92 protein-coding genes, 1 other RNA gene, 1 pseudogene and 1 other annotated feature (1 of these 95 running past the window's edge) are annotated in these 115,343 nt (G+C 46.3%); of the genes and pseudogenes, 63 read left to right on the top strand and 31 right to left on the bottom strand.

The genetic code is table 11. The annotated features are described in order from the left end of the window. Together H735_RS22640 and H735_RS22635 are read right to left on the bottom strand one after the other, a co-directional pair. Positions 1-433, bottom strand: the start of a protein-coding gene (locus tag H735_RS22640) for an inorganic phosphate transporter (RefSeq protein WP_005431976.1). It extends 827 nt beyond the left edge of the window; the window shows 433 of its 1,260 coding nt (coding positions 1-433); the start codon lies at positions 431-433; the stop codon falls past the left edge of the window. 130 nt (positions 434-563) lie between these two features. Next, positions 564-1,244 carry a TIGR00153 family protein gene (locus H735_RS22635; RefSeq protein WP_005431974.1) on the bottom strand — a complete coding sequence of 227 codons (681 nt, stop codon included), beginning with the start codon at positions 1,242-1,244 and terminating at the stop codon, positions 564-566. Positions 1,245-1,449: 205 nt separating this feature from the next. Here H735_RS22635 and H735_RS22630 point away from each other — a divergent pair, with 205 nt between their 5' ends. Then, positions 1,450-2,982, top strand: coding sequence for a CYTH and CHAD domain-containing protein (locus tag H735_RS22630; RefSeq protein WP_020193990.1), 1,533 nt, complete (start codon positions 1,450-1,452; stop codon positions 2,980-2,982). 31 nt (positions 2,983-3,013) lie between these two features. On the opposite strand, the gene H735_RS22625 is transcribed toward H735_RS22630, so the two are convergent. Beyond that, complete coding sequence (locus H735_RS22625; RefSeq protein WP_020193991.1) at positions 3,014-3,832, bottom strand: potassium channel family protein; 819 nt, start codon at positions 3,830-3,832, stop codon at positions 3,014-3,016. Between the two features lie 48 nt (positions 3,833-3,880). Here H735_RS22625 and H735_RS22620 point away from each other — a divergent pair, with 48 nt between their 5' ends. The 3 genes from H735_RS22620 (at position 3,881) to hldE (ending at position 9,609) form a co-directional block, all read left to right on the top strand. Then, positions 3,881-5,137, top strand: a complete 1,257-nt coding sequence (locus tag H735_RS22620; protein WP_005436071.1) for a methyl-accepting chemotaxis protein — start codon at positions 3,881-3,883, stop codon at positions 5,135-5,137. Between the two features lie 120 nt (positions 5,138-5,257). Beyond that, positions 5,258-8,101 (top strand): bifunctional [glutamate--ammonia ligase]-adenylyl-L-tyrosine phosphorylase/[glutamate--ammonia-ligase] adenylyltransferase, encoded by a 2,844-nt coding sequence (gene glnE / locus H735_RS22615; protein WP_020193992.1) that lies wholly within the window; start codon positions 5,258-5,260, stop codon positions 8,099-8,101. 77 nt (positions 8,102-8,178) lie between these two features. Next, positions 8,179-9,609, top strand: coding sequence for a bifunctional D-glycero-beta-D-manno-heptose-7-phosphate kinase/D-glycero-beta-D-manno-heptose 1-phosphate adenylyltransferase HldE (hldE, locus tag H735_RS22610; protein ID WP_005528761.1), 1,431 nt, complete (start codon positions 8,179-8,181; stop codon positions 9,607-9,609). Positions 9,610-9,825: 216 nt separating this feature from the next. Here the strand turns inward: hldE and tolC are convergent, their stop codons facing one another. Continuing rightward, on the bottom strand, positions 9,826-11,160 hold the full coding sequence (gene tolC, locus H735_RS22605; RefSeq protein WP_020193993.1) for an outer membrane channel protein TolC: 1,335 nt from the start codon (positions 11,158-11,160) through the stop codon (positions 9,826-9,828). Positions 11,161-11,389: 229 nt separating this feature from the next. Between tolC and nudF the strand changes: the two genes are divergently transcribed. From nudF to parC, 6 genes are all read left to right on the top strand, one after another. Then, positions 11,390-12,037: an ADP-ribose diphosphatase gene (gene nudF, locus H735_RS22600; protein ID WP_005436080.1), complete on the top strand. Its 648-nt coding sequence runs from the start codon at positions 11,390-11,392 to the stop codon at positions 12,035-12,037. Positions 12,038-12,039: 2 nt separating this feature from the next. Then, positions 12,040-12,483, top strand: a complete 444-nt coding sequence (locus H735_RS22595) for a DUF1249 family protein (RefSeq protein WP_020193994.1) — start codon at positions 12,040-12,042, stop codon at positions 12,481-12,483. A gap of 61 nt (positions 12,484-12,544) precedes the next feature. Beyond that, positions 12,545-13,351: a 3',5'-cyclic-AMP phosphodiesterase gene (gene cpdA, locus H735_RS22590; RefSeq protein ID WP_020193995.1), complete on the top strand. Its 807-nt coding sequence runs from the start codon at positions 12,545-12,547 to the stop codon at positions 13,349-13,351. Between the two features lie 55 nt (positions 13,352-13,406). Continuing rightward, the gene (gene yqiA, locus H735_RS22585) at positions 13,407-13,991 is read left to right on the top strand and encodes an esterase YqiA (RefSeq protein WP_027726532.1); all 585 of its coding nucleotides are present in this window, start codon (positions 13,407-13,409) and stop codon (positions 13,989-13,991) included. 250 nt (positions 13,992-14,241) lie between these two features. Beyond that, positions 14,242-16,122: a DNA topoisomerase IV subunit B gene (gene parE, locus H735_RS22580; RefSeq protein WP_005436086.1), complete on the top strand. Its 1,881-nt coding sequence runs from the start codon at positions 14,242-14,244 to the stop codon at positions 16,120-16,122. Positions 16,123-16,125: 3 nt separating this feature from the next. Next, positions 16,126-18,414 (top strand): DNA topoisomerase IV subunit A, encoded by a 2,289-nt coding sequence (parC, locus tag H735_RS22575; protein ID WP_005436088.1) that lies wholly within the window; start codon positions 16,126-16,128, stop codon positions 18,412-18,414. A 38-nt stretch (positions 18,415-18,452) separates the two neighbouring features. Here parC and degS read toward each other — a convergent pair whose 3' ends face one another. The 3 genes from degS to zapG form a co-directional block, all read right to left on the bottom strand. Continuing rightward, positions 18,453-19,520: an outer membrane-stress sensor serine endopeptidase DegS gene (gene degS, locus H735_RS22570; protein WP_005436089.1), complete on the bottom strand. Its 1,068-nt coding sequence runs from the start codon at positions 19,518-19,520 to the stop codon at positions 18,453-18,455. A 203-nt stretch (positions 19,521-19,723) separates the two neighbouring features. Next, positions 19,724-21,091: a Do family serine endopeptidase gene (locus tag H735_RS22565; RefSeq protein ID WP_009707746.1), complete on the bottom strand. Its 1,368-nt coding sequence runs from the start codon at positions 21,089-21,091 to the stop codon at positions 19,724-19,726. A gap of 218 nt (positions 21,092-21,309) precedes the next feature. Continuing rightward, positions 21,310-21,753: a Z-ring associated protein ZapG gene (zapG, locus tag H735_RS22560; protein WP_005436091.1), complete on the bottom strand. Its 444-nt coding sequence runs from the start codon at positions 21,751-21,753 to the stop codon at positions 21,310-21,312. Between the two features lie 196 nt (positions 21,754-21,949). Here zapG and zapE point away from each other — a divergent pair, with 196 nt between their 5' ends. From zapE to sspB, 8 genes are all read left to right on the top strand, one after another. After that, positions 21,950-23,053: a cell division protein ZapE gene (gene zapE, locus H735_RS22555; RefSeq protein WP_009707745.1), complete on the top strand. Its 1,104-nt coding sequence runs from the start codon at positions 21,950-21,952 to the stop codon at positions 23,051-23,053. Positions 23,054-23,307: 254 nt separating this feature from the next. Next, positions 23,308-23,736, top strand: a complete 429-nt coding sequence (gene rplM / locus H735_RS22550; protein ID WP_005436093.1) for a 50S ribosomal protein L13 — start codon at positions 23,308-23,310, stop codon at positions 23,734-23,736. A 15-nt stretch (positions 23,737-23,751) separates the two neighbouring features. Next, a complete protein-coding gene (rpsI, locus tag H735_RS22545; RefSeq protein ID WP_005436094.1) occupies positions 23,752-24,144 on the top strand; it encodes a 30S ribosomal protein S9 in 393 nt (130 codons plus the stop codon). 549 nt (positions 24,145-24,693) lie between these two features. After that, positions 24,694-25,284: a ubiquinol-cytochrome c reductase iron-sulfur subunit gene (gene petA / locus H735_RS22540; protein ID WP_005436095.1), complete on the top strand. Its 591-nt coding sequence runs from the start codon at positions 24,694-24,696 to the stop codon at positions 25,282-25,284. Beyond that, positions 25,284-26,549, top strand: coding sequence for a cytochrome b (locus tag H735_RS22535; protein ID WP_005436097.1), 1,266 nt, complete (start codon positions 25,284-25,286; stop codon positions 26,547-26,549). The genes petA and H735_RS22535 overlap by 1 nt, the downstream gene beginning before the upstream one ends. Beyond that, positions 26,546-27,283 (top strand): cytochrome c1, encoded by a 738-nt coding sequence (locus H735_RS22530; RefSeq protein WP_005436103.1) that lies wholly within the window; start codon positions 26,546-26,548, stop codon positions 27,281-27,283. Before H735_RS22535 ends, H735_RS22530 begins: the two co-directional genes overlap by 4 nt. A gap of 96 nt (positions 27,284-27,379) precedes the next feature. Beyond that, entirely contained in the window at positions 27,380-28,015 is a 636-nt protein-coding gene (sspA, locus tag H735_RS22525) for a stringent starvation protein SspA (RefSeq protein ID WP_005436105.1), read from the top strand. Between the two features lie 19 nt (positions 28,016-28,034). Continuing rightward, complete coding sequence (gene sspB, locus H735_RS22520) at positions 28,035-28,514, top strand: ClpXP protease specificity-enhancing factor (RefSeq protein ID WP_020193998.1); 480 nt, start codon at positions 28,035-28,037, stop codon at positions 28,512-28,514. A 68-nt stretch (positions 28,515-28,582) separates the two neighbouring features. Here the strand turns inward: sspB and H735_RS22515 are convergent, their stop codons facing one another. The 4 genes from H735_RS22515 to H735_RS22500 are packed head-to-tail and all read right to left on the bottom strand — an operon-like array spanning position 28,583 to position 32,015. After that, positions 28,583-29,233: a BON domain-containing protein gene (locus H735_RS22515; RefSeq protein WP_020193999.1), complete on the bottom strand. Its 651-nt coding sequence runs from the start codon at positions 29,231-29,233 to the stop codon at positions 28,583-28,585. A 21-nt stretch (positions 29,234-29,254) separates the two neighbouring features. Beyond that, a complete protein-coding gene (locus tag H735_RS22510) occupies positions 29,255-29,845 on the bottom strand; it encodes a phosphoheptose isomerase (RefSeq protein ID WP_005436112.1) in 591 nt (196 codons plus the stop codon). A gap of 3 nt (positions 29,846-29,848) precedes the next feature. Further along, positions 29,849-30,217, bottom strand: coding sequence for a YraN family protein (locus tag H735_RS22505; protein ID WP_020194000.1), 369 nt, complete (start codon positions 30,215-30,217; stop codon positions 29,849-29,851). Continuing rightward, on the bottom strand, positions 30,204-32,015 hold the full coding sequence (locus H735_RS22500) for a penicillin-binding protein activator (protein WP_020194001.1): 1,812 nt from the start codon (positions 32,013-32,015) through the stop codon (positions 30,204-30,206). Before H735_RS22500 ends, H735_RS22505 begins: the two co-directional genes overlap by 14 nt. 68 nt (positions 32,016-32,083) lie before the next feature. Here H735_RS22500 and rsmI point away from each other — a divergent pair, with 68 nt between their 5' ends. From rsmI to lpxC, 16 genes are all read left to right on the top strand, one after another. Beyond that, a complete protein-coding gene (gene rsmI / locus H735_RS22495; protein ID WP_020194002.1) occupies positions 32,084-32,947 on the top strand; it encodes a 16S rRNA (cytidine(1402)-2'-O)-methyltransferase in 864 nt (287 codons plus the stop codon). Between the two features lie 243 nt (positions 32,948-33,190). Next, an RNA gene (gene rnpB / locus H735_RS29700) (RNase P RNA component class A) lies at positions 33,191-33,619 on the top strand. Positions 33,620-33,795: 176 nt separating this feature from the next. Next, positions 33,796-34,746, top strand: a complete 951-nt coding sequence (rsmH, locus tag H735_RS22485) for a 16S rRNA (cytosine(1402)-N(4))-methyltransferase RsmH (RefSeq protein WP_005436119.1) — start codon at positions 33,796-33,798, stop codon at positions 34,744-34,746. Positions 34,747-34,751: 5 nt separating this feature from the next. Next, positions 34,752-35,069, top strand: a complete 318-nt coding sequence (gene ftsL / locus H735_RS22480) for a cell division protein FtsL (RefSeq protein WP_005428577.1) — start codon at positions 34,752-34,754, stop codon at positions 35,067-35,069. Beyond that, positions 35,066-36,871, top strand: a complete 1,806-nt coding sequence (locus tag H735_RS22475) for a peptidoglycan glycosyltransferase FtsI (protein ID WP_020194004.1) — start codon at positions 35,066-35,068, stop codon at positions 36,869-36,871. The genes ftsL and H735_RS22475 overlap by 4 nt, the downstream gene beginning before the upstream one ends. A gap of 60 nt (positions 36,872-36,931) precedes the next feature. Next, positions 36,932-38,413, top strand: a complete 1,482-nt coding sequence (gene murE / locus H735_RS22470) for a UDP-N-acetylmuramoyl-L-alanyl-D-glutamate--2,6-diaminopimelate ligase (protein ID WP_020194005.1) — start codon at positions 36,932-36,934, stop codon at positions 38,411-38,413. Beyond that, positions 38,410-39,774, top strand: coding sequence for a UDP-N-acetylmuramoyl-tripeptide--D-alanyl-D-alanine ligase (locus H735_RS22465; protein WP_020194006.1), 1,365 nt, complete (start codon positions 38,410-38,412; stop codon positions 39,772-39,774). The genes murE and H735_RS22465 overlap by 4 nt, the downstream gene beginning before the upstream one ends. Next, complete coding sequence (gene mraY / locus H735_RS22460) at positions 39,774-40,856, top strand: phospho-N-acetylmuramoyl-pentapeptide-transferase (RefSeq protein WP_005428568.1); 1,083 nt, start codon at positions 39,774-39,776, stop codon at positions 40,854-40,856. Before H735_RS22465 ends, mraY begins: the two co-directional genes overlap by 1 nt. Positions 40,857-40,895: 39 nt before the next feature. Then, entirely contained in the window at positions 40,896-42,209 is a 1,314-nt protein-coding gene (gene murD / locus H735_RS22455; protein ID WP_020194007.1) for a UDP-N-acetylmuramoyl-L-alanine--D-glutamate ligase, read from the top strand. 18 nt (positions 42,210-42,227) lie between these two features. Beyond that, complete coding sequence (gene ftsW, locus H735_RS22450) at positions 42,228-43,424, top strand: cell division protein FtsW (RefSeq protein WP_005436129.1); 1,197 nt, start codon at positions 42,228-42,230, stop codon at positions 43,422-43,424. Continuing rightward, on the top strand, positions 43,411-44,478 hold the full coding sequence (gene murG, locus H735_RS22445) for an undecaprenyldiphospho-muramoylpentapeptide beta-N-acetylglucosaminyltransferase (RefSeq protein WP_020194008.1): 1,068 nt from the start codon (positions 43,411-43,413) through the stop codon (positions 44,476-44,478). Before ftsW ends, murG begins: the two co-directional genes overlap by 14 nt. A gap of 22 nt (positions 44,479-44,500) precedes the next feature. Continuing rightward, positions 44,501-45,958 carry a UDP-N-acetylmuramate--L-alanine ligase gene (gene murC, locus H735_RS22440; RefSeq protein WP_005447797.1) on the top strand — a complete coding sequence of 486 codons (1,458 nt, stop codon included), beginning with the start codon at positions 44,501-44,503 and terminating at the stop codon, positions 45,956-45,958. 191 nt (positions 45,959-46,149) lie between these two features. Continuing rightward, on the top strand, positions 46,150-46,935 hold the full coding sequence (locus H735_RS22435) for a cell division protein FtsQ/DivIB (RefSeq protein ID WP_005436132.1): 786 nt from the start codon (positions 46,150-46,152) through the stop codon (positions 46,933-46,935). Continuing rightward, positions 46,928-48,190, top strand: coding sequence for a cell division protein FtsA (gene ftsA / locus H735_RS22430; protein WP_005436133.1), 1,263 nt, complete (start codon positions 46,928-46,930; stop codon positions 48,188-48,190). Before H735_RS22435 ends, ftsA begins: the two co-directional genes overlap by 8 nt. Before the next feature lie 30 nt (positions 48,191-48,220). Further along, the gene (ftsZ, locus tag H735_RS22425) at positions 48,221-49,465 is read left to right on the top strand and encodes a cell division protein FtsZ (RefSeq protein WP_005436149.1); all 1,245 of its coding nucleotides are present in this window, start codon (positions 48,221-48,223) and stop codon (positions 49,463-49,465) included. A 101-nt stretch (positions 49,466-49,566) separates the two neighbouring features. Next, complete coding sequence (gene lpxC / locus H735_RS22420) at positions 49,567-50,484, top strand: UDP-3-O-acyl-N-acetylglucosamine deacetylase (RefSeq protein ID WP_005436150.1); 918 nt, start codon at positions 49,567-49,569, stop codon at positions 50,482-50,484. A gap of 71 nt (positions 50,485-50,555) precedes the next feature. On the opposite strand, the gene H735_RS22415 is transcribed toward lpxC, so the two are convergent. Then, a complete protein-coding gene (locus tag H735_RS22415; RefSeq protein ID WP_005436153.1) occupies positions 50,556-51,014 on the bottom strand; it encodes a DUF721 domain-containing protein in 459 nt (152 codons plus the stop codon). 420 nt (positions 51,015-51,434) lie between these two features. On the opposite strand from H735_RS22415, the gene secA reads away from it, so the two are divergent. The 5 genes from secA to carB all read left to right on the top strand — a co-directional run bounded on the left by secA (position 51,435) and on the right by carB (position 60,445). Then, entirely contained in the window at positions 51,435-54,164 is a 2,730-nt protein-coding gene (gene secA, locus H735_RS22410) for a preprotein translocase subunit SecA (protein WP_020194009.1), read from the top strand. Positions 54,165-54,237: 73 nt separating this feature from the next. Beyond that, entirely contained in the window at positions 54,238-54,636 is a 399-nt protein-coding gene (gene mutT, locus H735_RS22405; protein WP_020194010.1) for an 8-oxo-dGTP diphosphatase MutT, read from the top strand. Positions 54,637-54,749: 113 nt separating this feature from the next. After that, positions 54,750-55,559 carry a 4-hydroxy-tetrahydrodipicolinate reductase gene (gene dapB, locus H735_RS22400; RefSeq protein ID WP_020194011.1) on the top strand — a complete coding sequence of 270 codons (810 nt, stop codon included), beginning with the start codon at positions 54,750-54,752 and terminating at the stop codon, positions 55,557-55,559. A 481-nt stretch (positions 55,560-56,040) separates the two neighbouring features. Beyond that, the gene (carA, locus tag H735_RS22395; RefSeq protein WP_005447811.1) at positions 56,041-57,195 is read left to right on the top strand and encodes a glutamine-hydrolyzing carbamoyl-phosphate synthase small subunit; all 1,155 of its coding nucleotides are present in this window, start codon (positions 56,041-56,043) and stop codon (positions 57,193-57,195) included. 16 nt (positions 57,196-57,211) lie between these two features. Next, positions 57,212-60,445, top strand: coding sequence for a carbamoyl-phosphate synthase large subunit (carB, locus tag H735_RS22390; protein ID WP_020194012.1), 3,234 nt, complete (start codon positions 57,212-57,214; stop codon positions 60,443-60,445). Between the two features lie 97 nt (positions 60,446-60,542). Here the strand turns inward: carB and H735_RS22385 are convergent, their stop codons facing one another. Together H735_RS22385 and H735_RS22380 are read right to left on the bottom strand one after the other, a co-directional pair. Further along, positions 60,543-61,007: a hypothetical protein gene (locus H735_RS22385; RefSeq protein WP_020194013.1), complete on the bottom strand. Its 465-nt coding sequence runs from the start codon at positions 61,005-61,007 to the stop codon at positions 60,543-60,545. After that, on the bottom strand, positions 61,000-61,911 hold the full coding sequence (locus H735_RS22380; RefSeq protein ID WP_020194014.1) for an Ssp4 family T6SS effector: 912 nt from the start codon (positions 61,909-61,911) through the stop codon (positions 61,000-61,002). Before H735_RS22380 ends, H735_RS22385 begins: the two co-directional genes overlap by 8 nt. A 251-nt stretch (positions 61,912-62,162) precedes the next feature. On the opposite strand from H735_RS22380, the gene H735_RS22375 reads away from it, so the two are divergent. Beyond that, complete coding sequence (locus H735_RS22375) at positions 62,163-62,942, top strand: TSUP family transporter (protein ID WP_005436167.1); 780 nt, start codon at positions 62,163-62,165, stop codon at positions 62,940-62,942. On the opposite strand, the gene H735_RS22370 is transcribed toward H735_RS22375, so the two are convergent. From H735_RS22370 to gltB (H735_RS22325), 10 genes are all read right to left on the bottom strand, one after another. Further along, positions 62,878-63,738 (bottom strand): LysR family transcriptional regulator, encoded by an 861-nt coding sequence (locus H735_RS22370; RefSeq protein WP_020194015.1) that lies wholly within the window; start codon positions 63,736-63,738, stop codon positions 62,878-62,880. The genes H735_RS22375 and H735_RS22370 overlap by 65 nt on opposite strands. Positions 63,739-63,868: 130 nt before the next feature. Then, entirely contained in the window at positions 63,869-64,489 is a 621-nt protein-coding gene (locus H735_RS22365; RefSeq protein WP_005425397.1) for a TRIC cation channel family protein, read from the bottom strand. Positions 64,490-64,566: 77 nt separating this feature from the next. Further along, the gene (btuF, locus tag H735_RS22360; RefSeq protein WP_020194016.1) at positions 64,567-65,391 is read right to left on the bottom strand and encodes a vitamin B12 ABC transporter substrate-binding protein BtuF; all 825 of its coding nucleotides are present in this window, start codon (positions 65,389-65,391) and stop codon (positions 64,567-64,569) included. After that, positions 65,391-66,344, bottom strand: coding sequence for a cobalamin biosynthesis family protein (locus H735_RS22355; protein ID WP_020194017.1), 954 nt, complete (start codon positions 66,342-66,344; stop codon positions 65,391-65,393). The genes btuF and H735_RS22355 overlap by 1 nt, the downstream gene beginning before the upstream one ends. Positions 66,345-66,358: 14 nt before the next feature. Continuing rightward, positions 66,359-67,054: a 5'-methylthioadenosine/S-adenosylhomocysteine nucleosidase gene (mtnN, locus tag H735_RS22350; protein WP_005436177.1), complete on the bottom strand. Its 696-nt coding sequence runs from the start codon at positions 67,052-67,054 to the stop codon at positions 66,359-66,361. A 65-nt stretch (positions 67,055-67,119) separates the two neighbouring features. Beyond that, positions 67,120-67,548, bottom strand: a complete 429-nt coding sequence (locus H735_RS22345; RefSeq protein ID WP_027726534.1) for a DUF1499 domain-containing protein — start codon at positions 67,546-67,548, stop codon at positions 67,120-67,122. A 91-nt stretch (positions 67,549-67,639) separates the two neighbouring features. After that, on the bottom strand, positions 67,640-69,052 hold the full coding sequence (locus H735_RS22340; protein WP_020194019.1) for an FAD-dependent oxidoreductase: 1,413 nt from the start codon (positions 69,050-69,052) through the stop codon (positions 67,640-67,642). 20 nt (positions 69,053-69,072) lie between these two features. Beyond that, positions 69,073-73,536 (bottom strand): glutamate synthase large subunit, encoded by a 4,464-nt coding sequence (gene gltB / locus H735_RS22335; RefSeq protein WP_020194020.1) that lies wholly within the window; start codon positions 73,534-73,536, stop codon positions 69,073-69,075. Positions 73,537-73,988: 452 nt separating this feature from the next. Next, a complete protein-coding gene (locus H735_RS22330; protein WP_009703022.1) occupies positions 73,989-75,458 on the bottom strand; it encodes a glutamate synthase subunit beta in 1,470 nt (489 codons plus the stop codon). After that, positions 75,458-80,008: a glutamate synthase large subunit gene (gene gltB / locus H735_RS22325; protein WP_020194021.1), complete on the bottom strand. Its 4,551-nt coding sequence runs from the start codon at positions 80,006-80,008 to the stop codon at positions 75,458-75,460. Before gltB (H735_RS22325) ends, H735_RS22330 begins: the two co-directional genes overlap by 1 nt. A gap of 554 nt (positions 80,009-80,562) precedes the next feature. On the opposite strand from gltB (H735_RS22325), the gene mnmL reads away from it, so the two are divergent. From mnmL to H735_RS22305, 4 genes are all read left to right on the top strand, one after another. Further along, entirely contained in the window at positions 80,563-81,507 is a 945-nt protein-coding gene (mnmL, locus tag H735_RS22320) for a tRNA modification radical SAM protein MnmL/YtqA (RefSeq protein ID WP_020194022.1), read from the top strand. Between the two features lie 50 nt (positions 81,508-81,557). Beyond that, complete coding sequence (locus H735_RS22315; RefSeq protein ID WP_020194023.1) at positions 81,558-83,303, top strand: sensor domain-containing diguanylate cyclase; 1,746 nt, start codon at positions 81,558-81,560, stop codon at positions 83,301-83,303. Positions 83,304-83,526: 223 nt separating this feature from the next. Continuing rightward, positions 83,527-85,887 (top strand): aerobic respiration two-component sensor histidine kinase ArcB, encoded by a 2,361-nt coding sequence (arcB, locus tag H735_RS22310; protein ID WP_020194024.1) that lies wholly within the window; start codon positions 83,527-83,529, stop codon positions 85,885-85,887. 1 nt (position 85,888) lies between these two features. Then, positions 85,889-86,338 carry a hypothetical protein gene (locus H735_RS22305; protein ID WP_005436193.1) on the top strand — a complete coding sequence of 150 codons (450 nt, stop codon included), beginning with the start codon at positions 85,889-85,891 and terminating at the stop codon, positions 86,336-86,338. A 70-nt stretch (positions 86,339-86,408) separates the two neighbouring features. Here H735_RS22305 and arcA read toward each other — a convergent pair whose 3' ends face one another. Further along, positions 86,409-87,125 (bottom strand): two-component system response regulator ArcA, encoded by a 717-nt coding sequence (arcA, locus tag H735_RS22300; protein ID WP_005436194.1) that lies wholly within the window; start codon positions 87,123-87,125, stop codon positions 86,409-86,411. Between the two features lie 361 nt (positions 87,126-87,486). Here arcA and H735_RS22295 point away from each other — a divergent pair, with 361 nt between their 5' ends. Continuing rightward, positions 87,487-87,894 carry a DUF3293 domain-containing protein gene (locus H735_RS22295; protein ID WP_020194025.1) on the top strand — a complete coding sequence of 136 codons (408 nt, stop codon included), beginning with the start codon at positions 87,487-87,489 and terminating at the stop codon, positions 87,892-87,894. Between the two features lie 54 nt (positions 87,895-87,948). Further along, positions 87,949-88,431 (top strand): putative 4-hydroxy-4-methyl-2-oxoglutarate aldolase, encoded by a 483-nt coding sequence (locus H735_RS22290; RefSeq protein WP_005436195.1) that lies wholly within the window; start codon positions 87,949-87,951, stop codon positions 88,429-88,431. Here H735_RS22290 and H735_RS22285 read toward each other — a convergent pair. Continuing rightward, a complete protein-coding gene (locus H735_RS22285) occupies positions 88,428-88,898 on the bottom strand; it encodes a hypothetical protein (RefSeq protein ID WP_009707713.1) in 471 nt (156 codons plus the stop codon). The genes H735_RS22290 and H735_RS22285 overlap by 4 nt on opposite strands. Before the next feature lie 442 nt (positions 88,899-89,340). After that, positions 89,341-89,457 (top strand) — a sequence feature (Thr leader region). 53 nt (positions 89,458-89,510) lie between these two features. On the opposite strand from H735_RS22285, the gene thrA reads away from it, so the two are divergent. The 4 genes and pseudogenes from thrA to H735_RS22265 all read left to right on the top strand — a co-directional run bounded on the left by thrA (position 89,511) and on the right by H735_RS22265 (position 95,014). Beyond that, on the top strand, positions 89,511-91,970 hold the full coding sequence (gene thrA / locus H735_RS22280) for a bifunctional aspartate kinase/homoserine dehydrogenase I (RefSeq protein WP_005434938.1): 2,460 nt from the start codon (positions 89,511-89,513) through the stop codon (positions 91,968-91,970). Positions 91,971-91,990: 20 nt separating this feature from the next. Beyond that, positions 91,991-92,937 (top strand): annotated as a pseudogene (gene thrB / locus H735_RS22275) (homoserine kinase). Next, a complete protein-coding gene (gene thrC, locus H735_RS22270; RefSeq protein WP_020194027.1) occupies positions 92,934-94,214 on the top strand; it encodes a threonine synthase in 1,281 nt (426 codons plus the stop codon). The pseudogene thrB and the gene thrC overlap by 4 nt, the downstream one beginning before the upstream one ends. Before the next feature lie 140 nt (positions 94,215-94,354). After that, the gene (locus H735_RS22265) at positions 94,355-95,014 is read left to right on the top strand and encodes an NADPH-dependent FMN reductase (protein WP_020194028.1); all 660 of its coding nucleotides are present in this window, start codon (positions 94,355-94,357) and stop codon (positions 95,012-95,014) included. 111 nt (positions 95,015-95,125) lie between these two features. Here the strand turns inward: H735_RS22265 and grcA are convergent, their stop codons facing one another. Next, positions 95,126-95,503 (bottom strand): autonomous glycyl radical cofactor GrcA, encoded by a 378-nt coding sequence (gene grcA, locus H735_RS22260; protein ID WP_005434930.1) that lies wholly within the window; start codon positions 95,501-95,503, stop codon positions 95,126-95,128. A gap of 326 nt (positions 95,504-95,829) precedes the next feature. Here grcA and nfo point away from each other — a divergent pair, with 326 nt between their 5' ends. From nfo to H735_RS22240, 3 genes are all read left to right on the top strand, one after another. Continuing rightward, positions 95,830-96,717, top strand: coding sequence for a deoxyribonuclease IV (nfo, locus tag H735_RS22255; protein ID WP_020196193.1), 888 nt, complete (start codon positions 95,830-95,832; stop codon positions 96,715-96,717). A 404-nt stretch (positions 96,718-97,121) separates the two neighbouring features. Further along, positions 97,122-97,802, top strand: coding sequence for a uracil-DNA glycosylase (ung, locus tag H735_RS22245; RefSeq protein WP_020196191.1), 681 nt, complete (start codon positions 97,122-97,124; stop codon positions 97,800-97,802). Between the two features lie 143 nt (positions 97,803-97,945). After that, a complete protein-coding gene (locus H735_RS22240; RefSeq protein WP_009707707.1) occupies positions 97,946-98,497 on the top strand; it encodes a hemerythrin domain-containing protein in 552 nt (183 codons plus the stop codon). 229 nt (positions 98,498-98,726) lie between these two features. Here the strand turns inward: H735_RS22240 and H735_RS22235 are convergent, their stop codons facing one another. Then, the gene (locus tag H735_RS22235) at positions 98,727-98,912 is read right to left on the bottom strand and encodes a DUF3545 family protein (RefSeq protein WP_009707706.1); all 186 of its coding nucleotides are present in this window, start codon (positions 98,910-98,912) and stop codon (positions 98,727-98,729) included. Positions 98,913-99,634: 722 nt separating this feature from the next. Between H735_RS22235 and H735_RS22230 the strand changes: the two genes are divergently transcribed. The 3 genes from H735_RS22230 to H735_RS22220 all read left to right on the top strand — a co-directional run bounded on the left by H735_RS22230 (position 99,635) and on the right by H735_RS22220 (position 102,797). Further along, positions 99,635-101,071 (top strand): alanine/glycine:cation symporter family protein, encoded by a 1,437-nt coding sequence (locus H735_RS22230; RefSeq protein WP_009707705.1) that lies wholly within the window; start codon positions 99,635-99,637, stop codon positions 101,069-101,071. A 110-nt stretch (positions 101,072-101,181) separates the two neighbouring features. Continuing rightward, entirely contained in the window at positions 101,182-101,958 is a 777-nt protein-coding gene (gene yaaA / locus H735_RS22225; RefSeq protein WP_020196190.1) for a peroxide stress protein YaaA, read from the top strand. Positions 101,959-102,161: 203 nt separating this feature from the next. After that, on the top strand, positions 102,162-102,797 hold the full coding sequence (locus tag H735_RS22220) for an alternative oxidase (protein ID WP_020196189.1): 636 nt from the start codon (positions 102,162-102,164) through the stop codon (positions 102,795-102,797). Positions 102,798-102,857: 60 nt separating this feature from the next. On the opposite strand, the gene srmB is transcribed toward H735_RS22220, so the two are convergent. Together srmB and H735_RS22210 are read right to left on the bottom strand one after the other, a co-directional pair. Beyond that, on the bottom strand, positions 102,858-104,081 hold the full coding sequence (gene srmB / locus H735_RS22215; protein ID WP_005434916.1) for an ATP-dependent RNA helicase SrmB: 1,224 nt from the start codon (positions 104,079-104,081) through the stop codon (positions 102,858-102,860). A 107-nt stretch (positions 104,082-104,188) separates the two neighbouring features. Further along, a complete protein-coding gene (locus H735_RS22210; RefSeq protein ID WP_020196188.1) occupies positions 104,189-104,908 on the bottom strand; it encodes a tRNA1(Val) (adenine(37)-N6)-methyltransferase in 720 nt (239 codons plus the stop codon). A 328-nt stretch (positions 104,909-105,236) separates the two neighbouring features. On the opposite strand from H735_RS22210, the gene brnQ reads away from it, so the two are divergent. Then, positions 105,237-106,550 (top strand): branched-chain amino acid transport system II carrier protein, encoded by a 1,314-nt coding sequence (brnQ, locus tag H735_RS22205; RefSeq protein ID WP_009707702.1) that lies wholly within the window; start codon positions 105,237-105,239, stop codon positions 106,548-106,550. 85 nt (positions 106,551-106,635) lie between these two features. On the opposite strand, the gene fldB is transcribed toward brnQ, so the two are convergent. Continuing rightward, a complete protein-coding gene (gene fldB, locus H735_RS22200) occupies positions 106,636-107,154 on the bottom strand; it encodes a flavodoxin FldB (RefSeq protein WP_020196186.1) in 519 nt (172 codons plus the stop codon). Positions 107,155-107,312: 158 nt separating this feature from the next. Between fldB and xerD the strand changes: the two genes are divergently transcribed. The 6 genes from xerD (at position 107,313) to vpsR (ending at position 115,287) form a co-directional block, all read left to right on the top strand. Further along, on the top strand, positions 107,313-108,230 hold the full coding sequence (gene xerD / locus H735_RS22195) for a site-specific tyrosine recombinase XerD (RefSeq protein WP_005434910.1): 918 nt from the start codon (positions 107,313-107,315) through the stop codon (positions 108,228-108,230). Positions 108,231-108,291: 61 nt separating this feature from the next. Continuing rightward, complete coding sequence (gene dsbC, locus H735_RS22190) at positions 108,292-109,080, top strand: bifunctional protein-disulfide isomerase/oxidoreductase DsbC (protein WP_009707701.1); 789 nt, start codon at positions 108,292-108,294, stop codon at positions 109,078-109,080. A 46-nt stretch (positions 109,081-109,126) separates the two neighbouring features. Continuing rightward, positions 109,127-110,866, top strand: coding sequence for a single-stranded-DNA-specific exonuclease RecJ (gene recJ, locus H735_RS22185; protein ID WP_020196185.1), 1,740 nt, complete (start codon positions 109,127-109,129; stop codon positions 110,864-110,866). 173 nt (positions 110,867-111,039) lie between these two features. Beyond that, positions 111,040-112,138, top strand: a protein-coding gene (gene prfB, locus H735_RS22180; protein WP_096030938.1) for a peptide chain release factor 2 whose coding sequence is annotated in 2 segments (ribosomal slippage) — positions 111,040-111,114 and positions 111,116-112,138 — 1,098 coding nt in all. Because the reading frame shifts where the segments join, the coding sequence is not laid out codon by codon here. 35 nt (positions 112,139-112,173) lie between these two features. Continuing rightward, positions 112,174-113,706 (top strand): lysine--tRNA ligase, encoded by a 1,533-nt coding sequence (lysS, locus tag H735_RS22175; protein ID WP_005434906.1) that lies wholly within the window; start codon positions 112,174-112,176, stop codon positions 113,704-113,706. Between the two features lie 246 nt (positions 113,707-113,952). Beyond that, a complete protein-coding gene (gene vpsR / locus H735_RS22170) occupies positions 113,953-115,287 on the top strand; it encodes a cyclic-di-GMP-binding transcriptional regulator VpsR (protein WP_020196184.1) in 1,335 nt (444 codons plus the stop codon). Positions 115,288-115,343: the final 56 nt, after the last annotated feature.

Below are 115,343 nucleotides of genomic sequence, written 5' to 3'. Positions count from 1 at the left end.
TCCCTTGAACACTGCTCCAGTCAACTGCTTCTGTACCTACAGACACACACGCAAAACCGATGATTGCACCGATGATTGAGTGAGTCGTTGATACAGGCCAGCCCATGTAAGAAGCAAGTAGAAGCCAAGTACCAGCCGCAAGAAGCGCTGACATCATGCCGTAGACAAGAATGTCAGGTTGGCTAGCAAATAGAGATGTTTCGATAACACCTTTACGGATAGTGTCGGTTACTTCACCGCCTGCAAGATATGCGCCCGCAAATTCAAAGATCATTGCAATAATGATCGCTTGTTTAACGGTAAGCGCTTTTGAGCCAACAGATGTACCCATAGCATTAGCAACGTCGTTCGCGCCAATACCAATTGCCATCATGAAACCAAAAATCGCTGCAACAATAATCAGGACAGTGCCGTAGTTCGCAAGGATATCCATCGTAATACCTAGTTGTTTTATAACAAGCGGAGCAAAATTTTGCGCGCGTCAGCCCATAAGACGGTGAAAATAGTCATCGTCCATCTGACACGCGTTAGTAATGCTCTTCGTTATGTCGTTAACTTATGTTTTAAGATCGAGATAGCATGACTTCCAAACGAGCACCTACGCGCTGCGCTTGGTCGGCAATACCACCTACCCATTCAAGAATCTTGTACAAGAACATGACATCGATAGGATTCATGTCAGCTTCAATCGCCATCAGTTGTTGGCGAAGTTCAATCTGCATTGCATCGGTGTCATCTTCAATTACGTCCAACTGATGAATCATTTCAGCAACGAGCGTTACTTCACGGCCTTTGAAGCCGGTCTCTAGAAGTTCATCAAGTTCGTTGATCACTTTTTGCGCCTGATCAGCCGCATCAAGACAACGTTGAACGTATGCGAGGAAGTTTGGTTGGAGAGCCTCAGGAATGACAAGTTGTCGACCATATACACGGCCAGCAATGTCTTTTGCCAGGTTAGCAAGTTTGTCTTGTTGAGTTAGAAGCTCAAGCATGTCAGTACGATCGACTGGCATAAACAAACCGCGAGGCAGTTTTAGACGGATTTCACGTTTCAGCACGTCCGCTTCTTTCTCTAGGTGAGAAATCTGAGCACGAATTTCAGCTGCTTTTTCCCAGTCACCCTTTGAAGAAACTTCAAAGAACTTAACCAGGTGTGAACAACATTCGTTGACACACACAACGTGGCGCTGCAAAGGCTTAATTGGGGACTTTGCAAATAACCCCATAATTGTATTTACTGGCATGGTCATTCAACCTAATAACTATAACCTTAAAAAAACATACACCATTTCTTGGCGAAATGTTGAACGATGGCTATAAAGGCGCGCATGTTAACGCATTAAATCGCTCATTAAAACTGTTTTAGATCATCATTCGGGTGATATTTCTTTCTTGCCGTGTGAGAAATTAGGCAATATCCTGTTTCTATCTGCTTTGAAAGGTATAGCTATGGAAACCGAGATAGAACTGAAGTTTTTTGTTTCTCCTGAATTTTCAGAAACTTTAAGAGCTAAAATTTCCGAAACAAAAGTACTTCAGCACAGTAGTCGTGACTTAGGTAACACCTACTTTGATACCGCTGATAAATGGTTAAGAAAGCACGACATTGGTTTAAGAATTCGCCGTTTTGATGATGTTTTTGTCCAGACTGTAAAAACAGCAGGACGCGTTGTTGCTGGCCTTCATCAAAGACCAGAATACAATGCCGAGCACACCAGTAATGAGCCGGACCTCACGCTTCATCCTTCTGATATCTGGCCAGCAGGTAAAGATATCGCAACACTGCAAGCGGAGCTGACGCCTCTATTCTCTACTAACTTCACTCGTGAACAATGGCTGATTGGTATGCCTGATGGCAGCCAAATCGAAGTTGCGTTCGACCAAGGTGCCGTGATTGCCCTAGGTGAAGACGGAGAAGAAAAGCAAGACCCTATCTGTGAAGTGGAACTTGAACTCAAATCTGGTCAAACAGATGCACTGTTTACCCTTGCTCGTAGCCTATGTGAAGCGGGTGGTATGCGTCTAGGCAACTTAAGCAAAGCGGCCAAAGGCTACCGTTTGGCAAGTGGCTATACGGGTGATGAAGTGAAGCCGCTGGCATTGGTCGACAGCAGCAAAAACGACACCGTGGAATACTGCCTAATTAACTCATTAGAGCATGCGTTAGCACACTGGCATTACCATGAGCAAATCTACGCAGAGCGTGATTGTGTCGAATCACTAAGAGAAATCGTCAACGCAATTCGCTTTATCCGCCAAACTTTCACTATCTTTGGCAGCATGGTACCGCGCCGAGCAAGTGCGATTCTGCGCCAAGAAATGAAATGGTTGGAAGAAGAACTTGAGTGGCTCGATGAGCACGCGCATTTAGAAGAGCTACTGGACGATAAAGGCAACGTGCTGCGCAAACTGGACGCACGTAAGTTCCTTGTTTCTGAGTTAACTCAACAACTGGGCGAGCTACCAAGCCGTGAAGAAGTGCTAGAGCTGCTAAGTTCTGCTCGCTACACTGGTTTGCTATTGGATTTGAGCCGTTGGATCTTAACGCGTGGCTGGCAGCCATTCCTTGATGACAAAGCGCGTGAAAAGATGTCGAGTAACATCCAACCGTTCTCAGTGAAGCAACTGGATCGCACTTGGGCTGAGTTGATGGAAGCTTTCCCGGCTGAGCGTGATTTGTCAGCACAAGAATATGTCGATCAACGTTACCGTCTGCTGCGTAATCTTTACACTGGTATTGGCTTCGCGAGCTTGTACGATGCCGAAGAGCGCACCAGCTTCCGTCTACCATGGGCGGACTTAGTGCATGGCATTGACGACCTGCTCATGCTCAACCATTTGCTGCCATTAGTTGGCATGCTAGAAGGGGAAGAGCAAGAACAGTTAGAGCGTTGGCTGCACCGTCAAGAGCGCTCCATCTTGCACGCGATGGATCAGACTCGCGCTATCAGCGTGGAAGTTGAGCCCTATTGGCAAGAATAAGATGACTACAAAAAAATAGGACCTGAAGGTCCTATTTTTTTGTCCGTTGTTTCTGTTCATTGAGTTCGTCTTCGATGGATTGGAGTCTATCTAGTATCTGTTCCTGCCTATCCAATACTTGTTCCAACAGCTTCTCTTTATTCTTCGACCGGTTATCTTGCTGACGAGTGGGAGCGGTCAGGAACGAGGTGATTAAACCTGAAATCATACCGAAGATACCAACACCACATATGATGATCAGCACGGCAAGCAGCTTACCTCCCGTCGTCACTGGATAATGGTCACCATAACCAACGGTCGAAATAGTCACAAAGGCCCACCACAATGCGTCTGTTCCCGTCTGGATGTTGGCATCAGGATTCTGCCCTTCAATAAACAGCATCGCACTAGAACCTAAAGTAATCAGCACCACCATTAACAACAAAATGGACGCTAATGTGGTTTCACGACGGTTTTGCTTGAGCTGGAAAAGAATGAATTTGGAAGAGCGCAGTACCAGAATGACGCGCAAGATATGGAATAAGCGAGCGAAGCGCAAAGGCTCAATCATTGGGATGCTCGCCACAAAATCGATCCAGTGGTGCTTGAGAAACAACTTACGATCTGTGGCTCGGATCAAATCTATAGTGAGCTGCAGTATAAAAATACTACAGATTATAAAATCCAGACCGATAAAGACTTGACGGGTTTCGTGATCAAGCGGGAAAAACAACAGGCCAGAGATCACAAATAGCGCCATGAAGGACAAGATTAGTGATAGCAACCCCATCGGTTTAGTGCTGTCTTTGATATCATAGTTTTTCATACGAAGCTCGAAATAAATCGCGCAACCAGAATCAAGCGCGAGCATAACTATAAGTAAGATAAAGACTATATAAGACTCGGTGGAGAACTGACAATGGAAAAGCTGGCATTTAAGCCGTGGGAAAGGGTGATATCCGACATCAAGCTCGTTCCGAAAATGGTCATGTTGATGGTATTCAGTACCATCCTGATTGTGGCAAAACAATTATGGGACGCGAGCACGTTCTATAACTCATTATTGGCGGCAACACAGAACGAGCAAGTTGCCCAACAACATTACGAAGCCTACCTAACGCAAGTGGCGTGGCAAACCGCGATACTCATTGTTGTGTTTGTGGTGCTATTGCTCGCCGCTGCTCGTGTCATGCTGCGTCAAACACAGTACTTGAATGATGCAATCAAGTTGATGGCAAGCAAAAATCTGTCTGTGCCATTTGGCATGGATTGTAAAGATGAGTATGGCGATGTCGCTCGTGAGCTAGAGAAAACGCGTCGTCAGCTGCATGATGTGATTCAGATGCAGATCAATGCTTCTGATGAGCTTTCTACTCTGACGGAAGTGATGACGCTCAGCATGTCAGAAACCAAAGAATCAGCACAAGAAGAGTTCAACGAGATCGATCAGCTAGCTACCGCAATGAGCGAGATGTCATCTACGGTTCAAACGGTGGCAGAGCATGCACAAACGGCATCGTCTCTTACCGAGCAAGCGTCGACACAAGCTGTGACTGGTCAGCAGTTCTTACAGAAAACCGTGTCTAAGATGAGTGAACTGTCTTCTGATATCGCTTCTTCAGCAAGCGCGGTAAACCAAGTGGAAGAGCGTGTTGATGCCATCGGCAGCGTAGTTGGCACCATTCAAGGTATTTCAGAACAAACCAACTTGCTTGCACTGAATGCGGCAATTGAAGCGGCACGTGCGGGTGAAGCGGGCCGTGGCTTTGCAGTAGTAGCCGATGAAGTTCGTAACCTTGCTCAACGTACGCAGCAAGCAACGGTAGAAATCCAAGAGATGATCACTCAGCTTCAAGCGAGCGCAACCTCAGCGGTAGAGTTGATGGAGAAGAGCGTGGTTGAGGCAGCTGAAGGTGTTGAGCTAGTTTCAAATGCTGGCACTGAGCTTGACGGCATTGTTGGTCAAGTCACGCAAATTAACGATATGAACTTCCAGATTGCAACGGCATCAGGTCAGCAAAGCAGCGTCGCAGAAGAAATGAGCCAGAACTTAACTAATGTTCGTGAGCTTGTGGAAGCATCGGTCGTGGTGGTCAGCGAGTTGCTAGAGACCTCTGAGATGATGCAGAACAATGCAGAAGAGCTCGACAAGAAGATTAAATCTTTCGAAGTCTAGTTTCAGCAAGCTTTGATAAAACGCCCACAAACCTTTTGTGGGCGTTTTTATTTATGCCAACTCTGGTATAAAAGAGTGTATACCTCTCAAACCACAGTGCTTTTCACACAAGGAAGAAAAATGCAGCTGCCTTCGTCACTGATTTCTGTCGCGGATTCTGCGGTTCAAAACGCCGAGCAAGCGGGATACTTTCAACAATGGCCAACCGAGATTGCTGAGCAATTTCGTTTTGTGTCTGGGTTAAGTAAGTTCATTACCGAAGCGATTCATCGTGATGAGACACTCGCACAAAACTTGCCAAGCATGCTGGCAGAAAGTAGTCGACAACAAGCTTATCGTACACGCCTCGCCGATCTCTTAGCTGAATGCCAAGATGAAATGGCAGGCCACCGTGTGCTGCGTCAGTTCCGTAACCGCGAAATGGTCTACATTGCGTGGAAAGACTTTACCCACACTTGGACACTAGAAGAGTCGCTCAGTCATTTGTCTCAATTGGCAGAGGCGATGATCTTCGAAACTTATCAATGGCAATACAAGATTTGCTGTAATGAGTGGGGCACGCCAACCAATGCCGAGGGTGAAGCGCAACCTATGCTGATCATTGGCATGGGTAAGCTTGGCGGTGGTGAGCTTAACTTCTCTTCTGACATCGATCTGATTTTCACATACCCAGAAAACGGTGAGACGCAAGGCGCGCGCCGCAGCATTGCCAACGCGCAGTTCTTTACCCGTTTGGGGCAACGCATCATTAAAGCACTCGACCAACAAACCTTTGACGGCTTCTGTTACCGCGTGGATATGCGTTTACGTCCATTTGGTGAAAGTGGTCCGTTGGTGATGAGCTATGCCGCGCTCGAAGATTACTACCAAGAACAAGGAAGGGATTGGGAACGTTATGCGATGATTAAAGCGCGCGTGATGGGCAGTGAAATGTATCCGCAATATCAAGAGTTGCGCCAGATGCTGCGTCCGTTTGTTTTCCGCCGTTATATAGACTTCAGTGCGATTCAATCTCTGCGCCGGATGAAATCCATGATCAGCAGTGAAGTGCGCCGTCGTGGTTTGAGCAATAACATCAAGTTGGGTGCGGGCGGCATTCGTGAGATTGAGTTTATCGCTCAAGTGTTCCAGTTAATTCGTGGTGGTCGCGAGCCATCTTTACGTGGTCGAGGCCTGCTAGAAACCTTGAATGCCATTGGTGAGCTGGGTCAGCTTACGCAACCAGAGGTCGATAACCTTGAAGTGGCTTATAAGTACCTGCGCCAGTTAGAAAACCTGCTACAAGCGATGGCGGACAAGCAAACGCAAACCTTGCCCGATTGTGCAGACGAGCAATTGAAACTTGCTACTGCGATGCGCTTTGATAGTTGGGATGCGCTCATTGCTCAAACGCAACAACACATGGCAAACGTGCACAAGGTATTTGAAAGTTTGATTGGTGATGATGAAGAGGACGAAGCGGAAGCCGTCGCTCGTCATTTCCACGAATTGTGGGACATGGCGACCAAGCAAGATGTGCTTGAACACGTTCTACAAGAGGATATCAAAGCCGAGAATCCAGAAAACTTGGCGAAAACCATTATGCAGTTCAAAGCGGATCTGGCGAAGAAGACGCTTGGACCACGTGGGCGAGAAGTGCTGACCAAGCTAATGCCAAAAGTCTTCGATGCGGTGTTTGCTCATCCGGATGCGCAGTTTGGCTTGCCGCGAGTTTTGCATTTGCTGCATAACATCTGTACGCGAACAACGTACCTTGAGCTGTTGGATGAACATCCGGCTGCGTTAGTGCAATTGGTTCGTCTGTGTACAGCTAGCCCAATGATTTCTGAACAGCTATCGCGTTATCCAATTCTGCTTGATGAGTTGATCGACCCTCAGCATTTGTACAACCCAATTCCACTTGATAGCTACCGAACAGAGCTACGTGACTTCCTTGCCCGCATCCCAGAGGATGATATGGAGCAGCAGATGGAAGCGCTGCGCCAGTTTAAACAAATCTGCATCTTGCGTATTGCCGCTGCTGATATTGCTGGTGTCCTTCCTGTGATGAAAGTGAGTGACCACTTAACCTACTTGGCAGAAGCAATTGTGGAAGCGGTAGTGAACCAAGCTTGGTTACAAGTGTCGGAAAAATATGGCGAACCAACGCATGTGAAAGATCGTGAAGGTAAAGGTTTCGCCGTGATTGGTTACGGAAAAGTTGGCGGTTGGGAGCTGGGTTATAACTCAGACCTCGATATCGTGTTTATGCACGATTGCCCAGTGAACGTCTACACCGATGGTAAGAAAGAAATTGATGGTCGCCAGTTCTATCTTCGTTTAGCGCAGCGCATCATTCATATTTTCTCAACCCGCACTGCATCAGGCATTCTGTACGAAGTGGATACTCGCTTACGTCCATCTGGTGCTTCTGGGTTATTGGTTAGCCCAACCGATGCTTTTGATGACTATCAACACAAAGATGCATGGACATGGGAGCATCAAGCTCTTGTTCGTGCGCGTATGATTTATGGTGATGAGCCTTTGGCTATCGCCTTCCACAACACCCGTCATGATGTGTTGTGTAAACAGCGTGACCAAGACGCGCTGAAGAAAGACGTGGTCGATATGCGTGAGAAAATGCGTGACCACTTGGGTGGGAAAAAATCCGGTCGTTTTATGCTGAAGCAAGACAACGGCGGTATTACCGATATTGAATTTCTCGCTCAATACCTTGTGCTCAACTACAGTCACAGTAAGCCGAAGCTGATTCGCTGGTGCGATAACGTGCGTATTTTTGAAACCCTGATTGCACAAGGTGTCATGGAAGAAGATCAAGCGATGCAATTGACGCGCGCATACACATCAATGCGCGATGAGATTCATCGTCGAAACTTGCTCAACTTGGATGCCGATGTGGCGGAAGAGAAATTTGTTGCAGAGCGAGAGTGGGTGAAGCAAGCATGGAATCAATGGTTTGCCTAAGCAGAAGTAGTGCACAAGGTTCAGCCTAGAAAAAGGCTGTGTTAAACTCACCACGATTTAATTTTTGGAGACCAATAATGAAACCAATTCTACCTGATTACAACAGCGCTGGTGTGCTAATCATCGGTGATGTCATGCTAGATCGTTACTGGTATGGCCCGACTGGACGTATCTCTCCTGAAGCGCCAGTACCTGTTGTGAAAGTAGAAAACAATGAAGAGCGTCCGGGTGGTGCTGCGAACGTGGCAATGAACATTGCTTCACTTGGCGGTCACGCTCACATTGTTGGTCTAACGGGTATGGATGAGCCAGCGAAAGTACTGACGGAAACGCTGAACTCGCTAAAAGTGAAATGCGATTTCGTCGCGCTGCCAGAATATCCGACCATCACTAAACTACGCGTGATGAGCCGTGGTCAGCAACTTATCCGTCTGGACTTCGAAGACAAGTTCGAGAACACAGATGCAGAACCAGTGTTGTCTCGTATGGAAACCGCACTACCAAGTGTGAAAGCGGTGATCATGTCTGATTACGCGAAAGGTTCCCTAGAACACGTTCAGGCTTACATCCAAAAAGCGCGCGCAGCAAACATCCCTGTCTTCATTGACCCGAAAGGTGCGGATTTTGAGCGTTACCGCGGCGCAACACTGCTTACGCCAAACATGAAAGAGTTTGAAGACGTAGTGGGCAAAGTGAAATCTGACCAAGAGCTAGTCGAGAAAGCGCTGGCTTTGGTTGAAGAGTTCGAATTTGAAGCGCTATTGGTAACACGCAGCGAAAACGGTATGACCTTGATTCGCCGTGGCCAAGAGCCGTTCCATTTGCCGACCCAAGCAAAAGAAGTGTACGACGTGACAGGCGCTGGCGACACGGTTATCTCTGTTCTTGCGGCATCTGTTGCTGCGGGTAAATCGTTTGAAGAAGCGTGTGCACTGGCAAACGCAGCCGCAGGTGTTGTAGTTGGTAAACTGGGTACATCAACGCTTTCTGAGATTGAGTTAGCAGAAGCGATTCACGGTAGCCAAGATACAGACTACGGTGTGATTTCAGAACAAGCACTGATTGAAGCAGTGAAGAAAGCACGTGCGAAAGGCGAGAAGGTTGTGATGACCAATGGTTGTTTCGACATTCTGCACGCAGGTCATGTGTCTTACTTAAACCACGCTGCTGAGCTAGGCGACCGCCTTATCGTTGCGGTAAATACCGATGAATCAGTGAAGCGCCTAAAAGGCCCTGGTCGTCCAGTAAACCCAACCGATCGTCGTATGGCGGTATTGGCAGGTCTTGGTGCGGTTGATTGGGTAGTTCCATTTAGCGAAGACACGCCTCAGCGTTTGATCTCTGAAGTGTTGCCAAGCTTGCTAGTAAAAGGTGGCGATTACAAACCAGAAGAGATAGCTGGTGGTAAAGAAGTGATTGCTGCAGGCGGTGAAGTTCGCGTACTGAACTTTGAAGACGGTTGTTCAACCAGCGAAATCATCAATGCTATCAAAGGTGGGAAAGGTTAATTCCTTCCTCACCAAGCTGATTACGACAAACTAATTATTAAAGGCCGCTTTCGAGCGGCCTTTGTTGTTTTTGGACGAGTGAATCTAACCACAAAGTCATTCCAGTCCTTCCCGTTTTCAAGGGGGAGTTAGAGGGGGAATGGCTTGTCTAGCGGCAATAAAAAACGCCAGCTGAAAAATCAGCTGGTGTTTTGCGTGTTACTTCGTTATCGATGTTTATTTTACTGGCTTAAGGCCTGCATCAACATCTAGGATATCTTGCTCGCTCAGTGTACCTACAGCTTGACGTAGCTGAAGGCCAGCAAGAATGTAGTTGTAACGAGCGTCTGATAGGTTCTTGTTCGCATCGTATAGACGACGAGTTGCGTCTAGTACGTCAACGATAGTACGCGTACCTACATCGAAACCAGCTTCTGTTGCTTCAAGCGCAGACTGTGCTGACACTACAGATTGCTCGTACGCTTTTAGTGCGCCGATAGAAGCGTTGATGTTGTTGTTCTGTGCACGCACTTCTTTCACAACACTACGGTATTCTGCTTCTAGATCTTCACTCGCAGATACGTAACCGAATTCCGCTTGTTTCACTTCAGACGTTGTACGACCACCAGTGTATAGAGGCACTGCTAGGTTAACACCAACATTGAAGCCATCCGTTGTGTTGTCCGCTGTGCTCTCTGCTGTGTCAGAGTAGTTGTAACCACCGTCAAGAGATAGCGTTGGTAGGTGACCAGAGCTTGCTAGCGAGATGTTGTCGCGAGCGATGTCTTGTGCGATACGTGCAGACAGTAGGCTCAGGTTAGTTGTTTTCGCTTCTTCAATCAGAGCTTCTGCTGGCTCAGAAGAGCGGCTTGCAGAGAAACGAGCGGTGTCTAGAACGTTCAGGTTCTTGTGCTCTTGGCCTGTGATTTCACGTAGTGATTCGTAGCTGTTGATCAGATCGTTTTCTGCCAATACTTCATCGGCTAGTACTGCATCGTACTGTGCTTGTGCATCATGTACGTCAGTGATTGCCGATAGACCTACTTCAAAACGTTGCTTAGTTTGTTCTAGCTGACGGCCAACGGCTGCTTTTTCTGCACGAACGAACACAAGGTTGTCTTGTGCACGCAGTACTTCGAAGTAAGCTTGAGAAACACGAAGGATCAAACCTTGTTGTGTTGCTGCGTACGTTGCGTCTGCACGACGAGCCGTTTTCTCAGCCGTGTCTAGCGTGATCCATGATGCACGGTTGTACAACTCTTGCGAGAAGCCAACACCTGCAGACAACACGTTTTGGTCGTTGTCACGATCTTGTAACGTAGGGGTATTGTTGTCGTAGTCAGTATCACCACGAGCGATGTCGTAACCCGCTGTTAGGTTGATTTGTGGTAGTAGGGCACTGCGGCTAGAGTTGATTGCTTCAAAAGCTTGATCACGCTGCGCTGCTACACTGAGCAATTGAGGGTCGTTTTGTTTTGCTAAGTCATAGATTTCAGCAAGAGAGTCTGCCCATGCAGATGTGCTCATACTGCCTAGCGCTGCACTGATAAATAGTGGAAGCAGTTTTTTCATTTTCCATTCCCGCGGTATATAGATTGGTTAATTCTCAGTAGTTTAACTCAATTTGGACGATATTTACTCGAAACTTTGCACTTTTTTACACGTAATTATCCACTTGTGCAATAAATAATTGGGAAACGCTTAAAATAATTTATAACTATTGTACAAAAAGTTGAGCCAAGTCCTTTGAGCAAGCGAATAACAATGAGTAAACTACAAGATTCACTCAGAGAGGTGTTGAATGCAACAGTGTGACAAGCAACAAAATGATTTTACTCCCCAAGATGTGGAAATAATCTCAAAAGAAACCGTGTTTAAAGGCTTCTTTAAAATGGTGAAATACCGTTTTAAGCATAGATTATTCGCAGGCGGATGGAGTGGGATTGTCGAACGAGAAATGTTCGAACGTGGTCATGCTGCTGCCATGCTCCCGTATGATCCTGTGACTGATCAGGTAGTGATCATTGAACAGATCCGCGTTGGCGCATTAGAACATTCGCATCCTTGGCAGCTAGAAATTGTCGCTGGCATGATTGATCGTGACGAATCATCAGAAGAAGTGATTCGTCGAGAAGCGGAAGAAGAAGCGGGTATCCAAGTCGGACGTGTGGCTTCGGTTACCTCTTATTACCCTTCTTCTGGTGGTTGTTCTGAAAAGCTTGATGTGTTCATCGGTGAAGTCGATGCAACTAAAGCGCATGGCATTCATGGTTTAGACTATGAAAATGAAGATATTCGAGTTCATGTGATCAGCCGTGAAACTGCGTATCAATGGGTGAAGGATGGAAAATTCGAAAATGGTGCCTCAATCATTGCACTTCAATGGTTACAATTGAATCACCAAGAATTGACATCGCAATGGGGACAAACCTCAAAGGTGGAGAAATAATAATGGCGCAAGTAGCTGAAAAACAGCGATACCATGTTGACTTAGCGGGTCTGATGAGAACTTATGAGACCAACTACGCCAAGCTGAACGCTTTGCTGCCTGTCTCTGCCGAAGTTGGTGATGTTCGTTGCTACCAAGCGGCGAACATAGTTTACCAACTGACCGTGAATGAAATCACAAAATACACCACAGTTGTTGAGATATGTCAGAGTGATGAAACACCAGTGTTTCCTTTACCTACGATGTCTGTCAGGCTTTATCACGATGCGAGAGTCGCCGAAGTATGCTCAAGCGGAGAGTTTTCTCGCATCAAAGCTAAATATGATTATCCCAACGACCAGTTGATGCAGAAAGATGAAAAGCATCAGCTTAATACGTTCCTTGGTGAATGGCTGACGTTCTGTTTACGAAGTGGTATTAGTAGAACGCCACTTGCCTTCAATTGATTGTCACGTCGCTAAGGGAAAATAACAAAAAACAATATAGTGGACGAATCAGGTTTTCATTTTGCAATCATCTAGTGACAGCATAAAGCTATTACAAATCACGGATACTCATCTGTTTGAAGCCGATGAGGGCAGCTTGCTGAGCGTAAGAACCGCCGACAGCTTTGCTGCTGTGATACAAGAGGTTCTTCATCGTCAGGTGCAGTTTGAATACGTTTTGGCAACTGGCGATATTTCACAGGACCACAGTGCAGAGTCTTATCAGCGCTTTGCTGAAGGCATCGCGCCGCTGAAAAAAGATTGTTTCTGGCTTCCCGGTAACCACGACTACAAGCCAAACATGGGCAGTGTACTGCCATCTCCTCAAATTCAAGCCGTTGAGCATCTAATGCTTGGCGAGCATTGGCAGTTGATTCTATTGGATTCACAAGTGGTAGGCGTACCTCACGGACGCTTAAGTGATCAGCAATTGTCTCTGCTTGAAGAAAAGTTAGCGGAAAACCCGCAAAGACACACCTTGGTGCTTTTACACCACCACCCGCTTTTAGTTGGTAGTGCGTGGCTTGACCAACACACGTTGAAAGATGCAGAAGCATTTTGGCAAGTTGTGGACCGTTTTGAGAACGTAAAAGGCATTTTATGTGGTCATGTGCACCAAGACATGAATGTTCTTTATAATGGCATCCGTGTGATGGCAACGCCGTCAACTTGTGTACAGTTCAAACCGAATTCCGATGACTTCGCCTTAGATATCGAGTCTCCAGGTTGGCGAGAACTTGAGTTGCACAGTAATGGCGACATTACGACTGAGGTCAACCGTTTACCAGATGGCCAATTCCAGCCAGACTTTACCTCAAACGGATACTAATCATTATCACGCCCGAACCTTATGTTCGGGCTTACTTTTTTAACTTGAGGTGATCATGAGTAAACCTTCTTTGTTGCTTTATATCCATGGCTTTAACAGTTCGCCGCTTTCGATGAAGGCGAATTTAATGAAAGCGTTCTGTGAGCAGCAACGACCGGACATCAAGGTTATCGTGCCTCAATTGCCGTGTTTCCCTCAACTTGCTGCTCAAAGCCTGCTGGACATCGTTGAGCAATACAAAGACGACTACAACATTGGTTTAGTGGGGAGTTCTTTGGGGGGCTACATGTCGACTTGGCTTAATGCAAAGTTTGGCTTTCCTGCTGTAGTTGTTAACCCAGCAGTGAAGCCTTATGAATTGCTGGTGGATTACCTCGGTGAACAAACTAACCCATATACGCACGAAACCTATACACTTGAGGCCTGTCATATTGACGAGCTAAAAGCACTTGATGTACAAAGCATCGCGTCGCCTGAGAGCTTCTGGCTTTTACAGCAAACGGAAGACGAGGTTTTAGACTACCGCCAAGCCGTAGAAAAGTTCGCAAACGCGAAACAAACGGTAGAAGAAGGCGGTGATCACAGTTTTGTAGGCTTTGAGCGTTACCCTGCTCAAATCATTGAATTCCTAAAACTGTAATACTAACGAGACGATTGGAATAGGCTCATAGTTTTCATTGCTATATCCAACCGTTTCTTGACATAGTTGGCAGGCTTTCCGACTATGTTTTGCCAAAAAGATCTTAAGGGTATGAAGCCCTGACTACTTTGTTATGCGTGACCTTATCTTTGATAAGCATGCAGACGAGGTAGCTTTTTCGTTTCTCGAGTATGGCTCGCACAATTGCGAGGCTCGGGTTACAAGTAAACTTTGAGAACAATTCCGTATTATGACTGAACAATATAATGCTGGTGCCATTGAAGTACTGAATGGCTTAGAGCCAGTACGTCGCCGACCAGGGATGTATACGGATACAGCGCGCCCAAACCACTTGGGCCAAGAAGTTATCGATAACAGTGTCGATGAAGCGCTAGCCGGACATGCCTCAAAAGTACAAGTCATCCTACATGCTGACCAATCACTAGAAGTGATCGATGATGGTCGAGGCATGCCTGTTGATATCCACCCAGAAGAAAAGGTATCAGGTGTTGAACTGATCCTATGTAAGCTTCACGCAGGTGGTAAATTCTCTAATAAGAACTACCAATTCTCTGGTGGTCTGCACGGTGTAGGTATCTCCGTTGTAAACGCGCTGTCTAAGCGTGTTGAAGTGACCGTCCGTCGTGATGGTCAAGTGTATGAGATTGCTTTTGAACACGGTGATAAAGTTTCTGACCTAACGGTTGTCGGCACATGTGGTCGTCGTAACCGTGGTACCAGTGTGCACTTCTGGCCAGACGCGAAGTACTTTGATTCTGCAAACTTCTCAGTAACTCGTCTGGTGAATAACCTACGAGCGAAAGCGGTACTTTGTCCCGGCCTAGAAATTACTTTCACAGATAAAGTAAACAACAAAGACTACAAGTGGTTCTACGAAGATGGTTTGAAAGACTATCTAGCGGAAGGTGTAAAAGGCTATACCGTTCTGCCAGAAGAACCATTTACTGGTGAGTTTTCAGCGGAAACCGAAGCGGCAAACTGGGCGGTGATCTGGCAGCCAGAAGGCGGTGAGATGATCACGGAAAGTTACGTGAACCTTATCCCAACCGCACAAGGTGGTACGCACGTTAATGGTTTGCGCCAAGGTTTGCTTGATGCGATGCGTGAGTTCTGTGAATTCCGCAACTTGCTGCCTCGTGGCGTGAAGCTAACTGGTGATGACGTTTTCGACCGTTGTTCATACGTGTTATCAGTTAAGATTCAAGATCCTCAGTTTGCGGGTCAGACCAAAGAGCGTCTCTCTTCTCGTCAAACCGCTGCGTTTGTATCTGGCGTGGTGAAAGATTCGTTCAGCCTTTGGTTGAACGAAAAACCACAACTTGCAGAGCAACTTGCCGAAGTCTGTATCGCGAACGCCCATCGCCGTATGCGTGCGAGCAAAAAGGTTGTGCGTAAGAAGGTTGCTTCAGGCCCAGCACTGCCGGGTAAGCTGACAGACTGTTCTGTGCAAGACCTTAACCGCACCGAAATCTTCTTCGTGGAGGGTGACTCGGCGGGCGGTTCAGCTAAACAAGCACGTGATCGTGAGTTCCAAGCGGTCATGCCACTGCGCGGTAAGATCCTAAACACATGGGAAGTCTCTGCAGACCAAGTTCTGGCTTCTCAAGAAGTGCACGATATCTCAGTTGCTTTGGGTATTGACCCAGACAGCGACAACTTAGACAGCCTTCGCTACGGTAAGATCTGTATCCTTGCCGATGCGGACTCGGATGGTCTGCACATCGCAACGCTATTGTGTGCACTGTTCACACGTCACTTCCGTGCGCTGGTTGAAGCTGGTCATATCTACGTAGCGATGCCGCCTCTGTACCGTATCGACTGTGGTAAAGAAGTATTCTATGCCCTAGACGATGACGAAAAAGATGGCGTATTAGAGCGCTTGTCGAAGAAGAAAGCCAAAATCAACGTGCAACGATTCAAAGGTCTGGGTGAGATGAACCCACTTCAGTTGCGTGAAACAACCATGGATCCAAATACGCGTCGTCTGGTTCAGTTAACCATTGATGACTCAGCGGCGACCATGGAAATGATGGACATGCTGCTTGGTAAGAAACGAGCAGATGACCGTCGTTCTTGGCTACAAAGCAACGGCGATATGGCAGAGGTTTAACGGATGTCTACAGAAATTACTTATGATGGCGTTGAACAGTTGCCAATGCGCAAGTTCACTGAAGACGCTTATCTGAACTACTCGATGTACGTAATCATGGATCGCGCATTGCCATACATTGGCGATGGTTTGAAGCCGGTTCAACGACGCATCATTTACGCAATGTCGGAGCTTGGTCTTTCGGCATCAGCGAAATACAAAAAATCAGCACGTACCGTTGGTGACGTACTGGGTAAATACCACCCGCATGGTGACTCTGCGTGTTACGAAGCGATGGTACTCATGGCTCAGCCATTCTCTTACCGTTACCCATTGGTAGATGGTCAAGGTAACTGGGGTGCGCCAGATGATCCGAAATCATTCGCGGCAATGCGTTATACCGAAGCGAAACTGTCTAAGTTTGCTGAAGTACTGCTAGGTGAGCTGGGTCAAGGCACGGTTGAATGGCAACCTAACTTTGATGGCACGATGAAAGAGCCACAAATGTTGCCTGCACGTCTGCCTCATATCTTGCTAAACGGTGTAACTGGTATCGCGGTTGGTATGGCGACGGATATTCCGCCTCACAACGTTCGTGAAGTGGCGGATGCAACCATCCACTTAATCGACAACCCGAAAGCAGAACTGCCTGATGTGATGCAGTTTGTGAAAGGTCCAGATTACCCAACAGAAGCGGAAATTACTTCACCACAAGCGGATATCGAAAAGATTTACCGTAACGGTCGCGGTAGCATCAAGATGCGTGCGGTATGGCACAAAGAAGGTTCTGACATCGTCATTACTTCTCTGCCACACCAAGTATCGGGTGCGAAGTTACTAGAACAAATCGCGAACCAAATGCGCGCGAAGAAACTACCAATGGTAGACGACCTTCGTGACGAATCGGATCACGAAAACCCAACACGTATCGTAGTGGTGCCAAAGTCAAACCGCGTTGACTGTGACTTGTTGATGAATCACTTGTTCGCTTCAACCGACCTTGAGCGCAGCTACCGTGTTAACTTGAACATGATTGGTTTGGATAACCGTCCTCAAGTTAAAGGTCTGGTACAAATTCTGTCTGAGTGGATTGAATTCCGTCGTACGACTGTTCGTCGTCGTCTGCAACACCGCCTAGACAAAGTAATGGCTCGTCTACACATCTTGGAAGGTTTGTTGGTTGCTTACCTAAACCTAGATGAAGTGATTGAGATCATTCGTACTGAAGACGATCCAAAAGCTGTGCTGATGGAGCGTTTTGGGATTACCGATATCCAAGCGGATGCAATTCTGGATACTAAACTTCGTCACCTAGCAAAACTAGAAGAGATGAAGATCCGTGGTGAGCAAGACGAGCTAGAAAAAGAACGTGAGAAGCTAGAGCAGCTATTGGGTTCTGAGCGTCGTCTAAACACACTACTAAAGAAAGAAATCAAAGCAGACGCAGAGAAATACGGTGATGACCGTCGTTCTCCATTGGTTGAGCGTGCAGAAGCAAAAGCGCTAACAGAACGCGACCTAGTACCAAGTGAGCCAATCACAGTGGTACTTTCAGAGAAAGGCTGGATTCGCCATGCGAAAGGTCACGATGTAGACGCAGAAGGCTTAAGCTATAAATCTGGTGATAACTACTTAGCGCATGCGCGTGGTAAGAGTAACCAGCAAGCGGTATTCTTCGGTAGCGATGGTCGAAGCTACTCATTAGAGTCGCATTCATTGCCATCCGCTCGAAGCCAAGGCGAACCGATTACAGGTCGCTTGAATATCACAGCGGGTAGCAGCATTCGCCAAGTGATCATGGGTGAAGATGAGCAACTGTGGCTAGTTGGCTCTGACGCGGGTTACGGCTTTGTATGTAAAGGCTCTGAGCTACTGTCTAAGAACCGAAGCGGTAAAGCCTTGGTGACGCTACCTGCCAACTCTGAGGTGATGACACCGAAGACGATTGCTGATTTGGATTCTGATGAAATTCTCGCGATTACCAACCAAGGCCGCATGTTGTTGTTCCCAATTAAAGACCTGCCGCAATTGGCGAAAGGTAAGGGTAACAAGATCATCAACATTCCTGCAGCGAAAGCGAAAGAGCGTGAAGAGGTTCTGTCTCACTTGATGGCATTGCCACAAGGTGCTTCTCTAACGCTTTATGCGGGTAAGCGTAAGCTAGGTTTGAAACCAGCAGACTTAGAAAACTTCCGTGGTGAACGTGGACGTCGAGGTAGCTTACTACCACGCGGCCTACAGCGCGTAACGCGAATTGAAATCGAGATGGGCGGAAGCGCAGAAGTTTCAGAAGAACCAAGCGACAGCGAATAACACACAAACAAAAATCCCAGCCAATGGCTGGGATTTTTTTATGCTTCTTGTTTGTCTTCGGCGATGGTGACTTTTAAATTCATTTCTTTACCCTTGCGGATAATCCCTACATCCACAGAGGTACCTGGGCGTAAGTCAGTAACGATGTCCATGACGCTTTGGCGTCCTTGAACTTTAGTGCCGTTAATACTAATGATGATGTCTTGTTTCTCAAAACCAGCCGCACTTGCGGGACCATTTGGATCGATACCAAGAACCACAATACCGCCAATGTGCTCGTTACCTAACAAGCGAGCAGTTACCGCATTAATATCTTGCCCATCAATACCGATATAACCACGGATCACGCGGCCATCAGCGATGATCTTCTGCATGATTTTGTTTGCTAGCGGTGCTGGAATTGCAAATGAGATACCGTAGGTCTCAAGGTCAGTCGCCTGTTGGAATGAAGCGGTATTGATACCGACCAGTTCACCTTGAGTATTCACCAATGCGCCACCGGAGTTGCCCTCATTGATAGCGGCATCGGTTTGGATAAAGGCTTGGCGACCATCACTGATGGACGAGCGGCCTGTCGCAGAGATAATGCCGAAGGTAGTCGTCTGGCCTAAGTTGTATGGGTTACCAATGGCAAGCACCACATCACCCACTTGAGGTTTATAGTCAGCATTTAATGGGATAACGGGCAGATTAGAGCCTTCAACACGTAAGATCGCAATGTCTGTACGCTTGTCTGTACCTACCAATTGAGCAGCAGCAACACGGCCATCTTGCAAGGCTACGACGATTTGATCAGCTTGAGCGACAACGTGATAGTTGGTAATGATGTAACCTTTTTCGCTCACGATAACCCCAGAACCTAGTCCTTGAGTCGACAGCTTGCTGCGATCATTTTCCACATATTTGCGGCTGTAGATATTCACCACCGCAGGTGCTGCCTTTCTTACCGCTTGGTTAAAAGACACTTCTAGCGATGCGATATTGCTCGGTTGCGGGTCAACAAGGGCGGTTGGGATAACATTGCTGCGCAAAGATGGAACGGCGAGTAATACGATAACGGCAGTTGCTAAGCCTAAAAAGACAGAACGTAACAAAAAGCTAAGCATAACCTCTCCATGATTGAGCGCCCAATTGGCATAGAAAACTGAAGGATAGCATTACATTGAAAAATAACAAAAGGGCAAGACGCGATCGTCTTGCCCTTTTAAAAAACCATGACATAAGAAGGAAAGTATTCGAGCGCTATCACTGATAAATATGTTGCTAGCGCTCGTTTGCTGTCAGCTATGTGATTGTTGAATGATGTCTATTAACGGATGACTAAGTAAACCGTCCGATCACCACGTTGAACGTTTATCGCGAGCACACCTTTGTGTTTCTCAACAATCGCGCGCAGTTCTGCTAAATTCTTCACACGCTTACGGTTAACACCAATAATGATATCGTCTTGCTCAAGTTGGTATTGTGCCGCTGGAGAGTTTTCAGCCACACTCGTCACCTTAACTCCTTGGATTTTATCGCTTGGCGTGGTGTTGCTGAGTTCTGCGCCTTTAAGGCCTTCGTGAAGCGTTTCCGCCTTCGCTTTCACATTGGTAGATTCACCTAACGTCACATCGAAGGATTTCTTCTTACCATCACGAATCACACCCAATGTGATCTCTTTGCCCGCACCGAGCGTTGCGACTTTTGCGCGTAACTCGGAGAAGGTATCAATCGACTTACCGTTTACGGAAGTAATCACATCACCAGCTTTCAGGCCTGCTTTATCTGCAGCGCTATCAGGCACTACTTGGCTAACAAACGCGCCTTTACTCGATTCATAACCTAATGCTTCTGCCAGTTCTGAAGTGACCTCGCCACCTTGTACGCCCAGCATGCCGCGTTTCACTTCACCAAACTCTAGAATTTGGTCAGTTAGGTTTTTCATCATGTTAGATGGAATAGCAAAACCGATACCAACATTGCCGCCATTCGGACCAAGAATCGCGGTATTGATACCGATCAGTTCACCATTAAGGTTGACTAAAGCACCGCCTGAGTTACCGCTGTTGATGGCCGCATCTGTTTGGATGAAGTTCTCGAAATTCTCGACATTCAAGCCGCTTCGACCGAGTGCCGAGACGATACCCGAAGTGACGGTTTGACCAAGGCCAAATGGGTTACCAATCGCAACCGTGAAATCACCAACGCGTAGCTTGTCTGAATCGGCGACTTTAATCTGAGTCAGATCTTTTGCTTTCTCCAGTTTGAGTAGAGCAATGTCTGACATTTCATCTCCACCTACTAATTCTGCATCGTACTCTCGACCATCGTACAAACGGACACGGATGTCATCAGCGCCTTTAATTACATGGTAGTTTGTGACGATTTGCCCTTTGTCCGCGTTAATAATAACGCCAGAGCCCAAGCCTCTGAATGGACGCTCACGAGTTTGCTCTGTTGGAAACTCAGGCCCAAAGAAGAACTGAAACTGCTCTGGGATACGGCTGGTTTGAACTTGTTTACCTTCAACCGCAATACTCACAACCGCAGGGGTCACTTTTTCGAGCATCGGGGCAAGGCTAGGTAACTGCTCCCCATCCACACTTAACGGCAGTGCCGCAGTCGCAGTAATTGGGGTGATGATTGAACCCAAGCTTAAAGATAGAACGGTTAGCGCAAGCAATGGTTTTTTCATCCAATAACTCCTCTTGAAACAGGTCTGTCAAAAAGAAATATCCGAACAGTTAGTTCTATACGGTTATTTAGTTATATAGGGATTAATTCGGATAATCAAAAGGTGGCGACAGCACACAGGTTGTTAGAGATGAGTTGCTTAAGAAAAGTTCAAAAAGGGTCAATACAAATTGATAAGAAATGTGTATGTATTGACCCAGTTAGGTAGGAAAGGGGGGATTAAGACGCTTTAGCAGTGACAGCTTCTGGTGCGTCGATGATTTCTTTTTCCTGATCCTTTAAAAGACCCGTTGCGCCGTTGGCGTAGTCTTTTGGTTGTTCGTTGACGTTAGATTGGTCTTCTTCAATCTGTTCAGTCGACATAGCAGTCTTCTTATCGAACGGATTGTCTTGCTCAGGCAAGTTAGGCAGAAGTTCTGAAGACGTCTTCGCCATGTGTTGGTACAGCTTGGTGTAGTCTTTACCTAAGGTATCCAACATTTCTGCAGTTTGTGCAAAGTGATCGACGAGCTCTTGACGTTGTTGCTCTAGCTCAAACTTGGCTGCTTCCAGCTCTTTTTGCACAGACTTTTGTTTTTTGTATTCGGGGGTGGTTAGTCTACTAATGACTACGCCTACGATTGTACCGACCAGCAAACCCACAATGGCATAAATCCAAGGCATAACTGCTCCTTATAGTTGTTTTAACAAGTCTTTTACTACTTAGTTACACGCGGTGCTAGTCCATGTTACTATGGCTTGAACAGCCGATAAAGAAAAATAGCGGTAAGTCTTCGGGGACTGATATCCATATCTCTCTATTCTAAAAGCTGACCCCGAGGTGACAATTTTTTCTGTACCTCTGATACGACTCAATGCCATGACACCATTACAACGATACCAACAAGACATAGCAGAGCATGGATTCCAGCGTGACGAAGCACAACATAATGCTGTCGTTGCATTAGACAACCTTTACCATGCGATTGCAGAATTCCAGTCTGCGCCTATTCCTCAGCTTAGCACTTGGCAGAAATTACTGGGTAAAAAGCCTGAAATGCCAGAACCACCAAAAGGCCTGTACTTTTGGGGAGGAGTAGGGCGGGGCAAAACTTACCTCATGGATGCGTTTTTTGACGCCTTGCCGACAGAAAGAAAGATGCGCGTGCATTTTCACCGTTTTATGTATCGTGTGCATGATGAGCTCAAACGTTTAGGTGAAGTGGAAAACCCGCTGTCAAAAGTGGCCGATCTATTCAAGAAAGAAGCGGATGTGGTCTGTTTTGATGAATTCTTCGTTTCCGATATCACAGATGCGATGATCTTAGCGACCTTGTTGCAAGAGATGTTTAAGCGACAAATGATTTTAGTCGCGACGTCGAACATTGAGCCTGAAAACTTGTATCGTAATGGCTTACAACGTGCGCGCTTTTTACCAGCGATAGACATGATCATTCAGCGCTGTGATGTGCTTAATGTCGACAGTGGCGTGGATTACCGCCTAAGAACGCTGCAACAAGCCGAAATCTATCATTATCCGTTGGACGAGCAGGCGTCTATCAATCTTAATACGTATTACCAACAGTTGATTGGTGAAAGAAAAGTTGCAGCACACAGCATTGAAATCAACCATCGAGAAGTGGCGGTAATAGAGGCCAGCGATGGCGTGCTACATGCTTCTTTTGAACAACTGTGTCAAACCCCACGCAGTCAAAACGATTACATTGAATTATCGCGCATCTACCATACAGTCTTGCTAGCAGACGTGAAGCAAATGGATAGCAAGATAGATGATGCAGCGAGACGCTTTATTGCATTGGTCGATGAATTCTATGAACGTAACGTTAAGTTGATTATTTCTGCTGAAGTTGCAATGGAGTTCCTTTATACACAAGGACAGTTAGAGTTCGAATTTAAACGTTGCTTGTCTCGACTGACAGAAATGCAGAGTCACGAATACCTTGCTAGAGAGCATCTGGCGTAAAAAACAGCAACTCATCTTAAAAAAGTGAAGAAAAAATTAGTGATTTGGCGCAAAAAAAGGTGATTTTTTCTTCGCTCTTCTCTATAATCCTGCGACCCACCGTTACTGCAGACCTGAATATCGAAGTTATTTCGGCATAGAAGGTCGAGAGTACCAACGACTCGAAGGGGTGATGACTGGGCTCTTAGACAGTGTGGGAACACAATACTGTGTTCCTTTAAAGTTTAAAATTTAATTAACGGGTTATTATTAGCATGAAAACTTTCGTTGCTAAACCAGAAACTGTAAAACGCGACTGGTATGTTGTAGACGCAGAGGGTAAAACTCTTGGCCGTCTAGCAAGTGAAATTGCATCTCGCCTACGTGGCAAACATAAAGCTGAATACACTCCTCACGTTGACACTGGTGATTACATCATCGTTATCAACGCTGAGAAAGTTGCTGTAACTGGCAACAAAGCTAAAGGCAAAGTGTACTACCGTCACTCTGAATTCCCAGGTGGTCTAAAATCTATCACTTTTGAAAAGTTGATCGATCGTAAACCTGAGATGGTTCTTGAGCTAGCAGTTAAAGGCATGCTTCCACGTGGTCCTCTAGGCCGTGCTATGTACCGTAAGCTTAAAGTTTACGCGGGCGCTGAGCACAACCATGTTGCTCAACAACCACAAGTACTAGACATCTAATTGGGGATTTCGAAAATGGCAGAGAATCAATACTACGGCACTGGCCGTCGCAAAAGCTCAGCTGCGCGTGTTTTCATCAAACCAGGCAGCGGCAACATCGTAATCAACAAGCGTAGCCTTGATGAGTACTTCGGTCGTCCAACTTCTCGCATGGTTGTTAAACAACCTCTTGAGCTAGTTGAACTAACTGAGAAGCTAGACCTATACGTTACTGTTAAAGGTGGCGGTATTTCTGGTCAAGCTGGTGCTATCCGTCACGGTATCACTCGCGCTCTTATGGAGTACGATGAGTCTCTACGTCCTACTCTACGTGCAGCTGGTTACGTTACTCGTGACGCTCGTTGCGTTGAACGTAAGAAAGTTGGTCTACGTAAAGCACGTCGTCGTCCACAGTTCTCTAAGCGTTAATTTCCTCTTATCGGAAATTTATGCTGTTCCAGAGTTACTTTGGAAACTGTGCATCAAAGCTCGGCTATATGCCGAGCTTTTTGTTTTTCTAAAGCCTGAAAAAGTTCGATTTTCCTCTCGCATTTGTTTTCACATTCTTGCTTAATATCCTCGCAACATTTGATCGTTTTATCTGCAAGTTTTTTGGTTTTCTTCGTGCTACAAAGCTGAGATAACAAAAGTGGAGGACTCCTTCACATTCTTGAAAGATCTTTCTATCTAATTGGCTGAAAACAGCCGAAATACAAGGCTTTTTATCTCGTTTCTAGCCATTCTTCGTTTCGCTTTCTTGTTACAAATCACATCTATTTTTTATAATTTTGCCGCTTTTGTGACGGCGTGAGCGATTTGCCTCACAATTGTTACAAAAAGGTAGCTTTATCTTGTCAAAAAGTAGGGTTTTCTTTATCATTTCCCCCCAATAAATAGAACTAAATTCATTATTTGTTAGCCATGCTCTTATAAGCGGAATAATAACGATCCAAAGGGAGCAAATGGGAGAATGTTTGGATGAGCAACGCGCCTTTAAATAACGGTCGCAGGCGTTTTCTAACCGCTACAACGGCAGTTGTTGGTGGATTAGGGGCAGCTGCCGTCGCCGTGCCTTTTATCAAATCATGGAATCCGAGCGCCAAAGCAAAAGCTGCAGGTGCGCCGGTGGAAGTGGATATCAGTAAAATCGAAGCCGGTCAGATGGTTCGTGTTGAGTGGCAAGGTAAACCTGTATGGGTTGTACGTCGTACTCAAGAAGTGGTGGATAACCTAAAGAACATCGACGGACAGCTTCGTGACCCACAATCAGAAATGGAACAACAGCCAGTTTATGCTCAGAATGCGCATCGTTCGATCAAGCCTGAGTATTTCGTGGCAGTTGGCTTCTGTACTCACTTAGGTTGTTCACCGACCTATCTACCTGACACGTTCTCAGAGCAAGTCCAAGGCGTTAAGTCTGGCTTCTTCTGCCCATGTCATGGTTCTAAATTCGATATGGCTGGTCGAGTGTTCCAAGGTGTTCCTGCACCTCTGAACCTTGTGGTTCCTAAGCACATGTATTTGAGTGATACGAAGCTCATGATCGGTGTTGATGAGGGAGACGCATAATGCAAGCACTACTAGACTGGGTTGAAAAACGAATTCCCGCGATGAATGCTTATAAAAAGCATTTGTCTGAATACCCAATGCCTAAGAACTTCAACTTTTGGTACCTTTTCGGTTCTCTGGCAATGTTGGTACTGGTTAACCAAATCCTAACGGGTATCTGGTTAACAATGAACTACGTTCCATCTGGTGATGGTGCGTTTGCTTCTATCGAATACATCATGCGTGACGTTGATTACGGCTGGTTGTTGCGTTACATGCACTCAACTGGCGCATCAGCGTTTTTCGTTGTTGTTTACCTGCACATGTTCCGTGGTCTGATTTACGGTTCATACCAAAAGCCTCGTGAGCTACTTTGGATCTTCGGTATGTTGATCTTCTTGGTTCTAATGGCAGAAGCCTTCATGGGTTACCTATTACCATGGGGTCAGATGTCATACTGGGGTGCTCAGGTAATCATTTCTCTGTTTGGTGCGATTCCTGTCATCGGTGACGACTTAACACTTTGGATCCGTGGTGACTACATCATCTCTGGTGCAACGCTGAACCGTTTCTTCGCACTACACGTTATTGCACTACCTATCGTTCTACTTCTTCTTGTTGTGTTGCACGTATTGGCACTGCACGAAGTTGGCTCTAACAACCCGGATGGTATCGAGACTAAGTTGCCAAAAGGTTCAATGGGCGACGATTACGAAACGCAATTCAAGTTCCACGATTACTACACGAAGAAATACGACATCATCGATTCGATTCCTTTCCACCCGTACGGTACGGTTAAGGACTTGGTTGGTGTCGCTGGTTTCTTGTTCTTCTTCTGTTACGTGCTGTTCTTCAACCCAGAGATGGGTGGATATTTCCTTGAGCCGCCTAACTTTGAAGCTGCAAACCCACTGAAGACACCCGAGCACATCGCTCCTGTATGGTACTTCACTCCATTCTACGCAATCTTGCGTGCGGTTCCAGACAAACTATTGGGTGTAATCCTAATGGGTGCGTCAATTGCAGTACTGTTTGTTCTACCTTGGTTGGACCGTTGTAAAGTGCGTTCATACCGTTACCGTAGCAAACTGCACCTGTTGAATATTGTTCAGTTCACTATCGCCTTTATCGCTCTGGGTATTTTGGGTGCACTGCCGGCAACGCCGCTGTACACAATTCTGTCTCAGATCTTTAGCTTGTGTTACTTCATGTTCTTTGTACTGCTGTTCTTCTACAGCAAAAATGAAGCAACCAAACCATTACCAGAGAGGGTGACATTCAAATGAAGAAGTGGATTGTAATTCTATTTGCTATGTTGCCATCTCTCGCGATGGCAGCGGGTGCCAACGTACCGCTAGACAAGGCGAACGTGGACCTATCGGATAAAGCTTCGCTGCAAAACGGCGCGAAGCTATTCATGAACTACTGTTTTGCTTGTCACTCAACGCAATACCAGCGTTACGAGCGAGTAGCGACAGACTTGGATATTCCTGCTGATCTAATGAAGGAAAACCTGATTTTTGATCCTGAAGCGAAAATCGGTGACCTAATGGTTAATGCGATGCCTGCGAAGCAAGCGGGTGACTGGTTTGGTGCGCCGCCACCGGATCTAACACTTGTTGCTCGAGTTCGTGGTGCAGACTGGCTGTACACTTACCTGCGCTCTTTCTATGTTGACCCATCTCGTCCATTCGGCGTGAACAACATTGTTTTCCCAAGTGTTGGTATGCCGCACGTTCTTGAAGAGCTTCAAGGTATCCCGACGCCAGTTTACGGCACAAAAGTTGTGGACGGTGAAGAAGTACAAGTGGTTGTTGGTACTGAAACTAACGGAACGGGTGAGCTAAGCTCTGGCGAGTATGATAAAGCAGTTGGCGACCTAGTGAACTTCCTAGTTTACTCTGGTGACCCAGTTCAGCTAGAGCGTCATGCGCTTGGTTGGTGGGTAATGGGCTTCCTAGTTCTACTAACAATTGTTGTCGTGATGCTCAAGAAAGAGTATTGGCGTGATGTGCATTAATTGTGCTATCATACCGTGCTAATTCCCAATTTTAATTGACGAATAATGGAGGCTTAGCCTCCATTATTTTTATTTGTAAGTGTGCTGGAGGGCTCCATGGCTGTAGCTGCCAATAAACGTTCTGTGATGACTCTTTTCTCAAGTGCATCAGATTTGTATAGCCATCAGGTTCGCATCGTATTAGCTGAAAAAGGCGTAAGTGTTGAAGTTGAGCTTGTTGATGAAGCTAACCTTCCTGCTGAGCTTGTGGAACTGAACCCATACAAGTCAGTACCAACTCTTGTGGACCGTGAGCTAGCTCTTTACGATTCAAAAATCATCATGGAGTACTTGGACGAGCGTTTCCCTCATCCACCTCTAATGCCTGTTTACCCAGTTGCTCGTGGTAACAGCCGTCTGATGATGTACCGTATTGAACGCAACTGGTACTCACTAGCTGAAAAGGTTGTTAAAGGTAACGCGGAAGAATCAGAAAAAGCACGTACTAAACTACGTAACGATCTTCTGACTCTTGCACCAATCTTTGCAGAATACGAATACTTCATGAGTGAAGAGTTCAGCCTAATCGATTGTTACCTAGCTCCACTATTGTGGCGTCTACCTCAACTAGGTATCGACCTTGTAGGCCCTGGTTCTAAAGAGATCAAAGTTTACATGAACCGCGTATTTGAACGTGATTCATTCCTTGCTTCTCTAACTGAAGCTGAACGTGAAATGCGTCTAGTTCGCTAAGCGATTTAGATAACACGTTATGGATATTGCAAAAATGACTGCTCGCCGTCCGTACATGCTTCGCGCATTCTACGAGTGGCTAGTAGACAATGACTTAACTCCACACTTGGTGGTTGATGCAACCATGCCAGGTGTACGTGTACCAGTTGAGTTTGTTCAAGATGGTCAAATCATCTTGAACATTGCTCCACGTGCTGTTGGTCAACTTGAGTTGGGTAATGATGCGATTACCTTCCACGCTCGTTTTAGTGGTCGTCCGCATTCGGTTATCGTGCCTGTTTACGCTGTACAAGCGATTTACGCACGTGAGAATGGTGCTGGCACCATGTTTGAACCAGAAGAAGCATACACCCATATTGAAGAGGAAGGGATTGTCGAAGAAGAGCAGTCTCCAACTTTCACCACGGTGAATGATGAATCTGAAATCGTGGACTCTGAGTCTGAAGAGGAAGAAACACCTCGCCCGAAAGGCAGACCAAGCTTACGAGTTATCAAATAAAAAAAGCAGCGTCGATACGCTGCTTTTTTCTTATCTAATTCAGCCTTTTTGATAACAGGCTTAGTCACTTATCCAAGCTCGTTTACCGTCGTCTCTTTTTCTGTCTCTGCCGGCACTGTATTTGCCGCCTCTGGCTCTTCAACTTCTAGTGGTTTTTCATCACCATATTGGAAGCCTTTGATTACTTGTTTTACGCCTGAGATATTGCGTGTGATCTCTGTTGCTCTCTCACTTTGTTCTGGCGTTACATAACCAAACAAGAATACATCACTGTCTTCAGTGATGACTTTCACTTTCACGCCATTAAGCTCACTGTCGGTAAGCAATGCTGATTTCACTTTAGTCGTGATCCAGCTGTCGTTGCTGATTTGTGTCACGCTCAGAGGCTCTTTTTGCTTAATTTGGTTATGGATGTTCTTCACCCCATTTACTTCACGAGCTTTGCTTTCAAACTCGTTGATGAGGTCTTGAGTTGGGGCTTGGCCCATTAATACGACAGTACCGTTGTATGAGCTTGCAACGACGCGTGCTTTGCCTTTGAAAGGGGCTTTATTGCCAATTGCAGCGACTTCGAATTCGATGTTGTTGTCTTGCCAAATTTCTTTGGTCGTGCGCGTATCTGTAACGAGATTGGCAGTGGTTGCTGCCCCTGCAATAAACAAACCTGCACAGCCGCTCATGCTCAGCGCTGCGCACAAAATGACAAGACTACGTATCATAATTCTAAACTCTCAATTCGGTTATTCTTCGTGAGCTGGGAAAAGTACTTGGTCGATTAGATCACACAGACAGTGAAGTGTCACCATGTGCACTTCATGAATGCGCGCTGTACGATGTGATGGGATGCGGATCTCAACATCATTCTCGCCAAGCAGGCCAGCCATTTCACCACCGTCTTTGCCCGTTAGGGCGATGATGGTCATATCGCGTGTTACAGCTGCTTCCATCGCTTTAAGAACGTTTTTGCTGTTACCACTGGTCGAAATGGCTAATAAAATGTCGCCAGGCTGACCAAAGGCGCGTACTTGCTTAGAGAAGATCTCTTGGTAGTGGTAATCGTTCGCTACAGCAGTCAATGTTGTGTTATCTGCTGTTAAAGCCATTGCTGGAAGGCTAGGGCGCTCAGTTTCGAATCGGTTCAAAAGGCAAGATACAAACTGTTGCGAGTTCGATGCACTGCCACCGTTACCACAGCATAGGATTTTATTGCCATTGAGTAGGCTCGACACCATAGCTTGAGCGGCGTGAGTAATGGCATCTGGCAACGCTTCTGCTGCCGCAATTTGAATTTGAATACTTTCTGTAAAACTGTCTTTAATGCTGTCTAGCATCGTTTATCCTTCAGAGATTGCATTTTGTATCCAGTTAATGTCTCGACCATTGTCGTGAATGGCGACCACATCAAACCGATAATCGATATTGTTTGCCGAGCGCTTTTGCTGGCTTAGCCAAATTTGGGCTGTTTTGACTAGTTTACGCATTTTTGCGCGGGTGACCATTTCTGCTGCTGAGCCAAAGCTATCATTCTTACGATATTTGACCTCAACAAAGACGATAGTTTCACCTTGTTGGAAGATTAAATCAATTTCACCGACTTTAGTCAGAAAATTTTGATCTAAAAAGCGCAAACCCTGGCGCTGCAAATACTGCTTCGCCAGGGTTTCATATTGGTTGCCGATTTGTCTCTTACTAAAGAGCCCCACGCTCAGCCCAGTCTAGCTCACGTTCTACAACACAGTTGTTGTCGATGCTAAGCACGCCCGTCTGACCGCTTACCGAGTAACCCGGCAGAAGCTTCATTTGTGGCAATTCACCAATCAGTTTGTACGCGTCCATACCCAGCGCTTCCAAGCGTTTTTCCATGTTAGATTGATCTGCCCATAGCTCATTCATTTCTGCTTCGATGGTTGGATCTGGATTGATCAGCATTGGAATGTCACTGTAAGCCACGCCTGATAGATCTTCGTATGTCGCACCACCGCTGTTACTGCGTGAGTTTGAGAACAATTTAGGTGGTTTAGCGTCTGGGTTAATCGCCACTTCAATAAATGGCTTAATAAGCGTAAGTTCAGAGCTGCGAGCAACAATGTACACCGCGTCCACATCACGACGGCTGCGTGGTGGGCTCTCTAAAGAAATACGCATTAGAGACTGCATTTGTGCGATACGTTGTTGGCTCTCTTGTAAGCCAAATACGCTGTTAATGTTCTTCTGAAGCTGACGCTTGTCGCCAAAGTAGCTCGAAGCCACTTTGTTTGAGCTGTACTTGCGCCATTCTTCATTAAACGCTTCAACCACACGCTGACCGTAAGCGCCATTTGGTGCCAAGATCATTGGGAATTGGTAGCCTTGATTGAACAAGTATTTTGCTGCTTGCGCCACTTCTTGTTCAGGAGACAGTGCTAGATAACACATGTCTGTACCTGGTTGAACGTCTTCAGGAATGTTCAATGCTAGAGCTGGGATCTTCACGCCAGTTTCTGAGCCATCCAAGGTCGCTTGTAGCTTCTCAACGTTTTCTTTTTGCAAAGGACCAACAACAAAGTCGATGTTCTCGTTGATTAGACGCTGTTTGATTTGATCCGCCGAATAAGCGTGAGTATCGATCACAGTTAGCGTCGCGCTTGGATCGCGCATGTCATCGTTCATCATTGCAAAGATGAAGCCATCACGAATCAGCTGTGCTTGCGGAGCAAACTTGCCTGTAAGAGGCAGTAGTAGAGCCGTGTTGTTTGGCTTAACGATTTCTAAAGACAGAATGTTTTGAATTTCAACTGGTGTGTAAACCGCTGCTGGGTGAGATGGGTTTTCACTTAGCCAACGTTCAAGCGTGTTCTTTAGTTGTGGAATGTTGCTTGAAAGGGTCTTTGAGTAGATTGCTAGTTGCAACCAGCCATCAAGTACATCTTCATTCGGTGCCGTTTGCAGTGCCGTTAGTTCACTTTCTGAATAGCTGGCAAAGTTCATCCAAATACGGCTAGAGATCTCACGTTGTTCTGCTGATGAAGCATATTGACCCTGCGCAACCAACTGGCGGTTTGCTTCGAACGGTCGATTCATGCTTTGGTAAGCATCTGCACGTAGTTCGTAGTAGTCTTTCCACTGCTCACTTGGCAGTTTCCAGTTAGGTTGGAAGTTCAGCGTTTGCAGCAATTGTGGGTAATTGCCTTTCTTTTGCTGTATGGTCGCACGGGCTAATTGCCACTCTGCTTGTTGAACTTCGGTCAATTGCTGACGAGAAAGACGCTTGATCAGCAACTCCGCTTGATCCAATTCGTTCGCTTGAATTGCCGCTTTGGTTGCCATGATCAACCAGTCGTTTTGTAAGCTACCTTCGGTGCTATCCGCTTGAATCATGTAGTTCTGAACAGACTGTGTCGGCTCAAGTGTAATATCAACGCTATCTGGTTGGCGCGGGCCTGAAGAACAGGCGGCGAGCGTAATTGCCAGTGCAACAGGAGTAAGTAAGCGTGGTACACTGAGTCTCTTATGGTTCATCATTGCCGTGAGTTCTCTATAATTTTGTACAAAATTGTCTCTATATTAATCGTTGAAGTGATGGTAAACAAATGACAGATAAAAATAAGTTGCCGAATGAGGGGCCAACTCTTTACATCGTACCGACTCCAATCGGAAATTTAGCGGATATCACACAACGTGCTATCGAAGTTCTGTCGAATGTGGACATCATTGCCGCTGAGGATACTCGACATACGGGCAAATTACTGTCTCACTTCAATATCCAAACCAAAACTTTCGCGTTGCACGATCATAACGAGCAGCAAAAAGCGCAAGTACTGGTTGAAAAGCTATTATCAGGTCAATCTATCGCATTGGTGTCTGATGCTGGTACGCCGCTAATAAGCGATCCAGGATACCATTTGGTGACAAAATGTCGTCAAGCGGGCGTTAGAGTTGTGCCTCTTCCTGGTGCGTGTGCGGTCATCACTGCGTTAAGTGCGTCGGGCTTGCCTTCTGATCGCTTTAGTTTCGAAGGCTTTCTACCACCGAAAAGCAAAGGCCGTAAAGACAAGTTCTTGGAAATTGCGTCAGTGGAACGCACTTGTATCTTCTATGAATCGCCGCATCGCATTTTAGACTCTCTACAAGATATGTTAGACGTTCTTGGCCCAGAACGAGAAGTTGTCTTGGCACGAGAGTTAACTAAAACCTTTGAAACCATTCAAGGAATGCCACTAGGTGAGCTGATTGAGTGGGTAAAAAGCGATGATAACCAACAGCGCGGTGAGATGGTTCTGCTTATTCACGGTCACCGTGACTCCACAGAAGATACTCTGCCAGACGAAGCAACCCGCACACTGGGTATTTTGACTAAAGAGCTTCCATTGAAGAAAGCCGCGGCACTTGCTGCAGAAATCTACAGCCTAAAGAAAAATGCACTGTATAAGTGGGGATTGGAGAATCTGGACTAAGCATAAAGAACGCTTCGCTTCGAGAGGCGGGATTAGAGAAGTGCGCTTTAGTCGTTTCGTGCAAGAGCCGTTAGTTTTCAGAGATATTTAGATAAGATTGAGAAGGGAGTTGTTAACGCGACTCCTTTTTTTATGAGTGCTGGCTCTTCGGGATGCTGCCTTTTTGACCACTTAACCAACCGTTTTCAGCATTTCTGTGATCTCACTAGACTCTGGGGGGATAACTCTATACAATCCGCCCTCGGAGCTGACTGGGTAGTCGCTGCTTTGTTGATGTCCTTCGGGAGACTGACGTCGAAGTCCCTTTGGGAGACTGACGTTGACGTCCTTCGGGAGACTGACAAAGGGGAGGAAAGTCCGGGCTTCATAGAGCAAGGTGCCAGGTAACGCCTGGGGGGCGCAAGCCTACGACAAGTGCAGCAGAGAGAAGACCGCCGATGGCCCTAGGGCACAGGTAAGGGTGAAAGGGTGCGGTAAGAGCGCACCGGACGACTAGTAATAGTTCGTAGCAGGGTAAACTCCACCTGAAGCAAGACCAAATAGGCCTCCACATTGCGTTGCTCGCGTAAGGAGGCGGGTAGGTTGCTCGAGCCAGTGAGTGATTGCTGGCCTAGACGAATGGCTACCGCCGCGCAAGCGGAACAGAACCCGGCTTATGTGTCGGCTCCACCTATTCGAGACCCATCTCTACTTCGGTAGTGATGGGTTTTTTGCATTTAATTGACGCAAACTATGTCATTACCAATAAACTTGGCGCTGAATCACGTCTAACTTTAGACTTGAGGTGGCGATGATGTGGGAAATCAGTACACTAAAGAATCGCTTCAAGATCATTCAACGAGACAGCTATGACCGAAACATTTCAACATATCTCCGTGTTATTAAATGAATCCATTGATGGCTTGGCTATCAAACCCGATGGTATCTATATCGATGGAACATTTGGCCGTGGCGGTCACAGCCGAACTATCTTGTCGAAACTCGGTGAAAACGGCCGACTTTACAGCATCGACCGTGACCCGCAAGCTATCGCAGAAGCGGCTAAAATCGACGATCCTCGTTTCACCATCATCCATGGTCCATTCTCAGGCATGGCGCAGTACGCAGAAGATTATGGCCTTGTTGGTAAAGTCGATGGTGTCTTGCTAGACCTTGGTGTGTCGTCTCCGCAACTTGATGATGCTGAACGTGGTTTTAGCTTTATGAAAGACGGCCCATTAGACATGCGTATGGACCCAACATCTGGTATCCCGGTGTCTCAATGGCTAATGGAAGCAGATCTTGATGATATCACTTGGGTGATTCGTGAGTTTGGTGAAGATAAGCATGCTCGCCGTATCGCAAAAGCTATTGTTGCTTATCGCGAAGATGAAGAAAATGAGCCAATGGTTCGTACTGGTCAGCTCGCAAAACTGATCTCAGATGCGGCACCAAAGAGCTTTAAAGAGAAAAAACACCCAGCAACCCGTGCTTTTCAGGCTTTTCGCATTTACATCAACAGTGAATTAGAAGAAATTGATACAGCGCTAAAAGGCGCGGCAAGCATTTTGGCTCCTGAAGGACGTTTGTCTGTGATCAGTTTCCACTCATTGGAAGATCGCATGGTGAAACGCTTCATTCGTAAAGAGAGCAAAGGCCCAGAAGTGCCACATGGCATTCCTATGACGGAAGAACAAATCCGAGCGCTTGGCAGTGCAAACATGAAGCCGATTGGTAAAGCGAATAAACCAACGAAACAAGAAATTGACATGAACCCGCGCTCTCGAAGCTCAGTGCTAAGAATTGCAGAAAAGCTTTAATTATTATGACGAAAACCACTCCTAATCTTGCTAAGTTGATTGCGACGGACTTGATTACCGTCGGTCGCTGGTCGTTGTTGTTGATGATATTGATCTTCGCAACTGCAATGGGAGTGGTGTTTGCCACTCATCATGCGCGTCAAGCGATCACTGAAAAAGATCATACATTGGTTGAGCGAGAGCGATTGGACAGCGAATGGCGCAACCTGATGTTGGAAGAAACAGCCCTCGCGGAACATAGTCGCGTTCAAGACTTGGCAAAGAAGGACCTTGAAATGAAACGACCAGATGGCGATAAAGAAGTGGTTATCACGTTAAAATGATTGGAAAAAAAGCCAAATCTAAACAAGGAAATACGCGCAAGCCTGCTGCGAAAGAAAAAAAAGTAGCTGCGGCAAAACCGCAACCCACCAAAGAACCTAAAGAAGCAGAAGTCGTTGAAGAGCCCGAGTCGTTTTTGATTCGCTGGCGCTTTCAGTTACTGCTGTTTTTTGTCTTCTGTGCCTTTGCTCTTCTCGTTGGGCGAGTGGCCTATATTCAAATTATCGAGCCTGATAACCTGATCAAGCAAGGTGACCTTCGTTCTGTCCGCGTTAAAGCCATTCCTTCGGCGCGCGGTATTATCTCTGATCGTAACGGCGAGCCTCTCGCGGTGAGTGTTCCTGTTGAGGCTGTTTGGGCAGATCCTAAGACCATCTTCAAAGAAGGCGCTTTGCAGCAAACTAAGAGTTGGTACGCACTCGCTGATGTACTTGGTTTGGATCGTCAAGGTCTGATCAACAAAATCAAAAAGAACGAAAAACGTCGTTTTATCTATCTACAACGCCAAGTTAGCCCTGCAATGGCGAACTACATTCGTGAACTCAAACTACCTGGTGTTGGCTTGAAGTCGGAGTCTCGTCGTTACTACCCGGCCGGTGAGGTTAGTGCTCACTTAGTTGGTGTAACAGGCATTGACGGCCATGGCTTAGAAGGCGTGGAACGAAGCTATGACGAGTGGTTAACTGGCGCAGCAGGTAAGAAAACCATCCGTAAAGACCGTTATGGGCGCGTGGTAGAAAACATTGCTCTTGAAGAGAAACAAGAAGGTAAACCACTGCAACTGACAATTGATCAGCGCATACAAGCGGTGGCGTATCGTGCTATCAAGCAGGCTGTAGCCGATCACCGTGCAACATCTGGATCGGTTGTGATTCTTGACGTTAAAACGGGTGCGGTTCTCGCGATGGTGAATGCACCTTCTTACAACCCGAATAACCGCAGTGATTGGCAAAGTTACAAAATGCGTAACCGTGTGATTACTGACTCATTGGAACCTGGCTCAACCATTAAGCCTTTTGTTGTTTTGGCCGCATTAGAAAATGGGGTGGCAGACAAAGATACGATCGTTGATACGGGTAACGGTATTCTTCAACTCGGTGGTAGCCGCGTTCGTGATGCGCCAAAAGTCGGCAAAGCGAGCCTAACTACGATTCTAAAGAAATCGAGTAACATCGGTGTGACCAAGCTGGCGATGCAAATGCCGGTTGAAGCTTTACTTGGCTTGTACAGTTCTGTTGGTCTTGGCGAGCTGTCAGGTTTGAACTTGGTTGGTGAAGTAGTTGGTATTTTCCCGAGCCGATCGCGTTGGTCTCCGATTGAGCGTGCGACCATCTCGTTTGGTTATGGTTTGTCAGTTACGCCAATCCAACTAGCGCATGCCTATGCGACGCTAGGTAACTTGGGCAAGTATGAGCCGATTCATATCATCGAAAGTAACGATAATGACATGGCTCGCCAAGTCGTGAGCAAAGAGAATGCTCGTCTCGTCTTAGACATGCTTGAAACGGTAACGCAAAAAGGCGGTTCTGCTCGTCGTGCTGCGGTTCCAGGTTACCGAGTTGGTGCCAAAACAGGTACTGCGCGTAAGGCAAGTGCAGGTGGCTATAGTGATGAGTACATCAACTATACAGCAGGTGTTGCGCCAGTAAGTGACCCACGTTTAGCGCTTGTGGTTGTGGTTAATGAACCACAAGGTGACGACTACTACGGTGGTTCGGTAGCCTCGCCGGTTTTCTCTGAAATCATGAAAGGCGCACTGCAAATTCTGAACGTTGCCCCTGACGAAAATAAATTCCAACAGTAGGCTTATCCGCGTACTGAGAAACAAAATGAAGAAAGCTGAGCTAATGCTCGGAGAATAAATATGACTAAAGCCATCAGTATGGACACGCTGCTTTCCACTTGGGTAGATTGCCCGAGCTTGTCGTCCATTCTTGTTTCTGAATTAGAGCTCGACAGTCGACGAGTTCAGTCTGGAACAACCTTTGTAGCTATCATTGGCCATGTTGTGGATGGACGTAAATTTATCCCAACCGCGATTGAGCAAGGTGCGAATGCGGTGATTGCTCAAGCTTGTGAGCAAAAAGCGCATGGCACAATTGAGATTGTTGATGATGTTCCAGTGATTTACCTTGATGCACTGGATAAGTGCCTATCTGAAATTGCGGGTCATTTGTATACCTACCCGACGATGGATTTGATTGGTGTCACTGGTACCAACGGCAAGACCACCATCACTCAGCTTATTGCTCAATGGATTGATTTGGTCGGTTCAAAAGCAGCGGTCATGGGTACGACAGGGAATGGCTTTCTAGATAATCTACAAGAAGCCGCGAATACCACGGGTAATGCGGTTGAAATCCAAAAGACATTGTCGTCTTTAGCGGAACAAAAAGCACAATACACGGCGCTTGAAGTTTCTTCCCACGGCTTAATTCAAGGTCGCGTTAAAGCGCTGTCTTTTGCCGCTGGCGTGTTCACTAACCTGAGCCGTGATCATCTTGATTACCATGGCACGATGGAAGAGTATGCCAATGCCAAGCTGACGTTGTTTACCGCCCATCAATGCGAGCATGCGATCATCAATGTCGATGACATGATGGGAGCGTCGTGGGCAAAACAACTGACTAACGCGCTTGCTGTATCTCTCAAACCAAACAATGAATTTTCTCAAAGCGTATATGCAAACCACATCGCTTATGCTGAATCTGGTATCACGATTGAGTTTGATGGCAAATTTGGTGAAGGTACTTTGCATGCGCCACTTATCGGAGAGTTCAATGCCGCGAACCTGATGTTGGCATTCACGACGTTACTTAGTCTCGGTTTTAGCAAGCAAGATTTGCTGGCGACGGCTGGTCAATTGCAACCCGTTCTTGGTCGTATGGAACTGTTCCAGGCTGACGACAATGCCAAAGTAGTGGTGGATTACGCTCACACGCCTGACGCGCTAGAAAAAGCCCTGCAAGCATTGCGTGTGCATTGCCAAGGTGAGCTTTGGGCTATCTTCGGCTGTGGTGGTGATCGTGATGCTGGTAAGCGCCCAATGATGGCGGAAATTGCCGAGCGTTTGGGTGACAAAGTGGTACTTACCGATGACAACCCTCGTAGCGAAGATCCAGCGCTGATCATGAAAGACATGTTGGCAGGTCTAACGAAACCAGCTGAGGCGATTGTGCAACATGACCGTTTTAAAGCGTTGTCTTACGCACTTGAGCATGCCTCTTCACAAGACATTATCCTTCTGGCGGGCAAAGGCCATGAGGACTACCAAATTTTAAATTCTGGAACCATCCATTACTCTGACCGCGAGTCAGCCATGACACTATTGGGGCTTTCATCATGATCACAGTAACGCTTTCTCAAATTGCCGATATCACTGGCGGTGAACTGGTTGGCAACGACCTCTCTATTGAATCTGTTTCGACCGACACTCGAGCTATCGAACAAGGTGCTCTGTTTGTTGCTTTGGTTGGAGAGCGTTTTGATGCTCACGATTTCTGCCAACAGGCGGTTGAGTCGGGAGCGGGTGCTTTATTGGTACAAAAAACGCTTAATGTGAATGTGCCTCAAGTCGTTGTTGCCGATAGTAAGGTAGCATTAGGTCAAGTGGCAGCTTGGATTCACCAAGCATGTCAAACGCCGACGGTCGCGATCACAGGTAGCTGCGGTAAAACCACCGTGAAAGAGATGGTTGCTAGTATTTTGCAGCTGAAAGGCAAAGTTCTGTTTACTGCGGGCAACTTCAACAATGACATCGGCGTGCCACTGACGTTGCTGCGCTCTCAACAAGACGATGACTTCGCAGTGATTGAGCTGGGTGCGAACCATGTTGGTGAAATTGAATACACGACTCAACTGGTTAAGCCTGACATCGCGATGGTCAACAACGTGGCGGCAGCGCACCTAGAAGGATTCGGTTCTATCGATGGCGTTAAACAAGCTAAAGGTGAAATCTACCAAGGGCTAGCTGCTGGTGGCATTGCGATTGTTAACTTAGACAGCAATGGTGAAGCCAAGTGGGACCGAGTATTAGCAGATAAGAAAGTCATTACTTTTTCGCAAAATAATACTGACGCAGATTTCTACGCTTCTAACATCGTGTTGAACGCCGCAGGCGAAGCAAGCTTTGACTTACATATCGCAGCAACTTCACAAGAAATTGAACTGTCTCTGGGTATTATTGGTCAACACAACGTGGCGAATGCGATTGCTGCTTCTATCATCGCGTTGCAATTTGGCGCAACCTTAGAAGAGGTTCGAACGGGTCTGAAGCACTTAAACAAGGTCAAGGGTCGTGTTGAAGTGGAAGAGCTTAGCGATAACGTCAAATTGATTGATGATAGCTACAACGCGAGCGTTCCGGCAATGAAAGCGGCAGTAGATCTATTGTCGGCTTTTCAGGGACAGCGTTGGTTGATTTTAGGCAATATGGCGGAGTTGGGTGAGGAAAGTCTTGCACTTCATCGTCAAGTCGGGGAACATGCTGCCCCACAAAAATTTGAACATGTTCTCACGTATGGTGCAGATGCGAAGGTCATTAGCGAGCTTTGCGATGGCATCCATTTCGAGACACATCAAGAGATGATTGACTACATCAAGCAGCATCTAGACCAAGCGGGTCCTGAACACCACACAATGCTGGTGAAAGGCGCGAACGGTGCACGTATGTTTGAAGTCGCTGCTGCTTTGAAGGAGTATTATTAATGATTATTTGGCTTGCCGAGCTGCTACAGCCATACCTATCTTTTTTCCGATTGTTTGAATACCTGTCTTTTCGAGCAATCCTCAGCGTACTTACCGCTCTAGGTCTCTCTCTATGGATGGGACCTATCATGATCAAGCGTCTACAGATGCTCCAAATTGGTCAGGTTGTTCGTAACGAAGGTCCAGAATCCCACTTTAGCAAACGTGGTACCCCAACAATGGGCGGTATCATGATTTTGGCTGCTATCTCTATCACTATTCTTTTATGGACTGACTTATCGAACCCATACGTATGGGCGGTACTGACGGTGCTGCTTGGTTATGGTGCTATCGGCTTTGTCGATGACTATCGTAAGGTCGTGCGTAAGAACACTGACGGTTTGATTGCTCGTTGGAAGTACTTTTGGCAATCGTTAATTGCGTTTGTAGTGGCGTTTGCGTTGTACGCTTACGGCAAAGACACTGCCGCAACTCAACTTGTTGTGCCGTTCTTTAAAGACATCATGCCGCAACTTGGTTTGATGTACATTATCCTGACTTACTTTGTAATCGTGGGTACCAGTAACGCAGTAAACCTCACCGATGGTCTAGATGGTTTGGCAATCATGCCTACAGTTCTTGTTGCGGCTGGTTTTGCGGTGATTGCATGGGCAACAGGTAACGTTAACTTCTCTGAATACCTTCATATTCCTTACCTACCGCACGCTTCTGAATTGGTTGTGGTATGTACGGCAATTGTTGGTGCAGGTCTTGGTTTCTTGTGGTTTAACACATACCCAGCACAAGTGTTCATGGGCGATGTGGGTTCACTAGCACTCGGTGGTGCGCTTGGCACAATCGCAGTATTGGTTCGTCAAGAGTTGGTACTGGTGATCATGGGCGGTGTATTTGTAATGGAGACACTATCGGTAATTCTACAGGTAGGTTCTTACAAACTTCGCGGCCAGCGTATTTTCCGCATGGCACCGATTCACCACCACTACGAATTAAAAGGTTGGCCAGAGCCTCGCGTAATCGTGCGCTTCTGGATTATTTCTATGGTTCTTGTTCTGATTGGTCTAGCGACACTGAAAGTGCGTTAATCGCACTTTCCAAGAACAAGACAAATTGCGTGATCAAATATGGAACGTTGGCAAAACATACATAAGGTCGTCGTTGTAGGGCTCGGTATTACCGGGCTCTCTGTCGTTAAACACCTTGCAAAAAATCAGCCGCAACTGGCGGTTAAAGTCATCGATACGCGTGCGAATCCACCGGGAGCGGAGCGTTTACCTGAGCAGGTAGAGCTGCACAGTGGCAGTTGGAATACTGAGTGGTTGGCAGATGCTGACCTAGTGGTGACTAACCCTGGAATTGCACTGGCAACGCCAGAGATTCAAACCATCATTGCGAAAGGTACGCCCGTCGTTGGTGATATCGAACTTTTCGCGTGGGCCGCCGATAAGCCAGTTATTGCGATTACCGGATCTAATGGTAAAAGCACGGTCACAGACCTAACCGGCGTGCTAGCAAAAGCTGCCGGGTTAACGGTTGGTGTTGGTGGCAATATCGGGGTTCCTGCTCTCGATTTGCTAGGGCAAGACGCAGATTTGTATGTACTTGAACTGTCTAGCTTCCAACTAGAAACCACATCAAGCTTGAAGCTTAAAGCGGCGGCGTTTCTAAACCTTTCGGAAGACCACATGGATCGTTATGACGGCATGGCGGACTACCGACAAGCTAAGCTGCGTATTTTTGATAACGCAGAACTGGCAGTGGTTAACCGTGATGATCGAGAAACCTTCCCTGAGACTGAAACACCGTTGGTGACGTTTGGTAGTGATGAACAAGCATACGGCCTTGAAGTTGACGGTAATCGTACTTGGCTGCTTGATCATGGCCAGCGTGTGATTGCCAGTGATGAATTGAAGTTGGTTGGTCAGCACAACCTTGCTAACGCACTTGTGGTGCTTGCTCTGCTTAAAGCGGCGGGTGTGGATTATCACAAATCATTGAATGCACTGAAAACTTACACGGGTTTGACACATCGATGCCAAGTGGTTGCGGATAATCGTGGCGTAAAATGGGTGAATGACTCAAAAGCAACCAATATTGCGAGCACTATGGCTGCACTCTCTGGCCTTGAATCAACGGGTAAACTTTACTTACTCGTTGGTGGTGTCGGCAAAGGTGCGGACTTCACTCCATTAAAACCGATCTTTGCAACGCTGAACCTACAATTGTGCTGCTTCGGTGCAGATGGCGATGAATTTATGCCACTGCATGAATCAGCAACTCGTTTCGACACCATGGAAGATGTGATTCAACAGATATCTTCGCAGTTAAAAACGGGCGATATGGTGATGCTATCTCCGGCATGTGCTAGCTTTGATCAGTTCGACAACTTTATGGCAAGAGGTGACGCATTTGCAGCTCTTGCTGAGAAATACGCATAATTAAAGGTCACACACTTCGTGGGTTTAGGTAACGTTAAACGCAGCATTGGCACTTGGCTTAAGCATCCTGCACCAGAGGCGCTCTTTGATCGTCAACTTGTCTGGATTGCGCTGGGTTTGATGTTAACTGGCTTGGTGATGGTGACGTCGGCATCATTCCCGATCAGCTCACGTTTAACGGACCAACCGTTTCACTTCATGTTCCGTCACGCCACTTTCTTGGTGCTGGCGATTGGTGTTTCCTCCGTTATCCTCCAAGTACCTCTAGAGCAATGGTTTAAGAGAAGTCACTACCTTCTATGGATAGCTTTTGGATTGCTCATCATCGTATTGGTGGCAGGTAAATCGGTAAACGGTGCATCCCGCTGGATACCGCTTGGCCTTTTCAACTTGCAGCCAGCCGAGGTGGCGAAGCTCTCCTTGTTTGTCTTTATGTCCGGTTATCTGGTGCGTAAGCAAGATGAAGTGCGTCAAACCTTCTTCGGCGGTTTTATGAAGCCGATAATGGTGTTCGCCTTCTTCGCCGTATTGCTTCTAGGGCAGCCCGATTTAGGTACCGTAGTCGTAATGTTGGTGACCTTGTTCGGTATGCTATTCATTGCCGGCGCTAAACTGACGCAATTCTTAGCTCTGATGATTGCCGGTATCGGTGCCGTAGTTGGCCTCATCTTGGTAGAGCCATATCGTATTCGCCGTGTGACGTCATTCTTAGACCCTTGGGAAGACCCATTCGGCAGCGGTTATCAGCTCACTCAGTCACTCATGGCGTTTGGTCGTGGTGAGTGGTTTGGCCAAGGTCTCGGTAACTCAATTCAAAAACTCGAATATCTACCAGAAGCACACACCGACTTCGTATTTGCGGTGTTAGCAGAAGAGCTTGGCTTTGTAGGCGTAGTATTGGTGTTGATGCTGATCTTCAGCTTGGTACTTAAAGCCGTTTACATCGGCAAGCGTGCTTTTGATGAAGGCGAAATGTTTGGTGGTTACCTCGCATTTGGTATCGGTATTTGGTTTGCTTTTCAGACTTTGGTTAACGTCGGCGCAGCTGCTGGTATCGTTCCGACCAAAGGTCTTACTCTACCGCTGATCAGTTACGGTGGTTCGAGTCTTATTATCATGTCCGTGGCAGTATCTATCTTGCTGCGAATCGATCACGAGTGCCGCTTAAAGCGCGGTCAGAAAGAATCAGAACAACAAATCGATGAAGAAAAATAAACGTTTGATGGTGATGGCTGGTGGTACTGGCGGTCACGTGTTCCCAGGTCTTGCGGTAGCGAAGCAGTTACAAGAGCAAGGTTGGGAGATTCGCTGGTTAGGCACCGCGGATAGAATGGAAGCGGATTTAGTGCCAAAACACGGCATTGAAATCGACTTTATCAAAGTAAAAGGTCTACGAGGTCAAGGCGTTAAGCGTCTTCTTGCGGCACCATTTCAAATTATCAATGCCATCATGCAGGCTCGTGCGCACATGAAACGCTGGCAGCCAGATGCAGTGCTTGGCATGGGCGGTTATGTGAGTGGTCCTGGTGGTATTGCCGCTTGGATGAGCGGCATTCCTGTTGTTCTGCATGAGCAAAATGCAGTCGCAGGTTTAACGAACCAATGGTTATCAAAAATCGCTAAGAAGGTTTTTCAGGCTTTCCCTGGCGCTTTTCCAAATGCTGAAGTAGTTGGTAACCCAGTTCGTGAAGACGTGACTCAATTAACTGCGCCAATCGAGCGCATGCAAGAACGCCAAGGTCCAATTCGCATTTTGGTGATGGGTGGCAGCCAAGGCGCACGTATTCTTAACCAAACTTTGCCAGAAGTGATGGCAAAATTGGGCGATGATTACTGTATTCGTCATCAAGCGGGCAAAGGCTCCGCTGAAGAGGTGAACGCAGCATACCAAGCTAATGGTGTGGTAAATGCAGAAGTAACGGAGTTCATTGATGACGTGGCAGAAGCTTACGCATGGGCTGACCTTCTAGTTTGTCGCTCTGGAGCGTTAACCGTTTCTGAAGTATCAGCGGCAGGTGTAGGCGCTATTTTTGTTCCGTTTATGCATAAAGACCGCCAGCAGGCACTGAATGCTGACCACTTGGTGGATTGCGGCGCGGCGAAAATGATTGAACAACCAGATTTAACCGTTGAGTCACTTACTCAGCAGATCCAACAATTGGATCGACAAGCTTTACTTACAATGGCTGAGCAAGCGCGTGGCGCTGCAAAATTGAATGCTGACCGAGTTGTCGCACAAGCCATTGTCGCTTTGACCGAAAAGCGTTAACGAATTATTGAGAATAGAATTGATGACAATCCAACATACACAAGACTTAGCTCAGATTCGCGCAATGGTGCCAGAGATGCGCCGCGTGAAATCCATCCACTTCATCGGTATTGGTGGTGCGGGCATGAGCGGCATTGCAGAAGTGCTGTTGAACGAAGGCTACCAAATCACAGGTTCTGACCTATCAGAGAACCCAGTGACAGAGCGTTTGGTATCAAAAGGTGCAACCGTATTTATCGGCCACCAAGCGAGCAATGTAGAAAAAGCCAGTGTGGTTGTTGTGTCAACGGCGATCAACGAAGAAAACCCAGAAGTGATGGCGGCACGTGAATTACGTATCCCTATCGTACGCCGCGCAGAGATGTTGGCTGAATTGATGCGATTCCGTCACGGTATTGCTGTCGCAGGTACACACGGCAAAACGACGACGACCGCTCTTGTCACTCAGATCTATTCTGAAGCAGGCCTTGATCCAACGTTTGTAAACGGTGGTCTGGTAAAGAGCGCGGGTACAAATGCGCGCCTAGGTTCTAGCCGAATTTTGATTGCTGAAGCAGACGAAAGTGATGCTTCATTCTTGCACCTGCAACCTATGGTGAGCATCGTAACAAACATCGAAGCTGACCACATGGATACTTACGGTGGTGACTTTGAAACCTTGAAGCAAACCTTCATCGATTTCCTTCACAACCTACCGTTTTATGGTCAAGCGATTGTATGCATCGACGATCCTGTGATTCGTGAGCTGATTCCGCGTATTAGCCGCCAAGTGATTACTTACGGCTTCTCTGAGGATGCCGACGTACGTATCGAGAATTACCATCAAGAAGGCCAGCAAGGCAAATTCACCGTGGTACGCGAAGGTCGTGCGAATCTGGATATCACACTAAACATCCCTGGTCGTCACAATGCACTCAATGCATCAGCAGCGATTGCCGTAGCGACAGAAGACGACATCAGTGATGAAGCAATCCTAAAAGCAATGGCAGGTACTCAAGGTACAGGTCGTCGCTTTGATCATTTAGGCGAGTTTGATACTGGCAACGGTCATGCAATGCTTGTTGATGACTACGGTCACCACCCAACAGAAGTGGACGTAACCATTAATGCTGCGCGCAGCGGATGGCAAGACAAGCGTTTGGTGATGATTTTCCAACCGCACCGTTATAGCCGAACTCGTGATTTATACGATGACTTTGCGAATGTACTTGAGCAGGTTGACGTTCTCATCATGTTGGACGTTTACGCGGCTGGTGAAAAGCCAATTGCAGGTGCTGATGGCCGTGCTTTATGCCGAACTATCCGCAGTCGTGGGAAGGTGGATCCAATTTTTGTTCCTGAAATAGAGCAATTGCCTTCAGTTTTAGCTAACGTTATACAAGACGGCGACCTGATTTTGACGCAAGGCGCGGGTGATGTCGGTAAAGTAGCGAAGCAACTTGCAGCACTTGAATTAAACATTAACAAGATGCTCGGCTAACAGCGACGATTGACGCAAAGCACAGAGAAAGACCTAGATCTCGATTTTGCGTCAAGAACGTTGTGATTTATCGCTATCAGTGTTTGATAGTTTACAAGAGCTCAGTATAATCCCAAGGTTAAAGTCAATACTTTTGCCGATGTTAGCTAAATCGGTGAAAAGTACAGGACAAAAGTCAGGAAACGAAGACGTTGTTGAATATTGCACTGAATGAAGAGCGACTTAACACGGATAACAATCGTGGTCGCCAAGATAAAATTTTAGGTGCGCTATTTTTCGTTGTCGTGGTGACCTTAATTAGTTCTGTTTTGTACTCAGCGATCAGTTGGATGTGGGATGACCAAAGGTTACCTCTCTCCAAAATTGTGCTTCAAGGTAAATTGGAGTACGTCACTGCAGACGATGTTCAAGCGGCGTTTAGCCAGATTGATCATATCGGCACCTTTATGTCGCAAGACATTGATGTGCTGCAGCATAGTGTAGAAGCCATTCCTTGGGTTGCGCATGCCGCAATTCGCAAGCAGTGGCCGGACACGGTAAAAGTATTTTTGACAGAACATCGCCCTGTAGCCATCTGGAATGGCAACGAACTGTTAGACAATAATGGTTTGGTATTCGAAGGCGATGTCGGCCTGCTAAAGGAAGAGAAAGTTAAGTTATATGGACCCAATGAAACCGGGCCGGAAGTCTTGCAAACCTATCGCGAACTCCGACCTAAGTTCCAAACATTGGGTCTCGCTATATCGTCTCTAGTATTAAACGAGCGACGAGCTTGGCAAATCATCCTTGATAACGGTATTCGACTAGAGCTCGGTAAAGAGTCTCTGGATGAGCGTATAGAGCGTTTTTTCTCGCTTTATAACAAGCTTGGCAGTGACACTCAAAGAATCAGTTATATCGATCTTAGGTACGATACTGGAGCCGCCGTTGGGTGGTTTCCTGAACATGAGTTAGAACAAGAGAGTACGAATGACTAAGGCCGCTGATGACAACATTATTGTTGGTCTTGATATAGGCACTGCAACCGTATCAGCTCTAGTGGGTGAGATTCTACCGGATGGCCAAATAAATATTATTGGTGCGGGTAGCAGCCCTTCACGTGGCATGGATAAAGGCGGCGTGAATGATTTGGAGTCGGTTGTAAAATCAGTACAACGCGCAGTTGATCAAGCTGAGTTAATGGCGGAATGCCAAATCAGCCGAGTATTCATTTCGTTGTCTGGTAAGCATATCGCAAGCCGAATTGAAAAAGGCATGGGCACTATATCGGACGAGGAAGTTTCTCAAGAAGATATGGATCGCGCTATCCATACTGCAAAATCGATTAAAATCGGTGATGAACAGCGAATCCTTCATGTGATTCCGCAAGAGTTCACCATCGACTACCAAGAGGGCATTAAAAACCCACTTGGTTTATCAGGAGTGAGAATGGAAGTGAGTGTCCATTTGATCTCATGCCATAATGATATGGCACGCAATATTATTAAGGCAGTAGAACGCTGCGGCCTTAAAGTAGAGCAACTTGTGTTTTCTGGGCTTGCTGCAAGTAATGCGGTAATTACCGAGGACGAAAGAGAGCTTGGGGTTTGTGTGGTCGATATCGGCGCTGGTACGATGGATGTTTCTATCTGGACCGGTGGTGCGTTACGTCACACTGAAGTATTTTCTTATGCAGGAAATGCGGTAACTAGCGATATTGCCTTTGCTTTTGGTACGCCAGTGAGCGATGCTGAAGAAATAAAAGTCAAATATGGCTGTGCCTTGAGTGAACTAGTCAGTAAGGATGACACGGTTAACGTTCCAAGCGTGGGTGGCCGACCTTCACGTAGTCTGCAACGTCAGACTTTGTCAGAAGTGATTGAGCCGCGATACTCAGAGCTTATGGGACTGGTTAACCAAACTATCGACTCTGTACAAGCGAAATTGCGCGAAGAGGGCATCAAGCACCATCTCGCCGCGGGTGTAGTTCTCACCGGCGGTGCTGCGCAAATCGAAGGAGTGGTAGAATGTGCGGAACGCGTATTCCGCAACCAAGTAAGGGTCGGCAAACCGCTCGAAGTCAGCGGCTTAACTGACTATGTAAAAGAGCCGTACCATTCTACGGCAGTTGGATTACTTCATTACGCAAGAGACATGCAGTCTAGCGACGATAGCGATTATAATGAACCTAAGCGCTCATCTGTTACTGGCTTTTTCGGTAAATTGCGTAATTGGATACAAAAAGAGTTTTAACCTGAGTTGCAGGATAAACGGAGACAACACATGTTTGAACCGATGATGGAAATGTCTGACGATGCAGTAATCAAGGTCGTTGGAGTTGGTGGCGGCGGTGGTAACGCTGTTGAACACATGGTGCGTGAATCCATCGAAGGTGTGGAATTCATCAGCGTCAACACTGATGCGCAAGCACTTCGTAAGACAAGCGTTGGCAATGTCATTCAGATTGGTGGTGATATCACTAAAGGTCTGGGTGCAGGTGCGAATCCACAGGTCGGCCGTGAGGCAGCTCTCGAAGACAGAGATCGAATTAAAGATTCCCTAACCGGTGCCGATATGGTGTTTATCGCAGCTGGTATGGGTGGTGGTACAGGTACTGGTGCAGCACCTGTTATTGCTGAAGTAGCTAAAGAGCTTGGCATTCTTACTGTTGCGGTAGTAACAAAACCGTTCAGCTTTGAAGGCAAAAAACGTTTGGCATTTGCTGAGCAAGGTATCGACGAACTGTCTAAGCACGTTGACTCTTTGATCACGATTCCAAACGAGAAGCTGCTTAAAGTACTTGGTCGTGGTGTAACACTGCTAGAAGCATTTGCAAGCGCGAACGACGTTCTTAAGAACGCGGTTCAAGGTATTGCAGAGCTAATCACTCGTCCTGGCATGATCAACGTCGACTTCGCAGACGTACGTACTGTGATGTCTGAGATGGGTCATGCAATGATGGGTAGCGGCATCGCGAAAGGCGAAGATCGTGCGGAAGAAGCAGCAGAAATGGCAATTTCTAGCCCGCTTCTAGAAGACATCGATCTAGCAGGCGCTCGTGGTGTTCTTGTTAACATCACTGCTGGTTTGGACATGCGTCTGGACGAGTTTGAGACAGTGGGTAACACAGTGAAAGCATTTGCTTCTGACAATGCGACAGTGGTTATCGGTACTTCTCTAGACCCAGATATGACTGACGAAATCCGTGTAACAGTTGTTGCGACGGGCATCGGCAACGAGAAAAAACCAGACATCACGCTAGTTGCGGGTGGCAAAGCGAAAGTAGCTCCAACAGCTGCTCCGCAAACTCAACCACAACAGCAAGCTGCAGCGCCACAAGCTGAAGAGAAACCGGCACAGACCTTGCAAACTACTCCAGTGCAAGAGAAGCCACAGGTAACTCCTCAGCCGACAAACACAGTTTCATCTCCTGCTTCTTCTGCGAGCCAAAGCTCTGCAGCACCAAAGCAAGAGAAAGAAAGCGGTTATTTAGATATACCGGCATTTTTGCGTCGTCAGGCTGATTAATCTTTAACCCATAAATTTGACATAGCTCAAAATTATGGTAGCATTCACGGTCGACGTTACAGACGGCCGTGTTTTGTAGCACATTTTAGAGAGGCAAGCAGATGATCAGACAACGTACTCTGAAAGAAATAGTGAAAACAACTGGTGTGGGTCTCCACTCTGGTCGTAAAGTCACGCTTACTCTGCGCCCAGCTGCTGCTAATACAGGTATCATTTACCGTCGTACAGATGTAAACCCACCTGTAGATTTTCCAGCTGATCCTGCGTCTGTTCGTGACACTATGCTGTGTACAGCACTAGTGAACGACGAAGGCGTGCGTATTTCAACTGTTGAACACTTGAACGCGGCACTTGCTGGTATGGGCATCGACAACATTATTGTTGAAGTTGACGCACCTGAAATTCCAATCATGGATGGTAGCGCTAGCCCATTCGTATACTTGCTACAACAAGCAGGTATCGAAACGCAAAATGCACCTAAGCGTTTTATCCGTATTAAGAAACCAGTTCGTTTTGAAGATGGCGATAAGTGGGCAGAGTTTGTTCCATTTAACGGCTTCCGTATGGACTTCGAAATTGAATTCAACCACCCTGCGATCGAATCAGACGAGCAACGTCTTCTGTTTGATTTCTCATCTCAAGGTTTCGTTCGCGAGATCTCTCGTGCACGTACGTTTGGTTTCATGCGTGATATCGAATATCTACAATCTCAGAACCTAGTTCTTGGTGGTAGCTTTGATAACGCAATCGTACTGGATGATTACCGTATTCTTAATGAAGAAGGTCTACGCTTTGATAATGAATTTGTTACTCACAAAGTATTGGACGCGATTGGTGACCTTTACATGTGTGGTCATGCAATTATCGGTGAATTCCGTGCGTTCAAATCAGGCCATGGTCTGAACAACCAACTTCTACGTGCTGTTCTTGCAGATCAAGAAGCATGGGAATGGACAACATTCGAAGAAGAAGAAGGTTCACCAGTTGCTTTTGCACAACCAAACATGGTTCTAGCGTAAAATACGCCAACGCAAACAAATTAAAAAAAGTCAGGCAATGCCTGGCTTTTTAGTATCTGAAACTTTGTTATCTATTTTTCGCTATTCTTTTCTGCCATATCGGCAAGGCGCTTCAAACGTTCTTGGATCTTTGGTGGCGCCATATCAGCAATGATTAACAGCGAGTTTGCCGCCGATTCAGTTAATGGCGGACGCTTAGGTTTGTTCTCTTGCTCAAACCGATTACGATATAAAGACGGATTAATCCGAACTTCCACACTCATTAATTTGGCAAAACCTTGCGTTCGCAATTTATTTAGTATCATTAGTCGATCGTAGTCGATCTTCATTTTGATCGCAGCACTCGATACATCAATCAATAAATGACCATTACGCACATTCGCTACTCGGCAATGATCTGCCGTTCCTTTTGGTAAGATCTCTTGAACGGCTTGGTTCAGCTGTAGGATCTCTCCAGCATGCTCTTGAATCTGTTTAAATTGAGATTCAGCAATAAGATCGTCTGTTGAGGTTGGGCGATGATCACGCATAGGTAAAATCTAATTTTGTTGAGATATTGGTATTCTAGAGCAGCTTTCTGCTTAGGTATAGTTTACATTATGGCCTTTATTTTCAGTTCAGTCTGACAATTTGGGTTTAGCAAGTTAGGGCGGATTGTTTTGAAAATGCTGACTTTACGTCTTGAGCCTTATGCAATACTGGCTAATCCGCCATCAGTTTGTCTAAAAACTTACGAGTGCTTCAAACAAATACGTCTATTTATGGTTGTATCGATGAAAAATCCTTACACTAAGCCACATTGATTCAAAATTTAGCCTTGAAATATGGATGTTTGAACTCAATATCTTTGATAAATGATTTATCTCAGTATTCTTAGTTCCAAACTGGCAGAGACTGAAGGCATTACGAGTAGATCGGGAACGGTCTGATTAAAGAGAGATTCACGAAAAATGATAGCTAAGCTACTGACAAAAGTAATTGGCAGTCGCAACGACCGAACACTGCGCCGCCTTAGAAAAATTGTAAAAGAGATCAATAACTACGAACCAACGTTCGAAGCACTTTCAGATGAAGAGCTAAAAGCTAAAACTGTTGAGTTCCGTGAACGCCTAGAGCAAGGCGAAACTCTTGATAAGCTACTTCCAGAAGCTTTTGCTACTGTTCGTGAAGCATCTAAGCGTGTTTACGGTATGCGTCACTTCGACGTTCAGCTTATCGGTGGTATGGTGCTGAACGGCGGCCAAATCGCGGAAATGCGTACTGGTGAAGGTAAAACTCTAACTGCAACCCTTCCAGCTTACCTAAACGCACTTCCTGGTAAAGGTGTACACGTAGTAACGGTGAATGATTACCTAGCAACACGTGATGCTGAGACAAACCGTCCACTATTTGAATTCTTAGGTATGACCGTTGGCGTGAACGTGCCAAACATGCCTCCTCAAGCGAAAAAAGAAGCTTACCAAGCTGATATCCTATACGGAACAAACAACGAGTTTGGCTTTGACTACCTACGTGACAACATGGCTTTCCGCAATGAAGACCGTGTTCAACGTGAGCGCTTCTTCGCTGTAGTCGATGAGGTGGACTCAATCCTTATCGATGAAGCTCGTACCCCACTGATTATCTCTGGTCCTGCTGAAGATAGCTCAGAACTATATACTCGTATCAACCTACTTATTCCACATCTGCAAAAGCAAGATAAAGAAGACTCTGAAGAGTACCGCGGCGACGGTCACTACACAGTTGACGAGAAATCTAAACAAGTTCACCTAACAGAAACGGGTCAAGAATTCGTTGAAGAATTAATGGTGAAAAATGGTCTGATGGAAGAGGGCGATACACTTTACTCTCCAACTAACATCAGCCTACTGCACCACGTTAATGCAGCTCTTCGTGCACACGTATTGTTTGAACGCAATGTAGATTACATCGTCAATGATGACGGTGAAGTGGTTATCGTTGATGAACATACCGGTCGTACAATGGCTGGTCGTCGTTGGTCTGAAGGTCTTCACCAAGCGGTTGAAGCGAAAGAAGGCGTTAAGATTCAAAACGAAAACCAAACGCTGGCTTCGATTACTTTCCAGAACTACTTCCGTCTATACGAAAAACTGTCAGGCATGACAGGTACAGCAGATACAGAAGCATTCGAATTCCAATCGATTTACGGTCTAGAGACAGTGGTTATCCCAACCAACAAACCTATGATCCGTAACGATATGCCAGACGTGGTTTACCGTACTGAAGCTGAGAAATTTGCTGCAATCATCGAAGACATCAAAGAGCGTGTAGAGAAAGGTCAACCATCTCTAGTGGGGACGGTTTCTATCGAGAAATCAGAGCTTCTTTCTAATGCACTTAAGAAAGCGAAGATTAAGCACAACGTACTAAACGCTAAGTTCCACGAACGCGAAGCAGAGATCGTTGCAGAAGCAGGTACACCTGGTGCGGTAACCATCGCAACTAACATGGCTGGTCGTGGTACCGATATCGTGTTAGGTGGTAGCTGGCAAGCGAAAGTAGAAGCGCTTCAAGATCCAACCAAAGAACAGATCGATGCTATCAAAGCTGAGTGGAAACAAGTTCACGATCAAGTACTAGAAGCTGGTGGTCTACACATCATCGGTACTGAGCGTCACGAATCTCGTCGTATCGATAACCAGCTGCGTGGCCGTTCTGGTCGTCAAGGTGACGCAGGTTCATCTCGTTTCTACCTATCAATGGAAGATTCACTACTGCGTATCTTTACTTCGGACCGTATGGCTAGCCTTATCCAAAGCGGTATGGAAGAAGGTGAAGCGATCGAATCTAAGATGCTGTCTCGTTCAATCGAAAAAGCACAGCGTAAAGTGGAAGGTCGTAACTTCGATATCCGTAAACAGCTTCTTGAATACGATGACGTAGCGAACGATCAACGTAAAGTGGTTTACGAATTGCGTGATGAGCTAATGAGTGTTGACGACATTAGCGACATGATCGAGCAAAACCGTGAAGATGTTGTTACTGCGATCATCGACGAATACATTCCACCACAATCTCTAGAAGATATGTGGGATGTGGAAGGTCTTCAAGAGCGCTTGAAAGCAGACTTCGATCTAGATGCTCCTATTAAGCAATGGCTTGAGGAAGACGACAAGCTATACGAAGAAGCATTACGTGAGAAGATCATCAACCTAGCAGTTGAAGTCTACAAAGCGAAAGAAGAAGTTGTGGGTGCACAAGTGCTTCGTAACTTTGAGAAGTCAGTTATGCTTCAAACGCTAGACACGCTTTGGAAAGAGCACCTAGCGGCAATGGATCACCTACGTCAAGGTATCCACCTACGTGGTTACGCGCAGAAGAACCCGAAACAAGAGTACAAGCGTGAATCGTTTGAACTGTTTGAAGGTCTACTAGAAGCGCTGAAAACAGACGTTATCACTGTTCTATCTCGTGTTCGAGTTCAACAACAAGAAGAAGTTGAGCGTATGGAAGAGCAACGTCGTGCACAAGCTGAAGAAGCAGCTCGTCGTGCACAAGCTCAACACGCGGCAGCACAGAACCCACTTTCGGAAGGTGAAGAATCGGAAGAAGGCTCTAACCAACCAATGGTTCGTGAAGAGCGTAAAGTGGGTCGTAATGAGCCTTGCCCATGTGGTAGCGGCAAAAAGTACAAACAATGCCACGGTAAAATTGACTAATACAGTCTGAAAACATAAATAAAGAGTCGCTTAGGCGGCTCTTTTTGTATCGATAGATCTAGGAACGAATCTAATGAAAAGAATTCACATTGTTGCGGCGATCATCTTTAACCAAGACAAGTCGCAAATCTTCATCACCAAACGCCCAAGCGACAAACACAAAGGTGGTTTTTGGGAATTCCCTGGCGGCAAAGTTGAGCAAGGTGAAAGTGTTGAGCAAGCGATGATTCGTGAGCTTGAGGAAGAGATTGGTATTACCGTCACTGAACAAGCTTTGTTTGAGCGCTTGGAGTATGACTATCCAGACAAGTCTTTGAAGTTTGATTTTATGACCGTTTCACAATTCAAGAACCAACCGTATGGCCGTGAAGGTCAAGAAGGACGTTGGGTTGATATCAGTGCTCTGCCTGAATACGCCTTTCCTGAGGCGAACGTGCCGATTCTGGAGCGTGTGGTTAAAGAGTTTTCTTAACCTGCATCTAACTGTCTTGTGGTTAACACGGGATATTGTTAGTTTAAAAAGATACAGCGAAACGAGAGAAGGCGAGGTAAGCCTCGTTTATCCAGAGAAGGAGAGAAAGCGCAATGGTTCGTATTGCAATCGCAGGAGCTGCCGGCCGTATGGGTCGCAACCTAGTTAAAGCATCACATATCAATCCAGAAGCATCCGTTACTGCTGGTTCTGAACGTCCAGAATCGTCTCTAGTTGGTGTTGATGTAGGTGAACTGTGTGGTGAAGGTAAGTTTGATGTCTTTCTGACGGATGATTTAGCCAAGGAAGTCGACAACTTTGACGTTGTAATCGATTTTACTGCTCCAGTGAGCACGTTAGCGAATCTAGAGCTGTGTAAACAACATGGTAAGAGCATTGTCATCGGTACTACGGGTTTTAGTAAAGAAGAACGTGACCTGATTGATGAAGCAGCAAAGCAAATTCCTGTTGTTATGGCTCCGAACTACTCTGTAGGTGTGAACCTAGTCTTTAAGCTTCTTGAAAAAGCAGCCAAAGTGATGGGCGATTACTGTGATATAGAAATCGTAGAAGCGCATCACCGTCATAAAGTTGATGCTCCGTCTGGTACCGCTATTGGTATGGGTGAAGCCATTGCTGGCGCGATGGGTAACAAATTGAGTGACGTTGCGGTCTATGCACGTGAAGGTATCACGGGCGAACGTACGAAAGATGAGATCGGCTTTGCGACTATTCGCGCTGGTGATATCGTCGGTGAGCATACTGCAATGTTTGCTGATATCGGTGAGCGTGTCGAAATTACCCACAAAGCAACGGATCGTATGACCTTTGCTAATGGCGCTGTAAAGGCCGCAGTTTGGTTGCATGCTAAGCCAGCAGGTTTTTATACCATGACAGATGTTCTCGGGCTTAATGAACTGTAAATACATAATTATTCGCCGGCGTAAGCCGGCTTTTTTGTTTTTGGAGAAAATTATGTAAACAAAATGGTTCCATAAGGTCGCAAGATTTCTCATGGTTTTATTATTATTTTGTGTGCTTGGTGTATAAAAATGGCTGTAAGCTCTAAAAGTTGCGGTTGAATTTGCAGGATGAACGTTTGCGCAAAAATCTCACAAAATTTTGTGATCTTCAATAAGTTCAAATTTGTAAAATTCACAAAAAAGTCATGGTAAGTGATCTGTAGATAGCTAAAACTTACTTTTTTAGGGCTTTTTCTGTTGAAACGTCATTACTCGCTAGAAAGTACCAATTTATTTTTCAATGTGTGTTGACAGTTTCAAAGTCCGTCTTTAGAATACCGCCAATTTGTCAAAAATACCTGTTTATGTAAATTATCAAGGTAAAGGAAGGCAAATTTGCAGCTTAATTTATTTTTTATGCATTTTTATTCTGGAGGTTGTCTTGGGTAAATTAGCACTGTTAGTCCTAGAAGATGGGACAGTGTTCCGCGGTGTTTCCATTGGAGCAGATGGTATTTCCGTTGGTGAAGTTGTTTTTAATACCTCGATGACGGGGTACCAAGAAATTCTCACTGATCCTTCCTATTCTCAACAAATCGTTACTCTTACTTATCCTCACATTGGCAATACCGGAACCAATTCCGAAGACGAAGAATCTTCTTCAATCCACGCACAAGGCCTTGTGATTCGCGATCTCCCTCTTATCGCTTCTAACTTCCGTAATGAACAATCCCTTTCTGATTACCTTAAGTCGCAAAACATCGTCGGCATTGCAGACATCGACACGCGTAAGCTAACTCGTATCCTGCGTGAAAAAGGTGCTCAAAACGGTTGTATCGTAGCTGGCTCTTCTATAAACGGAGAGAATCTAGACGAAGCTTTGGCACTAGCGAAAGCAAAAGAATTCCCTGGTTTGAAAGGAATGGATCTTGCGAAAGAGGTTACAACAAAAGAAGCGTATCAATGGAAACAAGGTTCGTGGACGCTTGAGGGTGGACTTCCAGAAGCGAAAGACGACAGCGAATTGCCATATCACGTTGTTGCCTACGACTTCGGCGCAAAACGTAACATCCTGCGCATGTTGGTTGACCGAGGCTGCCGCCTAACGGTTGTTCCTGCTGAAACTTCAGCAGAAGAAGTTCTGGCTCTAAATCCAGATGGCGTTTTCCTATCAAACGGCCCTGGTGACCCAGAACCATGTACTTACGCGATTGAAGCGACAAAAGTATTCCTAGAAAAAGGCCTGCCAATCTTTGGTATCTGTCTAGGCCACCAAATCCTTGCGCTAGCATCGGGTGCACAAACAGTGAAAATGAAGTTTGGTCACCACGGCGCAAACCATCCAGTAAAAGATTTGGAGCGTAATGTTGTGATGATTACGTCGCAGAACCACGGTTTTGCCGCAGACGAAGCAACACTACCTGAAAATCTACGTGCTACTCACGTATCGCTATTTGATGGCTCTCTACAAGGTATTCACCGCACAGACAAGCCAGCATTTAGCTTCCAAGGTCACCCTGAAGCGAGCCCAGGTCCACACGACGCGGCACCGCTATTTGACCACTTTATCGAACTAATCAAAAAACACAGCGCTTAATTCGGAGTAGTAGATAATGCCAAAACGTACTGACATTCAAAGTATTCTTATTCTTGGTGCTGGTCCGATTGTTATCGGTCAGGCATGTGAGTTTGACTACTCTGGCGCACAAGCGTGTAAAGCACTGCGTGAAGAGGGTTACCGAGTTATCCTAGTAAACTCTAACCCTGCAACCATCATGACTGACCCAGACATGGCGGATGCAACTTACATCGAGCCAATCCAATGGGAAGTGGTTCGCAACATCATCGCGAAAGAAAAGCCGGATGCAGTACTACCTACAATGGGTGGTCAAACTGCATTGAACTGTGCACTAGACCTAGAGAAGCACGGTGTTCTTGAAGAGTTCGGCGTTGAGATGATTGGTGCGACTGCTGACGCAATCGACAAAGCAGAAGACCGTTCGCGTTTCGATAAAGCGATGAAGTCTATCGGCCTTGAGTGTCCACGTGCAGATACTGCAAAAACGATGGAAGAAGCTTACGCTGTACTCGATATGGTTGGCTTCCCTTGTATCATCCGTCCATCATTTACTATGGGTGGTACTGGTGGCGGTATCGCATACAACAAAGAAGAGTTCGAAGAAATCTGTCGTCGTGGTTTGGACCTATCTCCAACCAACGAACTTCTTATCGATGAATCTCTTATCGGTTGGAAAGAGTATGAGATGGAAGTGGTTCGTGACAAAGCGGACAACTGTATCATCGTATGTGCGATTGAAAACTTCGACCCAATGGGCATCCACACGGGTGACTCAATCACGGTTGCACCAGCGCAAACACTAACAGACAAAGAATACCAGCTAATGCGTAACGCATCTCTAGCAGTACTGCGTGAGATTGGCGTTGAAACTGGTGGTTCAAACGTACAGTTTGGTATCAACCCGAAAGATGGCCGTATGGTTATCATCGAGATGAACCCACGTGTATCTCGCTCTTCAGCTCTAGCTTCAAAAGCAACAGGTTTCCCAATCGCTAAGATTGCAGCGAAACTGGCTGTTGGCTTTACGCTAGACGAGCTAATGAACGACATTACTGGCGGCGCTACGCCAGCATCATTCGAACCAACCATCGACTACGTAGTAACTAAGATTCCTCGCTTTAACTTCGAGAAATTTGCAGGTGCTAACGACCGTCTAACGACGCAAATGAAGTCAGTTGGTGAGGTGATGGCAATTGGTCGTAACCAACAAGAATCACTACAAAAAGCACTTCGCGGTCTAGAAGTTGGCGCGACAGGCTTTGATGAGATGGTTGACCTAGATGCACCAGACGCACTAACGAAAATCCGTCATGAGCTGAAAGAAGCAGGCGCAGAGCGTATTTGGTACATCGCGGATGCATTCCGTGCGGGTATGTCAGTAGATGGCGTATTCAACCTAACGCAAATCGATCGCTGGTTCCTAGTTCAAATCGAAGACATCGTGAAGCTTGAGCAAGACCTAAAAGCAAAAGGCTTCGCTGGTCTAAACAAAGAAGAACTTAACAAGCTGAAGCGTAAAGGTTTTGCTGATGCGCGCCTATCTAAGATTCTAGGTGTAGCGGAAAGCGAAATCCGTCGTCTACGTGACCAGTACGACATCCACCCAGTGTACAAGCGCGTTGATACGTGTGCGGCAGAGTTCTCTTCTGATACAGCTTACATGTACTCATCTTACGATGACGAGTGTGAGGCGAACCCAACAGACAAAGACAAGATCATGATTCTAGGCGGCGGTCCAAACCGTATCGGCCAAGGTATCGAATTTGACTACTGTTGTGTACACGCATCGCTAGCACTACGTGAAGATGGTTATGAAACTATCATGGTTAACTGTAACCCTGAGACAGTTTCAACAGACTACGACACGTCTGACCGTCTTTACTTCGAACCAGTAACACTGGAAGACGTACTAGCAATCGCTCGTGTTGAGAAGCCAAAAGGCGTTATCGTTCAGTACGGTGGTCAAACACCACTTAAACTGGCTCGTGCACTTGAAGCGGCTGGCGTGCCAATCATCGGTACTAGCCCAGATGCAATCGACCGTGCAGAAGACCGTGAGCGTTTCCAAGTTGCTGTTGACCGTCTAGGTCTTCTACAGCCAGAAAACGCGACAGTAACGACGATGGAGCAAGCGGTAGAGAAATCTCGTGAAATCGGTTACCCACTGGTTGTACGTCCTTCTTACGTACTTGGTGGTCGTGCGATGGAAATCGTATACGACGAGCAAGATCTACGTCGCTACTTCAATGAAGCTGTTAGCGTATCAAACGAATCTCCAGTTCTACTAGATAGCTTCCTAGACGACGCAGTTGAAGTCGATATCGATGCTATCTGTGACGGTGAGCGTGTGGTTATCGGCGGTATCATGGAGCACATCGAGCAAGCGGGTGTTCACTCTGGTGACTCAGCATGTTCTCTTCCTGCATACACGCTAAGCCAAGAAATCCAAGACGTAATGCGCGAGCAAGTTGAAAAGCTGGCGTTCGAGTTGGGTGTTCGTGGTCTGATGAACACGCAGTTTGCGGTTAAGAACAACCAAGTATACCTAATCGAGGTGAACCCTCGTGCAGCGCGTACAGTACCGTTCGTATCTAAAGCAACAGGTGCACCAATCGCTAAGATTGCTGCACGTGTAATGGCGGGTCAATCGCTTGAAGCTCAAGGCTTTACGAAAGAAATCATCCCACCTTACTACTCAGTGAAGGAAGTTGTACTTCCATTCAACAAATTCCCTGGTGTAGATCCACTGTTAGGCCCAGAAATGCGCTCTACTGGTGAGGTTATGGGTGTTGGTGCAACGTTTGCAGAAGCTTACGCGAAAGCAGAATTGGGTTGTGGCAACATTTACCCAGAAGGTGGTCGTGCACTACTGTCTGTTCGTGCAGGTGACAAAGAGCGCGTTGTGGACCTAGCGTCTAAGTTGACAAAACTTGGTTACCAGCTGGATGCAACACACGGCACAGCAGTGATTCTTGGCGAAGCGGGTATTAACCCACGTCTAGTAAACAAAGTACACGAAGGTCGTCCTCACATTCTTGACCGTATCAAGAACAACGAGTACACCTACATCGTGAACACTGCCGCTGGCCGTCAAGCGATTGAAGACTCGAAAGTTCTTCGTCGCGGTGCACTGGCTGAGAAAGTGAACTACACGACAACGCTAAACGCTGCATTCGCAACTTGTATGGCACACACTGCAGATGCGAAGAGCACGGTAACTTCGGTTCAAGAGCTACACGCAAAAGTGAAAGCTAGCCTAGAAGCGTAATAGATAAAAATCAGTAAGCCCGAAAAATAGGGCTTATATGACAACCTCATTGCCCGCTCATTTGAGCGGGCTTTTTTGTTTAATTAAGCAACTTGTTCTACTTGTTGATATTTTTCATTAGTCTTCGGTGCTCTCTACGACTCTGAGCTAGTTCATAGTAAAAGGTCATGAAGCATTTGTAGGAAGGAGTATTCATCAAATAAAGAGCAAGAATAGGGAGAGCAAGGGCTACCAACCAGAATAGGTCTCCTAATTTTGCTTCTGAAACTCCAAAACATATCGCTATGAAAATCTGTATCGTGGCATTGAAAATATTGATTGGATTTAAGAACTTTAAACCATGAATAATGATCATCCCAAATGGAATCGTTACCAAAAGTGCACCAATACCCATCATTACTACCCAAAAGTAGAACGGACCGTAAGTGGTTGAAATATCGATTAGTTGATCCAGAAAGAAAATATTTAATCCTCCCCCCATTGTTAAAAGCATTATTGCACTTAAAGCTGTGGCGATGCTTTTAGCGGACAGAACGAAGACTTCTTTTTCTCTACTATTCAATGGAAAACTCCTCGTATACACCCACTGCAATAGCACCGACGTTACCGGAGGCTGCACTACCCACGAAACTGATAGTTGCACCAATGGCATCTTTTAGTTGAAGTTGGATGGCATTACTGATCTCTTGTGAAGAGTATCTTCGTTTTACGCTTCCTGAACGTACTAGTTGTTTAAAAGCTTTTGCAGATAAGTTTGGAATGTTTTGCTTCGAAATTTCTTTAGTAAGCCTTGCTCGTTCGTGTCGATTTAAGCCTTTTAAGACTTCACTTAAGCTTTTTCCTGAGCTCTTCTGTAGATTATTTATAGTTTTTATTGTGGCTGTGCCAGAGGCTCCAACGCCGACTAGAGATATGTAATCGAGGGCTTTAGATGTATTTTGATACCAAGCTTGCGAGTCCAGTTCATCTAGCTTGTCAGGAGCAAAACTCTCAGCACCACTCCTGCCTATGCCCACCATGCACTGGACTGTAGAGGCTGCAGCAGCACTGTATCCCAAATAAGTAACGGCAGCACTCGTACCTCCCGAAATTGGAATCGCGCCAACGCTGCCAACGACCACAATCCAACCTAAAGCAGCTGAAGCACAGCTTAAGCTTGCTCCAATAAGCTCAGAAGCTAACTTAGACTCTCTATGCGAAGACTTCAGTTCTTTAGCGTAGCTATCAGCAGACATAGGAGACGTCGGCTCTTTTAAAATAATGCTGATAGGGTTGACGCGACAACTGGAGTTGAACTTTCGAAGAGAGATTATCGTTGAATCGCCCGCGATATAAATAACTCCAGCGCCCGAAGTTTCAGGCCTAGAGTCTATGACTTTGAAAAGTTGTTTTAGATTTACGGTCTGTTCGATACGAGAGCGTAACTGTTGCTCTTTTATTGATGGGCGAATCCCTAAAGCATCCATTGTTTTCACTTTCTATGAGATTGAATTTACTAGATTAGGCCAGTGTTTTTCTTTCCCATCAAAAAATTGAAATGCTCTTGAGAGTCAATTCTATTGGAAATGTAATTGATACATTTGACGTATCATTTCTTAGAACTTTCTAATTGATGAAAATCTGGAATAGGTTGGTGTCTTGAGTTTCCTTTTGTGCGTTTGCGTGGCAGTGCTATCGTTGTTCCATCTTGGTTACAAATATTTACAAGGGCGCACAAGTGGAAGTTACGTTCGAAATCTTAATTGCATTGTTTTTTGTCGCATCCGCTGCGGGATTTATTGATGCGATGGCTGGTGGCGGTGGTCTCTTGACTCTACCTGCTTTGTTGGCTGCGGGGCTAAGCCCGACTCAAGCATTAGCGACCAACAAACTCCAAAGCTCTTTCGGAAGCTTTTCTGCCAGTTGGTATTTTGTTCGTAACGGCATTGTTAGTCTCAAAGAGATGCGCCTAGCGATTCTCTGTACTTTTATTGGTTCTGCCATTGGTGCTGAGGCCGTACAGTTTATCGATGCCGGTGTACTCACCAGTCTTATCCCGGTATTGCTTATCGCGATTTCACTCTATTTTTTGCTCTCTTCAACCAATAAAACAGCTGAAGGAGAACCAAAGCTCTCTGAAGCGATGTTTGCTTTATGTGTTGGTGGTGGCGTGGGCTTTTACGATGGCTTTTTTGGTCCAGGTACTGGCTCTATCTTTGCGCTTTGCTTTGTCGCACTTGGTCACTTCTCTTTGGTTGATGCGACCGCTCGTACTAAGATTCTCAACTTCACCTCAAATATCGCGGCTCTGCTGTTCTTTATTCTTGCTGGTTTGCCTGTGTGGGAAATCGGTCTGACCATGGCTGTAGGTGGCTTTATTGGTGCTCAACTTGGTGCCAAAGTTGTTGTCACTAAAGGTCAAAAATGGATTCGACCTTTAGTCATTACCATGTCTATGTTGATGGCGACAAAACTTCTTTGGCAACAACATCACCAATGGTTTCTATCACTGTTTTAACTCTTGGTGACTGGTACACGTTTTGCCTAACGCAGATATGAACCGGTCGAATTAAAGATGTTAGTTGTTCGAACATAAAGCAGTTATGGTCAGGGATCTTTAACGCTCTAACGATCGATAATGGGATTAATGCTGGTGCTGCTCCTCCCAGTGCAAGTTGTGCTGCCGCTGTGTAGGCATCCATTTCCATCAATGGTTTGATACCTATTTTCTCTAATGCCGGCAGTTGGTAGCTATTGGACGGGTTAGTTAAATCATTTGTGATGACTTTTTTCGGTAGTTCATTCAGTGGCTGATCACTAACGAGGAAGAAAGGTTCATCACATAAGTGGAAAGCCATCAAGCCGTGATGTGGTGGAAGCAAACCAGCACAAAGCCCAATGGTCGCTTTACCGGATTGAACTCGCTCAACGATTCTAGGGCTGTGGTTGGTGGTTATGGTTAAGTACTGATCTTGCTTGAGGTAATCACCAATGGTTTTTCCAAGATAACCCGCAATAAGAGACTTTGAGCTATCGAGGGTGATTAATGATGTGTCCTCTAGCTCTTGCTGTTCATAGATAAGGCCACGTAACTCGTTAAAAGATGGGCCGATATTCTCGATCAAAGCCATGCCATCAGGTGTGAGTCTAATGGTTCTCCCTGACGGTTCTACTAGCTTCTTTCCCAGTTTTTTCTCTAGGTTCGCGATACGTTTACTCACCGCAGATTGGCTGATATACAGCAAACTCCCAGTGCGACTCATCGTTTTCGCTTTACTTAAAACTAATAGTGTTTCGATGCCTTCCAGTAACATGTCTATCCATGAATGTTGGGAATAATAGGCCTAATATAGCCAAGCTTGAGATGAGAAGCGACAGGTTATTTTACAAACAAAAAGAGCCGACGTTTCAGTCAGCTCTTTTGCGTAAATTGATTCGTATCGATCAACGATTGATAGCAAAGGTTGGCAGTGACAAGTGCCAGCGAATCGCACCAAGGCGAATAATCAAAGTTGAGATGACACCTGCGAGTAGGGCGACTGAATGGTCGTGTCCCATACTCAGTGCAGTTGTATGGAAAATTCCGCCAATGATACATGCGGTCGCATAGACTTCACTTCGCAGTACCATGGGTACCTCGCGAGCCAGCACATCACGGATAATGCCGCCACCGCAACCAGTGATAACGCCCATGATCACCGCTACCATGCCAGAAGCATTGTAGGCGAGAGCTTTCTCGACACCGATACCGACGAATACCGCCAAACCAATGGCGTCACAGACAGGTAGAACCCACCAAGGCAAGCGCTTAGGGCGACGAATGAGAATCATCGTGAGCAAACAAGTGATGAAAATTACCCAAAGATAAGTGGTGTCAGTGATCCAGAAGACCGGGGTTGCGCCAAGCGCCATATCACGAATAGTGCCGCCGCCAATAGCTGTCACACTACCGAGTACGATCACACCGAAAGGATCCATCTTTAATCGGCCTGCGAGTAAAACGCCAGAAACCGCAAAGACAGCAGTACCGAATAAATCGATCATATAAAGCAGCATGGAGTCCATGTTACTTGGTACCTTTTAAACAAATTGTGGGGGAACAGAAATGGGACGGAAATTGTACGGGATTTCCAACGAAAACGTTAGCGTTTTTGCCGGACGGTTTCAAAGTGTTCACACACCTCTGTGATCGCGTTTAAGGTTCTTGGGGTTGGGCGGTTGATCCAATCGGAATTGAGTGACCAAACGTGGTTGTTTTTTAACGCAGGGATGTCGTTTTTCCATTCAGCCCACATGCCATCATTACTCATGGCATGGCGAGAGGTAAACAGGACTTCGGGTTGGTGAGTAATCACTTGCTCGATGCTGACTTGTGGGTAAGGAGCACTACCTTTAGCAAAGATATTCTCTCCACCACAGAAGGTGAAGACTTCACTTGGCCAGTTCTTACCCGCAACGGTGATGATCGGCTTCTCACTCAATTGATAGAAGTAACTGACTTTATCCTCGGTATTGTATTTTTCTTTTAATGCTCCTAACTGCGCGCGGAATTCTGCGGCGGCTTTTTGCCCAACTTCTGGCTTCTCACTGTACTGGCTAAGTTGTTCAATGTTCGTAGCGATGTCTTCTAACGTTCCAGTAGTTGAGTAGTAGATAGGAATGCCAAACTGCTTGAGCTTTTCAAGTTCTTTGGCTGGATTACCTGCTGGCCAAGCGATAACTAAATCGGGTTGAAGGGCAATGATGCGCTCTAACTTGATGCCTTGATAGTTTGACACCTTCTCTAAACCTTTAGCTTGCTCTGGGTAGTCACTCATCTCGCTGACGGCTACGAGTTTGTCGCCAAGACCTGCAGCATAGGCGATTTCTGTTGAGTGTGGTGCCAAGCTGATGACGCGTTGAGCTGGTTCATTGGCAAAAGAAGCGGCAGAGAAGATAAGAGGAAGAGCAAAGCAAAGTTTGTTCATCATAGTCCTTGATAAATGAGTCCGAGAATCAGGCTTTGGATAACGATCCAAGCAAAAATACGCCATACAATTAGGGTTTGGATTTGTGCTAAATGAATAGCAGATGGCGCTATACGACCACCAATTTTCGCTCGTTCAGCTCGTTGACCTTGGTACAGCGCTGGGCCGCCAAGTGACAATTGAAGCTTGTTACCAATCGAGCACAACAACCAAGCTGGCCCTGGAAGTGGCCAAGACTTCGCTTGTTGAAGCATGGCAGTCGAAACACTCGATAGGTTTTTACCCATGCTAATGAACACGGCAAACAAGCGTAAAGGAACAATCTCCAATGCAGCCGTTAGCTGAATAGCAGGCTTACCAAAAGGTGAATACTGGCGGCGACTTGGGGACCAAGCGCGACCGAGCTCTGCCGTTAAGCGATACATTAATGCACCAATTCCACCAGTCAATCCATACCAGAACAACACGCACACAACGTTACGTCCGTAACCCATGATGATGGTCTCTGCTCCTGCTTTACCAATACCAAGCAGCGATAAGCTCTCGGTATCTCGATTAAGGTAAGGCTTGAGTAATGCTCGGCACTGCACTTTGTTCTCATTCGACATCGCGGTGACGAGTTGTTTCGCAAGTGATTCGTTGTTTCGCCAGTCGAGAGCAATAAGCAGTAATGCCAACTCAAATAAGGGAGCTTGCCAAACTAAGGGCTTCATCGCGAGCAGTAATATCAAGCAGGGTACAAGCATAAGAAGAAGTGCGAGCCCGCCAGAGAGAATGCTTTGTGAGTAGTTGTGGTTGTTATTAACTTTATTCGCCAGTTGTTCTGCGAATTTATGCCATAAAGTCACAGGATGAGCAGCGTGAGGAATGGGGATTAATAAATGGAATAGTAATGCGCCCCACATGACGAGGAGCGCACCATTGGCATAGAGCTGTTGAAATATTTCTTCCATGAAATTCTGGGGACTTACTTAGTCAGTTCCAACATTTTGCATACCATTTCTGAAGAGCTTTTCGCTGCTAGCGGTAGGAACTCTTCGAAGCTCATTGGTGATTCTTTGTCTGCTACGTCAGAGATAGCGCGCACAACAACAAACGGCGTGTTGAATTGGTGACAAGTTTGAGCGATAGCAGATGCTTCCATTTCTACAGCGATAACTGAAGGGAAGTGTTTACGGATAAACTCTTGGCGTTCTGCTGTGCAAACAAACGCATCACCAGTACAGATCAGGCCGCGAACTGCGTGAGTGTTTTCCATTTGAGCCAGTGCTTTTTCAGCAAGGTCCATTAACTTCTCATCCGCTTTGAATGCTGCTGGTTGGCCTGCCATTTGACCCATTTCGTAGCCAAATGCAGTTACGTCTGCATCGTGGTGACGAACTTCTGTTGAGATTACAACGTCGCCTAGGTTTAGGCTTGAATCGAAACCGCCCGCAGAGCCAGTGTTGATAACCACATCTGGTTGGTACTCGTCTAGCAGAATAGTTGTGCCTACTGCAGCCGCTACTTTACCGATGCCAGATTGAAGCAGTACCACATCAACGTCGTTAATCTGACCAGAGAAAAACGTACAACCTGCTTTGCTTACTGTTTGGCAGTTTGTCATAGCTTCTTTCAGGATGGTGACTTCTTGTTCCATCGCACCGATGATACCAACTTTCATAACACTCTCTTTCGATAAAAATTTAAGTTGGCGAGAGTATACCACTCTGCACCAATATGTGGTCGTTATTTGATTAACTCAGCATTCGCCAGCAGTGAACGTAATTGTTCAGCACGCTTACGGTTCACACCAAAGTCTGAATAGCCAACGCGAGATTCAGAACGAACAATAAGCTGGTCGCCTTCGATCTTAAGCTCTAAATCGTCCACAAAGCGCATTATTTTGGATGTGCATTCGATACGTAGGTAATTACCTTCTTTCACCGCTGTTTTCGCCCCCGGCAGTTCAAGCGCCACTTGCTCAATCGAATCGATGTTCGTGGATTCGGTTAGGGTGAATGGCGTGAGGTTGTATTCTTCACGCGTGTCTTGGGTGGAGACACAGTTTGGTTTGTCACCACAAGGTGATTGAGAACGATCAGTCATGGTTGTGACTCCTTGGCTACAAGCGGTTAAGCCGAGCAAACTAATGGAAAGGAGAGCGGCTTTTTTCATTGGTTTTATCCCTTATCTTAGGAATTTAATTATATGTAATAAAAGAAAAAAGGATCCAATAGTAGGATCCTTTTTGAGACGTTAACAGTGATTAAACTTCAAGGTAATCGAGAATACCTTCTGCGGCTTTTCGACCTTCATCAATCGCGGTCACGACCAGATCTGAGCCTCGTACCGCATCGCCACCAGCGAAGATCTTTTTGTTGCTGGTCTGGAATTGGAACTCTTGTTTCGCAGGAGCTTTGATACGACCCCATTGATCCAACTCGACATCAAACGGAGCTAGCCAATCCATTTTGTGTGGTTGGAAGCCAAACGCCATGATAACGACGTCTGCTGGTAGAACGTGCTCGCTGCCTTCTACTGGTTCTGGACGGCGACGACCCGCTTCATCAGGCTCACCAAGGGCAGTTTTCACCACTTTGACCCCTGATACTTTGCCTGACGCATCCACTTCAATTCCTAAAGGCTGAAGGTTGAACATGAACTTCACGCCTTCTTCCTTAGCGTTTTTCACCTCGCGTCGAGAGCCAGGCATATTGGCTTCATCACGACGGTAAGCACATACAACGTTTGATGCGCCTTGGCGGATAGAGGTACGAACACAGTCCATTGCGGTATCACCACCACCGAGTACCACTACGCGTTGTTTTGCCATGTCGATAAAAGGTTTGTCGTGCTCCAAGCCCATGACCTTGTAAGTATTTGAAATCAAGAATGGCAGAGCATCGTAGACACCCGGCGCACCCTCATTTTCTAGTCCTGCACGCATGTACTTGTAAGTACCAACACCCAAAAAGACGGCATCATACTCATCAAGTAGCTCTTGCATCTGCACATCTTTACCTACTTCGACATTCATCTGGAACTCTACGCCCATCTCGGTGAAGACGCGACGACGATTTTCCATCACGCCTTTTTCAAGTTTGAATGAAGGGATACCGAAGGTCAGTAGGCCCCCAATTTCAGGGTAGCGGTCAAATACGACAGGTTTCACGCCATTGCGGACTAGGATATCAGCGGCAGCCAAGCCTGCTGGGCCTGCACCAATGATGGCAACCTTTTTATCGGTCCACTCCACCTTGGACATGTCAGGTTTCCAGCCCATTTCGAAGGCTTTGTCGGTAATGTATTTTTCAACGTTACCTATAGTGACGGCGCCAAAGTCTTCATTGAGAGTACAAGAGCCTTCACACAGACGATCTTGTGGACACACTCGACCACAAACTTCAGGCAAACTGTTAGTTTGGTGCGATAGCTCTACGGCTTCGAGGATACGACCTTCATTGGCAAGCTTTAGCCATTGTGGGATGTAGTTGTGGACTGGGCACTTCCATTCACAATATGGGTTACCACAATCTAAGCAGCGATCCGCCTGCGCTGTCGCTTGTTGTTTGGTAAAAGGTTCATAGATTTCAACGAATTCGATCTTACGAACTTTGATAGGCTTCTTCGCAGGATCTACGCGTTGAACATCGATAAATTGATAAACGTTCTGACTCATGATTCAAACATCCTCCATGATTACTGGGCTTGAACGCGCAGTTCTGCGGCACTGCGACTCTGGTGACCAAGTAGCGTGCGCAAGTCCGCCGCTTGTGGTTTCACCAAGTAGAACTTTGGAATCCATTCATCAAAGTTCGCCAAGATATCTTCTGCGTGGCTAGAGCTGGTTTCTTCGAGATGCTCGGCAATCAGACCACGTAAGTGCTCTTGATGGATGTAGAGATCCGACAGAGAAATCGCTTCAACCGATTCGTTGTTCACGCGACCTTGGAAGTCTTGGTTCTCATCCAATACGTAAGCAAAACCGCCAGTCATGCCTGCGCCAAAGTTCACGCCTGTCGCGCCAAGAATGGCAACAATACCGCCAGTCATGTACTCACAAGCGTTATCGCCAGCGCCTTCAATGACAGCAATCGTACCTGAGTTACGTACGCCGAAACGCTCACCTGCTTTACCTGCCGCAAACAGCTTACCGCCGGTCGCGCCGTACAAACAGGTGTTACCAATGATGGTCGCTTCATTACACTTAAATGCAGTGCCAAGGTGAGGTTTGATAACCACCTTACCGCCAGCCATGCCTTTACCTACGTAGTCGTTGGCATCACCAGTGAGGTAAAGCTCTACGCCCCCCGCGTTCCAAACGCCAAATGACTGGCCTGCAGTGCCATCCAAATGCAGTTTGATTGGCGTTGCCGCCATGCCTTGGTTGCCGTAGCGCTGAGCGATTTCACCTGATAGGCGAGCACCCACAGAACGGTCGGTGTTGATCACGTTGTAGAAGAAGCTAGCAGATTGACGTTTTTCAACCGCTTGTAGTGCGTCTTCGATGATCTTGTTGTTTAGCTCTGCTTTATCAAATGGTGTATTTGGCTGTGTCCAGTAAAGAGGGTGTTCCTCTGGAGAGACTGGCGCCTCAAGGATATTCGACAGATCTAGCTTGGTTTGTTTCGCCGTAAGACCTTCAACGGTTTCCAACAAATCCGTGCGACCAATCAAGTCAGTCAGTTTTTCAACACCAAGTTCAGCGAGTAATCCGCGCACTTCGTCCGCCAGACCAATGAAATAGTTCATCACCATTTCCGGTAGGCCTTTGAAGTACTCTTTACGCAACGTCTCGTCTTGAGTTGCAACGCCAGTAGCACAGTTGTTGAGGTGACAAATACGTAGGAACTTACAACCCATTGCCACCATTGGCGCAGTACCAAAACCGAAGCTTTCTGCACCGAGAATTGCCGCTTTCACCACGTCTAGACCAGTTTTTAGACCACCATCTACTTGCAGGCGGATCTTGTGGCGCAGACCATTAGCAACCAGTGCTTGTTGGGTTTCTGCCAACCCCAATTCCCAAGGGCTACCTGCGTATTTCACTGAAGTTAATGGACTTGCTGCGGTACCGCCGTCGTAACCCGAGATGGTAATGAGATCAGCGTAAGCTTTCGCTACACCTGTTGCGATGGTGCCGACGCCTGGTTCAGAAACTAACTTCACCGAAACCAATGCATTTGGATTGACTTGTTTTAGGTCGAAGATCAACTGGGCCAAATCTTCAATCGAATAAATATCGTGGTGTGGAGGAGGGGAGATCAGAGTCACCCCCTGTACCGAATAACGCAGTTTTGCAATTTCTGCGGTGACTTTGTGTCCCGGTAACTGACCACCTTCGCCCGGCTTCGCACCCTGTGCGACCTTGATCTGCAGCACGTCAGCATTGGTTAGGTAGTGAGGGGTAACACCAAATCGCCCGGAAGCAATCTGCTTGATGCGCGAGTTACGCTCGGTACCGAAGCGACGAGGATCTTCACCGCCTTCACCCGAGTTGGAGTAACCACCAAGACGGTTCATCGCTGTTGCAAGTGCTTCGTGCGCTTCTGGACTAAGTGCACCAATGGACATCGCCGCAGAATCAAAGCGTTTGAAGAGCTCAGTGCTAGGCTCAATTTGCTCTAAAGGTAGCGGTGAGTCTGATTTTTTCAGCGCCATTAAGTCACGCAGCATGGCAACAGGGCGTTGGTTCACCTGCTTAGCAAAGCTCTGATAATCGTTACTTTCGCCTGATTTAACCGCAGTTTGCAGTGTGCCAACCACGTCTGGGTTGTAGGCGTGATATTCACCACCGTGGACATATTTCAATAAACCACCATGCTCGATGGCCTTACGTTTTGCCCAAGCTTTACGAGAAAGGTTGTACAAATCTTGTTGGAAGTCGTCGAAGTTCGCGCCTTCAATACGAGTTGTAACACCTTTAAAGCACAAATCGACCACTTCTTGGCTCAAGCCAACCGCTTCAAACAGTTGCGAGCAGCGGTAAGAGGCGATGGTAGAAATACCCATTTTCGACATGATCTTGTACAGACCCTTGTTGATGCCGTATTGGTAGTTTTGCATCACATCGCGGTAGTCTTTTTCTAGCGCTTTATCATCAATCAGCTTACCTAGTGCTTCATAAGCAAGGTATGGATAAATCGCAGTAGCACCAAAGCCAAGCAAGACAGCAAATTGGTGTGGGTCACGAGCTGTTGCGGTCTCAACAACAATGTTGGCATCACAACGTAAGTTGGCATCGATCAAGCGAGTTTGAACCGCACCGACGGCCATTGCTGCAGGAATTGGCAGCTTGCCTTTGACTAAAGCGCGATCTGAAAGCACCACTAGAACCGTGCCTTCACGTACGACCTGTTCTGCTTGTTCACACAGATCATCAATAGCCTGTTTGAGATCTTTCTGTTGTGGATCGTAGTTGATGTCGAGAATGGTATTACGGTAGTGATCGTCACCAAGCTCGAGTAACTGCTGCATGTCTGAGTAAAGTAACACTGGCGAATCGAAGGTCACTCGGTAGGCGTGGCCATCGGTTTCACAGAAGACGTTCATCTCCTGACCAATACTGGTCGCCAGTGACATGACGTGCTTTTCACGCAATGGATCGATTGGCGGGTTGGTTACCTGAGCGAACTTCTGACGGAAGTAATCCGTTACCAAGCGCTCTTTCGAGGACAGAACGGCCATCGGGGTGTCATCACCCATGGAGCCGACCGCTTCTTGTCCCATATCACCAAGGACACGCAGTACTTGATCGACTTCTTCATTGCTCATGGCGAATTGCTTTTGATAAGTCTTAAGCAAGTCTTCATCAAAGCTGCGCTCCCCCACTTGATCTTCAGGTAGCTGAGCAAAAGGTGTGAGTTTGCGAACGTTGTTTTCCATCCATTCGCGGTAAGGGTGGCGAGATTTCAGATCGTTATCGATCTCGCTAGACTGCCAGAGTTTCCCTTTACGAGTATCGACAACCAGCAGCTCACCCGGACCAACACGGCCTTTCTCGGCAACTTCGTCGGGAGCGTAATCCCAAATCCCTACCTCTGATGCCAGAGTGATAAATTTGTCTTTAGTAATCACATAACGTGCAGGGCGCAAACCATTTCGATCTAGGTTACAGGCAGCGTAACGGCCGTCGGACAGTACTATACCTGCCGGACCATCCCATGGCTCCATATGTTTGGAGTTGAAGTCGTAAAACGCTCGCAGATCCGGGTCCATGTCTGGGTGGTTCTGCCATGCTGGTGGCACAAGCATGCGCATGGCACGGAAGATATCCATACCGCCAGAAAGGAATAGATCCAACATATTATCTAAGCTGGAAGAATCTGAACCTGTCTCGTTCACAAACGGTGCTGCGGTTTGTAGGTCTGGCAGCAGCGGTGACGAGAACTTGTAAGCTCGCGCTCGTGCCCATTGGCGATTACCTTCAATAGTGTTGATCTCACCATTATGAGCAAGGTAACGGAACGGTTGGGCTAATGGCCAACGCGGTTGCGTGTTGGTAGAAAAACGCTGGTGGAACAGGCAGATAGCAGATTCCATGCGTAGGTCAGCAAGATCAAGATAGAAGCGCGGTAAGTCCGCAGGCATGCACAAGCCTTTGTACACCAAAACTTGTGTCGACAAGCTACAGATGTAGAAATCAGGATCTTCGGTGATTTGTTTCTCGATGCGACGGCGTGCGATGTAGAGACGACGCTCAATGTCACGCTCGCGCCAACCTGCCGGAGCAGAGATAAAGACTTGTTGAATGTCTGGAAGTGAATCGGCGGCGATTGGGCCAAGTACTTCTGAATTGGTCGGTACTTCACGCCACCCTGCCACCGTCAGAGTCTCTTGTGCGAGCTCTTTGTTGATGATGTCTTTGGCGAGTTGAGCTTTCACCGGGTCTTGGTTGAAGAAAATCATCCCTACGGCGTATTGCTTGCCAAGGTTGAAGCCATTTTCTTCAGCGATAAGGCGTAAATAGGAATCGGGCTTTTGTAAAAGAAGACCACAACCATCACCGGTTTTACCATCAGCGGCGATACCACCACGGTGGGTCATGCGATCAAGTGCAGAAATTGCTGTACGTACCAGCTTGTGACTTTGCTCGCCTTCCATGTGTGCGATCAAGCCAAATCCACAGTTGTCTTTCTCAAGACTTGGATCATAAAGAGCCATTGCAATTCTCCCTTTGCTTATCTGTCATCCCGACAGATATATCAACACTGCTCAAGTTGATAATGATGACTAACTATGCGTCACTTTCTAAGTTTTATGTATATCTATTCAATAAAATTCGTCAAATATCTTAACAAAAATTGTGTGTTTTATTTTCACCAACTTCACAAGCTATAGCTTATTGTAAAAAAGGTCAAGTTATTAGTGAATCATCGCGTGAATATGCGATTTACCATTTAATTGGCTGAAATAGTTCAAGAAAAACAGTGAGATAGAAAAGTGATTGTTACAAAAAAGTAACATTTGATTCTGAAGGGAATAAAAAAGACCAGCACAAAATGCTGGTCAAAATAAAAAGATTGGAAGGAACTGTTTTCTTTCCTGACAACCAGCCATCGATAGTACTGATGGCTGGATTTATGCCTCGAAAAGAGGAAGTGAGCGCACTCCCTTTAAGCTGAAAGCATCAGTGAATCTGCTTTTGCTTCTAGGTTCGTGCCACCCATTAGGTAATCATCGATAGCACGGGCACATTCGCGGCCTTCATTGATACAACGAACCACCAAAGATTGGCCTGTTCGCATATCACCAGCAGCAAATACACCTTCTTGGTTAGTAGCAAAACCTTGAGTTGCTACGTTACCGCGATCATCTAGCGCGATATCCAGTTGAGCAAGTACGCCTGTTGGTTCAGGGTGTAGGAAGCCCATCGCTAGAAATGCCATATCACATGGAATCACACGTTCGCTGCCTTCTACTTCTTTGAAGCTTGGACGCTCGCCTGGTTTCGCATCTTGCCAAACGATATCAGCTAAACGAAGGCCTGTAACTTCACCTTTGTCATTGCCGATGAACTCTTTGGTTAGGATATTCCAGTGACGATCAACGCCTTCTTCATGAGACGTCGAAGTACGTAGGATCATCGGGTACTGTGGCCATGGCATATTGGCAGGACGTTTCTCTGGTGGAATTGGCATGATTTCAACCTGAGTGATGCTTGCTGCGCCATGACGGTTAGATGTACCCACACAGTCAGAGCCGGTATCACCACCACCGATCACCACAACATGCTTACCCGCGGCGTGAAGTTCTTCACCCTTAAGATCCATGTCGTTGGCTCGGCGGTTGTTTTGACCTAGGAATTCCATTGCGAAGTGAACGCCTTTTAGTTCACGACCCGGAACTGGCAAATCACGAGGAACGGTTGAACCACCCGTTAGTAGAACCACATCGAATTCTTGACGCAACTGCTGAGCATTCACGTCAACACCAACGTGTTGGTTAACTTTGAATTCAATACCCGCTTCTGCCATCAGGTTGATCTTACGATCAATCACGTCCATACCCAGTTTGAAATCTGGGATACCAAAACGCAGCAGACCGCCTACTTTCTCGTCTCGCTCGAATACCGTCACAGTATGACCGGCGCTGTTTAGCTGCTCAGCAGCCGCAAGGCCAGCAGGACCTGAACCGATGATCGCAACGGTTTTGCCAGTGCGAGAACGTGGTGTTTTTGGTTTGGCGTACCCTTCACGATACGCTGTTTCTACGATGGTTTTCTCGATATTACAGATAGTGATTGGGTCTTGGTTGATGCCAAGTACACAAGCACTTTCACACGGAGCAGGGCAAACACGACCAGTAAACTCTGGGAAGTTATTGGTTGAGCTTAGAATGTTCCAAGCTTCTTCCCAGCTATCACGATAAACCGCATCGTTAAACTCTGGGATGATGTTACCGATAGGGCAGCCGTTATGACAAAACGGCACACCACAATCCATACAACGAGAAGCCTGAGTATTGATCTTGTCACCAAACTCCTCGTTCAGAACGAACTCTTTGTTGTTCTTGATGCGTTCAGCTGGGTCGATCTTCTGTGGTAGTTCACGACCATGCTCTAAAAATCCAGTAGGCTTACCCATTATACGGCCTCCACTTGAGTTTCGTTTCCTTGAGACTGTGCTTCAGCTTTACGCTTTTGAAGAACCGCTTTGTAGTCACGCGGCATTACCTTAACCATAGAGGCTAGGCTTGCTTCAAAGTTGTCTAGGAAAGACTGAGCGACTTCACTTCCTGTGAATTGAACATGCTTAGTTAGCATGTCGAGTAATAGATCTCTGTCTTCTTGCTCGATTGGATCTAGGTCTACTAGCTCTGGGTTCAGTTTTGACTCAAAGTCGCCTGATTTATCCCATACGTACGCCACGCCGCCACTCATACCTGCGGCAAAGTTACGACCTGTTGAACCAAGGATAATTGCTGCACCGCCCGTCATGTATTCACAACCGTGGTCACCGACGCCTTCTACTACTACTTTCGCACCTGAGTTACGAACACAGAAACGTTCACCAGCCATACCGCGAATGAAAGACTCACCCGAAGTTGCACCGTAGAAACACACGTTACCAACCACGATGTTGTCTTCCGCGACAATGCTTGATTTCGCATCTGGGTAAAGTACTAACGTACCGCCAGATAAGCCTTTACCCCAGTAGTCGTTCGCGTCGCCTTCCACTTCGAACTTCACGCCCTTAGCTAGGAATGCACCGAATGACTGACCCGCAGAGCCTTTGAACTTCACGTTCATTGGCTGAGGTAGACCGGCATCTTTGTACACTTTCGAGATTTCGTTCGACAACATGGTACCTGCAGAGCGGTCCGTGTTAACGATAGGGAACTCGGCATTCACCGCTTCGCCTTTCTCGAGTGCAGGAATCGCTGCTTGAATCAGCTTACGGTCTAGCACTTCTTCTAAGTTGTGGTTCTGCTGAGCTTGGTTGAATACACCATCAGCTTCACGTGGTTGCTCAACGTGAAGAACAGGAGACAGATCTAGGTTCTTGTATTTCCAGTGAGAAACGTCTTGGCGAATCTTCAGCTTCTGACCTTGACCGACCATCTCATCGATAGTGCGGAAGCCAAGTTCAGCCATGATTTCGCGTAGACCTTGTGCCATGTATTGGAAGAAGGTTACGACGTCTTCTACGCGACCATCAAAGCGCTCACGAAGTGTCTTGTTTTGAGTCGCGATACCGACAGGACAGGTGTTCTTATGACACTTACGCATCATGATACAACCTTCAACCACCAAGGCTGCGGTTGCCACGCCCCATTCTTCTGCACCAAGTAGTGTTGCCACTGCAAGGTCGCGAGGTGTCTTCATCTGGCCATCCGCTTGAACCACGATACGGTTACGTAGACCGTTCTTCAGTAGCGTTTGGTGCGTTTCTGCCAAACCAAGTTCCCAAGGAAGACCAGTATGGCGGATTGAAGACATTGGTGATGCACCAGTACCGCCGTCGAAACCTGCGATTAGTACAACGTCCGCTTTCGCTTTCGCTACACCAGAAGCGATCGTACCTACGCCTGCTTCTGATACCAGCTTCACGTTTACACGGCCTGCGCGGTTCGCGTTCTTCAAGTCGTAGATAAGCTGAGCCAAATCTTCGATTGAGTAGATATCGTGGTGTGGTGGAGGCGAGATAAGGCCAACGCCCGGAGTCGAGTGACGTGTTGCACCGATCCAGTCATCTACTTTATCGCCTGGTAGCTGACCACCTTCACCTGGCTTCGCACCTTGAGCCATTTTGATTTGCAGCTCTTCAGCGTTAGTTAGGTAGTAAGAGGTTACGCCGAAACGACCTGAAGCCACCTGCTTGATTGCAGAGCGTTCCCAATCGCCGTTGTCTTTGCGTTCGAAACGCATTGGGTCTTCACCACCTTCACCAGAGTTCGATTTCGCGCCAAGGCGGTTCATCGCAACAGCCAGTGTGGAGTGTGCTTCGTAAGAAATAGAACCGAATGACATTGCACCGGTCGCGAAGCGTTTCACGATGCTTTCAATTGGCTCGACTTCGTCGATAGAGATAGAACCGGCTGGGTTCTTAATGAACTCAAGTTGGCTACGCAGGGTTACCGCGTTGTCACCTTGTTTATCTACGGCTGTCGCGTACTGCTTGAACTGATCGTAGTTCTTATTACGCGTAGACTCTTGCAGTAGAGAAATAGTCTCTGGGTTGAATAGGTGCTTCTCACCACGCTGTTTCCATTGGTAAACACCACCAACATCCAGCATTTGAATTGGGATTTCGCGTTGTGGGTAACCGATGCGGTGACGGATCAACACTTCTTTGGCGATATCATCAAGGGTGAGACCTTGGATACGAGAAACCGTACCAGTGAAGTACTTGTCGACCACTGACTTGTGGATGCCCAACGCTTCGAAGATTTGCGCGCCGTGGTATGACTGTAGCGTAGAGATACCCATCTTCGAGAAGATCTTCAGGAGACCGCCATTGATCGCTTTACGGTAGTTGTTGAACAGATCACGAGGGTTCGCTTCTGGATCCAACTTCTTCGTACGTTGAAGTTCAATGATGGTTTCAATCACTAGGTAAGGGTTAACCGCATTCGCACCGTAACCAAGTAGCGTTGCAAAGTGGTGCGTTTCACGCGCGTCACCGGTTTCAACCACGATGTCACACTTCGCACGTAGACCTTTACGGATCAAGTGGTGGTGCACTGCACCAACTGCCAGCATTGCTGGGATCGCCGCGTGGTTTGAGTTCACTGCACGGTCAGTTAGTAGGATGATTGAGTAACCATCGATAACCGCGTCTTCTGCGTATTGGCAGATACGTTTTAGTGCACGCTCAAGCTTACCTTGATCTTCATTAGCTTGGAATACGATATCCAGCGTCTTCGCTTGTAGGTGCTCGTTATCGATCGCACGCAGTTTTTCAAGCTCAGAGTTCGCCAGAACAGGCGATTCCAATTCTACTTTCTGACAGTGAAGTGGTGTTTCAGTCAGAAGGTTTTGGTCTTTACCCAAGTAAGTGTTCAGTGACATAACCATACGCTCACGGATCGGGTCGATCGGTGGGTTGGTTACCTGTGCGAACAGTTGCTTGAAGTAGTTTGAAAGATGCTGAGACTGATGAGATAGAACCGCAAGAGGCCAGTCGGCACCCATTGCTGACAATGGCTCTTTCGCATCATTTGCCATTGGAACGATGATTTCGTTCACTTCTTCAGTGCTCACACCGAAAGCTTGTTGACGGTGTAGCAAACGTTCTGGAGAAGGTTGGCTGAACTGGTTGCTCGCATCTGGCAGCTTCTTCAAGCTCAGTAGGTTTTCTTCTACCCACTTCTCGTAAGGCTGCGCCGTTGCAATAGTGTCTTTCACTTCTTCATCAGAGATGATGCGACCTTGCTCTAGGTCTGCAACAAAGATACGACCTGGTTGTAGACGACCACGGAACTCTACGTTCTCTGGTTCAATATCCACAACACCAGATTCAGATGCCATCACTAGGAAGTTATCTTTGGTCACTGTGTAGCGAGAAGGGCGCAAACCGTTACGGTCTAGTGTCGCACCAACTTGAACACCATCAGTAAAACATACTGAAGCAGGACCATCCCATGGTTCCATGATGTTCGCGTGGTACTGATAGAACGCGCGACGTTTAGGATCCATGTTTTTGTTTTCTTGCCATGCTTCCGGGATCATCATCATCAATGCGTGTGGCAGGCTGCGACCAGAAAGAACTAGGAGCTCAAGTGCCATGTCAAAGTTAGATGAATCCGAGCTGCCTTCCTGACAGATTGGAAGAAGCATGTCGATTTCAGCCTGAGTAAACAGGTCTGATTCTAGGATTGCTTCACGGGCTTTCATCCAGTTCAAGTTACCGCGAACTGTATTGATTTCACCGTTGTGGGCAATGTAACGGAAAGGCTGTGCAAGACGCCATTTCGGGAAGGTGTTGGTAGAGAAACGAGAGTGTACAAGTGCCAGTGCAGTCACCATGGTCGGGTTTTGCAGATCAAGGAAGTACTGAGGTACTTGCTCGGTCGTTAACTGACCTTTGTACACCAATGTCTTGTAAGACATGGAGTTAATGTAGAAGTCGTCACCAATGTTCGAAACGCTTTCTAGGCAAACACGTACAGTGTAGTTACGAAGTACGTACAGTTTGCGCTCTAGCTCTTCAGGTGTGATGCCAGGGCCACCAGAGATAAACACATGCTCAAACTGAGGCTCTGTGCTTAGTGGGTCTGCACCGATCATTGAGTTATCGGTTGGCAATACGCGGTAGCCGATAACTTCAAGATCTAGACGTTGTGCGTTACGTTCTAGAATGTCACGGCATTGCTCGCGTTTGTATTCGTCTTTCGGGAAAAGAACGACACCAACACCATACTTTTCAAACGAAGGCAGTTTAATGCCTAACTTAACGGCTTCTTCTAATAGGAATTCATGAGGTTTTTGTAGCAAGATACCCGCACCGTCACCGCTGCATGGGTCACAACCTTGACCACCACGGTGTTCCATGCGAGCCAGCATATCCAATGCTTGAGTCACTACTTCATGAGATTTACGGTTTTTAAGGTGAGCAACAAAACCGATACCACAAGCGTCATGCTCCAGCTCCGGAGTGTACAGACCCTGTGAATTTTGCTCTCTATCTACCATAGATACATCCTTCCAGTTCAATGTCGACGCAAGAATCCCGGACAGATCTCGACTGCCTTAGGTGCGCTCTTTGCGTCTTGTCCTTTATATTTATGATTCGCCACTGGCCGAGGTTGACCAGTCTTGATTCCTTTCCGTATCTCGCAGGAAAAATTTTGCGAGAAAAACAATCCTTGGTGATATCCCTTTATTTATTGCCACAATTTAGTGACTTATATAGGTGGGAGCGGGGTATCGCCGACAATTCCCGCAGTTGATGTTGTAATAAAAGTCACAAAAACGACGGGGTTGTGTAAGTATCCTACAATTTTGTGACTTGAGAATGCAACGAAAAGTCGCTTTTGTGACCCAATTTTTTCGTTTAAATATTCACTTTTTGTTTAACATTTGCGCAACATTGCAGGTTTTAAGTTGGTTTTATGCAGTTTTATTGATTTCACACCGCTACCTGTTTGTTTGAATTGACTAGAATTATTTGTTTTTTCTTGCAGGGATGTAATTTAGTTACATGAATCGTAGTGAGATTTATTACGGTTTACTATTGGTGAGAATCTATGCAGTTACATGAGTTGGTCAACACATTAGGCCAAGATCTTCAGCGTCGTTACGGCGAAAAAGTCCATAAGCTGACTTTACATGGTGGCTTTAGCTGCCCAAACCGCGACGGTACGATTGGCCGAGGTGGTTGTACATTCTGTAATGTGGCTTCGTTTGCTGACGAAGAAGTGCAGATCAAAAGCATCCACGATCAATTGAAAGACCGCGCGGGAGAGATCCATCGAGCGAAGAAGTATCTGGCATATTTTCAGGCGTACACCAGTACCTATGCAGAAGTACAAGTCCTCAAAAACATGTACGAGGAAGCTCTGAAGGCGGCAGACATTGTTGGCCTTTGTGTGGGCACTCGTCCAGATTGCGTTCCTGATGCAGTATTAGATCTGTTGTCGGACTATGTGAATCAAGGTTATGAGATTTGGCTAGAGCTCGGTCTTCAAACTGCCAACAATGACACCCTCAAGCGTATCAACCGTGGTCATGATTTTGAGTGCTACGCCGAAATTACCAAACGCGCTCGTGCTCTGGGCATTAAAGTGTGTACCCATCTGATTGTTGGTTTGCCGAAAGAAAGTCGCGATGACAACATTGAAACGATGCGTAAAGTACTCGAAGTTGGCACTGATGGCATTAAGCTGCACGGCTTGCACATTGTCGAAGGTAGCACCATGGCAAAAGCATGGCGTGCCGGAAGGTTAGAAGCGCCAGAGTTAGAAACTTACGTCGCAACTGCCAGTGAATTGATCCGCATGACACCAAAAGAGGTGATCTACCACCGTGTTTCTTCTGCTGCGCGTCGTCCAACCTTATTATCGCCATTATGGTGTGAGAACCGCTGGTTGGCGATGACTGAAATTGGTCGTGCATTAGATAAAGATGGCGCACAAGGTAGCTTAACCGGCGATGCTTTCATCTATAGCAAACCAGAATTAAAAGCGGAATGATCGATTAAGAACTGTTATATTTCTCCCGATTTGCTTTAAAGGTCGGAAAAATGGATCAGTTACTCAATTGGCTCTGGGATGGGCAGGGCGACTACGGATTTGTGGTCCTGCTCTCTGTGGTATGCGTAATCGCCGTCACGCTGATCTATATACGCTTCCAGTTCGGCTTGAAACAGCTGGTTACTGACTCTCCTTATCCCGTACTAGTGATCGATGCTAGTCACGGACAGTTATTGCTTTCTAATGACTCAGCCATGCAATTACTTGGCATTCGTTCATTAGGTTCTGGCTTTCTTTATCCTGCTTCCTTTCATACTGAAGAACTGGTAACACTACTTGATAGCTTTTCTAGTCGACACTTCCGTCAGCAATTGTTCGGCTGGCGATTGTCCGAGACCGAGAGCATCAAAGTTGAGTTGTCGGGTCGAAAGAGTTTGCTTCGCGGTCACCGAGTTTGGATTGTGTATGCTCAGCCACATCAAGTGACTCATACTGAACAACAGCAAGAGCTTGAACAACTTGGGATAGCTCGCTCTGCTATCGACTCTCTGTCTGAGCTGATCTGTTTGCAAGATCAACAAGGTAAAGTATTAACGACCAACCGCGCATTTGATCTGTTTTGGGAAGGGCGCAGAGAAGAGGCGTGTACGTCTAAAGCTCGCCCAATCGCGACTCGTAAAAGTGAACGCCGTTGGACAACCGATCCTCAAGGCCGAAGTTGTTTGCTTGAAGTGAACCAAAGCTCGCTGGTTTCGCAAGCCGGTGAGATGATCGGCACGCTATCCATTAGCCATGACGTGACGGAATGGCACAAGATGCAACAAAACCTTCGTGATGAAATGGAGCGTCGTAAAGACACCGAAGTGGCGTTGGCTCAGCGTGATACGATCCTACAAACGATTTTGGATGCCAGTCCTGATTCTATTGGTATCTTCAATGAGAACATGGTTTATCAGGCATGCAACAAGCCATTTGTGAATGCACTCGGGATTCCTGATGTGAGCGACCTTATTGGTAAGCGCCTACAAGACGTTATTCCTGAAGATATCTACATCCGCTTAGAAGCAAGTGATTTGCAAGCTTTGAAGCAAACTCAGCCTATACGCTACATCGATAAAGTGAGCAGCAGCGATGGCTATTACACGTGGTTTGATGTGGTGAAGTCGCCGTTCAAAGATAAAGCGTCCGGCACTAATGGTGTGCTGATCATGGCTCGTGATATCTCAGAGCGTTATCTTGCTGAGCAGAAGCTCGAAGAGGCGAATCTTGAGCTAGAGAAACTGAGCTTCTCTGACAGTCTTACCAAAGTGGCCAACCGTCGTCGTTTTGATGAGCAGCTTCATACCCTTTGGTATCACCACATTCGTGAGAAGTTACCACTGACAATCATGTTATGTGATATCGATTTCTTCAAAGATTACAACGACTGTTATGGTCACCAACAAGGTGATGAAGCCCTCGTCAAAGTGGCTGCGGTATTCCAACAAGTGGTGAGCCGCTCTTCCGATTGTGTGGCTCGATACGGCGGAGAAGAGTTTGCATTCATCCTTCCAAATACAACCACTGAGGGAGCGCATAAAGTTGCCCAACGTATTCACGATCAAATCCACGAGTTGGCAATTGAGCATGGTTGTTCGAATGTTTCAAATCGACTGACGGTCAGCATTGGCTTCGTTTCTTATGTCCCTCATCACGGTGATGAACCTGAAATGGGCGTCGCCATGGCCGACAGCGCGCTTTACCAAGCGAAGGCAGATGGTCGAGATCGAACCCATCTTCACCCAAGTTCTTACTAACGCTTTGTGACCGCTTGCTCTAAGTTGAGAGCAGGCGGTTTAAATCACCGTATTAAACACGCTAAACTGCAACTACATAGTATGAAGCGTTGAAGAGCCCTGAAGCATCGCTATTTCATCTGTGTGTATTTCAAACATTTAAACCGTAGAGACACCGTTTCTTTGCGGTTTTACTTTTCCAATCATCAGGGCTCGGTATCTAGCTTGTTCCATGGAGTAGTGAATGAAGCCCATGAAAAATCTCGCCCAGTATTACGTTGACCTTTTGGTTAAGCTGGGGATTGTCCGTTTCTCGATATTACTGGCGCTTGCGCTGGTCGCCTTAGCTGTCGTGGTGCAAGTGGGTATTACCCTCGCGCTCAAAGGTAATGTCGATGACATCGATATCGTTCGTTCGGTGTTCTTTGGTCTTCTCATCACGCCGTGGGCCGTTTATTTCTTATCAGTGGTCGTAGATCAACTAGAAGAGTCACGTCAAAGGTTGACGAAGCTTGTCTCCAAACTGAAAGACATGCGCTCACGTGACCAAGAGTTGAACTTTCAACTGCAGCAGAACATTGAAAAGCTCAACCAAGAGATTGAAGAGCGTATTAAAGCGGAAGAAGCTCGCGAAGAAGCGATGCAAGACCTCGAGAATGAGGTGTTCCAACGTGAACGCACTCAGCTAGAGCTTGCCGAGCGTACGGCGTTGTTGCGTTCTTTTATCGATGCCTCTCCAGACCTAATTTACTACCGTAATGCTGACGGTGTTTTCTCTGGCTGTAACCGCGCGATGGAAGAGCTAACTGGTAAGAAAGAGCACCAGTTAGTCGGCTTGAGCCCGTGGGATGTCTATAGCAAAGAAGTGGCTGAACACATCGTCGATACCGACCAAAAAGTCTTTGCTGACAATCAAGCGATTACTTACGAGCAATGGCTGGAATACCCAGATGGACGTAAGCATTACTTTGAACTGCGTAAGGTGCCGTTTTACAGCAAAGATGGCCGCCACCTTGGTCTAGTGGGCTTCGGTCGTGATATCACTGAGCGTAAACGCCATGAAGAGTCTCTAGAAAAAGCCAGCCGAGATAAAACCACGTTTATTTCTACAATCAGTCATGAGCTTCGTACGCCATTAAACGGCATCGTTGGTCTGAGCCGTATGTTGCTTGATAGCCAACTGACGGACGAGCAGCGCAAGCACATGCAAACCATCAACGTCAGTGCCATTACTTTGGGCAACATCTTCAACGACATCATCGACATGGACAAATTCGACCGTCGCAAATTGGAGCTGTTGCCTGCGCCGTTGAACTTTGAAGACTTCGTCGCTGAAATCGAAAGCATCTCAGCACTGATGGCAGAGCAAAAAGGCCTGCGCTTTGACCTAGAGCGTTTAAGTTCATTGCCTAAAGCGATTGAAGTCGATGCCACACGTCTGCGTCAGGTTATTTGGAACCTTGTCAGCAACGCCATGAAGTTCACCAAAGAAGGTGGTGTGGTGATGACAGTGAGCGCCGATGTTGAAGAAGATTACGCGACCATCATTATGGAAGTGGAAGATACTGGCATCGGTATCCCTGATGAGGAGTTAGATAAGATCTTTGCGATGTACTACCAAGTGAAATCTGGCAAAGATAACCTACATGCGGTTGGTACAGGCATTGGTTTGGCGGTATCTAAGCAACTGATCAATATGATGGATGGCGACATTACGGTAGCAAGTGAAGAAGGCTTTGGTAGTACCTTTACCGTATCGATTCATGTACCTATCGTTGAATTAGAAGAGCCAATTATCGATGCTAAGCGCGATAAAGTGCACCTCAACATCTTTATGGTCGAAGACATCGAACTTAACGTGACTGTTGCTAAGTCCTTACTTGAGAGCTTAGGTCACACCGTTACCGTAGCAATGACCGGTGAAGAAGCACTCGTGAACTTTGTACCGGATGAATATGACTTAGCACTGCTAGACATCCAATTGCCAGACATGACGGGCTTCGATGTAGCTAAGTACTACCGCGAACACTACGACAACTTACCGCCGCTGGTGGCACTCACTGCGAATGTGATGAAAGATCGTCGTGAGTATCTAGATAACGGCATGGACGATGCCATCAGTAAGCCACTTGCGGTTCAAGCAATGCAAGCCGTGATTGATAAGTTTTTTGTTGAACGTATTGAGAGTCAGCAGGAAGTGGTTGCAGAACCTGAGGTGATCGAAGAAGTTGCCCCAACGCCATCACCAGTGCTCAATACGCATTTGCTCGATTTAGATATGCTCGAATCTTACGTGGATATCGTTGGAGTTAAGCCTGTTTACGATAGCATCAAGATGTTTGAAGACATGATGCCAGATTACATTGAAGTGCTTGATTCAAATATGACGGCCAAAGACCAAGATGGCATTGTCTCTGAAGCGCACAAAATAAAAGGTGCGGCAGGCTCAATTGGCCTTAAACACATTCAAAGCGTTGCACAGAAAGCGCAGTCTCCAGATATGCCCGCATGGTGGGAGAACATTTCAGATTGGGTAGAAGAAATTAAAAACGAGTATCAAAACGATATACAAGTATTAAAAAGTTGGTTGGAACAGAGGAAATAACATGAAGAAATTTGCATCGGCAGCATTGGCAATTGCACTACTGGCAGGTTGTAGCTCTGCTCCTCAAGTGGACTGGCAAGAAGACAGTCAAATCACCATGAACAAGATGAATGTTGAGTTGAAAAGTAACTTATGGGTAAACCTGATGCCAACCATTGGTGAAGTTCAAGAACAGAATGTGCATGGCGCATTGTACTTGAAGGCCGATAAAGAACTTCCAGCAAACTTGACCGTTGATTCGTTGATCATTAAGCAAGGTGACTCTGAGTGGGAAATCGATGGAGACTTGCTAGAGCTGCGCACGCACAGTGAGAATCAGTGGGAAGTGGCATTCGTATGGCAAATTGAAGCGGATATGGAAAAGCGCGTTGATTTAGCACTGCTGCTTGATGATGCAGGCAAGAAAGGTTGGTTGGTCGAGAAAGGCATTAAGATCGACAAAGTTTACTAACACCGCTAAACGGCAGATAGAAAAAGGGCTTGCTCATAGAGCAAGCCCTTATTGTTTATGCTGAGGCGGATTAGTCTTCTAGATCGCCACAGAAGCGGTAACCTTCACCGTGAATTGTCGCGATGATTTCAGGTGTACCTGATACAGATTCAAAGTGCTTACGAATACGACGAATCGTTACGTCTACAGTACGGTCGTGTGGCTTAAGCTCACGGCCAGTCATCTTCTTAAGAAGATCAGCACGAGTTTGAATCTTGCCTGGGTTCTCACAGAAGTGCAGTAGTGCACGGAACTCAGAGCGAGGTAGTTTGTAGCTATCACCAGCTGGGCTCACTAGAGAGCGGCTGTTGATGTCTAGAACCCAACCGTTGAATTCGTATTTTTCTACCGAGCGTTTCTCTTCTTGTACTGCGTTAGTGCTCATAGAGCGGCTTAGCAGGTTACGAGCACGGATAGTCAATTCACGTGGGTTGAATGGTTTAGTGATGTAGTCATCAGCACCGATTTCAAGACCTAGGATCTTGTCTACTTCATTGTCACGACCAGTTAGGAACATCAGAGCGATGTTCGCCTGTTCGCGAAGTTCACGTGCTAGAAGAAGACCATTCTTGCCTGGAAGATTAATGTCCATAATTACCAAGTTGATTGAATTTTCAGACAACACTTGGTGCATCTCTTCACCGTCACTGGCTTCAAAAACAGCGTATCCCTCTGCTTCAAAAATACTCTTAAGAGTGTTACGAGTTACTTGCTCATCTTCTACGATAAGAATCTGCGGGGTTTGCATTGGCGGTACCTAAATTTGTGACAAAATTGTGCTAATAGAATAAATTCTAGGCAAAAATATAACATACAGGTAATGTGATTTTGATAATAAATCAAGTTGATCAAAAAAACACTTCTTTCAGTTATCCGCCTTCCTTGGAATTTTGCCAACTCACCAGTATCCGATGGCGACGTTTATTCTATAGGGCTTGTTTACCTTTCGATTCCCTGTATTTACGGGGCCTGAAACGTAAACACCCTAAGATATGGAGCGGATTTTATATTGTTAACAGCATGCTAACAATGCTCAAATGTTAATTCCATTCACTTTGTTGATTTACATCAATTGATGAAATGTAACTGTTATTAATCGTTTAAGAGTTATGATAGAAAAAAGTAATACGAACATAGACGCATCGTTATGGAATGCTTATTCAGAATCTTTCTTCCGTTTTCATGCCGAATGGAAGGTTGCCAGCTACGCGGTGATAACTGCTTGGAACCCTTACAGTAATTTACGGTCAAAAGAAGAGAATTGCATAAGTAATCATAAGCTCGAAAAACAATTAAACCACGTTAAATACGTGCCTGTCACGGTAGGCGATCAAGCTTTTGAATGGTTTGAGGAGAGTTACGCAGCGGAGCTCACTCCAAAAGCAGCGATAGCATTGGCGAATCAGTACCAGCAAAATGCCATCTATTACGTCATTGATGACGAACTTTACCTGATTGCTTGTGCTAACCCAGAGGTCATGCACAAGCTAGGCGCGATAACACTGCGGCTCGTATAAAAGGATATTACTCACTTGAGCAACAGCTTGAGTGGGACAATTCACGGAGGAACTATGAGAGACATAACACCAGACATTTGTGACCAGTTTGAAGACCAAGTCACCTTGCTAAATTTACCGTTGCAGAACTTCGGTCAACGTACCGCTTTCCATGGCGAAATTGTTACTGTGCGCTGCTACCACGATAATTCAAAAGTGCGCGAAGTTCTCAGCGAAGACGGCACCGGAAAAGTGTTGATAGTGGATGGCCACGGCTCCTGCCAAAAAGCGCTGCTTGGCGACCAACTGGCAATTCTAGGGATTGAAAATGGCTGGGAAGGCATCATTGTTTACGGCGCAATTCGTGATGTGGCGCAGATGTCACAAATGGATATTGGTGTTCAAGCGTTAGGGACTTGTCCGTTTAAAACGGAGAAACGCGATGTGGGTGAAGTCAATGTCACCCTGACAATGCAGAACCAGATCGTCCAGCCTAAGCATTACGTGTATGCGGATTGGAATGGGGTGTTGATCTCGAAAGAGGCGTTGGATTTCTAGAAGCGGAAACCTAATCCAACTTCGAAGCCTTGTTGCCAATCTTGATAGTCGAGTGTGGCGTGAAGATCTAGATTTTCAGTGATTTTTACGCGGCTAGAGACTTCTGCAGCAAGGCTGCTTTCTTCTTCTCGGATGCCTTCTGTTGTTTCGCCTTTATAAGAACGAACCGTACTCTTCACCGTCACGCGATCATTAAAGTGGTAGCTGATACCACTAAGAAGACCACTTTGGTTTTGAGTAGGTGAGTTATTAACGCGAGCACCCACATAAAGATCAACGGAATCAAACAACTCGTAAGCGTAGCCGCCATCGATATTCCAAACATCAAAACTGTCGGCTTGGTAATTTTCACTAGAGATGAAAAGTTTGTGTGGAGACGAAGATGTTTTGCCCGGAAGAGGCGGAAGATCAGTCGCTAGACAAACGCTAGGCACGGCGAACAGTAACAGAAAAATCCATTTTTTCATGTTGACCACTCCTTGTGTCTAACTTTGTTATTAGTATGTGCTAAAAGCTTCTCACTATTAAAGCATAGAATATGAAAGCTAGCTCACTTATTTTCCTTTTAATTCGATCCTAGGAACATTGATCACAGTTAAGTGTTTGTTAATTAGCATCAGTAAAGATCGACACTTTGATCTTACGCGCAGCGTTCAAGATCAGATGAAAGATGGTTAGAAGGCTCGGTTTTAAGTTAGATGAGTTGGTTGTAGAAAAAAGTCACCTTTAGTGTCACCTTGGTAAATCATTGTAATTACATTGAAATATCAATGACATTGCGTAGCATAAATCTCTACAAGGCCGGAAAATAAACAATTTTTTGTTGACTCTGTTTACGAAACTCGGTAAACGTAGAGTTAAGCAAACACATAATTATCGTTGAATATTTATTTATGACATCTCACAGCCAAGTAGTAATGACCACAACCATTATTATTACCGACACGACCAATGTTGGGGCAGGCTGCTGAGCGAAAGAAATTCACAAAAAAGGCCTGTATCCAACAAGATACAGGCCTTTTTTTATGCTTTTTTATACAGAATTTAGACAGATCTAAGAAGATACATCGGAGGAAGGGATGCGAGTATTAAAGTTTGGCGGTTCATCATTAGCAGATGCAGATCGCTTTTTGAGAGCGGCGGATATCATCGCCAATAATGCGCAACAAGAAGAAGTCGCAGTCGTACTTTCTGCACCAGGTAAAACGACCAATAAGCTGGTTGCGGTGATTGAAGGTGCACTCCGTAATGGTGAAGCTGAGCTGCAAATCAATGAGCTAGAAGCTTCTTTTAAAGCTCTGTTTGGTGATATTCAAGCAGTGTTGCCGAACATTGATGGCGCAGCGTTTGACAACCAAGTTAAAACGTCGCTTTCTCAACTACGCCAGTTCGTTCATGGCATCAACCTTCTTGGCATGTGCCCAAATAACGTCAATGCACGCATCATCAGCAAAGGCGAACGCGTTTCGATTCAATTGATGAAGGCAGTGCTTGAAGCGAAAGGCCAACCTGCGCATCTTATCGACCCAGTTGAATACCTCTACGCTAAAGGCGATCACCTAGAAGCCATGGTCGATGTTGAAGTTTCTACTCAGAACTTCCGCCAGAATCCTCTTCCTCAAGGTCATGTGAACATCATGCCTGGTTTTACTGCCGGTAACGAGAAAGGTGAACTAGTTACACTAGGTCGTAATGGTTCAGACTACTCAGCGGCGGTTCTTGCGGCGTGTCTGCGCGCAGATTGCTGTGAGATCTGGACAGACGTTGATGGTGTGTACAACTGTGACCCTCGCTTAGTAGAAGACGCACGCCTGCTTAAATCTCTTAGCTATCAAGAAGCGATGGAGCTTTCTTACTTCGGTGCTTCCGTTCTGCACCCGAAAACCATCGCACCAATCGCACAATTCCATATCCCATGCCTGATCAAAAACAGCTTTAACCCACAAGGCGCGGGTACGCTGATTGGTCAAGACACAGGCGAAGATAACCTAGCCATCAAAGGCATCACGACACTAAACGATCTGACAATGGTTAACGTGTCTGGCCCGGGTATGAAGGGCATGGTTGGCATGGCAAGCCGAGTATTCGGTGCAATGTCATCAGCCGGTGTGTCTATCGTTCTGATCACTCAATCTTCTTCTGAATACAGCATCAGTTTCTGTATCGAAGCTCAAGACAAGGCAAAAGCGCAGCAAGTGTTAGCGGATGCATTTGAGTTGGAATTGAAAGATGGCCTTCTTGAACCCGTCGATTTTATTGATGATGTTTCTATCGTGACGCTAGTGGGGGATGGTATGCGTACCTCTCGTGGTGTTGCATCTCGCTTCTTCTCATCTCTTGCTGAAGTGAACGTAAACATTGTGGCAATTGCACAGGGCTCATCTGAGCGTGCTATCTCAGCCGTGATTCCTGAAGACAAAATCTCTGAAGCAATCAAAGCGTGTCACGAGAACCTATTCAACTCTAAGCACTTCCTAGACGTCTTCGTGGTTGGTATTGGTGGCGTTGGTGGTGAGCTGGTGGACCAGATTGAGCGTCAACAGGCGAAGCTTGCAGAGAAAGGCATCGTGATCCGCGTATGTGGCTTGGCAAACAGCAAAGGTCTTCTGCTTGATAGTGAAGGTCTGCCTCTAGAGCATTGGCGTGACCGTATGTCGGCTTCAACTGAAGAATTCAGCCTAGCGCGCCTGATTTCACTGGTGCAACGTAATCACATCATTAACCCAGTGTTAGTTGACTGTACTTCAAGTGAGAGCATTGCAAATCAATACGCTGACTTCCTAGCGGCAGGCTTCCACGTCGTAACGCCAAACAAAAAAGCAAACACAGCAAGCATGGCTTACTACCATCAACTTCGCGATGTAGCGCGCAGCTCTCGTCGTAAATTGATGTACGAAACAACTGTAGGCGCAGGTCTACCAGTTATCGAAAACCTACAAAACCTAATCTCAGCGGGTGATGAACTAGAGCGCTTTAGCGGCATCCTTTCTGGCTCTCTGTCATACATCTTTGGCAAATTAGATGAAGGCATGAGCCTAAGTGAAGCGACAAACATCGCGAAACAAAACGGCTTTACGGAACCGGATCCGCGTGATGATCTATCGGGTATGGATGTGGCGCGTAAGCTTCTGATCCTTGCTCGTGAAGCAGGCATGTCTCTAGAACTAGAAGACGTTGTGGTTGATCAAGCTCTGCCACCAGGCTTTGACGACTCAGGCAGCGTTGATGAGTTTATGGAACGTTTACCAGAAGCGGACGCGTACTTTAAAGAGCTGTCAGCTAAAGCAGCGGAAGAAGGTAAAGTTCTGCGCTACGTCGGTGAAATTGTCGATGGTAAATGCACAGTAAGCATTGCTGCAGTCGATGAAAACGACCCGATGTTCAAGATTAAAGATGGTGAAAACGCACTGGCATTCTACAGCCGCTACTACCAACCAATTCCACTAGTATTGCGTGGTTACGGTGCGGGTACTGAGGTTACGGCTGCTGGCGTATTCTCGGATGTGATGCGTACTTTAGGTTGGAAGCTAGGGGTATAACAACAATGAGTTCAAGTGATATGGATGTAGTGGTTTATGCTCCTGCGTCAATTGGTAATGTAAGCGTTGGTTTCGACGTTCTGGGGGCGGCGGTGTCCCCAGTTGATGGCACACTATTGGGCGACCGAGTATTGGTTAAGTTCGGAGCTGAGCCGTTCAGTCTAAAGACGGCGGGTGATTTTGTTGNNCCGAGCCGAAAGAGAACATCGTTTACGATTGTTGGGTGGTGTTTGCTCGTGAGCTAGACAAAAAAGGCGTCGAGCTAAAACCACTTGAGATGACGCTAGAAAAGAACATGCCAATTGGCTCTGGTTTAGGCTCAAGTGCGTGTTCTATCGTTGCGGCATTAGATGCATTGAACCGATTCCATGGACAGCCACTTAACGAGACAGAGTTACTGGCACTGATGGGAGAAATGGAAGGCAAGATCTCTGGTGGTATTCACTACGACAACGTCGCACCATGTTACCTTGGCGGTGTGCAATTGATGCTTGAAGAGTTGGGTATCATCAGTCAAGAAGTGCCTTGCTTTGATGATTGGTACTGGGTGATGGCGTATCCGGGTATCAAAGTATCCACAGCAGAAGCGCGTGAGATCCTACCATCTCAATACCGTCGACAAGATATCATTGCTCATGGTCGCCACCTTGCAGGCTTTATCCATGCGTGTCATTCTGGTCAGCCAGAACTTGCTGCAAAAATGATCAAAGACGTGATCGCAGAACCGTATCGTGAGAAACTGCTTCCGGGTTTTGCAAATGCACGTCAATACGCAGCGTCTGCGGGTGCATTGGCAACCGGTATTTCTGGCAGTGGTCCGACACTGTTCAGTATTTGCAAAGAGAAAGATGTCGCTGAGCGAGTTGCTCGCTGGTTAGAACAGAACTACGTACAAAACGAAGAAGGATTCGTCCACGTTTGTCGTTTAGATAAGCAGGGTTCGAAAGTAACAGGAAGTGAGCTATGAAGCTTTACAATATAAAAGAAAATGATGAACAAGTTTCCTTTGGTCAAGCCGTTCGCCAAGGGTTAGGTCGTAACCAAGGTCTATTTTTCCCATCGGAATTACCAAAATTTGAAGACGTTGATGCGCTACTGGCAGAAGACTTCGTCTCTCGTAGCACGAAAATCCTATCTGCACTGATTGGTGATGAGCTGGCGGAAGAGCAAGTTAACGCATTGGTTGACGCTGCATTCCAATTCCCTGCGCCAATTAATCAAGTGAAAGACGGTGTTTACGCTCTGGAACTGTTCCATGGTCCAACGCTTGCATTTAAAGACTTTGGTGGTCGCTTTATGGCGCAATCTCTTGCAGCTGTTTCGGACGGCGGCAAGATCACCATTCTGACTGCAACTTCTGGCGATACTGGCGCAGCCGTTGCGCATGCTTTCTACGGCATGGAAGACATCAACGTTGTGATTCTTTACCCGAAAGGCAAGATCAGCCCACTGCAAGAAAAGCTATTCTGTACGCTTGGTAAAAACATTCACACTGTCGCGATCGATGGTGACTTCGACGCGTGTCAGGCTCTGGTTAAGCAAGCTTTTGATGATTCGGCATTGCGTGAAGAGATCGGTCTGAACTCTGCAAACTCAATCAACATCAGCCGCTTGATGGCACAAATCTGTTACTACTTTGAAGCTGCCGCGCAAATGAGTAAGCAAGAGCGTGAAAACCTAGTCGTGTCTGTACCAAGTGGTAACTTTGGTAACCTAACTGCTGGTCTACTGGCAAAAGCACTGGGTCTGCCTATCAAACGTTTTATCGCTGCAACTAATGCTAATGATACTGTTCCTCGCTACCTAGAAACAGGTAAATGGGAGCCAAAACCAACAGTCGCAACAACATCGAACGCGATGGACGTGAGTCAACCAAACAACTGGCCTCGTATCGAAGAGTTGTGTCGTGTGAAAGAGTGGGGCTTGGAGACGCTAGGAAAAGGCGCTGTATCTGATGAGCAAAGCGCTCAGTCAGTGAAAGACTTACATGCTTTAGGTTACCTGTGTGAACCGCACGGTGCTATTGCTTACCGCGTGCTTGAAGAACAACTGCAAGACGGTGAAACCGGTCTATTCCTATGTACTGCTCACCCTGCGAAGTTCAAAGAAGTGGTGGATGATATTCTAGAATCAGATATCGACCTTCCTGCGCCACTAGCGAAGCACGCTGCGATGGAACTGTTATCAGAAGATCTCGACGCAGACTTTGACGCACTGAAGCAAGTACTGCGCCGCGTGCAGTAAACTTCAATAGCACAGTAAGTATCAAAAACACAAATAACGAGAGGTGAATGAGCAATCATTCACCTTTTTTATTGCCGGTAAGTTTTAACTCTCTTTATGATTGAGAAACGAACTTAACTAAATGAGATGGAAAGAGAAGCATGCATTTTTTGATTTTTCTTGGCTCAGTGAGAGACAGCACGCCACCACGACCAGCCCGTTTAGGAATGCGAGTCAGTAGAGCGTGTGAAAAACTCATCGTGAGTCAGCATTCGCAACATACTGTCGAAATCATTGACCCATTGGACTATGACTTTGGCGATGTGTTTAAGCCCGAGTTTGCTTATCACCGCTCTAAAGTGCCAGAGCACCTAAGCGAGCTGGCAAACAAAATCAAACATGCCGATGGGTATGTGATGGTTAGCCCAGAATACAACCATTCGATGAGTCCAGCCTTGGCAAACATGCTTAACCATTTTGGCAGTTCGCTGTTTTCCTATAAGCCAAGTGCGATCGTGACCTACTCTGCTGGGCAATGGGGTGGTGCTCGTGCTGCAGTGTCGATGCGTACTTTCTTATCTGAGCTGGGGTGCTTGCCTGTGTCGGCAATGATCCATATTCCGAAAGCACAAGAGGTGTTTGATGAACAGGGCGTTGCTGCGGATGAGTCGGATCAGGTGCAGTGGGACAGCTATATGAATCGCACTATGCATCAATTGATTTGGTGGGCAGAAGGGGCGTCACTGCAAAGAGATAGGCTTGATCCAACCTCCTTAGCACAAGCGTTTCAGAAAGATCCTTCGCAAAGAAATGCACCTTAAAGGCGAGTTGCTTTCTACTATCGGAAGGGTTTCGAAGGATCCAGAAACAAAAAAAGCTTGGCCATTACTGACCAAGCTTTTTAAATTCTAGCAAGCTAGTTTACTGAGAGATTATAGAGACTCAGTAAAAGTACGAGCGATTACGTCACGTTGCTGTTCTGGAGTTAGCGAGTTGAAACGTACTGCGTAACCAGAAACACGGATAGTTAGCTGTGGGTAGTTCTCTGGGTGTGCAACTGCATCTTCTAGAGTTTCACGCTTAAGAACGTTCACGTTTAGGTGTTGACCACCTTCGATGCGAGGAGCAGTTTCGATTGCTACTTCACGGCTTTCGTATTCACCTAGGTCGCTGATTGCGATAACTTGGTCAGCTTCGTAAGTTGATGCTGCTGCAACACAACGCGCTTCGTTCTTCTCGCTATCTAGTAGCCAGATTGAGTTTAGTAGTTCGTCGTTAGCTGCTTTAGTAATTTGGATACCTTGGATCATCACTATCTCCTAGACCACTTACGTGGTGATTATTGGTGTTAATTTTCGAATTTTTGTCGAGCTAAGTATTATATAGCCAATATCCATTATTTTAATATTGATTTAAGTCAAAAAACAACCAAAAACCTTAATTTTTTGAAGGTGATTTTCTTGAGTTAAATCAATAAAATGTTTGAAAACATACTATTTACAATTTATTTGATAATATAAAAAATATTTAAAAGTTAATTTTGTTGTAAATTTACTACAAAATAAGCTCAAAACTTAACCTTGTTTACGCAACTGCCTGTATTTAGGTAGCCATACTGAAAGTCTAAAGTGATTAAATGACAAACATGAAAAACAAGTTTGGAAACAAATTTATTGGTGCTCACGTATCTGCGGCTGGAGGGGTTGATCAAGCGCCTCTTCGTGCTCGTGAAATTGGTGCGAATGCGTTTGCTCTGTTTACTAAGAACCAACGTCAATGGGTTGCAAAACCACTCGAAGAAAAAACCATTAGTGCATTCAAAGCAAACTGCAAAATGCTTGGCTTCGGCGCAGAGCACATTCTTCCCCATGACTCTTATTTGATTAACTTGGGCGCTCCAGAAGAAGAGAAGCTGAATAAATCCCGCGCGGCATTTATTGATGAGATGGAGCGTTGTAACCAATTAGGTTTAACCTTGCTCAACTTCCACCCTGGTAGCCACTTAAAGAAAGTGTCGGAACAGGAGTGTTTGTCGACGATCGCCGAGTCGATCAACCTTGCGCACAAAGCTGTGCCGAATGTGATCGCAGTGATTGAGAATACGGCAGGTCAAGGCACTAACTTAGGTTGGAAGTTTGAGCATCTGGCTGAAATCATCGAGCAAGTCGAAGACAAAGAACGTGTTGGTGTGTGCCTCGATACTTGCCACACGTTTACCGCAGGTTACGATCTGCGTACTAAAGAGGATTGTGAGCATACCTTTGCTGAGTTCGATCGTATCGTAGGCATGCACTATTTAAGAGCAATGCATCTAAATGATTCAAAAGTCGAATTCGCTAGCAAGGTTGACCGTCACCACTCATTAGGCAAAGGCGAGATCGGCTGGAGCTGTTTTGAGTACATCGCTAAAGATCCACGTTTTGATGGTATCCCTCTGATTTTAGAAACAATTGACCCAGATATTTGGCAGCAAGAAATCAACACTTTACGCCAATTCCACATGGAAGAAGTGGTTAATTCCTAACGGGATGGCAAAGTTGGCATCCTTCTTTCTTAGCTAAAACCATTGAGCGGTTATGCGCTTGTTTTAAACGCCTGAACTCAACGTTGTAATTAGGCGAAGCTAGTTAGGAGGATGACAATATGTCTCGACCAGTTTCTTTTATCCCAGCGACACACTCTCGACGAGTATTACGTTTACCTACTCCAAACCGCCATATCTCAGGACAAGGGCACTTTCGAACGCCGCAGCGTAATTAGCGTCATCATTATTAGTATTGGTTACTTTGGTTTTAGCCAAACCAGCAAGGTCAATGCGGATTGGCTGTTCATCAGTTTTTGAGAAGCCGTCTCAAGCTGGTGGTAAGTTTTTGTTTGTTTGAGTTTCGCTCGTTAGAATAGAGGGAAACATTAGGACAGGAACTTTCCATGAATCAGTTACCCACTTGGCACGATGTGATCGGCGAAGAGAAAGAGCAGAGCTACTTTGTCGATACTTTGAATTTTGTTGAAGCAGAACGAGCGGCAGGCAAAGCCATTTATCCGCCAGCTATAGACGTATTTAATGCGTTTCGTTTTACCGAGTTCAAAGACGTTAAAGTAGTGATTCTGGGGCAAGACCCTTACCACGGTCCCAATCAAGCGCATGGTTTGTGTTTCTCTGTGCTGCCTGGCATTAAAACGCCACCGTCTTTGGTGAATATGTACAAAGAACTGGCGCAGGATATTGAGGGTTTCCAAATTCCTCAACATGGCTTTCTACAAAGCTGGGCTGAACAAGGGGTGTTGCTACTCAATACCGTGTTAACAGTAGAGCAGGGCAAAGCACACTCACATTCGAAAACCGGCTGGGAAACCTTTACTGACCGCGTTATTGAAGCCATTAACCAGCATCAAGAAGGTGTGGTGTTCCTGCTGTGGGGCTCACATGCACAGAAGAAAGGTCGTTTTATCGATCGCAATAAACACCATGTCTTGGCAGCGCCGCATCCATCGCCGTTATCGGCGCATCGTGGATTCTTTGGTAGTAAGCCATTCTCGCAAGCGAACCAGATTCTGCTTCAGCAAGGTAAAGAAGCCATCAATTGGCACTTACCTATGACGGTGTAAATCTCAATTTCCTTCTTATATATAGATAAATAAATCAGTACAGCGATCGTGGGAAGACGATCGCTGTTTTTTTGAACACCGTCGAGTCAGGTATTGGGTTTCTCATATACACTTATAAAAAGTAGGTGTTAAGGAGAGACGCTATGATGATCGAAAGAATTCGACGCGAACACGGCTATATGGTCCGTCTGCTGGCGATATTGCGCCACAAATTAAATGAGATTAAACAAGAACGCGCCATCAACTATGCGTTGGTGAGTGAGATCGTGGATTACCTCTCTAACCATTCTGAAAAAATTCACCACCCTAAGGAAGATATCCTCTATCACTATTTCCTCGAACACTATGGTCAGCAAAAGACCATGGAAGACTTGGAGTTAGAACACCAAGTGCTGGCGAGCAAAACCAAAGAGTTCTCACTGTTGATAGAGATGATCTTGCAGGATGCGGTTGTCCCTCAAGAAATGTTCATAAACCAGCTAGAAGACTTTATTGTGACGCAAAAACGCCACCTTGAGTTGGAAGAGCGCCAGATTTTACCTTTGATTGAAGAGTTATTTACTTCCCAAGATTGGCAATACGTTGAAAGCTTGTGGCATGAGAATGAAGATGACCCAGTCTTTGGTAACACCATCGCGGATCGCTATAAACAACTTGCCGCTCGAGTGCATCAAAACGATGTTGAGTTCGTCTAAACCAGAAAAATGGCAAAGTAAACGATTGCGTTTATGTGGTTTATTTTGCCGCTTTCTTATTTGGTGAGAATTGTTTGGAAATTACTTCGTTACAAATATGAGTGAAAACAGAGGGAAATTCTCAATAGGTAAGAATGGGTGACATGCTTATGAAACTCGCATAAAAGTCACCCAATTTTGCTGTATCTATAAAAGACAAAAGGCACCATTGAGGTGCCTTTTGCGCAAATTATAGTTTGATGTCATCCAGAGTGATGTCGTGACAGACGTCCAGTTCACGCAGCTCCTTGAGCAAGTTGCGTCTATCGTTCATTTCTTCAATTTCTCGCCACTTACGCTTCACTGGTTTCGCGCGAGATTTGCTTGTTGAGGTAGTATCCAGACCAAACAGGTCGTCGAGTTGAAAGCCTTCCATAAGCCACCTTTACCTTTTTCTATCTAAACTGTTGTAACCAGTCCTTGTGGAGCTTTTTTAGTACCACAATAGGCGTGAGGATAACCATGATATATTTCGCATTTGTGTCGGTAACATGACATTTTCGTGCAAAAATACTTACAGAATCACATTTTGCATGCGTTGAAAATGCACAAAAAATAAGCGAACGATCTCACGAAAACGATTAAATGAAGAGATTTGGTATGTTAATTCGAACTGCTTATTTTACTCAATTTTTGAATACTAAGGTTGCATAGCATCGCTTTGATGAAAATGTATCCAATGGTAACAAACCAACACAGGAAATTTTTATCAGATACCTTGTGATTACTAGCCTCATCAAAAATAAATGGTATGTCATTTCGTTAACGGTGTTGGTGCTTTTTATGTTGAGTTTTGATAAACAAGATGTTGCTGTTTGTGAGCGTTAAGTTTTCCTTTTATGTTAACTTTTGGTGACTTTATAGTGAAAAATAACAAGGTTATTTTACTGGTTGCATATTGATTTTTGCTTGTTGAGGCTGCATTATCCGCCCGTCAAAAAATACGCTGGTACGTAAAATGGATGCATGAAGCGACGTTTACGATTCTAGATTGCGCAATAAACATTATTCAAAAAGCTAAGCAGACTTTGACACTTAGCATGCAATCTGGTGGATGGCTCGGAAGCAAAGACCGGCGCAACTCACTTTGAGGTACACATGACAGACTTAATCAATTTGATGAACGACCTCCTTTGGGGCTCGATTCTTGTTTATCTTCTTGTTGGTGTAGGAATCTACTTCACCGTTCGATTGGGATTCATTCAATTCCGCCATTTCGGCCACATGTTCTCTGTTCTAAAGAACAGTCGTAAAGCAGACAAAGCTGGTATCTCTTCTTTCCAAGCGCTTTGTACTAGTCTTGCTGCACGTGTTGGTACGGGTAACATGGCGGGTGTTGCAGTTGCACTGACTGCGGGTGGCCCTGGTGCAATCTTCTGGATGTGGTTGATTGCGATGCTTGGTATGGCGACGTCGTTTGCAGAAAGCACACTGGCGCAGCTATACAAAACCAAAGATGATGATGGCAACTACCGCGGTGGTCCTGCTTACTACATGGAAAAAGGCTTGGGCATGCGCTGGATGGGCGTGTTGTTCTCAATTTTCCTAATCATCGCTTTTGGTTTGGTATTTAACGCCGTTCAAGCAAACTCTATCGCGAATGCAATGAGCAACGCATTTGGTTGGGATGACCTTTACGTAGGTATCGCAGTTGTTGCTTTGTCCGCTGTCGTTATCTTTGGTGGTATTAAGCGTATCGCGAAAGTTGCTGAGTTGGTTGTTCCGGTAATGGCTCTGGCTTACCTCGTTCTTGCGATGTTCGTGATGCTTTCTAACTTAGAGAAGCTACCAGACGTTCTAATGCTTATCTTCAAGAGCGCATTCGGCCTGCAAGAAGCAGCAGCTGGTGGTCTTGGTTATGCCATCGCACAGGCGATGATCAACGGCATCAAACGTGGTCTGTTCTCGAACGAAGCGGGTATGGGTTCTGCGCCAAACGCGGCAGCATCAGCAACGCCTTACCCACCACACCCAGCATCTCAAGGTTACGTACAGATGCTAGGCGTGTTCATGGATACGATCGTTATCTGTTCGGCGACAGTTGCTATCATCCTGATGTCAGGTGAGTACGTGGGTCAAGCAACAGAAGTGACGGGTATTGAGCTAACTCAGCGTGCATTGAGCTCGCAAGTGGGTGATTGGGGCGGCATCTTTGTTGCGGTTGCGATCTTCTTCTTCGCATTCACCTCAATCATTGCTAACTACTCGTATGCTGAAACAAACCTAATCTTCCTAGAGCACAACCACAAAGCGGGCCTAGGTATCTTCCGTATCGTTGTACTAGGTATGGTTATGTTTGGTGCGCTAGCTTCTCTACCTGTGGTTTGGTCACTTGCTGACGTCTCTATGGGTCTGATGGCGATTGTGAACTTGGTGGCGATCATCTTGCTATCTGGCATCGTGATTAAACTGGCGAAAGACTACAACCGTCAGTTAAGCGAAGGCAAAGTACCAACGTTTGATCCGAATGATTTCCCTGAGCTGAAATCTCAGCTAGAGGAAGGTATCTGGGATAACAACAAGAAAGATAGCTAATTGATGTCCAATCATCGTTGAAAGCTATCAACACGATTCAAAAAGCCATGCAGACAATGCATGGCTTTTTTTGTACCCTAATGGAAAACAAAATTAGGGAAGTTAAAGTCATGCTTATCGTCGTTTCTCCAGCTAAAACGCTTGATTACGAGTCTACACTTGCAACCGAGAAGTTTACTCAACCAGACTTGGTTAGCTATTCAAAAGAGCTGATCGAGGTATGCCGTAAATTAACACCTGCCGATGTTTCATCATTGATGAAAGTGAGCGACAAAATCGCTGATTTGAACGTTGGTCGTTTCCAAGAGTGGAGTGAAACCTTCACTACCGACAACGCGCGCCAAGCGATTCTTGCGTTTAAAGGTGATGTGTACACTGGTCTTGAAGCGGAAACTCTTTCTGATGCCGATTTCGATTACGCGCAAGAGCATCTACGAATGCTATCTGGCCTTTACGGTCTGCTTAAGCCGCTTGATTTGATGCAGCCATACCGTCTTGAAATGGGCACTAAGCTAGCAAACGACAAGGGCACTAACCTTTACCAGTTCTGGGGTAATGTCATTACCGATAAGCTGAATGAAGCGATTGCTGCGCAAGGCGACAACGTACTGATCAACCTAGCATCGAACGAATACTTCAAAGCGGTGAAGCCAAAGAACTTGGATGCACAAGTGATCACGCCAATCTTCAAAGATTGTAAGAATGGTCAATACAAGGTGATCAGCTTCTACGCGAAGAAAGCGCGCGGCATGATGGCTCGCTATATCATCGAAAACCGTATCGAAAGCGTTGCTGACCTCACTAAGTTTGATGTTGCGGGTTACTACTTCGTTGAAGAAGAGTCGACCCCAACTGATTTGGTGTTCAAACGAGAAGAGCAAAACTGATTTAAGTAAGTTAATCGCGAGTGGATGACTCAGCGAAGTAAAGTACGCCAAAAAGCCGGATAGTTATCCGGCTTTTTTTATGCCTGTTCGATCTGATCTTAATCGAAGTTTTTACATAAAAAGTTTATATCTTAAAAAATAGTTGAGTAATAAAGTTTAAAGTTGTATTTTAAATGCAACTTTAAAAATAAAGGAGTTCTCCTATGTCAGACTTCAAGCTCACACATAAAAAAGCCTCTAAGTTATCGGAGTACATTGCACTGCGTATTACCAAGTTGCTGAAATTCACTCTGAACATCTTTTATGGCAAGAAATACGCGAAGCGCGCTGTGATTCTCGAAACGATCGCTGCGGTGCCAGGTATGGTGGCTGGGATGTTCAATCACCTTAAAGCGCTGCGTCGAATGAAAGACGATGAAGGTTGGATACGAGAACTCCTCGACGAGGCTGAGAACGAGCGGATGCACCTAATGATTTTCCTCGACATTGCCAAGCCAAGTTTGGTTGAGCGTTTATTGGTGTTGTTGGGACAAGGGGTTTTCATTGTCGTGTACAGCGTCATCTATCTGCTGTCTTCTAAAATCGCTCACCGTGTTGTTGGTTACTTCGAAGAAGAAGCGTGTAATAGCTACACTGAGTACCTAGAGAAAATTGATAGCGGGGAAGTGGAGAACGTACTAGCCCCGACTCTGGCGATTGATTACTACAAGCTGCCAACTGATGCGATGCTAAGAGATGTGATTTTGCGTATTCGAGAGGATGAAGCGGGGCACCGTGACCGTAACCATGGCTTCGCGGATGCTTATGAAGATAAAACTCTTCCTGCCCATCAACTATAGACGAAAAACAAAAAGAGCCGCGATTGCGGCTCTTTTAGATTTGAAATCAATCAGACGTGATTACTTCTTCTTAGCGGTTTTCTTTTTCGCTACTTTCTTCTTGTCGTCTTTTTTCTTTTTCTTCTTGAACACAGGTTTTTTGTGTTTCGGGCGCATCTCTTTCACGAAACGCTCTTTAATGTCTTCTTTCACGTAACGAGCAACGCGGTCCATCATTGGTTGGTCGTGCGCTTCTACGATTGAGATAGCATTACCTTTCTTACCTGCACGAGCCGTACGGCCGATACGGTGAAGGTACACGTCTGCCGTACGTGGCATGTCGTAGTTGATTACGTGTGATACGTCTGGAAGGTCGATACCACGTGCAGCTACGTCAGTCGCTAGTAGCACGTTTACAGTGCCTTCACGGAAACGAGCAATGGCGTTGTTACGGCGATCTTGAGGCATTTCACCTTGAATCCAAGAACATGGAATCTGTGCGCTTTCTAGTTGAGCACGAAGCTCTGCTAAACGCTCGCGAGTCTTCAAGAACACGATAGTGCGTTCTGCTTGCTCTGTGATGATGTGTTTTAGCAGGGCAAGTTTATGCTCAGCGTCATCAGCACGGTGGTACCACTGTGCAATCTTCTTACGCTCACGTAGTGGCGATTTCGCGTCGATCTCTGCTGGTTCGTTCAGTAGGTCTGCTGTGAAACCTTCTACGCCTTTGCCTTCTAGTGTTGCTGAGAACAGAAGGGTTTGTTTACGCCAGCGACATTCGTTAGACAGACGGTCAACCGTTGGCGCAAAGCCCATGTCTAGCATGCGGTCTGCTTCATCAAGGATTAGCCATTCAATCGCACGACAGTCAAAACGCTCTGCATCAATGTATTCACGTAGACGACCTGGTGTTGCTACCACGATATCTTGTGTGGTTGCTAGGATATCTGCGTGCTCTTGGTATTGAACGCCACCAGTGATGGTGAAGATGTTTAGCTTGGTGTTTTTCGCCAGAGCGCGAGCTTGATCCGCTACCTGCATCGCAAGTTCACGAGTTGGCGTTAGGATCAGAATACGTGCAGGCCCAGGTTTACGACGTGGGAAATCTTGCAGGTATTGCAGTGCTGGCAGGACGAACGCTGCCGTTTTACCAGTACCAGTTGGTGCTGACGCTAGAATGTCACGACCATCTAACGCTTGTGGAATCGCTTCTGCCTGAATTTTAGTTGGGCGTTCGTAGCCCATCTCTTCGATGGCTTCTAGTAGGTTTTGGTCTAGATCAAGTTCAGCAAAGGTTCTGATCACAATGAGTTCTCCACAAGCAAAGCTTGGTTAATGGTTCGCCACAGCAGCATAGAATATAAAAAGGTCGCACATTATAAAGTGATTGGTGACAAGGATCACATGTTATTTCACATCTTAAGATAAAACTCGCGAGTTAGCTGAGTAAAGTCGTCGCTATAACCCTCGCTTGAATGGATGATCAAATGCGTTTCCTGAGTATCACAAGCTTGTTTGGCTAATTCAAACAGTAAACGGTGCACGGGCTTTTTCTGTGATGGTTGCACGCGACAGATACGCGATAAGTGCCACCCTTGTTGTTGCGCCATAGCAATAAATTGTTCGCCCTCGGTAATTGGTAGAACGAAACTGGCGCTACCATCTTGTTCAAGTAACTCATAACAGCGTTTGAGTAATGCGGCGTGTTGCAAGGTATCAGTGTGTCTTGCCGTTGCTCGTTGGCTTTGTTTCGATTGCTCGCCACTGTTGAAGTAAGGCGGGTTGCAGATGATGTGTTCAAAGCGCTGTTTCGGTTCAAACTGCAACACATCGGTGTGGCGAACGCAGAGTCTGTCTGACCACGAAGATTGGGCGAAGTTTTTCTGTGCTGCTTCGACCGCCGAGATTTCAATATCAAGGGCAGTGATCTGTGCGTTAGGAAACCGCTGAGCGCACATTAATGCCAACAACCCTGTGCCAGTACCAATATCCAAAATTTTACTCTGTGGTGGACAGTTTGCCCAAGCGCCGAGCATCACGCCATCGGTACTGACGGGCATGCCGCTCTCGCTACCGTGAATGGAAAATTGCTTGAACTTGAAGCCCTTAGTCTGGAATCTTTCGCTCTTCATGATTGTTTTATATTTACTCAATAATGGAGATAAATGCTCTATTGTTTCTTAATTGTATAGATTGTTATCTTGTTGGTTATTAAATTGTATTCTCAATTGATCGAGACAAAGAACTAGTCATAAAACTCAAGGTAGTGATTTCCACTGCTTTTAAGTTGGTGAACTAAATTAATATGGTGTTTTTTTCTTAAAGGTTGCCAAATGATGGTTACTTCGTCATTATGCGGCGGAAATTTATAGATTGAACCACAGGTACTCATTAACTTTGGGTATACAAAAAGTGGTCGATGCATACACAACATTCATCAATTCAGAAAAAGGGTTATCTGTGAAGCAGACGTTAAAACTAACAGATATTATCGCAGTAGGCTTTATGCTATTTGCGTTCTTTTTGGGTGCCGGCAACATCATTTTCCCACCACTAGCGGGTCAGCTAGCGGGTGACCATCTGATGCCAGCAATGTTCGGTTTCTTGCTAACAGCGGTAGGTCTACCTCTTATTACTATTGTTGCTATTGCTGTAGCGGGCGGTTCTTGGGATCACTTGACTCAAGATCTTCCTAAGAAAGCAGCGGTTCTAATGGCGGCGTTGATCTTCATCATCATCGGTCCTGCATTTGCTGCGCCTCGTACTGGCCTTGTGGCTTACGAGATGGCAGTGAAACCATTCTTCCTAGATGCCTCTCAAGCACACCTGACGTCATTCTCAATCTTGTTCTTCGCGGTAGCAATGACTTTCGCTTGGTTCCAAGGTCGTTTGATTGACTTGATTGGTAAAGTGCTAACGCCTGTGCTTTTCCTTGGCCTTATCGTTCTAGCGATTGCGGTATTCGTTGACCCGCAAGGTGAAATGATGGGTGCACACGGCGAGTACCTAACTCAACCGCTGACCAAAGGCTTCCTTGAAGGCTACAACACCATGGATACGTTCGCATCGTTGATGTTCGGTATGCTAATGGTAGACGCACTTCGTAGCAAAGGCATCACTGAGCGTGCAGCGACGACAAAATACCTAATCTGTGCAGGTTGTATTGCAGCAGCAGGTCTTGCGTTCGTTTACATCTCATTGTTCTACCTAGGTGCGACGAGTGCAACTATCGCAGCAGGTGCAGACAACGGTGGTGCAGTACTAAGCCAGTACGTTCAAGCGCTATTTGGCCCTTACGGTCAGATCGTACTTTCAATCATCGTATTGCTTGCATGTTTGACTACGGCTATCGGCCTTATCTCTGCATGTTCAGATTTCTTCAGCTCTAAGACGAAACTGACATACAAGCAGTGGGTTATCATCAACGGTGCTGCTTGTGCACTGATTGCAAACGTAGGTCTTTCTCAGCTAATTTCACTATCAGTTCCTGTACTGTTTGCGTTGTACCCAGTTGCAGTAGCCTTGGTTGCGCTAACATTCGTACGCAGCAAGCTACCAAACCCGCGTGTAGCGTACCGCTCTGTATTGCTAGTATCACTGCTGTTTGCATTGATTGATGCAGCGAAAGTAGCAGGTCTAGACGTTTCAGCATTTAACATGCTGCCACTGTTCGAAGTGGGCATGGGTTGGGTTCTACCAACGTTTGCAGCGATTGTTTGCATGTTCTTTGTTGCTAAATCTTCTCAACCTGAGTTGACAGAAGAAGCGGCATAATTGCTGACTCGCAAGATTAAAAAAGCCCGGTGAAGCGATTCACCGGGCTTTTTGTTTGTCTGTGGTTCTATCAGTTGATACCGACTTATAGCGTGTCGTGAAACTCAACCAACACTTGCTCACACCATTTATCGATGCGTTCGTCACTCAGTTCGTATTGGGAATCTTCATCCAGCGCTAAGCCGACAAATTGGCTGCCATCTTCAGTCAATGCTTTCGATGCCTCGAACTCATAACCTTCATTTGGCCAGTAACCGATAAACTGCGCGCCCGTTGCTTTTAGCTCGTCATGCAGTAGGCCCATCGCATCAAGGTACCATTCGCCGTAGCCTTCTTGATCACCCAAGCCAAACAGGGCTACCACTTTGCCTTTTAGTGGTGTGGTTGCAATGTTTTCCCAAATGGCACTCCAGTCTTCTTGGATTTCACCGAAGTCCCAAGTCGAGATGCCAATCAGCAGTAAATCGTAGTCTGCCATCAGTGACAGCGGTGTCTCTTTCACGTTGTGAATGTCGACAAGGTCTTCACCAATGATATTGCGAATTTTCTCTGCTGCCATTTCTGTGTAGCAGGTTGTTGAGCCGTAAAAGAGTCCGATTTTCATTATATTCGTCGTTTTTTGTGTTGCTGTTGTGGCAGATTCTAACCATAAAACGGGGAAGATTGCAGCGAATATCCCGAGGGAGATGATTTTTTTATGGTATTGGTTGGGCACTTGCCTTACTCTCAATACTGTAAATATAAACAGATAAGGAAGCGTTCATGACGGCACAACAGCCTGTCAATCAACAAGATTTTGGTCTTGTTGAGCAATTCTTAGATGCGATGTGGATGGAGCGTGGTCTATCGGAGAACACGTTAGCTTCCTACCGAAATGATTTAATGAAACTGCTCGCGTGGATGGAGCAACACAGCTACCGACTTGATTTCATCAGTCTGTCTGGCTTGCAAGAGTACCAAAGCTACCTTGTCGATTTAGATTACAAGCAGACATCCCGCGCGCGCATGCTGTCGGCGATTCGCCGTTTGTTCCAATACATTCACCGAGAAAAAGTACGCGCGGATGATCCGAGTGCATTGCTGGTAAGCCCAAAGTTGCCACAGCGCCTACCTAAAGACATCAGTGAAGAACAAGTGGACGCACTGCTCGATGCACCAGACCCAAATGACCCGGTCGAACTGCGTGATAAAGCCATGTTAGAGCTGCTTTATGCTACGGGTTTGCGTGTGACAGAGTTGGTCAGTCTGACAATGGAAAACGTCAGTTTGCGCCAAGGGGTAGTGCGCGTGACCGGTAAAGGTGGTAAAGAACGCCTGGTTCCTATGGGAGAAAACGCGGTCGATTGGATTGAAACTTTTATCCAGCAAGGTCGGTCTGCTCTATTGGGAGAGACTACGTCGGACGTGGTATTCCCAAGCAAGCGTGCGAGACAAATGACCCGCCAAACCTTTTGGCACCGTATTAAGTACTACGCTGTGATTGCGGGTATTGATACCGACCAATTGTCACCGCACGTATTGCGCCATGCTTTTGCAACGCACTTATTGAACTATGGCGCAGATCTCAGGGTCGTACAGATGCTGTTGGGGCATAGTGACTTATCGACCACGCAAATTTATACTCACGTGGCGACTGAGCGATTGAAACAGATCCACAGTCAACACCACCCAAGAGCATAATGATGGTTTGGTTCATCCATTATCTCATTGGATGAAAGGATTTTATTTTAAGGTGAATTTAATGAGCGTATTACGCCGACTAACTCTGCTGACTTTACCGTTTTTCGTTGCCGCTTGTGGTGCTGAAGAAAGTCAGGCAAAAACGGAAACTCCTGCACAACAAGTCGCGCCAGCGGCAAAACAGAACTTTGATGAAGCAGCGCTAAAAGCGAAGTTTTCTAAGTTGGGTGTGTCTATTCTTGATATCCAACCATCAGACGTTGCTGGTCTTTTAGAAATTCAAACCAATGGTGGTGTGCTGTTCGCATCAAACGATGGTAACCACTTTATTGCCGGTACACTTTACGCCATCGATGATAACGGTGGTTACAAAGACGTAATTGCTGAACGTCAAGCGCCTTTGAACGCAGCAAAAATCGCGAAGTTCTCCGACAGCGTGATCGAATACAAAGCGGACAACGAGAAATACGTTGTGACGGTATTCACAGACATCACTTGTGGTTACTGTGTGCGCCTACACAGCCAAATGCAAGGTTACAATGACCTAGGCATTACGGTTCGCTACATGGCTTACCCTCGCCAAGGTGCAACAGGTCCAGTTGCTGAACAGATGGCGACAATTTGGTGTGCAGAAGATCCGAAATCAGCAATGCACAACGCAAAAGTAGATCGCACGTTTGATAACCCAGCGAAAGATCTTAAGCAGTGTAAAGAGACAATCCAAGCGCATTACAACCTAGGCCGTGAGCTTGGTATTTCTGGTACACCAGCGATCTTCCTACCAAACGGTGAGCTAGTAGGTGGTTACCTTCCACCGGCAGATCTGCTAAAACGTTTAGAGCAACAATAATCCTTTAAGGAGCAGAGCCAGTGATATTCACTGGCTCTTTTCAAACATGATAGAAATTCAACGACGTCCCGAACCGGATCTTTCTCTTCTTCCCGATTCTATTCCTGCCATTCTTAAGCGTATTTACATCAACCGTGGTATTACGGATGTAGCACAGCTAGAGACCTCTGCGCGTGGCTTGCACTCTTACCAACAACTTGGCGGTATTGATAAAGCGGTCGAGCTCTTATTCCAAGCGATTGATAAGAAAAAACGCATTATTGTCGTAGGTGACTTTGACGCTGATGGCGCAACCAGCTCGGCTCTGTCTGTTCTCGCATTGCGTATGCTTGGCAGTAATAATGTCGATTACCTAGTACCAAACCGTTTTGAAGATGGCTACGGCCTCAGTCCGGAAGTAGTAGATCAAGCGTTAGAGCTGGGTGCTGAGATGATCATGACGGTAGACAACGGTGTCTCGTCGATTGAAGGTGTCCGCTACGCCAAAGAAAACGGCATTACTGTACTGGTGACTGACCACCACTTACCGGGCCAAGTGCTACCGGATGTGGATGCCATGGTGAACCCGAACCTCGACAGTTGTGCTTTCCCATCGAAAGCATTGGCGGGGGTTGGCGTTGCTTTCTATCTGATGATGGCGCTGTGTGTGTACATGCGCAAACAGAATTGGTTCGCGCAGCAAGGCATGCAAGAGCCTAAATTGATGGAACTGATTGACCTTGTTGCACTTGGTACGGTCGCCGACGTTGTTCCACTTGATGAGAACAACCGCATTCTTGTTCACCAAGGCTTGCAGCGCATCCGTGCAGGTAAAGCTCGTCCGGGCATTCAGGCGTTGATCGAAGTGGCGAAGCGCGATGCTCGTCGTTTAGTCGCATCAGATTTTGGTTTTGCTTTAGGCCCACGAATTAACGCCGCAGGTCGCCTTGATGACATGTCTTTCGGTGTTGAGCTGCTGATGTGTAACAACATCCATGCTGCTCGTCGCATGGCGAGTGAGCTAGACGGTTTGAACCAAACTCGTAAAGAGATTGAGGAAGGCATGAAACAAGAAGCGATGGCTTTTTGTGAGCGTCTTCAGTTTGGTGAAAACAGTGAACTGCCTTACGGCTTAGCTTTATTCCAACGCGATTGGCACCAAGGTGTGATTGGTATTCTGGCTTCACGCATCAAAGAGAAGTTCCACCGTCCTGTTATTGCTTTTGCTGATGGTGGAGAAGGGACGATCAAAGGTTCTTGTCGTTCGATTCCTGGCTTACACATGCGTGATGCGTTGGACTTTATCGATACGCAAAACCCAGGTTTGATCATCAAATTTGGTGGTCACGCAATGGCGGCAGGTTTAACCATCAAAGAGCAAGACTTTGAGCGTTTCAGCCGTTGGTTTGATGATGTCGTGAAGAAAGAGTTGGATGAAGCAGCGCTAAAAGGCGTGATCATGTCTGATGGTGAACTTAAGCCTGAAGAGTTTTCAATGCACGTTGCGGAGCAATTGCGCTCTGGTGGTCCTTTTGGTCAAGCATTTCCAGAACCCATCTTTGATGGCGAATTTAAAGTGCTGCATCAAAAGCTCGTGGGTGAGAAGCACCTTAAGCTGATGTTAGAACCGCTTTACAAAGGTCATCCAACCAATGTGATGATTGATGGGATTGCGTTTAACGTTGATTTGCGTCGTTGGCCGGATGCATCGGTCAAAACAGTACGTCTCGCGTATAAGTTGGATGTGAATGAATTTCGTGGCAATCAATCATTACAGCTAATGATTGATCACATCGAAGCCAAGTAATACCGAGAAAATCACTTCTTATAGAGTACGGTTGCCTTTAAGTGGGGCAAAAATTTCATGACCGTGCTCTCTCTAATTGCAATCTGATTTCCCAGCCGAAATTTTCCTGTATCTCCGTCACATTTTTGAGTAGAATTTCTCGGTTAAATTCTATTCTAAAATGTTGAGCCAACATGTTTGAAATCAATCCAATTAAAAACCGTCTGCAGGACGTGTCTGAGCGCACGAATGTCCTGAGGGGGTATCTTTGACTATGACGCTAAGAAAGAGCGTCTAGAAGAAGTCAACGCAGAACTTGAACAGCCGGATGTATGGAACGAGCCAGAACGTGCACAAGCACTGGGCAAAGAGCGTGCATCACTAGAAGCGGTTGTTGAAACGATCGTTCAACTAGAACAAGGTGTAGAAGACGTTGATGGTCTTCTAGAGCTTGCGGTTGAAGAAGAAGATCAAGAAACGTTTGACGAAATCGAACCAGAACTTGCTGAGTTGGAACAGAAGCTAGAACAGCTTGAATTTCGTCGTATGTTCTCTGGCGACCACGACAGCTCTGATTGCTACATTGACTTGCAAGCAGGCTCTGGTGGTACCGAGGCACAAGACTGGACCAACATGATGCTACGTATGTACCTGCGCTGGGCTGAAGCAAAAGGCTTCAAGGCAGAGGTTATCGAAGTATCTGAAGGTGAAGTTGCCGGCCTTAAAGGCGCGACAGTTAAGATTTCTGGTGAGTACGCTTACGGTTGGCTACGTACAGAAACAGGTGTTCACCGTCTAGTACGTAAATCGCCATTCGATTCAGGCGGCCGTCGTCACACGTCATTTGCTTCTGCGTTTATCTACCCAGAGATTGATGAAAACATCGCTATCGACATTAACCCTTCTGACCTACGTATCGACGTTTACCGTGCGTCAGGTGCTGGTGGTCAGCACGTTAACACCACTGAATCTGCGGTACGTATTACGCACGTTCCAACGAACACAGTAGTGCAATGTCAGAACGACCGTTCTCAACATAAGAACAAAGATCAGGCAATGAAACAGCTTCGAGCGAAGCTATTTGAGCTTGAATTGCAAAAGCAAAACGCGGAAAAACAAGCTAATGAAGACGCTAAGTCTGACATTGGCTGGGGTAGCCAGATCCGTTCTTACGTATTGGATGACTCACGCATTAAAGACCTCCGTACGGGCGTTGAAAACCGCAATACTCAAGCGGTTCTTGATGGCGATCTGGACAAATTTATTGAAGCTAGCCTGAAATCAGGTCTATAAAGCTTTTCACCGACAAAAAACAGGATACATCGAAAATGACTGATGCTGTTCAAAACGAAACTGTACAAGAAGCCTCTGCACAAGAAGAGAACAAGCTAATTGCTGAACGCCGCGCTAAACTGGATGCAATCCGAAAGAGCTGCAAAGCGAACGGCCATCCAAACGACTTCCGTCGTGACGCACTAGCGGGCGACCTTCAGAAAGAGTTCGGTGAAAAGACGAAGGAAGAGCTAGAAGAGCTTAACCACGTAGTAGCAATCGCTGGCCGTATCATGGCTAAACGTGGTCCATTCTTGGTAATCCAAGAAACTTCTGGCCGTATCCAAGCTTACGCTGACAAAGCGGTACAAAAAGTACTGAAAGACCAATACCAAGGCCTAGATATCGGTGACATCATCGGTGTGAAAGGTGCACTTCACAAGTCTGGTAAAGGCGACCTATACGTGAACATGGAAGAGTACGAGTTGCTAACTAAAGCACTACGTCCACTTCCAGAGAAATTCCACGGTCTAACTGACCAAGAGATGCGTTACCGTCAACGTTACGTTGACCTAATCGTTAACGAAGATTCTCGTCAAGCGTTTGTAGTACGTTCTAAAGTAATGTCTGCAATCCGTAACTTCATGATCTCTAAACAGTTCATGGAAGTTGAAACGCCAATGATGCACGTTATCCCTGGCGGTGCGAGTGCGCGTCCATTCATCACGCACCACAACGCACTAGACATGCCAATGTACCTGCGTATCGCGCCAGAGCTATACCTGAAGCGTCTAGTTGTTGGTGGTTTCGATCGCGTATTCGAAATCAACCGTAACTTCCGTAACGAAGGTCTTTCTCCACGTCACAACCCAGAATTCACAATGATGGAATTCTACATGGCGTACGCAGACTACAAAGATCTGATGGACCTAACTGAAGAACTACTAAGCTCTGTTGCTCTAGAAGTTCTAGGTTCAACGTCAATGCCTTACGGTGAAGACACGGTTGAGTTTGGTGGCACTTACACTCGTATGAGCATGTTCGAAGCTATCAAGCACTACAACCCAGACCACGCGCAAATCCAAGCGCTAACAGAAGAAGACATTCAAAACCGTGACCTAATGGTTTCTATCGCGAAATCTGTTCACGTTGAAGTAGAACCTTTCTGGACATGTGGTCAGCTTCTTGAAGAGATCTTTGGTGAAACAGCTGAACCTAAGCTAATGCAGCCAACGTTCATCACGGGCTACCCAGCAGATATCTCTCCACTGGCTCGTCGTAGCGATGACAACCCGTTCTTCACAGACCGCTTTGAATTTTTCATCGGTGGCCGTGAAGTAGCAAACGGCTTCTCAGAGCTTAACGATGCAGAAGACCAAGATGCACGCTTTAAAGCACAGGTTGAAGCGAAAGAGTCTGGTGACGACGAAGCAATGTTCTACGATGCAGACTACATCACAGCTCTAGAGCACGGCCTACCGCCAACAGCAGGTCAAGGTATCGGTATCGACCGCCTAGTTATGCTGCTGACTAACACGCACACTATCCGTGACGTGATCCTATTCCCAGCGATGCGCCCACAAGCGTAATCTCCTTGCTGAGTAATGAAAAAACCACCTGCGGGTGGTTTTTTTGTATCTTTAATTTGAACCAATTCAACTATTTGCATTTAAGTTTGGATAGGAAAGGTAAATAAGCATTCGCCAAATCTCAATCTGTTGCATAGTCTTAATATTGAGACAGACTTCATCAGTCGTAGTCTCGATAATGTTATCCGTTCGCAAAGATGGGTTTGTGGAGCGAAATTTCTATCAACAATCAATAAGGGTTAGAGAATGGCTGGGCAGTTTAAGATGGATTCCATTCCGGGATCGCTAGTCGTAGTTGGCGGTACTTATGAACCTTGGTTATCAGTACTAGAACAAGTGGGATGGAAGTGTCACCAAGTGGGTGACTTACGTAAAGCCAACACATTGTTAGAAGATATTGGACCATGCATCGGTATAGTTGACCTCAGCCATGATGAGTTCAGCCTTAATGGTTTAGCAAACTTAGTGAGTTCTCATAAACACGTGCGTTGGTTAGCGTTCATCCGAGAATCTCAACTCGGAACTGATACCATCTGTCAGTTCATCGTGAACTTCTGTATCGACTTCTTTACTGCGCCAATTCCAGATGCGCAGCTACTCAGCACCATTGGTCACCAATTGGGCATGCTAAAACTAGAGAAGAAAGTATGGCCGAGCTTCGGTAACAGCCTAGATATGGGGCTGATTGGCGAATCTATCCCAATGAAACGCCTGCGTGACCAAGTAAAGCGTATAGGTCCAACGGATGTGAGTATTCTTATCTATGGCGAAAGTGGTACGGGAAAAGAGGCTGTCGCTCGTGCAATTCACAAAGTGTCGTCACGTTCGCATAAGCCATTCTTGTCGATCAACTGTCGTGCGCTTAATGAACAACGTTTCCAAGCGGAAGTGTTTGGTATTCAAGCCGATGAGGACATGGGCCAAAGCCTGCTTGAGCAAGCGGATGGCGGTACGGTTCTTTTCAATGACATCCTAACCATTTCAAAAGAACAGCAGATGAACCTGCTACGTTTCTTGCAAGAAGGCACAATTGAAACTCGTGATGGTGCGAAGAGCGTTAATGTTCGTGTTCTTGCTGCTAACTCTTCAGATGTTGAAAAGGCGCTGATTGATGGTGACTTTAACGAAGAGCTTTACCATTACATCAATGTACTGCGCATTAACGTACCGAGCCTAAAAGAAAGAGCAAGCGACATCGGTATGCTGGCACGTTTCTATCTTCAAGAGTTTTCAAAAGAGTACAACTCGCAAGCTAAGAGCTTTTCTGAAGACGCTTTGAAATCGCTGACTCGTTACTTCTGGCCAGGCAATGTACGAGAGTTGATGAACCAAGTGAAACGCGCGGTTTTGATGTCTGATAGCGTACTGATTGAAGAGCATCACTTAGATCTTCCTCAACGAAATGACTCGAAACGTAGCTTGAAGTCTATTCGTGAGAAGAGCGAACGAGATGCGTTGCTGGTGGTGTTAGAGTCGCACTCTGGTCAGGTCTCTAACGCAGCAAAAGAGCTGGGTGTATCACGTGCAACCATGTATCGACTGCTGAATAAACACAATTTGATTTCAGACCAAACGGTTTAATCAATAACAAGCTTGAGAAAAAAGGAGTGCTGATGCGCTAATGCCGATCAGTTAAA

It is taken from the genome of Vibrio owensii CAIM 1854 = LMG 25443 (assembly GCF_000817815.1).
Lineage (GTDB): Bacteria > Pseudomonadota > Gammaproteobacteria > Enterobacterales > Vibrionaceae > Vibrio > Vibrio owensii.
This window is presented reverse-complemented; position numbering and strand designations above follow the sequence as displayed.

What these genes read in the sequence shown, in the direction of transcription:
- H735_RS22635 (WP_005431974.1), bottom strand. Translation starts at nt 1,244, where the DNA reads ATGCCAGTAAATACAATTATGGGGTTATTTGCAAAGTCCCCAATTAAG.
- H735_RS22630 (WP_020193990.1), top strand. Translation starts at nt 1,450, where the DNA reads ATGGAAACCGAGATAGAACTGAAGTTTTTTGTTTCTCCTGAATTTTCA.
- H735_RS22625 (WP_020193991.1), bottom strand. Translation starts at nt 3,832, where the DNA reads ATGCTCGCGCTTGATTCTGGTTGCGCGATTTATTTCGAGCTTCGTATG.
- H735_RS22620 (WP_005436071.1), top strand. Translation starts at nt 3,881, where the DNA reads ATGGAAAAGCTGGCATTTAAGCCGTGGGAAAGGGTGATATCCGACATC.
- glnE (WP_020193992.1), top strand. Translation starts at nt 5,258, where the DNA reads ATGCAGCTGCCTTCGTCACTGATTTCTGTCGCGGATTCTGCGGTTCAA.
- hldE (WP_005528761.1), top strand. Translation starts at nt 8,179, where the DNA reads ATGAAACCAATTCTACCTGATTACAACAGCGCTGGTGTGCTAATCATC.
- tolC (WP_020193993.1), bottom strand. Translation starts at nt 11,160, where the DNA reads ATGAAAAAACTGCTTCCACTATTTATCAGTGCAGCGCTAGGCAGTATG.
- nudF (WP_005436080.1), top strand. Translation starts at nt 11,390, where the DNA reads ATGCAACAGTGTGACAAGCAACAAAATGATTTTACTCCCCAAGATGTG.
- H735_RS22595 (WP_020193994.1), top strand. Translation starts at nt 12,040, where the DNA reads ATGGCGCAAGTAGCTGAAAAACAGCGATACCATGTTGACTTAGCGGGT.
- yqiA (WP_027726532.1), top strand. Translation starts at nt 13,407, where the DNA reads ATGAGTAAACCTTCTTTGTTGCTTTATATCCATGGCTTTAACAGTTCG.
- parE (WP_005436086.1), top strand. Translation starts at nt 14,242, where the DNA reads ATGACTGAACAATATAATGCTGGTGCCATTGAAGTACTGAATGGCTTA.
- parC (WP_005436088.1), top strand. Translation starts at nt 16,126, where the DNA reads ATGTCTACAGAAATTACTTATGATGGCGTTGAACAGTTGCCAATGCGC.
- degS (WP_005436089.1), bottom strand. Translation starts at nt 19,520, where the DNA reads ATGCTTAGCTTTTTGTTACGTTCTGTCTTTTTAGGCTTAGCAACTGCC.
- H735_RS22565 (WP_009707746.1), bottom strand. Translation starts at nt 21,091, where the DNA reads ATGAAAAAACCATTGCTTGCGCTAACCGTTCTATCTTTAAGCTTGGGT.
- zapG (WP_005436091.1), bottom strand. Translation starts at nt 21,753, where the DNA reads ATGCCTTGGATTTATGCCATTGTGGGTTTGCTGGTCGGTACAATCGTA.
- zapE (WP_009707745.1), top strand. Translation starts at nt 21,950, where the DNA reads ATGACACCATTACAACGATACCAACAAGACATAGCAGAGCATGGATTC.
- rplM (WP_005436093.1), top strand. Translation starts at nt 23,308, where the DNA reads ATGAAAACTTTCGTTGCTAAACCAGAAACTGTAAAACGCGACTGGTAT.
- rpsI (WP_005436094.1), top strand. Translation starts at nt 23,752, where the DNA reads ATGGCAGAGAATCAATACTACGGCACTGGCCGTCGCAAAAGCTCAGCT.
- petA (WP_005436095.1), top strand. Translation starts at nt 24,694, where the DNA reads ATGAGCAACGCGCCTTTAAATAACGGTCGCAGGCGTTTTCTAACCGCT.
- H735_RS22535 (WP_005436097.1), top strand. Translation starts at nt 25,284, where the DNA reads ATGCAAGCACTACTAGACTGGGTTGAAAAACGAATTCCCGCGATGAAT.
- H735_RS22530 (WP_005436103.1), top strand. Translation starts at nt 26,546, where the DNA reads ATGAAGAAGTGGATTGTAATTCTATTTGCTATGTTGCCATCTCTCGCG.
- sspA (WP_005436105.1), top strand. Translation starts at nt 27,380, where the DNA reads ATGGCTGTAGCTGCCAATAAACGTTCTGTGATGACTCTTTTCTCAAGT.
- sspB (WP_020193998.1), top strand. Translation starts at nt 28,035, where the DNA reads ATGGATATTGCAAAAATGACTGCTCGCCGTCCGTACATGCTTCGCGCA.
- H735_RS22515 (WP_020193999.1), bottom strand. Translation starts at nt 29,233, where the DNA reads ATGATACGTAGTCTTGTCATTTTGTGCGCAGCGCTGAGCATGAGCGGC.
- H735_RS22510 (WP_005436112.1), bottom strand. Translation starts at nt 29,845, where the DNA reads ATGCTAGACAGCATTAAAGACAGTTTTACAGAAAGTATTCAAATTCAA.
- H735_RS22500 (WP_020194001.1), bottom strand. Translation starts at nt 32,015, where the DNA reads ATGATGAACCATAAGAGACTCAGTGTACCACGCTTACTTACTCCTGTT.
- rsmI (WP_020194002.1), top strand. Translation starts at nt 32,084, where the DNA reads ATGACAGATAAAAATAAGTTGCCGAATGAGGGGCCAACTCTTTACATC.
- rsmH (WP_005436119.1), top strand. Translation starts at nt 33,796, where the DNA reads ATGACCGAAACATTTCAACATATCTCCGTGTTATTAAATGAATCCATT.
- ftsL (WP_005428577.1), top strand. Translation starts at nt 34,752, where the DNA reads ATGACGAAAACCACTCCTAATCTTGCTAAGTTGATTGCGACGGACTTG.
- H735_RS22475 (WP_020194004.1), top strand. Translation starts at nt 35,066, where the DNA reads ATGATTGGAAAAAAAGCCAAATCTAAACAAGGAAATACGCGCAAGCCT.
- murE (WP_020194005.1), top strand. Translation starts at nt 36,932, where the DNA reads ATGACTAAAGCCATCAGTATGGACACGCTGCTTTCCACTTGGGTAGAT.
- H735_RS22465 (WP_020194006.1), top strand. Translation starts at nt 38,410, where the DNA reads ATGATCACAGTAACGCTTTCTCAAATTGCCGATATCACTGGCGGTGAA.
- mraY (WP_005428568.1), top strand. Translation starts at nt 39,774, where the DNA reads ATGATTATTTGGCTTGCCGAGCTGCTACAGCCATACCTATCTTTTTTC.
- murD (WP_020194007.1), top strand. Translation starts at nt 40,896, where the DNA reads ATGGAACGTTGGCAAAACATACATAAGGTCGTCGTTGTAGGGCTCGGT.
- murG (WP_020194008.1), top strand. Translation starts at nt 43,411, where the DNA reads ATGAAGAAAAATAAACGTTTGATGGTGATGGCTGGTGGTACTGGCGGT.
- murC (WP_005447797.1), top strand. Translation starts at nt 44,501, where the DNA reads ATGACAATCCAACATACACAAGACTTAGCTCAGATTCGCGCAATGGTG.
- ftsA (WP_005436133.1), top strand. Translation starts at nt 46,928, where the DNA reads ATGACTAAGGCCGCTGATGACAACATTATTGTTGGTCTTGATATAGGC.
- ftsZ (WP_005436149.1), top strand. Translation starts at nt 48,221, where the DNA reads ATGTTTGAACCGATGATGGAAATGTCTGACGATGCAGTAATCAAGGTC.
- lpxC (WP_005436150.1), top strand. Translation starts at nt 49,567, where the DNA reads ATGATCAGACAACGTACTCTGAAAGAAATAGTGAAAACAACTGGTGTG.
- H735_RS22415 (WP_005436153.1), bottom strand. Translation starts at nt 51,014, where the DNA reads ATGCGTGATCATCGCCCAACCTCAACAGACGATCTTATTGCTGAATCT.
- secA (WP_020194009.1), top strand. Translation starts at nt 51,435, where the DNA reads ATGATAGCTAAGCTACTGACAAAAGTAATTGGCAGTCGCAACGACCGA.
- mutT (WP_020194010.1), top strand. Translation starts at nt 54,238, where the DNA reads ATGAAAAGAATTCACATTGTTGCGGCGATCATCTTTAACCAAGACAAG.
- dapB (WP_020194011.1), top strand. Translation starts at nt 54,750, where the DNA reads ATGGTTCGTATTGCAATCGCAGGAGCTGCCGGCCGTATGGGTCGCAAC.
- carB (WP_020194012.1), top strand. Translation starts at nt 57,212, where the DNA reads ATGCCAAAACGTACTGACATTCAAAGTATTCTTATTCTTGGTGCTGGT.
- H735_RS22380 (WP_020194014.1), bottom strand. Translation starts at nt 61,911, where the DNA reads ATGGATGCTTTAGGGATTCGCCCATCAATAAAAGAGCAACAGTTACGC.
- H735_RS22370 (WP_020194015.1), bottom strand. Translation starts at nt 63,738, where the DNA reads ATGTTACTGGAAGGCATCGAAACACTATTAGTTTTAAGTAAAGCGAAA.
- H735_RS22365 (WP_005425397.1), bottom strand. Translation starts at nt 64,489, where the DNA reads ATGGACTCCATGCTGCTTTATATGATCGATTTATTCGGTACTGCTGTC.
- btuF (WP_020194016.1), bottom strand. Translation starts at nt 65,391, where the DNA reads ATGAACAAACTTTGCTTTGCTCTTCCTCTTATCTTCTCTGCCGCTTCT.
- H735_RS22355 (WP_020194017.1), bottom strand. Translation starts at nt 66,344, where the DNA reads ATGGAAGAAATATTTCAACAGCTCTATGCCAATGGTGCGCTCCTCGTC.
- mtnN (WP_005436177.1), bottom strand. Translation starts at nt 67,054, where the DNA reads ATGAAAGTTGGTATCATCGGTGCGATGGAACAAGAAGTCACCATCCTG.
- H735_RS22345 (WP_027726534.1), bottom strand. Translation starts at nt 67,548, where the DNA reads ATGAAAAAAGCCGCTCTCCTTTCCATTAGTTTGCTCGGCTTAACCGCT.
- H735_RS22340 (WP_020194019.1), bottom strand. Translation starts at nt 69,052, where the DNA reads ATGAGTCAGAACGTTTATCAATTTATCGATGTTCAACGCGTAGATCCT.
- gltB (WP_020194020.1), bottom strand. Translation starts at nt 73,536, where the DNA reads ATGGCTCTTTATGATCCAAGTCTTGAGAAAGACAACTGTGGATTTGGC.
- H735_RS22330 (WP_009703022.1), bottom strand. Translation starts at nt 75,458, where the DNA reads ATGGGTAAGCCTACTGGATTTTTAGAGCATGGTCGTGAACTACCACAG.
- gltB (WP_020194021.1), bottom strand. Translation starts at nt 80,008, where the DNA reads ATGGTAGATAGAGAGCAAAATTCACAGGGTCTGTACACTCCGGAGCTG.
- mnmL (WP_020194022.1), top strand. Translation starts at nt 80,563, where the DNA reads ATGCAGTTACATGAGTTGGTCAACACATTAGGCCAAGATCTTCAGCGT.
- H735_RS22315 (WP_020194023.1), top strand. Translation starts at nt 81,558, where the DNA reads ATGGATCAGTTACTCAATTGGCTCTGGGATGGGCAGGGCGACTACGGA.
- arcB (WP_020194024.1), top strand. Translation starts at nt 83,527, where the DNA reads ATGAAGCCCATGAAAAATCTCGCCCAGTATTACGTTGACCTTTTGGTT.
- H735_RS22305 (WP_005436193.1), top strand. Translation starts at nt 85,889, where the DNA reads ATGAAGAAATTTGCATCGGCAGCATTGGCAATTGCACTACTGGCAGGT.
- arcA (WP_005436194.1), bottom strand. Translation starts at nt 87,125, where the DNA reads ATGCAAACCCCGCAGATTCTTATCGTAGAAGATGAGCAAGTAACTCGT.
- H735_RS22295 (WP_020194025.1), top strand. Translation starts at nt 87,487, where the DNA reads ATGATAGAAAAAAGTAATACGAACATAGACGCATCGTTATGGAATGCT.
- H735_RS22290 (WP_005436195.1), top strand. Translation starts at nt 87,949, where the DNA reads ATGAGAGACATAACACCAGACATTTGTGACCAGTTTGAAGACCAAGTC.
- H735_RS22285 (WP_009707713.1), bottom strand. Translation starts at nt 88,898, where the DNA reads ATGAAAAAATGGATTTTTCTGTTACTGTTCGCCGTGCCTAGCGTTTGT.
- thrA (WP_005434938.1), top strand. Translation starts at nt 89,511, where the DNA reads ATGCGAGTATTAAAGTTTGGCGGTTCATCATTAGCAGATGCAGATCGC.
- thrC (WP_020194027.1), top strand. Translation starts at nt 92,934, where the DNA reads ATGAAGCTTTACAATATAAAAGAAAATGATGAACAAGTTTCCTTTGGT.
- H735_RS22265 (WP_020194028.1), top strand. Translation starts at nt 94,355, where the DNA reads ATGCATTTTTTGATTTTTCTTGGCTCAGTGAGAGACAGCACGCCACCA.
- grcA (WP_005434930.1), bottom strand. Translation starts at nt 95,503, where the DNA reads ATGATCCAAGGTATCCAAATTACTAAAGCAGCTAACGACGAACTACTA.
- nfo (WP_020196193.1), top strand. Translation starts at nt 95,830, where the DNA reads ATGACAAACATGAAAAACAAGTTTGGAAACAAATTTATTGGTGCTCAC.
- ung (WP_020196191.1), top strand. Translation starts at nt 97,122, where the DNA reads ATGAATCAGTTACCCACTTGGCACGATGTGATCGGCGAAGAGAAAGAG.
- H735_RS22240 (WP_009707707.1), top strand. Translation starts at nt 97,946, where the DNA reads ATGATGATCGAAAGAATTCGACGCGAACACGGCTATATGGTCCGTCTG.
- H735_RS22235 (WP_009707706.1), bottom strand. Translation starts at nt 98,912, where the DNA reads ATGGAAGGCTTTCAACTCGACGACCTGTTTGGTCTGGATACTACCTCA.
- H735_RS22230 (WP_009707705.1), top strand. Translation starts at nt 99,635, where the DNA reads ATGACAGACTTAATCAATTTGATGAACGACCTCCTTTGGGGCTCGATT.
- yaaA (WP_020196190.1), top strand. Translation starts at nt 101,182, where the DNA reads ATGCTTATCGTCGTTTCTCCAGCTAAAACGCTTGATTACGAGTCTACA.
- H735_RS22220 (WP_020196189.1), top strand. Translation starts at nt 102,162, where the DNA reads ATGTCAGACTTCAAGCTCACACATAAAAAAGCCTCTAAGTTATCGGAG.
- H735_RS22210 (WP_020196188.1), bottom strand. Translation starts at nt 104,908, where the DNA reads ATGAAGAGCGAAAGATTCCAGACTAAGGGCTTCAAGTTCAAGCAATTT.
- fldB (WP_020196186.1), bottom strand. Translation starts at nt 107,154, where the DNA reads ATGAAAATCGGACTCTTTTACGGCTCAACAACCTGCTACACAGAAATG.
- xerD (WP_005434910.1), top strand. Translation starts at nt 107,313, where the DNA reads ATGACGGCACAACAGCCTGTCAATCAACAAGATTTTGGTCTTGTTGAG.
- dsbC (WP_009707701.1), top strand. Translation starts at nt 108,292, where the DNA reads ATGAGCGTATTACGCCGACTAACTCTGCTGACTTTACCGTTTTTCGTT.
- recJ (WP_020196185.1), top strand. Translation starts at nt 109,127, where the DNA reads ATGATAGAAATTCAACGACGTCCCGAACCGGATCTTTCTCTTCTTCCC.
- lysS (WP_005434906.1), top strand. Translation starts at nt 112,174, where the DNA reads ATGACTGATGCTGTTCAAAACGAAACTGTACAAGAAGCCTCTGCACAA.
- vpsR (WP_020196184.1), top strand. Translation starts at nt 113,953, where the DNA reads ATGGCTGGGCAGTTTAAGATGGATTCCATTCCGGGATCGCTAGTCGTA.